The organism is Streptomyces sp. NPDC050549, assembly GCF_040655035.1.
Taxonomy (GTDB): domain Bacteria; phylum Actinomycetota; class Actinomycetes; order Streptomycetales; family Streptomycetaceae; genus Streptomyces.
The window spans coordinates 24,745-125,002 of the sequence record NZ_JBFAJD010000029.1; the positions used below are offsets into that span (position 1 = coordinate 24,745).

Genomic DNA, 100,258 nt, shown 5'->3' on the forward strand with positions numbered 1-100,258 from the left:
GCGCCGCTTCCTCGCCGCCAGCCCCTACGAGGAGTCCAACACCCGTATCGAGTGCCGCTTCCGCGAAGCGCACGGCCAACCCGCTCACGATCAAGATCGACGACAGCGTCAAGTACCAAAGAGTCCAGGGGTTCGGTGCGGCCATGACCGACTCCGCCGCCTGGCTCATCAACAAGCTGCCCAGCGCCGGTCGAACCAAGTTGATGCAAGAACTTTTCGACCCCTCCAGGGGCATCGGCCTCAGCATGGTCCGCTCCCCGATGGGCGCCACGGACTTCAACGCCTCCGGAAGCTATTCCTACGACGACATGCCGGCGGGGCAGACGGATCCGGCGCTGTCCCACTTCTCCGTCCAGCATGACGCGCCGTACATCATTCCCGCCCTGCGGCAGGCTCTCTCACTCAACCCGTCCATCAACATCCTGGCCACCCCGTGGAGCCCGCCAGGCTGGATGAAGACCTCCGATTCCATGGTGGGAGGCACCCTCAAGAGCGAGTACACGGCCGAACTGGCCGACTACTTCGTCAAGTTCATCCAGGCGTACCGCAAGGCTGGCGTACCGATCTCCTACGTCTCACCGCAGAATGAACCGATGGGCACGCCCACCTGGCCGGGAATGTTCCTGTCCGCCTACCAGGAATCCCAGGTGATCCAGCAGATCGGCAAGGCGTTCGAGGCCAACGGGATATCCACGAAGATTCTGGCGTGGGACCACAACTGGGATGTGCCCTCGTATCCCGAGACGATTTTCAACGATCCCGCGGCCTCGAAGTACGCCGCCGGAACCGGATGGCACATCTACAGCGGAAACCCGAGTTACCAGACCCTGGTCCACAACGACTATCCGGGCAAGGAAACCTATCTCACGGAAGCCACCGGAGGTCTTTGGCAGGGCGACAGCCAGACGGCGTTCAACGACGCACTGGGCACGTGGATCATCGACAGCATGCGCAACTGGGCGAACGGCGTGATGCTCTGGAACATCGCACTCGACCCCGACATGGGCCCGCTCAACAGCGACACCGACGGCATCCCCATGTGCCGGGGACTGGTCACGATTGATCCGGCCAGCGGCAAGGTGTCCTACAACGTGGACTACCACGCCCTCGCTCACGCCAGCAGGTTCGTCAAGCCCGGAGCACATCGGATCTACTCGAACACCTTCGGGCAAGGAAGCATAGAGAACGTCGCCTTCCGGAACCCGGACGGCTCCAAGGTTCTGATCGCCTACAACTCGGGGAGTTCCGCGAGAACCTTCAGCGTCGCAGACAGAACACAGTCGTTCGACTACACCCTGAACGCCGGCGACGCCGTCACCTTCACCTACTCAGGGCTCACGCAGAGCGGCAGGACCCCCGCCGCGGCCAAGGTCTCGGACCCGACGCACGACTTCACGTTCACTTCGCCGTCCGGTCCGGTCACCATCACCTACGACCCGGCACTACTGCCCTACCAGAACACCATCCGCGCCGGAAACAACCTGATCACGTACTCCCTGCCGATCGGAGCTTCCGTCCAGACGACGGGAGCGGCGCTGAGCCGTGGCGAGTGGACCGCCACGGCGTCGGCGAGCGCGGACTGGGGTGTGGCCGCGAGCGCGATCGACGGCGATATCAACACCAGGTGGAACCTCGGGCACGGGATGACGAGCGGCGACTGGTTCCAGATCGATCTGGGCAGCTCCACCAGCTTCAACAAAATCATCCTCGACACCGGCAAGGACAATTCGTTCGACTACATCACCAAATATCAGGTGTATGTCTCGGACGACGGTGTCGACTGGGGCGGCGCGATCGCGAGCGGCAGCGGCGGCATAGGAAAGGTGACCGTCACGCTACCGGCCCGGACGGCGCGGTACATCCGCGTAGTCAGTACCGCGGCATCCGGCTTCTGGTGGTCCATCGCCGAAATCGATGTGTGCGGTTCTCCGCGTGGAACCGGATCGATCGCGGCTCCGGCTGCGGTGTCGAAGGGCCTTCAGCTGAAGACCTGGACCAGCTCGGAAGGGGCGCACGTCACCGTGGTGTTCAACGGAACCGCCAGGAGCCAGAGTTTCCCGGTGTCCGACGACGGCTCCTATGTCTATGAGCTCCCGAGCGGGACGTCTGCGATGTTCACGACCAAGAAGTTGTCGAGCCTCCCGGCGCCCGTGTTCAGCGGTTTGACGCCGAGCGAAGGCATGCCGCGCTCCAGGTTCACGATCAGCGGTTCCTGTTTCGGTGACACGCAGGAGCTGGGCACCGTGTATTTCGGATCGGCCTTCGCCAGCATAGACAGCTGGTCGGACACCAGCATCAATGCTTACGTTCCGGACGGAGTTCCGTCAGGGAAGCACACGATCTCCGTGAATGGAGCCAGCGGAGCCGCTGCGGGTGGATCTTCCTTCGACGTCATGGATCTGGCCTCCGCGCTGCCCCGGACCGGTTGGGTCGCAACGGCATCGGACGCGAGTTCCGGCGACGCGCCCGGAAACATGCTGGACGGCGACTCCGGCACTCGGTACAGCTCCGGAACAGGGCAGTACAACGGCCTGTGGATCCAAGTCGACATGGGGCAGACGCAGACCTTCGACAAGATCGTGCTGGATGTCGGCAGCAGCACCGGCGACTACGCGCGAAGCGCAGACGTATACGTGTCCACCGACGGAACCGACTGGACCAAGGTTTCTTCCGTAACAGACGGCCAACGCGTCCAGCTGGTGTCTTTCCCGACGCAGTCGGCTCGCTACATCAAGGTCGCCAACACCGGCGACGTCGCGAGTAACTGGTGGTCGATCGCAGAATTCAACGTATACGGCTGACCTCAGGCGAAGCCCCGTCGTGGTTCGGAGCCAAGACCCTCACAAGAGGGCACTCAGGCGGCGCCTGATTGAGGAGCGCGGATTGTCGGACGTTCCACCCGACTTCCGACGTCACTTGTCCCGTCGCAAGTGATCTGGTCCGAGTATGCGGTCTAGACCAACGGCGACCGGATCAACTGATTCGAAAATCAACCGACCCGTTTTCTGTATCCGCTGGTCAGGCGGCTTCTGTTGATTGGAGGGTGACGTGGTAGCCGAGTTGGTTGAGCTGGTTCACCAGGCGGCGGGTCTGCCTGGCGCGTCCGGTGCGTTGGATGAAGTACTGGCCGCCGAGATCGGCGTATGCGGCGTCGCGGGTGAACATGTGCCAGACGGCGATGAGGATCGAGTGCTGGAGGGCGACCAGCGCGCGTTTCTTGCCGCGGCGGGCGACGATCCTGCGGTAGCGGGCGGCGAGGTAGGTGTCTTTGGTACGTGAGGCGCTGACCGCGGCCTGGCCGAGGGTGGCCTTGAGCCAGGGGTCTCCGTGACGGGTCCTGCCGGGGCCGTGTCTGCCGCCGGACTCGTTGTTGCCGGGACAGACTCCGGCCCATGAGGCCAGGTCGGCGGCGGAGGGGAAGTGGGCGATGTCGTCGCCGATCTCCGCGAGGATCACCTCGGCGGTGCGGGTGTTGATGCCGGGGATCGTCACGAGCAGGTCGATCCGGCGGCGAAAGGGCGCGACCTGCTCGTTGATCCGTTCGCTGAGCCGGGTCTCCATCGCGGTGCAGGCGTCGACGCGGTCGAGCATGGCCCGTGCCAGAAAGGCGTGGTGACCGGTGAAGTGGCCGGTCAGCGCCTCGATGAGGGTGTCGGTCTTGCGTCGCATGGAGCCCTTGGCCAGGTCCGCGAGGACGTGTGGGTCGTGTTCGCCGGCGATGAGGGCCTCCAGCATGGCCCGGCCGGAGACCCCCAGGATGTCGGAGACGGCGGTGGAGAGTTTGATTCCGGAGTCTTCCAGGAGCTTCTCCAGCCGTTGTGCCTCGCGGGTGCGTTCGCGGATGACCTCGGTGCGGTAGCGGGTCAGGTCCCGCAGCTGGCGGATCGGCTCCGGCGGCACGAACGAGGGGCGTACCAGGCCGTGTTCGACGAGCTTGGCGATCCACTCGGAGTCCTTCACATCGGTCTTGCGGCCGGGCACCGACTTCATGTGGCGGGCATTGAGCAGCCAGCACTCCATGTCGTGCTCCAGCAGGTAGAACACCGGTTTCCAGTACACGCCGGTGGCTTCCATGCCGGCCACGGTGATGTCCTCGGCGAGCAGCCAGTCCCGCATCGCCAGCAGGCCGGAGGTCACCGACGAGAAGGTACGGGTCTCGCTGCGGCGCCGTTTGGCCGAACTCGGCACCCGGATCGTCACCTTCACGTCCACCTTGCTGATGTCGATCCCCGCGCAGCGTTCGTGGATCACTTCCATCGCTTCGGCACCCCCTCCAGTTCACGGCCGTGGGCGTGTGACCGCCCGGCGGGGGTCCGGCAGGCAGAAGAAACTGATTCACGTGCTCGGAGCAACACATCCGGGTGCCTGGCGGTGGACCCCCAGCGTCCTACTGAGACACGGGCTCGGATCGCACCAAGTTGCCTCGACGTCCGCCGGACGGCCACACACCGATTTTCACGCACACCGGGTGGAGCCGTCAGGCCCCCGGATTACTGAGACGTCCGGTTGCCGGAGATCTCAGTTGATCCGGTCCCGTGAGCACGGATGCCGCTCGCTGTCTCACCCCATGGGGTCCGGTGGTGCCGGTGTTTTCGTCGGGTGATGCGGATTACGGGTGCGGTGTCGCCGTTGTGGGGTGGCGGGCCTACGAGGTGCGTTCCAGGAGGAGGGCCATGCCCTGGCCGCCCGCTGCGACGACGGTGATGAGGGCGGTGCTGAGGTCGTCGTGGCACAGAGTGGTCAGGGCCGTGGTGGTGAGGCGGGCTCCGGCCGCGCCGTAGGGCTCGCCGAGGGCGATCGAGCCGCCGTGGGGATTCATCCGCTCGGGATCCAGACCGAGTTCGGTGCAGTAGGCCAGGATCTGGGCGGCGAAGGGTTCGTTGCCGGCGATGGTGTCGAGGTCGGGCAGGGCCAGACCGGCCCTGGTCAAGACGGTGCGGGCCGCCGCCACGGGGACCGGGCCCTCCGTCTCGGGCGTGCCCGCGCTGACGGCGGTGGCCAGGATGCGGGCGAGCGGGGTGCGGCCGTGGGTACGGGCGTAGGTCTCGGACATGACGACGACCGCCGCGGCTCCGTCGGACAGCGGGGCGCTGTTGCCGGCGGTGACCCGTCCGCCGGCGCGGAAGCGCGGGGACAGGGTCGCGAGGGTCGCCTCGGTGACCCCGCTGCGCGGGCAGTCGTCCGCGGTGACGGTCGTACCGTCGGGCGTCTTGACCGGCATGATGTCGCCGAAGTGGAGGCCCTGGCCGACGGCTTGCTGGGTGAGCCGATGGGAGCGGGCGGCGTAGGCGTCCATGTCGGCGCGGGTGATGCCGTAGAGGTCGGCGGTGTTCTCGGCGGCCAGGCCCACCGGGATGTAGGGGTCGGGGTGCTCGCCGCGTCGGCGTGGGTCGCTCCAGGGCCCCGGGTCGGCCTGCGCGCGCCGGTCCGTGCGCTGCCCCGCGGCACGGAAGGCCGGGTTCTCGGTGCCGGGCCAGGTGTCCGAACTGCCGTGGGCCAGCCGGGACTGCGACTCGACCCCGGCCGCGATCACGACGTCCGCGTCCCCGCAGCGCACCGTCTGCGCGGCGATGCGGATGGCCTGGAGGGAGGAGGTGCAGAAGCGGTTGACGGTCACTCCGGGTACGTGGTCCCAGCCGAGGAGGACGGCGGCGATCCGGGCGATGTTGAACCCCTGCTCGCCCCCGGGCAGGGCGCAGCCCACGACCAGGTCGTCCACGTCGGCGGGTTCCAGTCCGGCGGTACGGGCGACGGCCTCGGCGACCGTGGTGGCGAGCAGGTCGTCGGGGCGTACGGCGGCCAGGGCGCCCTTGTGGGCGCGCCCGATCGGCGTGCGGACGGCGGAGGTGATCACGGCGTGCGGCATGGCGGTGTCCTGAGCGGTGTCGGTGAGTGGGGTGGTCACAGGTGCAGGGCCGGGCGGTGGGTGCGCAGCCAGTTGTCCAGGTCCAGGACGAGTTCGAGGCCCTCGCGCGGGAAACGGTCCGCGCCGGTGGGCTGTAGCAGCAGATCGCGTACGGCGGTGGTGTCGAGGAGGTCGGTGGCCGGGCCGCCGCCGGCCAGGAGCCCGGTGACCTGTGTGGTGAGGGCCGTACGATAGGCGGGGTCGCGGACCATGGGGTAGGGGCTCTTGCGGCGGGTCAGGACCGGTTCGGGGATCAGGTCGGTGACGGCGGCGCGCAGCAGGCTCTTCTCGCGGCCGTCAAAGGTCTTCAGGTCCCAGGGGGTGTTGAAGACGTATTCGGCCAGGCGGTGGTCCAGGAACGGCACCCTCACCTCCAGGCCGACGCCCATGCTGAGCCGGTCGGCGCGGTCCAGCAGGCAGGGCAGGAACCGGGTCAGGTTGAGGTAGCTGTCGCGGCGCAGCGCCGCCTCCGCGGGCGTGGTGCCGGGCAGGTGCTCGATCTCGGCGCAGGCGGCCCGGTGGAGTTCGGCGCGGTGTGCGGGCAGGTCCAGGGCGGCGGTCAGGGACGGGTCGAGCAGGCGGGTCAGGTCCGCGCGGTCCAGCACGGTGTCCCGGGGAAAGGATTCTGTCGCCGCGGCATCGGGGGTGAACCAGCGGTAGCCGCCGAAGAGTTCGTCGGCACCGTCCCCGGCCAGCGTGACCGGGAAGTCCTCGCGCACTGCGTGGTACAGCTGAAGCAGCGAGGTGTCGAAGTCCCCGAGCGTCAGCCCGTCGCGCAGATGACCGACCTAAGCGCGTCGGTCCGGGTCGGCGAGCGCGTCGGCGTCCAGTCGTACCCGGCGGTGCGAGCTGCCCAGGTGACGCACCATCAACTCGGCGTACGGGCCGTCCGGATCGCGCCCCATGGCGTCCCGGCCGGATGCCTGACTGCCGAGGTCCACCGACAGGGTGTGCAGTGTCGTGGCCGCGGGGCGGGCCAGCGCGGCGATCGCGCTGGAGTCCAGACCGCCGGACAACAGGAGCGGTTCGACGAGGGTCCACGTCCGCTCGACGGCAGAACTGGCCGCGCACGTGGACTCCGCGGCGGCGGCCATCGACAAGAAGCGCCGGGAAAAGGGCCAGGAAGCAGCATGCAGGAAGCCCGACCTGCGGCCCGTCGCACTGGCCGAGCACAGCCGGTCCATCGACCTGACGCCGTGGCAGGTCCTGCACGCCGTGGCACGCGGCTACGTCCTGGCCGGCCAGGGAATGGGACGCGGGCCCGCCGAACACTGAGCCTTTTCCAACCTCAGGCTGACGTGGCCGGGTGGAGGGGGGCGAAGACGTGGCGAGAGTAGCGGGAGCAGAGGTGACGTAGGACCGGTTGCAACCCAAGTGCGCCGATCCACAGGGGCGCCCGATCTTCATCCAGGGCACGTTGCTACCCCTCCGAGGGGCAACGAGGTCCACGGCGGGTCGTGCGGAGCAGCACGCCTCCCGCACCGGGCAAAGGCCCGAGGCTCTCGGGGAGGCGTGCGTACTCCTCGGGGTGGGGCTCAGCCCACCGCGTTCGCCCGCTCGGCCGCGCTCAGCGACGAGAGGGGTTCGGCGACAGACTTGGCGTGGACCGGGTTTGCCTGGGTGGCCGCAACGGGTTTCCCGTGGGTGGCTGCAACCGGGTCCGCGTGAGTCGCCGCAACCGGGTCCGCGTGGGTGGCCGCAACGGGGTCCGCGTGAGTGGCGGCAACCGGGTCCGCCTGAGTGGCCGGGACCGGGTTCGCCTGAGTGGCCGGGGTCGCGGCGCTGGCGACGCTGACCATCCCCGCTGCGGCCAGAACGGTTCCGGCGGCCACGCTGAACATAGCGCGGCGGTTATGCGAGAACTTGCGGTGCTTCGACAACGGTGTGCCTCTTCCTCGGATCGCCGGACTCCCACCTGTACGTGGAGCCCTTTCGGGAGAGAGGTACGGAGTCGGGCGGTGGTCGGGTTGCACGGTGCCGCGGGAAAATTCTCCTGCCCGAACCGTGCAACCCCAGAGGGCCACTCCCCGTATGTATGACAGATGGAGTGGTGTGCAAGGGAGAGGCCGGCAAAGAGTGAGGGACACGGCCCGGGAACGAGAGTTCCGGGAATTTGCCGAGGCACGGCAGGCGCAGCTCCGACGCAGCGCCTACCTGCTCTGCGGTGACTGGCACCAGGCACAGGACCTGACCCAGACGACTTTGATGAAGTTGTACGCGGCCTGGGGACGGGTCAGCCGGGACGGCAATGCGGATGCCTACGCTCGCACCATCCTCACCCGCACCTTCATCGACCAGTGGCGCAAGAGAGGCTGGCGTGAGGAGCCGGTGAGCGAGCCACCCGATCTTCCCTCGGGCGTGTCCGGCGCACCGGAGTTGCGATTGATGATGCAAGAAGCCCTGATGGAGCTGGCGCCCCGCTACCGGGCCGTGTTGGTCCTGCGATTCTGGGAGGACTGGTCCGTTGAGCAGACTGCGCACGCACTGCGGGTGAGTCGGGGAACGGTAAAGAGCCAGAGCGCCCGCGGGCTCGCCCGGCTGCGCGAGATCGTTGAAGGCCTTGACAGTGAAGGGACCAGGAGGTGAAACCGGCCATGAATGAGCACGAGAACGACGCTCTGCACGCCGCCTTCCAGGCAGTCCTCAGCGCCGAGCCGGAGCCTGCGCTACCCAGCGTTATCGACGCGGCCGTCGTCGGCGGCTTCCGGATCCGCCGCCGCCGAGTTGCGCTCGCCACAGCCGGCGCACTGATCGTCGTGGCCTCCATGGCCGCCGTGGCCGTCAACCTGTCCTGGCTGGGCGGCGAACGGGCTCCGGTGCCCCTGGCCCCCGCCAGCACCGCCCACCCGACGCCGCACACACCCGAACCCGCTCGCACGGCAGCAGAGCCCCTTCCCTCCGGAGACTGACAGTCGCCGGGGCCGCCCCGGCATCAGGCTGTGGAGTCCAGGTAGATCCACACGGCCTCCGAGTTCCACGTCCGCACGCGACTGGGACCTGTACCAGTTGACCGCCACAGCCTCAAGATCATCTCCGTTGCGGCTTCCGGCCTCACCTCGGCTGGACTCCGGACCGGTGGTCAACGAGGGCTTCCAGCCTGCTCCGGCAGTTCGCCAGTCGGCCTGACACAGGGGTGAAGCTCCTGGTAAATGGGTTTTCGACCAAGAATTCAGTCTCTACCAGAGGCTTCATATCTCGTTTACCCGTCCGGGCTGGACGTGTCCAGTTCTGCCCTCCGGTTCCTCTCCGCCCGCCTGCGGGAACACCACCGTGGTCTCGGCACCCGATGGCGGCGCCTGAGCGCAGGTCGGCAGGCCCTGCTCGCCCTCGCCCATCTCCGCAACGGTCATCCGTACTCGCGCGGGAAGTGATGGCCCTCGATCAACAGGTCGCCGAGCTCGACAAGGCGATCGAGGCCCGGTTTCGCGAACACCGGGACTTCGAAGTGATCACCAGCATGCCCGGCCTGGGCGTGATCCTCGGTGCCGAGTTCCTGGCCGCGACCGGCGGCGACATGACCGCCTTCGGCACCGCAGACCGCCTCGCCGGCGTCGGTGGCGTCGCACCTGTTCCCCGCGACTCCGGCAAGATCAGCGGCAATCTTCGCCGGCCGCGGCGCCACAACCGCCGACTCCAACGCGTCTTCTACATCTCCGCCTTGTTCAGCATCCGACACTGCGAGGACTCCCGCGGTTCTACGACCGCAAACGCTCCGAGGGCAAGCGTCACATCCAGGCCGTCCTGGCCCTGGCCCGCCGCCGCGTCAACGTCCTAATTCCCGTGTAAGGAGCTCACCGGCTCTCGCCGGTCGGTGAGTTGGTTCGAACGGGTTGTGACGCCTGTACTCCGCCGGGCCGCAGGTCTGCGACGAGCACTGCTGCGCAACCCAGCTGGCGGGTGGTGAAGGACATGTCTCATCTCGGTGGTCGCGCACGTGGGCCGGGGCTCGGCTCCGGCCGCCCTGGTCGGGCAGCGGACTATCGACCGGGGGCGTGCACACGTCACCGCCCTACTTCGCGGGAGCGAACACACGCTGTGCCGCGACCACCGCCCCGCCGCGCGCCCACTCCTCGAACGGCAGGGGCCGGACCACCAGATCGCAGTCCACCGCGGCACCGAACGCGTGGTCCACGAAGGCCTGCCGGATGTGGTCGGCGAACAGGTCGTAGGAGGCGACGCCCTCGCCGGAGATGATGATCCGCTCCGGCCCGATGAGGTTGGCGACGCAGGCCAGGGCGAGGCCCACGGCGTGTCCGGCGCGGGCGAAGACGGCCCGGACGGCGGGGTCGCCGGTGTGCGCGAGACGGATCGCGCCGTCCATGGTCAACTCCGCGTCGCCGGTGGCCTGTCGGGCCTGCTCGACGATCGCATGGGTGGAGGCGACCGCCTCCACGCACCCGGTGTTGCCACAGGTGCAGACCCGGTCGGTGCCGCTGACCGGCAGGTGCCCCACCTCGCCCGCCACGCCGTGCGCCCCGGAGACCACCCGGCCGGCGACACAGAGCCCGGCGCCGATGCCGGCGCCGACGGTGACCAGGGCGAAGATCGACAGGCCGACACCGGCGCCGAACCACTGCTCGGCCACGGTCAGGGCCCGTACGTCGTTCTCGACGACCGTGGGGGTGCCGGTGGCCGTCTCGACGAGCTGGGCGAGCGGCACCCGGCGCCAGTCGAGGAAGGGTGAGTACTGGACCGTGCCCAACTGACTGTCCACGTCACCGGAGATGGTGACCCCGACACCGTGGAGGTCGGCGGTGCCGGCCAGGTTCGCCGCCACGCGCAGTCCGTCGACCAGCCGGGCGATGGCCAGCACCACGGTGCCCACGTCGCGCGAGTCGAGGCGGACGCGCCGGGAGGCCAGCGGACGGGCCGTCAGATCGGCCAGTACGCCGATGAGTTCCTCGCCGGTGACCTTCACTCCGGCGAACAGGGCGCGTTCGGGCCGTACTTCGACCGGGGTCGCCGGGCGGCCGTTCGTCCGCTCGGTGGCGGGCCGGCCGCCCTCGGTGATCCAGCCGTCGGCCATCAGCGAGGTGGCCACCTTGGTGACGGCTCCCGCGGTCAGTCCGGTCCGCCGGCCGATCTCGGCGCGGCTCAGCGGACCGTGCTGGAGCAGGGTCTGCAGGACGAGTGCGGCCGCGGGTGGCTGGTCGGCGAGGCTCATGGGACGACGTTACCTTTCCTTTGGAAAGTAAGACAAGGGATATTCATCGGCCCTATGGGCCTGAAACTGCAGGTCATTCCGCAGCAGGTGGCCGAAACCCCCTACCAGACCGCCCAAAGGTCGGAGTTTTCTACGCGCCGACTATGTTGACGTTGGAAGGAAACTAAGCCTAGATTCGCCGCACTCCTCGTCGGGGCGGACGGGACGGTCTGCGCCGGTGAGGAGTGTGTGGCCCCCACCCACTCGCCCGTTGGTCCCAGCGAACCCCCTCGGTGATGTCCCGGGACGACCACCGCCGAGAGGCTCCCCGCACCTCGACACCTCAGGCGGGAACCCCGCCTGCAGCCGCGCTCTGACGGAGTACACACATGCCTCGTCCAGTTCGACCCACACGTCTGAGAACTCTCACCTGCCTCACCGCGCTGACGGTGGCGCTCGTCGTACCCGCCTCCGCACGGGCCGCGACCACCGCGGACGCCTCGGGGGCCCAGGCATCCGGTGCCACGGCCACGCCCGTCGTGGCCGCCAAGCCCTACATGGGCTACAGCACATGGAGCGTCGAATCCACCAACTTCCCCGGCTACGGCGGGGACTGGCTCACCGAGGCGCACGTCCTGCAGCAGGCGGACGTGCTGTCCTCGAAGTTGAAGTCGCACGGCTACGACTACGTGAACGTGGACGCCGGTTGGAACGACCCCAAGGGCGACGCCTATGGCCGGCCGACCCCGAACCTGACGAAGTTCCCGCACGGGATGAAGTACCTCGCGGACCAACTCCACCGCAAGGGCCTGAAGTTCGGCCTCTATCTGGCCGTCGGCCTCTACCAGCAGGCGTACAACGACGGCAAGACACCCATCTACAACGCCCCGGGCTGCACCACCAAGGACATCGTCTACCCGGACCTGCGCAAGACCAGCGGCTGGGACGACGTCTCCTACCAGCTGAACTTCTCCAGCCCCTGCACCACCAAGTACATCCAGTCCGAGGCCGACCAACTGGCCTCCTTCGGCGTCGACTTCCTCAAGATCGACGGCGTGGGCCCCGGGTCCAACCAGGGTGACGACGCGCACAACAACGTCCCCGACATCCAGGCGTGGCACACCGCCCTGAAGAACACCGGGCGGCCCATCGAGTTCACCCTGTCCTGGTCGCTCAGCCACAACCGGGCCGACGTCTGGAAGGCCAACTCCAACGGCTGGCGCATCGACACGGACGTCGAGTGCTACTGCGACACCCTGGTGACGTGGAACAACTCCGTGAAGGCGCGCTGGAACGACGTCGTGCCGTGGATCGACGACGCCGGGCCCGGCCACTGGAACAACCTCGACTCGCTCGACGTGGGCTCGGACGTCATGGACGGCGTCAACCAGACCGAGCGGCAGAGCTATATGACGCTGTGGGCCATCGAGGCCGCGCCGCTGTACATCGGTGACGACCTCACCAAGCTCGACAAGTACGGCCTGAAGCTGCTCACCAACGACGAGGTCATCGCGGTCGACCAGGCGGGCAACCCGGCCAGGCCGGTCAGCCAGAAGACCCCGCAGCAGGTCTGGTACTCCCGCAACACGGACGGTAGTTACACCGTGGCCCTGTTCAACCTGGGCAAGGGCTACTCGGACGTGACCGCCGACTTCAGCGACCTCGGCATCAGCGGCAAGGCCAAGGTCCGCGACCTGTGGAGCCACAAGAACCTCGGCTCGGTCAGCGGCAGGTTCACCGACAACCTGGCCCCGCACGGCTCGCGCCTGCTGCGCATCACACCTCCGAGCACCGGAACCCACCCGGGTGTGCCGCTGAACGTGCACGGCACCGCGTCGACGGCCGACAGCGTCTCGCTCGCCTGGAGCGCGGTGAACTCCGGTACGAAGACCACCGGTTACGACGTGTACGCGGGCGGCACCAAGAAGGCCACCGTCACCGGCGCCTCCGCCACCGTGAGCGGTCTGCAGGCCGGTACCGCCTACTCCCTCACCGTGGTCGCCCACGACGCCAAGGGACGGAAGTCCGCCCCCAGCAAGGCAGTTGACGTCACCACCCCGGCGGCCGGCGGACCGGTCTCCTACGAGGCCGAGTCCTCCGGGAACACGCTCAGCGGCAACGCCTCCGTGGGCGACTGCTCCGCGTGCTCGGGCGGCAAGAAGGTCGGCAACCTGGGCGGCACCGGAACCCTGGCGGTCAACCACGTCACCGCGCCCCGCGACGGCACCTACCTGATGAAGCTCGACTACACCGACGGCTCCACCGGCCGCACGATGATCATCGGCACGGGTGACACCTCCTTCCAGCAGTTCCTGCCGGGCAGCAACGACAACAACTGGGGCCGGCCGAGCTCGATCACGGTGCCCGTCCAGCTGAAGGCCGGCGACAACACGATCACCTTCGGCAACGCCTCGGACTACGCCTCCGACGTGGACCGCATCACCCTCTGACCGTCGTCCGTCCGACAACGACCCACGTTCCACCCGACCGACATCCGAGGAGAGTTCCGTGGTGGTCACATCACAGGGCGAGCCCAAGACGCCGACCCCACCGCCGTCCGCCGCGGTGACCACCACGGCCACCGCCCCCGGCCCGACCCCCCGCGTCCGCAAGACCCGTTCGGCCCGCAGGGCGAGCCGATACGTGCCGACCAGGTCCGCGGCGGCCCGCCGCCGCGACCTGCCGGTCGCACTCCTGCTGATCATCCCGTCCGTCCTCGGATTCGCCGTCTTCTACGCCTATCCGACCCTGCGCGGCATCTACCTCAGCTTCACCGACTTCCATGTCCTCACCCCGCCGAGCTGGGTGGGACTGGCCAACTTCCACCAGATGTCCGGTGACGACGTCTTCTGGCACTCGCTGCTCGTCACCGTCTACTTCGTGATCCTGGCCGTCGTCTTCGGCACTCTGGCCTCCCTGGTGACGGCCGTGGTGCTGCACCGGGTGACCAAGTCGTCGGCGCTGCGCGGCGTCATCCTGCTGCCGTTCCTGATCTCCAACGTCATCGCCGCCCTGGTCTGGCAGTGGATGCTCGATCCGTCCCTCGGTGTCGTCAGCCTCGTCCTGCAGCATCTGACGGGCCACTCCATCCTCTTCTTCGGCAGCAGCGGCTGGGCCATACCGTCTCTCGCCGCGATCAGCATCTGGAAGTGGATGGGCTACTACTCGCTGCTGATCTTCGCCGGACTGCAGACCATCCCGGCCACCATCTACGAGGCGGGCCGGGTCGACGGCGCGAGCGAGATCCAGATGTTCCGCCGGCTCACCGTGCCGCTGCTGCGGCCGATCCTGGTCATGGTGGTCGTCCTGACGGTGATCAACTCCTTCCAGGTGTTCGACATCGTGCAGGTCACCACCCAGGGCGGCCCGGCGAACGCCTCGAACGTGCTGCAGATGTACATCTACAGCAAGGCGTTCAGGCAGTTCGACTTCGGCTATGCCGCCACCCTCTCGCTGGCCCTGTTCGCCCTGCTCATCACGGTCACCTTCACCCAGCTGCGGCTCGCCCGCGCCAACGAATCCGACCTGAGCTGAAGGAGCCCGTCATGGCAGTCACCCTCGCCCCCGGCCGGGCGGCCACCGCGCAGCCCCGGCCCCGGAAGAACCGCAGAAGCCTCTCCCCCGGCAGGATCGTCGCCTGGATCTATCTGGGCATCGTCGTCCTGGTCACGCTCTTCCCGTTCTACTGGATCCTGCGCACCGCGCTGTCCAACAACTACAAGCTGTCGACGCACCCGTCCTCGCCGCTGCCGGTGGGCTTCACCTGGGGCGCCTTCGAACGCGTCCTCGGCATCGCCTCCACCGCCGAGGCACAGGCCCAGGGCGGCTCGGGCGCGGCCATCGACATCGCGCTCTACCTGCGCAATTCACTGATCTACGCGTCCGTGCAGACCGTGCTGATCGTGCTGTTCGCCTCGGCCGGCGCCTACGCGTTCTCCCGGCTGCACTGGCGGGGCCGCAACCTGGTGTTCAACATCCTCATCACCGCGCTGATGGTGCCCAGCGTCTTCACGCTGCTGCCCAACTTCGTCTTCGTCAAAGACCTCGGACTGACCAACACGTTCGCCGGACTGATCCTGCCCGGGGCGCTCTTCCAGGCGTTCACTCTGTTCTTCCTGCGGCAGTTCATGCTCGGCCTGAGCACCGAGGTCGAGGAGGCCGCCATCATCGACGGCGCGGGCCCCCTGCGGATCTTCTTCCGGATCATCCTGCCGATGTCGACCGCACCGATCGCCACCGTCTCGCTGCTGATGTTCGTCAACGCCTGGAACGACTACTTCTGGCCGCTGCTGATCACCAACAGCCAGGACGTGCAGCCGCTGACCCTCGCGCTCGGCGTCTTCAAGCAGTCCTCGCCCCAAGCAGCCCCCGACTGGGCCGGGTTGATGGCCGCCGCCCTGGTCGCGGCGCTGCCGATGCTGCTGCTGTTCGTCGCCTTCGGCAAGCGGATCGTCAACTCCATCGGCTTCTCCGGCCTCAAGTGACCGGCCGTACCCCGCGATTGGACGACACAGCCATGCACTCCAGCGACCTGGTGCTGAGCTGGCCCGCGCCCGCCGCCACTTGGACGGAGGCCGCCCCGGTCGGCAACGGCAGGATCGGTGCGATGGTCTTCGGCGGCACCGGCCGGGCCCGTATCCAGATCAACGACTCCACCGTCTGGTCCGGCACCCCCGCCGGACCGGCGACGGCCCTCGCCGCGCTCCGCGTGCAAGGAGCCGGTCCGGAGCGGCTCGAAGAGGTCCGCGCCGCGCTGCGCGCCGGCGACCAGGACCGCGCCGAGTCACTGCTCATGACCTTCGAGGGGCCCTACACCCAGGAGTATCTGCCGTACGCCGACCTGTACTTGACCGTGCCGGGCGGCGAGCGCGCCGAGTACCGCGGCAGGACGCTCGACCTCGACACCGCGGTGGCCGAGGACGGCTTCGACCTCGACGGGACGACGGTACGGCGCCGGGTCTGGGCCGATGCCGTGACCGGCGCCCTGTGCGTCACGCTGGAGGCGGACGGCGGCACCGCGGACCTGTCCGTCGAACTGTCCACACCGCTGCGGGAGATACTCCGCTCGGCCGCGCCCGACGGCATCACGCTGGGCATCGGGATACCCGTGGACGGTGCCCCCGCCCACGAACCCGAGGTCGCGGAACCGCTGCGCTACGCGGACGGTCCCGTCGACGGCTACGACCCCTTCGGCGCCCTCGCGCTCGCCGTGCACACCGACGGCACGACGACCGTGGACGGCGAGGGAGGCCTGCTCGTCACCGGCGCCTCCCACATCGTGCTCACCCTGGCCAGTTCCACCGCGGCGGACCGCGACTGGAGCGGGGCTGAGGCCCTGGACCACGCCACCCATCTGGCCGAGGCCGGCGAGCTCGCGGCACGGGCCCTCACGCGGGGCGCCGACCGTCTCCTCAAGGACCACCAGGCCGACGTACGGGCCCTGTTGGGCGGCACGTCCCTGCGCGTCGGGCCGTGCCGCTCCGGCACCTACGACGTCGCCCGCGACATCCTGGGCGGCGACGACGAACTGCTCACCGCCACCGTGCTGTTCCAGTTCGGGCGCCACCTCCTGGCCACCGCCTCCCGCCCGCACACCGGCCCCCCGGCCAACCTCCAGGGCATCTGGAACGCCGAGCTGCGCCCCGCCTGGTCGTCCAACTACACGATCAACATCAACACCCAGATGAACTACTGGGGCGCGGAGACGGTCGGGCTCAGCGCCTGTCACGCGCCCCTGTTCGACCTGCTCGACCGCGTGGCCGCCCAAGGCACGCGGGTGGCAAGGGAGTTGTACGGCGCGCGCGGCTGGGTGGCGCATCACAACACCGATCCGTGGGGGTGGGCGCTGCCGGTCGGCATGGGGCACGGCAACACCTCGTGGGCGCTGTGGATGATGGGCGGCGCCTGGCTGTCCCAACACCTTTGGGACCACTACGAGTTCACCCGCGACGCCGTCTTCCTGCGGGAGCGGGCCTGGCCGTTGCTCAGCGGCTGCGCCGAGTTCCTGCTCGACTGGCTCCTCGACGACGGCACGGGGTACCTGGACACCCTGCCGTCGACCTCCCCGGAGAACCTGTTCCTGGCCGACGGCGCCCCCAGGTCCCTGACCCGCACCGCCACCATGGACCTGGCGGTGATCCGGACCACGTTCCAACGGACCCTGGCAGCAGCCGGGTTGCTGGGGCTGGACACCCCGCTGACCGGCGAGATACGCGCGGCGCTGCCCCGGCTGCGCCCCCTGACGATCTCGCCGGAGGGACGGCTCCAGGAATGGGCCGAGGACCTGACGGAGGCCGACCCGCACCACCGTCACCTCTCGCACCTGATCGCCGTACACCCGCTGGGTCTGATCGATCCCGACTCGACGCCCGAACTGGCCGACGCGGCAAGGAGGTCGATGGACCGGCGCGGGCCCGGGGCGATGGGCTGGTCGTGGTCCTGGAAGATCGTGCTGCGGGCCTGGCTGCGCGATGCGGCGACCGCGCGCTCGCTGTTCCTCGAAGCCGTCCAGCCACTTGACGGCGATGCCGGGGTGGACGCCCCTGTGGACGGCTCGCGTTGGGGCGGGCTGCTGCCCAACCTGTTCTCCACGCACCCGCCGTTCCAGATCGACGGCAACTACGGGCTGATGGCCGGCGTCGCCGAGATGGTGGTGCAGAGCCACACCGGCGTCCTCCATCTGCTGCCCGCACTGCCCTCGCAGTGGGCCGAGGGTGAGGCCAGGGACCTGCGCTGCCGCGGCGGTCTGGCCGTCGACTTCACCTGGAACGACGCCGAGTTGAGCGGTGCGACCGTGCGTCGGCTCACCGGTGACTCCGGCGAGACCGTGCGGGTCCGGTACCGCGACCGCACGGCCGAGCTGCTGCTTCCGGCCGGTCACCAGGTCGAGTTGGACGCTCTGCTGCGGCCCCGAGGGGAGCCGGTGCCGTGCTGACGGAGCAGGACGTCCCCGAGCTGTTCGCCTACCGCAGCGCCTACCGGGAACCCGCCGACTTCGACACCTTCTGGAAGGGCACCCTCGCCGAGCCCCGCGCCGGGCAGAAAGCCGAGCTGCAACTCACGGAGGTCGCCGCCGGGTTGGAGACGGTCGACGTCTTCGACGCCGTGCTGCCCGGCTTCGGCGGCCACCCCGTCCGCGCCTGGCTCCGGACACCCCGGCAGCGCGGCGGCCCGCTGCCCGCCGTCGTCCAGTTCCACGGCTACGGCAGCGGACGCGGCGCCCCGATCGACGACCTGCTGTGGGCGTCCGCCGGGTACGCGCATCTGCTGGTGGACGCGCGCGGTCAGGGCGGCGCCTGGGCGGGCGGGGGCGCGACCCCCGACCCGGTCGGCAGCGGCCCGGCGCATCCCGGTTTCCTCACCCGGGGCATCGAGGACAGGGACACCTACGTCTACCGGCGGGTGTTCACCGACGCCGTCCGTGCCGTGGACGCGCTGCGCGCCCGCACCGATCTCGTCGACCCCGACCGGGTCGCCGTGGTCGGCCCCAGCCAGGGCGGCGGTATCGCCCTCGCGGTCGCCGGACTGGTGCCCGACCTGGCCGCGGCGCACTTCCAGTCGCCGTTCCTCTGCGACATCCGGCACGCCACCCGGCTCACCTCCGCCGAGCCCTACGCCGAGCTCATCGGCTATCTGGCGGCCCGCCGGGACCGGGTGGAGCAGACCTTCGACACCCTCGGCTACTTCGACGGACTCGCCTTCGCCCGCCGTGCGAACGCCCCGGCCTGGTTCTCCGCCGGGCTGCGCGACGAGGTGTGCCCGCCGGTCACCGCGATCGCCGCCTACCACGCCTACGCCGGCCAGAAGGAGCTGCGGCTGTGGGAGTTCAACGGCCACGACGCCGGCGGGCCCGAGGACCTGGCCGTCGCACTGGGCGCGTTCGGCGCCCTCCTCAAGACGTCGTCCCATCCGGCGGTGCAGCCGTCCCCCGCACCCACCGCGTCATCCCGAAAGAAGGAACAATGAGAAGAATCAAGGGTGTTCGAAAGACGGTCGCGCTGGGCGCCACGCTCACGCTGGCCGCGCTGCTCTCCGCGTGCTCCAACGGCTCCACCTCCGCCGGCGGTTCCAAGACCGTCAACTGGTGGACCTGGGACGACAAGCAGGCCGCCGCGTACAAGGTGTGCGCCACGGACTTCGAGAAGGCCAACCCCGGCACCAAGGTGAAGATCACGCAGTACAACGTGAACGACTACTTCACCAAGCTGACCGCCGGATTCGTGGCCGGCAGCGCGCCCGACGCCTTCCAGAACAGCGTCCAGTTCTTCCAGGCGTACGCCTCCCAGCACCAACTGCTGGCGATGGACGACTACATCAAGAAGGACAACTTCGACCTGTCCCGGTTCTCGGTGGGTGTGGACGCCTGGAAGTTCACCGACGGCAAGCAGTACGCCCTGCCGCTCGACTGGGCCGCGTCCGGCCTCTACTTCAACCAGGACGCGCTCAAGAAGGCCGGGTACACCGAGAAGGACGTCGACTCGCTGAACTGGAACCCGGACAACGGCGGCACGCTGGGCAAGATGATCGCCCACCTGACGATCGACACCAAGGGGCACCGAGGCGACGAGAAGGGCTTCGACAAGTCCCACGTCAAGACCTACGGCTACGGAGAGATCGCGGCCAAGGACTTCATCGGCCAGACCACCTGGAGCCCGCTGGTCAGCACCACCGGCTGGCGGCTGGGCGACAGGGCCAGCTGGCCGACGGTGTTCAACTACTCCGACCCGCGGTTCGTGAAGACCATGGACTGGATCCGCTCCCTGACCGACAAGGGGTACGCGCCGAAGATCGGGCAGTTCACCGACAGCGTCAGCGACGTCGACCTGCTCTCCTCCGGCAAGGTCGCGATGGAGACCGGCGGCTCGTGGGAGGCCTCGACCTTCGTGAAGATCCCCGGTCTCAAGGTCGGCATCGCCCCCACCCCCTACGGCCCCGACGGCAAGACCAGGTCCGTGCTGAGCAACTCCAACGGCAACAACATCTGGGCCGGCACCAAGAACCCCGACCTGGCCTGGAAGTGGGTCTCGTACATGGGCAGCGAGGCCTGCCAGTCCAAGGCCTCCCTGACCGGCATCTTCTTCCCGTCGATCCCGGCCTCCATGGAAGCCTCGGCCAAGGCACTGGCCAAGACGGGCGTGGACCTGTCCGTCTTCACGGACATGATCAAGGACAAGGTCCTCTATCCGTCCCCGGTCTACGGCAACGGAGCGGCCCTCCAGGACGCCCTCCAGCCGCTGTTCCAGGCCTACTTCGCGGGTCAGAAGAGCGACTCCGTCTTCACCGACATGCAGAAGCAGAGCAAGCAGCTGCTCGCCAAGAAGTGACCCCACCACTCCTCCGCACCCCCTGTCCGGCCACCGGACGGGCCCACTGGGCCGGGCCCGTCCGGTGGAACCGGGCGATCGGAAAGGACTCTGCATGTCGGACACCACGGCGCGGATCCACATCCTGCGCGCGGCGGGCACCGCCCTCGTCGTGGAGCTCACCGAGCCGGTGCCCAGGGTGCTGCACTGGGGGGCCGACCTGGGCGACCTCCCGCAGGACGCCCTGGCCGCGCTCGCCCTGACCGGCGAGCCCGCCGTGCTCAACAACTCCGTCGACGTCCCGCGCCGGTTCACCGTCTGGCCCACCGAGGCCGACGCCTGGTCGGGCACCCCGGCCCAAGAGGGCCATCTCGCCGGCGCGTTCGCCGCGCCCCGGCTGACGCTGACCGACAGCTCGTACCAACCACGGCCTGCAGGCGCGGAGTTGACCCTTCACCTCACCGACCCAGGCACCGGAGTCGACGTCACCCTCTCCTACCGTCTGGAGCCCTCCGGGGTACTGGGCGTACGGACCACGCTCACCCGCCGGCCGGACGCAGACCCGGCGTCGTACGACCTGTCGAGCGTCACGACGCTGCTGCCGCTGCCGCGCCGGGCGTCCGAGGTTCTCGACTTCACCGGCAAGTGGAGCCGGGAGCGCTCACCGCAGCGGCGGCCGCTGGGCTTCGGCACCCATGCCCGTGAGGTGCGGCGGGGCAAGCCGGGAGTGGACTCGCCGTACGTCATGGCGGTGGGCGTGCCCGGATTCGGCTTCCGCGACGGGGAGATCTGGGCCGTGCACGTGGCCTGGAGCGGTGACCAGCGGTATCTGGCCGAGCAGTTGCCGGAGGGTGCGGGCGCCCATGCGGGGGTGCTCGGCGGCGGCGAACTCCTGCGGGCCGGGGAGATCCGGCTCGCGCCCGGCGAGTCGTACACCGCTCCGGTCTGTCACTTCGCCTGGTCCGACCAGGGGCTGGACGGGCTCGCCGACCGCTTCCACACCCTGCTCCGGGGCCGCCCCACGCATCCGCGCGGCCCCCGCCCGGTGATCCTCAACAGCTGGGAGGCGGTGTACTTCGACCACGATCTGGACCGGCTGCTGCGGCTGGCCGACCGGGCCGCCGAGGTCGGTGTCGAGCGGTTCGTGCTGGACGACGGCTGGTTCCGGGGCCGTCGTTCGGACGACGCCGGGCTGGGCGACTGGACCGTCGACCCGGTGGTGTGGCCCGAGGGGCTGACCCCGCTGGTGGACCATGTGCGCTCGCTCGGCATGGAGTTCGGGCTGTGGGTGGAGCCGGAGATGATCAACCTGGATTCCGACCTGGCCCGCGAGCACCCCGACTGGGTGCTCGGCCCCGCCCGCGGGATCGGCCCGGCGGCCCGCCACCAGCATGTGCTGGACCTGGCCGACCCCGATGCCTGGCAGTACCTGTTGGACGCGCTGGACGCGCTGGTGGAGAAGTACGCCATCGCGTATCTCAAGTGGGACCACAACCGGGAACTCCACGAGACCGTGCACTCCACCGCCGACCGTCCCGTGGCGCACGCCCAGGTCATGGCCCTCTACCGGCTGATCGACGCGCTCCGGGAGCGCCATCCCGGCCTGGAGATCGAGAGCTGCGCCGCCGGTGGCGGACGGGTCGACCTGGGAATCCTGGAGCGGACCGACCGGGTCTGGGCCTCGGACTGCAACGACCCGGTGGAACGCCAGACCATCCAGCGCTGGACCGCGCAACTGCTCCCCCCCGAACTGGTCGGCACCCACGTGGGCCCGGGCACCAGCCACACCACCGACCGCGTCAGCTCCGACCGACTCCGCCTGACCACGGCCCTGTTCGGCCACGCTGGCATCGAGCAGGACCTCACCCGCTGCTCCCCGGAGGAACTCGCCCGCCTCACCGCCTGGACCGCTCTCCACCGCGAACTGCGCCCGCTGCTCCACGGCGGCCGCACGGTCCGCGCCGACCTCACCGACGAGTCGACACTGCTGCACGGAGTCGTGGCTCACGACGGCTCGGCCGCGCTGTACTGCTGGGCGCGGCTCGCCACCTCGCCCGAGGGCCAGTACGGCCGAGTGCAACTGCCCGGCCTGGACCCCGAGGCGACGTACCGGGTCCGGGTGCGTACCGAGTTGGGCCTGCCGTCCTTCCACGAGACAGCGGAACCGGCCTGGCTGTCCGCGGCCCTCGCCGACGGGCTGCCCCTGCCCGGTTCCGTACTCACCGTCGCCGGTCTGCCCCTGCCGAACCTCAACCCCGAGCAGGCGCTGCTCCTCGAACTCACGAGGACGGCCCGCTGACCGTACGCGGCGAGGCGTGCGGTCAGCGGGGCCGTCTGCCCGCGGTGAGGAGGTGGCCGCTGGTACCCAGCAGGGTGGGCTCGCACTCGATGTGACGGCTGGCCTTCAGGACGGCCTCGCGGCGGTCCGGGTCGTCCAGCCAGTCCTCGATGCCGCCCATCAGCCAGGCGACGCCTTCGACGCCGTACTGACCGTCGACGGTGAGTGCGGCCTCCGCGAACTCCTCGGGGGCCTCGTGGGGTCGGGCGAAGTAGGCGGTCGTGAAGTGGCCGCCGTCCTCGGAGTCGTGGCGTCCCTCCTCCATCTCGCGGTCGATCCGCTCGCGGTGCACGTCGATGAAGTACATCTCCTGCCTGAGCATGTCGTGCAGTCCCGCGAACCGGTTGATGGTCGCCGCGACCACCAGCCCACCCGGCCGCACCACCCGACGCGCCTCGCTCAACGCGCTTACGCGGTCGGCCCGTTCGGGCAGGTGGTAGAGCGGCCCCAGCAGCAACACCACGTCGTACGACGTGTCTTCGGCGGGCAGTGCCCTGGCGTCCCCGGCGCGGGCGGTGACCCCCGGAAGCCTGCCCGCCTGCTCCACGTGCAGCGGTACGGGGTCGACGAGTTCGACCGCGTACCCGTCCCGCGCGAGCCACTCGGCGTGGATGCCGCTGCCGCCGCCGACGTCCAGCACCTTCGCGGGGGCCGGGGGCAGCAGGCGCCGCAGTACGTCCTGGGTCCGCCAGAACTCCAGCCGGTCGGAGCCCTGTCTGAGGCGGCCGTCCTCGTTGCCCTCGGCGTAGTAGGCGAGGATCTCCTCGCGAACACGGACGGCGGGGTCCTGCGCTCGTGTCGTCTCGGTCACCGCTCCAGGGTGTGATCCGGTGTGCCCGGCTCGCAACGGGATTCCGGCGTGCGGGCTGTCACCAGCCCCGACTCGTAGGCGAACACGACGAGTTGGGCCCGGTCCCGGGCGCCGAGCTTGGTCATGGCCCGGCTGATGTGGGTCTTCGCCGTGAAGGGACTGATGACCATGTGGGCGGCGATCTCCTCGTTGGTGAGGCCGCGTGCGGCCAGGGCGGTGACCTCGCGTTCGCGGCGGGTGAGGTGTTCCAGGCCAGTGGCGGTGGAGCGGTCGGGAGGCCGGGACACGAACTCGCCGATGAGCGTGCGGGTGATCGACGGGGAGAGCAGTGCCTCGCCGCCGGCGACGATTCCGATCGCCTGGAGCAGGTCCGCCGGATCGGTGTCCTTCAGGAGGAAGCCGCTGGCGCCCGCCCGGAGCGCCTCGAAGACGTACTCGTCCAGGCCGTAGTTGGTGAGGATGACGACCCGGACCGCGGCGAGCGCGGGGTCGGCGGCGATGCGGCGGGTCGCCTCGATGCCCGTCATCACCGGCATCTGTACGTCTATCAGCGCGACGTCGGGCAGCTGTGCTCGGACGAGGGCGACGCCCTGTTCGCCGTCGGCCGCCTCGCCCACCACCTCGATGCCGTCCTCGGCGTCGAGCAGGGCGCGGAAGCCCGCGCGCATCAGCGCCTGGTCGTCCACGACCACGACCCGGATCATCCCGCCTTCCCCAGTGGCAGTTCGGCCCGTACCGCGAAGCCGCCCTCCGCGCGCGGTGCGGTGTGCAGGGTGCCGCCCAACGCCGTGACGCGTTCGCGCATGCCGGTGAGTCCGATGCCCGGTTCCGGCGGACAGGCGGGGTCGGCCGTCCCGTCGTCCTCCACCCGTATCGTCAAGTCCTCGTCGCCGTAGTCGAGTTGGACGCTGACCTTGGCCGGGCCCGCGTGCCGGGCCGCGTTGGTCAGGGCTTCCTGGACGATGCGGTACACCGCGCGGTCGACCGTCGCCGCGAGGGGGCGCTGCTCGCCCGTCACCGCGAGTTCGACGGCCAGACCGGCCGCGCAGGCCCGCTCGACGAGCAGCTCGGGGGTGCCGGTGGGCTCCTCGGTGGTGCGCAGGATCTCCAGGGTGGCCCGCAGTTCCCGCATCGCCTCGCCGCCCGCCTCCTGGATGGCGAGCAGCGCGGGCGGCACCTCCTCGCCGCGCTTGCGGGCGAGGTGGACGGCGACGCCCGCCTGGAGCTTGACGATCGAGATGCTGTGGGTGAGGGAGTCGTGCAACTCCCGTGCTATGCGCAGGCGTTCCTCGCCCGCGCGGCGCAACGCGACTTCTTCGCGGGTGCGTTCGGCTTCCAGGGCGCGCTGTTCCGTCTGGCGCAGATAAGCCCGCCAGTTGCGGTCGGCGAGGCCGGTGACCACCGCACAGAGGAACCAGCCGGCGATGAGCGCGGTCCGCTCGACCACCTGCTGGGTCGTGGGTCCCGTCGCGAGGTACGCGCCCAGGAACAGCCCGCCCGCCCCGGCCGACCAGCCGCGGTGCCCCACCCGGGCCGCCATGTGCATGGCGGCGAGCACGGGCAGACCGGCGACCGGCCCCGGGTGGGCGTGCAGGACGTAGGCCGCCTCCGCCACCGTGGCCACGGCGAGGACCGCGCGCGGAGCCGTCTGGTAGAACGCCAGGGCCGCCGAGGCGAGGGCGATCAGCACGTAGTCGACGGCGGTCGTGTCCACGTCGAAGGCGGCGACGGTCATGACGAGGGCGCCGATCACGACCGCGAGGGAGGCGTCGGCGAGGCGCCTGCGTGGGGTCGCATCGACCGGGTACCCGCTCATGACCGCACAGTAGACCGCCACGCCGACGCGGGCGTCAGCCCTGTGGACAACTCCTGGACTACTCCCCACGCAGTACTTTCCGGGCCCGCACCACCCGGCCGACGCAGCGTCAACTCCCTTCGGCCGTACGACGACCGGAGGCATCCGGGCGGCACACGCTGCTGCCATGTCCACACCTTTCCGTCACACCCGGCCCCCGTCGCCGAAGTCCGCCACTGGCCGCACCGCAGAGGTCTTCGAGCAGATCGCCGTCGACTTCGGGATCGAACGGCCCCCGACCTTCGTGGTCCTGTCCTCCGTGCCCGAACTCCTCTCCCCCGCCTGGGCGTTGATGCGCGAGTCGCTCATCGCGGGCACCGGCAGCCGCACCGGTAAGGAGCTGGCCGCCCTCGGTGTCTCGCTCGCCAACAAGTGCCCGTTCTGCGCGGACGCGCACACCGTCCTGCTGCACGCCACCGGCGACCACGCCCTCGCCGAGCACCTGGCGCGCGGCGGCACACCGGAGAACGCGGAGCACGCGCGCGTGCTCGACTGGGGCCGCCGCACCCGGGTCCCGGGCGCGGCCCTGGCCCCGTACCCGTTCCCGCCCGAGCAGGCACCCGCCTACCTCGGCACCGCCCTCGCCTTCCACTTCATCAACCGCATCGTGTCGGCCCTGCTGACCGAACAGCTCCTGCCGGGCAACGCCCAGCGCTTCCGGGCCGTACGCAGCCTCGCCGGCCGCAGCGTGGCCCGCACCGTACGCCGCAGTGCCGTACCGGGAGCGGCGCTCCCCCTGCTCGACACGCCGGGCCCCGGCCCGGACTGGGCGGCCGGAACCCCGGTGGGTCCGGCCTACGACGCCCTGCGCACGGCGGCGCTCGCAGGCGCGGACCTGCTCGACGCGGACGACCTGACCCTCGTACGAGAGACGCTGTGGGCCTGGGACGGGGGGCATCCGCCGGTCGTGCTGCGCGGCTTCCCGAACCGGCGGGAGCGGCCGGCGGCGCGCCTGGCGGTGCTGGCCGCGCTCGCGCCGTACCGGATCACGGAGGAGGACGTGGCCGCCTGGCGGGAGCCGTCGGACAGTGACGCGAGTCTCGTGCGGCTCGTGGCATACGGTGCGTTCGCGGCCGTCGAACGGATCGAGACGACGATGCGCGTGCCCGCCGCTCGCGCCTGACGGATGGACATAAGAGGACACACAACGCGCCCGCAGTCTGGCACTGTCACCGCACGGGCACGGAGCGAGTTCGTACTTCCGCCTCACAGGGAGTCATGTGACACTGGCGTCCCCGTCCGCAGTGCGGACCCGCTCCGCACCCTTCCCCCACGAGAAGTGCGACTTGCGTTCTCTTCCTCTGCCGCTCGCTCTCACCGCGCGTCTGTCGCCGGTCGTCGTGCTCGCCGCGATGGGCTGGGCCCTGACGTCCGGTCCGTTCGCCGCGACGACGACCGCCGATCACAAGTCGACGCCCGACTCCGGCACCCCGTCCGGGTCCTCGGCCCCGTCGACGGCGCCCGCGGCCAAGGCGTACTCCACGTCCCCCGCCCCGTGCGGGAGTGTGACGGCGGCGACGCTCAAGTCACTGGTTCCGGGCGCGAAGACGGCCGGCAAGGAGATCCCGTCCACGGACACGAAGGTGCGCCGCACCTGCTCGTGGAACGCGCTCAAGGGGTACGACTACCGCTGGCTCGACGTGTCGTACGAGATCACGGAATCGGATGAAGCGGCGAAAAAGTCGTACACCGAGACGATTACGGAGAAGAGCGGCGGCGGGGTGGTGCCGGGGCTCGGTGACGCGGCCTACTCCATCGTGAACCTCACCACAGAGGACAAGCAGCAGACGCGTGAGGGCACGGTCGTCGTCCGCGCGGGCAACGCGCTGGTGACCATCACCTACAACGGCAGCGACTTCGAGAACAAGAAGGCGCCGAGCACGGACGTCATCAACAAGGGTGCGATCAAGGCCGCGAAGGAAGCGGTGACCGCGCTGGAGGGCGCCAAGGCCAGATAGCCCCGGCGCCCTCCGACACGACGAGTGCTACGCCTCGAGGGGCGCCGGTTCCGTCGGTGCCGGCTCCTTCCGGGTCAGCAGCGTCAGGACCACGTACAGGACCATCGATGTGCCGAGGCCCACCGCCCAGCCGTAGTCGGCGAGCGAGGACAGGGCCGGGATGGGACGGCCGTCGATCAGCGGGTGGAAGTCCGCGCCGCCGACTGCAAGTACACCACCCACCAGGAAGGCGACGACGGCCCGCCAGTTCCAGCCGCCGTCGTACCAGTAACGGCCGCCCGCCCTGTACAGGTCGGTGAGGTCGAGCTTGCCGCGGCGCAGGATCCAGTAGTCGGCGATGAGGATGCCGGCGACCGTGCCGAGCAGACCGCCGACCAGGCCGAGCCAGGTGAAGATGTAGCCCTGCGGGTCGGAGTACAGCTTCCAGGGGAAGATCAGCACACCGAGGACACAGGTGACGAGGGCGCCGGAGCGGAAACTGATCTTCCGGGGCGCGATGTTGGAGAAGTCGAAGGCGGGCGAGACCAGGTTGGCCGCGATGTTCACGGACAGGGTCGCCACCAGGACGGTCACCAGCGCGTAGAGCAGACCGACCACGTTGTCCGTCTTGGCGGCCAGCTGCACCGGGTCCCAGATCGCCTTGCCGTAGACGGCCTGCGAACCGGAGGTGACCAGCACCGACAGGAACGCGAACAGTGTCATGGTCGTGGGCAGGCCGAGTGCCTGGCCCCACGTCTGGGCCTTCTGGCTCTTGCCGTAGCGGGTGAAGTCGGGGATGTTGAGCGACAGCGTGGACCAGAAGCCGATCATGCCCATCAGCGAGGGCCAGAACAGCTTCCAGAAGCTGCCGCCCCAGCCCAGCTTGGAGGGCTGGTCGAAGAGCGGGCCGAGGCCGCCGGCCTTGCTGCTCATCCACCACAGCATCACGAACGCGCCGACGAGCACGAAGGGCGCCGCCCAGTTCTCGAAGCGGCGGATCGTCTCCATGCCCCGGTAGATGATGGCCACTTGGAGCGCCCAGAACAGCGCGAACGACAGCCACATCGTCCAGGCGTACCCGCCGATCTGCGAGGCGTTGGCCCAGCTGTCCCCGATCAGCTTGCCGGCGAGGAAGAAGATCGCCTCACCGCCGATCCAGGTCTGGATGCCGAACCAGCCGCAGGCCACCAACGCCCGTACCACGGCGGGGAGGTTGGCGCCGCGCACACCGAAGGAGGCACGCGCGAAGACCGGGAAGGGGATGCCGTACTTCGGTCCCGCGTGCCCGGTGAGCAGCATGGGCACGAGCACGATCAGGTTGGCCAGGGCGATGGTGAACACCGCCTGCTTCCAGTCCATGCCCACGGCGATGAGCCCCGAAGCCAGGGTCCAGGAGGCCGTGTTGTGGGCCATGCCGACCCACAGCGCGGAGAAGTTGTACGTGGTCCAGGTGCGCTTCTCGACGGGAACCGGCAGCAGATCGTCGTTGGCGTACGGCCCGCTGGGCTGCGGGGATCCTGGGGCGATCTCCACCCGCCCGTCGGCGAGGGTGACTTGAGCGGTCGGCTCTATGGCCGTGGGAGCGGTGTCGGTCATGGGCAGGCCAATCAATGAGGTGGGTCCGGAAAGGCCGTGCGGGGGCTCCGGTCCTCCTCCCCAGGACGGTGGGGAGGAGGAGAACTGGAGTGGGGGGAGGGGGAGTTGAGCGGTGGTGCGTGAGCGCGTCAGGCGTTGACGGCCGGGATGACCGTCGCGCCGTAGGCGTCGATCGTGGCCTCCTGCGCGTCGTGCATGTCGTAGACGGCGAACTGGTCGACGCCCAGCTCGCGCAGGGCGTTGAGCTTCTCGATCTGCTTCTCGGCCGATCCGATGATGCAGAACCGGTCGACGATCTCGTCGGGGACAAAGGCGGTGTCGGGGTTGTCGGCACGGCCGTGGTGCGAATAGTCGTACCCCTCACGGGCCTTGATGTAGTCCGTGAGTTCGTCGGGTACGGCGGCGGAGTGTTCGCCGTACTTGGAGACGAGGTCGGCGACGTGGTTGCCGACCATGCCGCCGAACCAGCGGCACTGGTCGCGCGCGTGGGCGAGCGCCTCGGGCGAGTCGTCCTCGGTGACATAGGCCGGGGCGGCGACGCAGATCTTGACCTCGGACGGGTCGCGTCCGGCGGCGACGGCCGCGTCCTTGACCGCCTTCACCATGTATTCGGTGAGGTAGAGGTCCGCGAGCTGGAGGATGAAGCCGTCGGCCTCCTCGCCGGTCATCTTCAGCGCCTTGGGACCGTACGCGGCCATCCAGACCGGGAGTCGGGCGTCCTCCTTGGCCCAGGGGAACTTGATGACCGTGCCGCCGAGGTCCGCCTCCTGGCCGGAACCGAGCGCCCTGATGACCTTCATGGCCTCGCTGATCCGGGCCAGGGTGTTCGGGGTGCGGCCCGCGACACGCATCGCCGAGTCGCCGCGGCCGATGCCGCAGACCGTGCGGTTGCCGAACATGTCGTTCAGGGTGGCGAAGGTGGAGGCGGTGACCTCCCAGGTGCGGGTGCCCGGGTTGGTGACCATCGGGCCGACCGTCAACTTCGTGGTGTTGGCCAGGATCTGACTGTAGATCACGAATGGCTCCTGCCACAGCACGGCGGAGTCGAAGGTCCAGCCGTAGGTGAAGCCGTTGCGCTCGGCGCGCTTCATCAGGCTGATGACCCGCGAGGCGGGCGGGTCGGTCTGCAGGACGAGTCCGAAGTCCATGTGCGCCACTCCTAGTTGAGGTACTGACTGGTGGAGCGCGGGGTGTAGACGCCGTGGCCCGCGTGCCCGGTGTACTCCCGCTCGGTGATGACGAGTTCGCCGCGCGAGAGGACGGTCTCGACGCGGCCGGTGAGGCGCTTGCCCTCGTAGGCCGAGTAGTCGACGTTCATGTGGTGCGTCTCGGCGGAGACGGTCTGCTCGGCGTGCGGGTCGTAGATGACTACGTCGGCGTCCGCGCCCGGGGCGATGGTGCCCTTCTTCGGGTAGAGGCCGAACATCCGCGCCGGGGAGGCGCAGGCGATCTCGATCCAGCGGCGGCGGCTGATGTACCCGTCGACGACGCCCTGGTGGAGCAGGTCCATGCGGTTCTCGACGCCCGGCATGCCGTTGGGGATCTTCGAGAAGTCGCCCCTGCCGAGCTCCTTCTGGCCCACGAAACAGAAGGGGCAGTGGTCGGTGGAGACCACCTGGAGGTCGTTGGTGCGCAGGCCCTGCCACAGCTTGGCCTGGTGCTCCTTGGGGCGCAGCGGCGTGCTGCACACGTACTTCGCGCCCTCGAAGTCGGGCTCGGCGAGGTTGTCGGTGGAGAGGAACAGGTACTGCGGACAGGTCTCGCCGAAGACAGGGAGCCCCTCGTCGCGCGCCTTGGCCAGCTCGGCGACCGCCTCCATCGCGGACACGTGCACGACGTAGAGCGGGGCACCGGCGACCTGCGCGAGCTTGATCGCGCGGTGGGTGGCCTCGGCTTCGAGGAGGGCCTTGCGGACCTCGCCGTGGTAGCGGGGGTCGGTCTCACCGCGCGCGAGCGCCTGCTCGACCAGCACGTCGATCGCGATGCCGTTCTCGGCGTGCATCATGATCAACCCGCCGTTGTCGGCGGCGCGTTGCATGGCCCGCAGGATCTGGCCGTCGTCGCTGTAGAAGACGCCCGGGTAGGCCATGAACTGCTTGAAGGAGGTCACGCCCTCCTCGACCAGCAGGTCCATCTCCTTCAGGGTGTCCTCGTTGACGTCGGAGACGATCATGTGGAAGCCGTAGTCGATGGCGCAGTTGCCCTCGGCCTTGGCGTGCCACGCGTCGAGGCCCTCGCGCAGGGCGCCGCCGACGCTCTGGATCGCGAAGTCGACGATGGTCGTCGTACCGCCCCAGGCGGCGGCCCGGGTACCGGTCTCGAAGGTGTCGGCGGCCTTGGTACCGCCGAACGGCATCTCCATGTGCGTGTGGGCGTCGACCCCGCCCGGGATGACGTACTTCCCGGTGGCGTCGATGACCCGCTCGGCGGTCCATGCGTCGGCCGTCGGGGTGCCGGAGGTGGCGAGGGCCGCGATGCGGCCGTCTTCGATCAGGACGTCGGCGTGGAGTTCGTCGGACGCGGTGATGACTAGGCCGCCGCGGATGACGGTACGGGTGCTCATTGTTTTGACTCCGCTGGATTGTGGTCTGGTGCGGGTCGGTGGGGGCTGGCTGAGCAGTTCCCCGCGCCCCCTGAGGAGCTTCGCTCCCCGGGGGCCGGCGGGAATCCTGCGTGTCTTACGGTGCGGTCAACGGGCCGTACGCGTCCGGGCGGCGGTCGCGGTAGAACTGCCAGCGGTCGCGGACCTCTCGCAGTTTCGCCAAGTCCAGTTCGCGGACGACCAGTTCGGGCTCCTTGTCGCTGGCCACCTCGCCGACGAACTGGGCCTCCGGGTCGACGAAGTAGGTCGTGCCGTAGAAGTCGTTGTCGCCGAGCTCCTCGACACCGACCCGGTTGATGGCGCCGACGAAGTACTCGTTGGCGGCAGCGGCGGCCGGCTGCTCCAGCTGCCACAGGTAGGCCGACAGGCCGCGCGAGGTCGCCGACGGGTTGAAGACGATCTCGGCACCGGCGAGGCCGAGGGCGCGCCAACCCTCCGGGAAGTGCCGGTCGTAGCAGATGTAGACACCGATCCTGCCGACCTTGGTGTCGAAGATCGGCCAGCCGCTGTTGCCCGGCCGGAAGTAGAACTTCTCCCAGAATCCGGGGACTTGGGGGATGTGGTGCTTGCGGTACTTGCCGAGGTAGGAGCCGTCCGCGTCGATCACGGCGGCCGTGTTGTAGAGGACGCCGGGCTGCTCCTCCTCGTACATCGGCAGGACCAGGACGATGCCGTGTTCCTTGGCGAGCGCCTGGAAGCGCTTGACGATCGGGCCGTCCGGGATCGCCTCGGCGTACTCGTAGAACGCCTTGTCCTGGACCTGGCAGAAGTACGGTCCGTAGAACAGCTCCTGGAAGCACAGGACTTGAGCACCCTGCGCGGCCGCGTCGCGGACCGCCTGCTCGTGGACCTGGATCATGGACTCCTTGTCGCCCGTCCAGGCTGTCTGGAAGAGAGCGGCACGAATCACTGTGCTCATCGGGACCTCCGGTCGCTGGGTGTGCGAGGAGCCTAGGAAGTCCGGAAGTCGTCTTTGAGTTGCACGGTGTCACGTCTGCGGACGCTCGGCGTTCCACGGTGTCACCCTGTCGTGGCCGCATGTTTCACCGCCGTTTTCGCAGGTAGTCCCATGTTTCACCCCTGTTGCGCGTCGTGCGCGAGGAGCGCGATGTGTACCGACGCGGCCTGCTCGAAGTCGTCGAGGTCCACCCCGAGCCGGCCCTCTATCGCCTCCAGCCGGCGGTACAGCGCGGGCCGTGAGACGTGGTGGAGCTGAGCGGTGCGCGACTTGTTGCGGCCGGTGGCCAGATAGGTGCGCAGTACGGCGAGCAGGTCCTCGTCGGCGGCGCACAGCAGCCCGTCCAGCTCCCGCTCGGCGAACGACTGCACCTGCGGGTCGTCCCTGAGCAGCCGGACCAGGCCGCGCAGATGGACGTCCTTGAGGCGTACCACGGTGGGGAGTTCGAGGGCGTCGCTGGAGTCGGCCACGGCGTCGGCGACGTGCTGTGCCTCGCGCAGTCCGGCGGGCACGTCGTCCCAGACGGTGCGCTGCCCGGCGGCGGCCACCACCGCCTTCAACGCCCCCGACTCGGTGCGCAGCCGGCTGGCGAAGTGTGCGGCGAGGGCGTCCGCGTCCTGGTCCCGGGGCAGGCTGAGCAGGACCGCGGTGACACCGTCGGCCAGTTCGGCGACGAGTCCGGGCAGCCCCAACAGCCTTAGCACTCGGTCGAGTTGGGCCGAGTCGCCGTCCCGCACGACCATCGGCACGAAGGTGCGCCGGTTGACGGGGAGTCCGGCCGCACGGGCGCGCGGCAGGAGCTGCCGTGCCGGTACGACTCCGCTCGCCAGGTCGGTGAGCAGGCTCTGGGCGGACTGTTCCTCCCAGGTGTGGGCGGAGCCGCCGAGCATGCGGTGCAGGACGAGGGCCTCGGCGGCGCGGTCGGCGAGGAGGCGTCCGGTGGCGGTGTCGCCGCGGTGGCCGCACAGCATGATCTGGCCCCAGCGCTCGCCGCGTCCGCCCAGTTCGGCGCGGATCCAGCCGTCGCCCTCGCTGCCGCCGGCCTGCCGGGAGATGCGCTCCCAGTCGCGCAGCACGTCGTCGACGGCGGACCGCTCCCCCGCCGTGGCGAGGACTCGGTGGGCGAGGTTGGTGACGACCACGGGACAGGCGCTGTGCGCGGCGACCTCGTCGAGCAGGCTCTGCAGCGGGGCGCCGGCGGTGATGAGTCCGGTGAGCGCGGTCCGTACGGCCTCGGAGAGGCTGACGGCGGCGAACTTCCGCCGTACCAGCCGGGATTGGACCTCTTCCGTCAACTCCGCGAAGGGGAAGGGCCGGTGGAGCACCACCATGGGCAGCCCGCACCGCTCGGCCGCACGGCGCATCACGTCCGGCGGGGCGGGGAAGGCGCGGCCGAGACCGAGGACCACGGCTGATGCCTCCGCGCGGTGCAGGGACTGGATGTACTCGGCCTGGGCGCCCTCGTCACCGGCGAGGAGGACGCCGGTGGTGAGGATCATCTCGCCGCCGCTGAGCATCACGCCGACATCGGCGGCCTCGGCGACGTGCACCCACCGCACGGCGCGGTCGAGTTGGCTCGCGCCGGCCACCACCTCGGGTTCCCCGGCCAGAACCCGTTCCAGGGCGAGGACCTGACGGACCGACAGGGCGGGTTCCAGGGTGTCCAGGGTGGTGGCCATGACGATGTTCCCTTGCTCGTACTACTGCTACTGCGTGCTCGCCAGAGCCCGTTCGAGGATGGCGGCGCCCTCTTCGGCCTCCGCGACGGTGAGGGACAGCGGCGGGGCGATGCGCAGGGCGCTGGTGTCGTGTCCGCCGCCCTTGCCGATCAGCAGTCCGCCCTCGCGGGCCGCTTCGAGCACGGCGGAGGCGGCCTGCGGATCGGCCTCGTCGGTGCCCGGTTTCACCAGCTCGATACCGATCATCAGTCCGCGTCCGCGCACTTCCCGTACGCCGGGATGCTTCGCCGCTGCGGCCCTCAGCCGCTCGATGAGGAGGCCGCCGACGCGCCGGGCGTTGCCCTGGAGGTCGTGCTCCAGCAGGTAGGTGAGGTTGGCGAGGCCCGCCGCCATGGTGATCTGGGTGCCGCCGAAGGTCGAAATGCTGTTGGAGTCGAGGCAGTTCATGATGTCGGCGCGGGCGACGACACCTCCGATCGAGCTGCCGTTGCCGATGCCCTTGGCGAAGGTGAGGATGTCCGGCGGACCGTTCTGGGCGTGCGCCTGCCAGCCCCAGAAGTGGTCGCCGGTGCGGCCCCAGCCGGTCTGCACCTCGTCGGCGATCCACAACACGCCCCGCTCGGCCAGCACTTCGCGGAAGGCCGCGTACAGGCCGTCGGGCGGGGAGGTGAACCCGCCGACGCCCTGGACGGGTTCGGCGATGAGGGCGGCAGGCGGGCGGACGTGACCGAGCAGGTCCTTCAGGTCGGCCACGCAGGCCGCGATGAACTCGGCGTCGGACAGCTGGGCGTAGGGTCCGCGCGTGCGCACGCCGCCGTGGACGTACAGCGTCTGGAGCGGGGAGAGCGAGGTCGGGGACCAGCTGCGGTTGCCGGTGATGCCGACCGCGCTGAAGGAGCGGCCGTGGTAGCTGTTGCGCATGGCCAGGATCTGGTTGCTGCGCCGGTACGAGGTCGCGAGCAGCAGGGCGGTGTCGTTGGCCTCGGTGCCCGAGGTGGTGAAGAAGACGCGGGCGTCGGGGATGCCGGACAACTGGGCGACGCGCTCGGCGAGTTCGACCATCGGCCGGTTGAGGTAGAGCGTGGACGAGTGGAGGATCCGCCCGGCCTGCTCGCTGACCGCCTTGGTGACCTCGGGGAGCGCGTGCGCGGTCATGGTGGTGAGGATGCCGCCGAAGAAGTCGAGGTACTTGTTGCCCTCGGCGTCCCAGACGTGCCGGCCCTCGCCGTGCGTGATCTCGAGCGGGTTGTCGTAGTAGAGGGCGAGCCAGTCCGGGAGCACGGCCTTGTGCCGTCCCAGCAGATCCTTGGTCACGGTTGCACCAACCCTTCGTAGGCGTCGGGACGACGGTCGCGGTAGAACGCCCACTGCTGGCGGACTTCCTCGATCAACCCGAAGTCCAGGTCGCGGACGACGAGTTCCTCGTCCTTGTCACTGGCGACGTCGCCGACGAACTGGCCTCGCGGGTTGACGAAGTACGACGTCCCGTAGAAGTCGTTGTCCCCGTACTCCTCCTGTCCAACCCGGTTGATCGCGGCGATGAAGTACTCGTTGGCGACGGCCGCGGCGGGCTGCTCCAGCTGCCAGAGGTAGGCGGAGAGACCGCGCGAGGTGGCGGACGGGTTGTAGACCAACTGGGCGCCGTTGAGGCCGAGCTGGCGCCAGCCCTCGGGGAAGTGGCGGTCGTAGCAGATGTAGACGCCGACCTTGCCGACGGCGGTGTCGAAGACGGGCCAGCCCGCGTTGCCCGGCCTGAAGTAGTACTTCTCCCAGAAGCCCTTGACCTGCGGGATGTGGTGCTTGCGGTACTTGCCGAGGAAGGTGCCGTCGGCGTCGATCACGGCCGCGGTGTTGTAGTAGAAGCCGTCCTGCTCGATCTCGAAGACCGGGACGACGATCACCATGCCGGTCTCGCGCGCGAGCTGTTGCATACGACGCACGGTCGGCCCGTCGGGCACCGGCTCGGCCCAGTTGTAGTGCTCCGGTTCCTGGACCTGACAGAAGTAGGGGGCGTTGAACACTTCCTGGAACCCGATGATCCTGGCGCCCTGGCGGGCCGCCTCGCGGGCGTGTTCCTCGTGTTTCGCCACCATTGACCCGGTGTCGCCGGTCCAGGTGGCCTGGACCAGAGCGGCGCGTACGACGTTGGCCATGAGCTGCTCCTTCGACGGGACGTCAGCGCCTCTACGCCCGTAGACAAAGGCCGTAGAGGGATGAACGTAAGCCTCCGGAGGAGCCTTGCCAAGACCATCGTCGTTAACCCGCGGAGTCGATCGCGTTTCACACTCCGGTGGGCGAGCCTGGGGCCGGTCGCCGCACTCCCGCCGTCCGCCCGAAGGGCGGGCTCAGCGGTGTCCGGCCCCAGCCAGTCAGGCAGTGAAGCCCGCGACCCGCAGGGCGTGGACGAGGTCCCAGTGGCGTTCGTCCGAGACGCCCTGGGCGGCCTCCACCAGCAGCGGCACTAGCTGCTGGGGGTCGGCCGCGACGCTGCGGGCCGCCTCCTCGGGGGTGCGGACCCGGACGTAGGCGTCGAGCAGGGCGCCGATCTCGCGGCGGCGGCCCTCGGCGGCCAGCGCGAGCACGGCGTCGCCTATCTCCTCGGCCGGGCGGGCCACGCCCTGCCGCAGGATCTGCTCGCCGTCCGCCGTACGGCCCGCCGCGACCAGCGCGTCCGCCGCGCCGACCAGTCGGTCGGCGGGCAGCGAGGCGGCCTCCCACAGCAGCGTCGCCCAGTCCGCGCCGAGCCCGGCGCGCTGCAGCTCGGCCGCGAGCAGCGGGAAGCGCGCGGCGGGCCAGTACGCGGCCTCGGCGAGCAGTGCGTGCGCCTCGCCGCTACGGCCCTCCCGCCGCAGCCCCACGAGCCGCTGCACGGCCTCCACGGTGGCCTGCCGCGCCTCCGCGTCCAGCGCCTCCCGCTTCGGCTGCGCCCGCTCCGCCGGCCGCGCGGCCCCGGCGAACCGGGCCCCGCGCGGGGTGCGGCGGGCGGTGGACGCGGGGGCCGGCAGATCCGGTACGGCCGCCGCGGGGCCCGGGGCCGGGGCGGCGGTGTCGCCCTCGGCCATACCGGCGAAGCGGGCGCTGCCTCGGCGGCGCTTGCGCTGCTTGGGGGTCGGGGCGGAGGCGGGTGCCGGGTCGGGGTCGGGGGACTGCGCGGGCTCGGGGGCCGTGGGCTGTGCGGGGTCGAAGGCGGCGGACCGCGCGGCCTCGGGCGCGGGCCAGCCGGAGGGCTCGGGCGCGGGAGTGGCGGCGGGGCCCGGGAAGTCGTCCCGCAGGGGGGCCGGGCTGCCGTAGCCGGGGTTGGCGCGTTCGAAGTCCTCGTAGCCTCGTCGCGCGTCGGGGGTCCTGTCGTCGCGGGACGCGGGCCGGGTTCCGGTGTCCGCCAGGCCGTAGCCGCGGCGCGCCTCACGGACGCCCTCGTCATGGCGCAGGGGATCGGGGCCGCCGTAGGCCCGGCCGGTGCTGTCGGGGCCGCCGTGGCCGCTCTGCGCTCCGGCGCCGGGTGTCTGTTCGGTGTCGCGCTGGCGGGGCAGGCGGTGCGGGGCCGGGCCGTTGCCGTACGGGTCCTCCCCGCCGGACCGGCCCTCCTGGTCCTGGAAGGTGTCGTCGACCCGGAACACGTTGCCGTGCCGGTCGCGGTGGACCGCCCCGCCACCCCTGAGGTGGACCCGGTTGTCCAACTCCTGGATGCGGGCGCGGAGTTCGGCGCAGCGGGCGGTGGCGCGCTCGTGGTCGTCGTGGGCCCAGGCGAGGTCGAGGCGGAGCGCGTCGGCCTCCTCCTGCGTGGTGGCGGAGCCGAGCAACCGCCCCAGTTCCGCCTGCCGTTCGGCGGCGTACTTCTGCTCGCGGAGCATCACGTCGAGCCGGTCGCCGAGGGCGTCCCGGCTGCCGGGCCGGGCGTCGAACGCGGCGAGGGCCGCCGCGTGCAGGGCGCGGGCCCGTTCCTTCTCCTGGGCGGCGACACCGGGGCCGTACTCGGCAGCGAGGTCCTGGAGCAGCGCCTCCACCACGTCCCAGGGCGGTATCTCACGGCCGCCCAGGCAGGCCTGCATACCATCGGGATCGCGCTGCCAGAACACCCCGCACCAGCCGCCGCCCTGGTCGAGGCGCGCCAGCAGCCGGTCGAGGTAGTTCGCGAACTCCCGCACCTGTCCGGGGAGTTGATCCACAGCCATGCTCCAACTCCCGCCAGACCGGAATGCTCCGGTCCGTAGAAAACACCATTTGTGTTACGACGCGGCTACGGAAGCTTTTCGAGCCGGGCGCAGAGAGTTCGGAGCCTACGCCTCCCCCCTGTGCGCCCGCCGCGTTCCGCTGCATCCGCCGTGTCCGACACCCGATTCAGGCCGCCAACGGCGCACACCTGACCACGAGTTGGTCCATGGACAGCCCGAGCGCGTCGGCGAGGGCGGCGACCGTGAAGAAGGCGGGCGTGGGAGCCCGGCCGGTCTCGATCTTACGGAGGGTCTCCGCCGAGATGCCCGCGTTCGCCGCCACGTCCGTCATGCTCCGGCCACCACGGGCCTCGCGGAGCAGCCGGCCGAGCCGTTCGCCGCGTTCACGCTCTTCGGGGGTGAGAGGGGTGCGTACCATGCCGTCATTCTAATACCGGTATAGTAATTGGCATGGTGGAACTCAAGACGGACACGTCTATCGATGCGATGTACGAGGCGGGCCAGGTCGTGGCCCGCGCCCTCACGGCCGTGAAGGAGGCCGCCGACGTGGGCGTATCCCTGCTGGAACTGGACGAGTTGGCGCACGACGTGCTGCGCGCGGCGGGCGCGACCTCACCCTTCCTCGGCTACCGCCCCTCGTTCGCACCCACCCCGTTCCCGGCGGTCGTCTGCGCCTCGGTGAACGACGCGATCGTGCACGGCATCCCGGACGGCTACCGGCTGCGCGACGGCGACCTGGTCTCGATGGACTTCGGCGCCAAGCTGGGCGGCTGGGCCGGCGACTCGGCCATCACCTTCATCGTCGGCACGCCGCGCCCCGCCGACGTACGTCTGATCGACACCGCCGAGCGCGCCCTCGCGGCAGGCATCGCGGCGGCCGTCGTGGGCAACCGCATCGGCGACATCGCCCACGCGATCGGCACGGTCTGCCGTACGGCCGGCTACGGCATCCCCCAGGGCTTCGGCGGCCACGGCATCGGCCGCCAGATGCACGAGGACCCCGGCGTCCCGAACGAGGGCCGCCCGGGCCGCGGCCTCCCCCTCCGCCACGGCATGGCCCTCGCGATCGAGCCCATGCTGATCGCGAGCGGCAAGGACGGCTACCACGAGGCACCCGACGGCTGGACCCTCCGAACGAACGACGGGTCGAGGGCGGCACACGTGGAACACACGGTGGCCATCACGGAGGACGGCCCAAGGATCCTCACGGCACGCTGAGCGCTTTCAAGGGGCGCGGGGAACTGCGCGACCAGCCACAACGCAGCCGCAGACATAACGCACCCAAACCGCACATGCCCAGCGCAGTGGTCCGTGCCATGGTGGATTGATGACCAGCGGCTACATATCCCCCGAGAACGACCCCTTCGGAGACTTCCTCGCCAGGCTCTTCGGAGGAGCCGCCCGCCCAGGTCCACGCCACGTGGACATAGGCCGCCTGCTGAGCCAACCGGCGAGGGACCTCGTCCGCGGCGCCGCCCAGTACGCCGCAGAACACGGCAGCCACGACCTGGACACACAACACCTGCTCCGCGCCGCCCTGTCCGCGGAGCCGACCCGTGGCCTCCTCACCCGGGCCGGCGCGGACCCCGACTCCCTGGCGGCAGAGATCGACGAGCGCTCGGGCCCGGTCCAAGCCCCGGAGGGCACGTCCCTCAACCTCACCCCGGCCGTCAAACGCGCCCTCCTGGACGCGCACGACCTGGCGAGGGCGGGCGGCGCCGGCTACATCGGGCCCGAGCACGTCCTGGGCGCGCTCGCCGCGAACCCGGACTCCGCCGCCGGACACATCCTGAACGCGGCCCGCTTCGCCCCCACGGGCCTGCCGCCGGAGGCACCCGACGGCGCACTGCCGCGCACGGACCAGCCGCGCCCCACCGGCACCCCCACACTCGACAAGTACGGCCGCGATCTCACCGACCTGGCCGGGCAGGGCCGTATCGACCCGGTGATCGGCCGCGACGAGGAGATCGAGCAGACCATCGAGGTGCTGTCCCGGCGCGGCAAGAACAATCCGGTGCTGATCGGCGACGCCGGTGTCGGCAAGACCGCGATCGTGGAGGGGCTCGCCCAGCGCATCACGGACGGCGACGTGCCGGACGTGCTGACCGGGCGGCGGGTGGTCGCCCTCGACCTGACGGGCGTGGTCGCGGGCACCCGTTTCCGGGGCGACTTCGAGGAGCGGCTGACGAACATCGTCGGCGAGATCCGCGCCCACTCGGACGAACTGATCGTGTTCATCGACGAATTGCACACCGTGGTCGGCGCGGGCGGTGGCGGCGAGAGCGGTTCGATGGACGCCGGCAACATCCTCAAACCGGCCCTCGCGCGCGGCGAGTTGCACATCGTGGGTGCCACGACCCTGGAGGAGTACCGCAGGATCGAGAAGGACGCGGCGCTGGCCCGCAGGTTCCAGCCGATCCTGGTGCCCGAGCCGACCGTCGCGGATGCGATCGAGATCCTGCGCGGACTGCGCGACCGCTACGAGGCGCACCATCAAGTCCGGTACACCGACGAGGCGTTGGTGGCGGCCGTGGAACTGTCCGACCGCTATCTCACCGACCGCCGCCTGCCCGACAAGGCGATCGACCTGATCGACCAGTCGGGCGCGCGGGTACGGCTGCGGGCCCGTACGAAGGGTACGGACGTACGGTCCCTGGAGCGCGAGGTGGAGCAGCTGGCCCGGGACAAGGACCAGGCGGCGGCCGACGAGGACTACGAGAAGGCGACCCGACTCCGGGACCGTATCGCCGAGTTGAAGGTGCGGCTGACGGAGGCCGGCGGCGAGGACACAGGTGACGAGGGCCAGCACCTGGAGGTCACCGGTGACGCGATCGCCGAGGTGGTGTCACGGCAGACCGGTATCCCGGTGAGCAGTCTCACCGCGGAGGAGAAGGACCGGCTGCTCGGTCTGGAGGAGCATCTGCACCGGCGGGTCGTCGGCCAGGAAGAGGCGGTCCGGGTCGTGTCGGACGCGGTGCTGCGTTCCCGCGCCGGGCTGGCGAGCCCGGACCGGCCGATCGGCAGCTTCCTGTTCCTGGGCCCGACAGGCGTCGGCAAGACGGAACTTGCCCGCGCTCTCGCGGAGGCCCTGTTCGGCAGCGAGGACCGGATGGTGCGCCTCGACATGAGCGAGTACCAGGAACGGCACACGGTGAGCCGTCTCGTGGGCGCCCCGCCCGGCTACGTCGGCCACGAGGAGGCCGGCCAGCTGACCGAGGTCGTACGCCGCCACCCGTACTCACTGCTGCTCCTCGACGAGGTCGAGAAGGCGCACCCGGACGTCTTCAACATCCTGCTCCAGGTCCTGGACGACGGCCGGCTGACCGACGCCCAGGGCCGCACGGTCGACTTCACCAACACGGTGATCGTGATGACCAGCAACCTGGGCTCCGAGGCGATCACCCGGCGCGGGGCCGGCATCGGCTTCGGCCCGGGTGGCGCCGACGCGGACGAGGAGGCGCGGCGCGAGCAGATCCTGCGCCCGCTGCGCGAGCACTTCCGCCCGGAGTTCCTCAACCGCATCGACGAGATCGTCGTCTTCCGTCAGCTCACCGCCGAGCAACTCCGGCTGATCACCGAGCTGTTGCTGGAGCGCACCCGCCGTCTCCTGCACGCGCAGGGCATCACGGTCGCGTTCACGGACCCCGCCGTCGACTGGCTGTCCCGGCAGGGCTTCCAGCCCGAGTACGGCGCCCGGCCACTGCGCCGCACCATCCAGCGCGAGGTCGACAACCAGCTGTCCCGGCTGCTCCTCGACGGCCGGATCACCGAAGGCGGCCGGGTGAGCGTGGACGTCGAGGACGGGCGGCTCGCGTTCCGCGCGGAACCGCCGCCGCCCGCCTCCGACTCACCGTCTACGGCGCCGGACTGACCACCGCCGCCGAGCCGCCACCCCGACGAACCTTCTCGGCGGCGGCCAACCACTCGCCGTTCGGCAGCCGTTGCACGCCCGTCGCCGCGCCGATCTCCGGGTTCAGGGTGAAGGAGTGCCCGATGGCCTGCAGCTGGGTCTTCAAGTCGCTGTTGTACAGGGCCGGTTCGAGTTCCGTGTTGGCCGCGTTGCGCTGGCTGGCGCGGGGTGCGGCGATCGCGTCCACGAGCGGGAGCCCTCGGTCGAGGAACTCGGTGAGGGTCTGGAGCACGGTCGTGATGATGGTCGCGCCGCCGGGTGAACCGAGCGCCACGACCGGCTTGTTGTGCTTGTCGAGGACGATCGTCGGCGAGATCGACGAGCGCGGGCGCTTGCCCGGACCCGGGAGGTTCGGGTCGTGGACGGCCGGGTTGGCCGGGGTGAAGGAGAAGTCGGTCAGCTCGTTGTTGAGCAGGAAGCCGCGGCCGGGCACGGTCATCGCGCTGCCGCCGGTCTGCTCGATGGTGAGCGTGTAGGAGACGACGTTGCCCCACTTGTCGGCGACGGTGAGGTGGGTGGTGTTCTCGCCCTCGTAGGTCGTCGGGGCGGCCGTCCCGGTGGCGGTGCAGGCCGTCGGGTTGCGCGGGTCGGCGGGCGCCAGCGGGCTGGTGAGCACCGCGTCGTCCTTGATGAGGCAGGCGCGCGAGTCGGCGAACTTCTGCGAGAGGAGTTCCTTCGTCGGTACGTCCTCGAAGGCGGGGTCGCCGACCCAGCGTCCCCGGTCGGCGAACGCGATCCGGCTGGCCTCGATGTAGTGGTGCAGGTACTGGACCTCGCCGGCCTTCGAAAGGTCCGTCTTCTCAAGGATGTTGAGGGCCTCGCCGACGGTCGTGCCGCCGGAGGATGAGGGTGCGATGGAGTAGACGCCGAGTCCGCGGTACGTCGTCTTCGTGGGCGCCTGGAGCTTGGCGCGGTAGGCCGCGAGGTCCTGGGCCGACAGCTTGCCGCGGCGGGCGTTCCAGCCGGAACTCGCGTCCACCTTCGGCTGGTTCACCGTGGCGAGGATGTCCTTGCCGAGGGCGCCGCGATAGATGTCGCCGATCCCCTTCTTGCCCAACTCCTTGTACGTCGCGGCGAGTTCGGGGTTCTTGAAGGTGGAGCCGACGACCGGCAGCGCGCCGCCGGGCAGGAACAGCTTGGCGGTGTCGGGGAAGTAGCGGAAGCGGGTCTCGTTGGCCGCCGTCTGGGTGCGGAAGGTGTCGTCGACCGTGAAACCGTCGCTCGCGATCCGCTCGGCGGGCTTGAGCACCGTACCGAGCTTCTCGCTCCCCCACTGGTCGAGGGCCGTCTGCCAGGTGGCGGGCGTGCCCGGGGTACCGACGCTGAGGCCGCTGCTGACGGCGTCGGCGAAGGCGAGGGCCTTGCCGTTCTCCACGAAGAGGTTGGAGTCGGCGGTCAGCGGGGCGGTCTCGCGGCCGTCGATGGTGTGCACCTTACGGGACTTGGCGTCGTAGTAGACGAAGTAGCCGCCTCCGCCGATGCCGGAGGAGTAGGGCTCGGTGACACCGAGCGCGGCGGCGGTGGCGACGGCCGCGTCGACAGCGTTGCCGCCCTTCTTCAGGACCGCGATACCGGCCGCGGTCGCGTCCGCGTCGACGCTCGCCACGGCGCCGCCGTAGCCGACGGCGACCGGAACCTTCGTCGGTGTGCTGCTGCTCGTCGCGGCGGGTGGGGCCGCGGCCCCGACCGACACCACGGCGACCGAGACCGCCAGGACCGACAGTTTCCGTGCCACAGGGCGACGCATCCGTACCTCCAGTCCAGAACCGTCCGCGCAGCGTATCCACCTGGCACGGACCCCGACAGACCGCTTCCGGCCGCCGCCACACGAACGTCACACGTCGAACACCGGTACGTACCAGCCACATCGGGCCGCTAACATGCGCGCCCATGAATGACGACGTGCGCAACATCGTTCTGGGCGTGGTCGCCGGAGGCCTCAGCGCCGCGCTCGGCTGGCTCGCCCGCACCTACCTGTGGAAGCGCAGACTCCGGCGCAAGCAGGCGTTCTTCGGGCTGCCCGACAACTCCGAGTCGCTGCTCGTGGTCAACCGCGAGGCGGGCGGCCCCGAACTCACGGTGATGCGGCACGACGTGTTCGCGCTCCTCGAACTCGCCGCGCTGATCAAGGACTGCAACGCGCACGCCCAGGTCGTCGCGCACGACGCGGCCCAGCAGGGCTTCGGCGAACGCACCGAGTTCTGCGTCGGCGGCCCGGCCTCCAACCGCCGGATGGCCGCGCATCTGGCGTCCCTGCTGCCCGGCATCCGCGTCAACGTCGACGCCGAGCCGGGACCGGACCGGGGCGCGTTCCAAATAGGCAGCGAGCGCTACCGACTTGAGCCCGGCAAGGGCGAGTACGTCCTTCTCGCCCGGCTCACTGCCGGTCAACTCGGCGGCGCACGGCCGGTGTTCCTCTTCTGCGGCCAGCGCGCGATCACCAATCAGGCGGCGACCCGCTATCTCGCCCGCAACCACGAGAAGTTGGCCCGCAAACACGGCGGCAACACCTTCGTCCTGCTGCTGAAGGTGGTCAACTCGCAGGCGTACGGCCCCGATGTGGTGGAGCTGGTCGCCGATGTGACGCGGGCCGCGGAGACCCCTCTGCCCGCACCGGCACCACGAAGTTCGCACCGCGCCTCCTGAGGTCACGCACACTTCAACAATCGTTACTGGCACGTAACTTACTCACGGGTTACCTCAAGTAAAGGGCTGCGGTTACCGTCGGGTCACTTTGCATTGACACGTGTGAGGAGTGACCCGTGCGAAACCGTCGCCAGTCCCTGCGTACGACCGCCGCGGTCGCCGTCTCCGCGACTCTCGTCGCCGGAGGCGTCCTCGGGCTCGCCCCCGCCGCCCAGGCCGCCACGAACGGCGTCCGCTTCGTCGACATCGCGGGCGACGGCGGTACGAAGCTCGCGGCGAACGTCGTCACGCCCGCGGACGCCGACGGCTCGCACCGCTATCCCCTCCTCGTCCTGCCCACGAGCTGGGGCTTCCCCCAGGTCCAGTACCTGGCCCAGGCCGAGAAGCTCGCGAACTCCGGCTATGTCGTCGTGAGTTACAACGTCCGCGGCTTCTGGCAGTCCGGCGGCGGGATAGAGGTCGGTGGCCCGGCCGACGTGGCCGACGCGTCCAAGGTGATCGACTGGGCGCTCGCCAACACCCCGTCCGACGCCGGGCACATCGGCATGGCGGGCGTGTCGTACGGCGCCGGCATCAGCCTGCTCGCGGCGGCACACGACAAGCGGATCAAGGCAGTTGCCTCACTCAGCGGCTGGGCGGACCTGATCGACTCCATCTACTCGGGCCGCACCGAACACTCCCAGGCGACCGCCCTGCTGGACGGCGTCGGCCTCGTCACCGGCCGGCCGAGCGCGGAGACGAGCCAGGTCTTCAAGGACTTCTTCACCTCCGACCTGTCCAAGGAACAGGAGTTGATCGACTGGGGCAAGGAACGCTCCCCCGCGACCTACCTCGATCAGATCAACAAGAACGGCGCGGCGATCATGCTCGCCAACGCCTGGGGCGACACGATCTTCCCGCCCAACCAAATAGCCCACTTCTACGGTGAGTTGACCGGCCCCAAGCGGCTCGAACTCCGCCCCGGCGACCACGCCACCGCCGAGCTGACCGGACTGTTCGGGCTGCCCAACGACGTGTGGACGGACACCGAGCGCTGGTTCGACCACTACCTCAAGGGCGAGAACAACGGGATCGACCACGAGGACCCCGTGGAGCTCAAGTCCCGTTCCACGGGCGGCTACGAGGGCTACCCGGACTGGAAGTCGGTCGGTGCGACGCGGAAGAAGATCGAGCTCGCGGGCACGACCACCATCCACACCAACGTCGACTCGGGCGCGGACGGCGGGATCGTCTTCCTGTCCAGCATCCTCGACCAGGTCGCGCAGGTACCTCCGGTGGCCGCCGTTCCCCTCCTCCCCCGCCGCTGGGCCGCCGTATGGCAGTCGGGGAAGTACACGAGCGCCCAACAGGTGCGCGGCACCGTGAAGTTGCATACAACGGTCACGGACACCAAGGAGAGCGGCACCCTCGTCGCATACCTCTACGACGTGGGCCCGCTCGGCCTCGGCAAGCTGGTCAGCAACGCGCCGTACACCTGGCACGGGCAGACGCCCGGCCAGCCGTTCGGTGTGGACCTGGAGTTGTTCTCCACGGCCTACGACGTCCCGGCAGGGCATCGTCTCGCCCTGGTCGTCGACACGGTCGACCCGCTCTACATCGAGCACAACCCGACCGGCGCGCAGCTGACCTTCTCCTCGCCTGCGAACGACCCGTCGTACGTGTCGATCCCGCTGCGCGAGCAGTGATCTCCGGCTGCCGCCGGACGGGCAAGTGCCCTCCAACTACTGCACCCGCGGCAGCAGCGTCCCTGGTTCGGCCGGAGCCACGTCCACGGCCTCGGTCTTGGGACTGCGCTGCTCCCGGCGGGACACCCATCCGGCGAACCAGGAGAGCAGCATGCACATCCCGATGTAGATCGGCGAGATCACCATCACCACGGGGATGAACGGCAAATCGTAGTCGAGGTTCGACGCGATCAGCTTCCCGGCGTGAAGAAACTCCTCATAGGTGATCAGATAGCCCAGGGAGGTGTCCTTCAGCGCGACCACCAACTGGCTGATGATGGCGGGCAGCATGGCCCGTACTGCCTGCGGTACGAGGACGTACGACATGACCTGGGTCTTGCGCATGCCGAGTGCGAACGCGGCCTCCCGCTGGCCGCGTTCGACGCTGTTGACACCGGAGCGGAAGACCTCGGCGAGCACCGAGCCGTTGTAGAGGGTGAGTCCTGCGACCAGTGCGGGCAGCGGCTGCACCTTGAGCGCCACGAAGATGAAGAAGATCATCACCAGGACGGGCATGGCGCGGAAGAACTCCACGACGAGTGTGGACAACCAGCGCACCGGCCGGTGGTCCGAAAGCCGTCCGACGGCCAGCAGAGTCCCAAGTGCCAGTGACAGTACGGCCGCGAGCCCGAAGGCCTTGAGCGTGTTGCCGAGGCCCCGCAGCAGCAGCTCCTGAATTCCCTTGTACTCGAAGGGCATCCACTTCGTGTACGTGAACTGGTCGGTGTCGAACAGGAGATAGAGGATCCAGGCCAGGAGACCGAGGATGACGACGGTGGACACGATGCCGTAGAGGCGGTGCCGTTTGCGGGTCCTGGGGCCGGGGACGTCGTAGAGGGCGTTGGCGGTGGTCATCGGGCGACTCCCCACTTCCTCTCCATCGCGTTGAACAGGGCGCTGATGGCGAGGGTGATGATCAGGTAGCCGACGGCGATCCAGACGAAGGTCCAGACGATGTTGTAGCCGAGCTCGCTCAACGTCCGGTAGGTGCCGAGGAGTTCGGTGACGCTGAACGCGCCCGCGATCGCCGAGTTCTTGGCGAGCGCGATGAGGGTGGAGCCGACCGGCGGGATCACCGAGCGGAACGCCTGAGGCAGCACGACCAGGCCGAGGGTCTGTCCGAAGGTCATGCCGAGAGTGCGGGCCGCCTCCCCCTGCCCTCGGGGCACGGTGTTGATGCCGGAGCGCAGCGCCTCGCAGATGAACGCCGAGGTGTAGCAGCCGAGCGCGAGGACCGCGAACACCTTGAAGGGCAGCACGAGTCCGAAGCGCGGCAGGCCGAGCAGCACCGCGAAGAACAGCAGGGTGAGCGGGGTGTTGCGCAGCACGGTCACCCACACCGTGCCGAACACCCGCAGCGAACCGACCGGGGCGACCCGGAAGGAGGCCATCAGGAAGCCGAGGACGAGTGCCAACACCGAGGCGTAGACGGTGAGTTCGACGGTGCCGAGGAAGCCGTCGACGAAGGTCGAGAAGTTGTCTGTCAGTACGTTCACATCGGCCTCGCTCAGCTCGCCGGGTAGCGGTCGATCGCGGGCGGGGTGGGCGCGGGCACTCCGGACAGGCCGAGCGTCGCCTCGTACGCCTTCTTCCAGTCGCCGTTCTTCTCACGGGCCTCCAACGCGTCGTCGAGGGCGAACCGCAGGGCGTTGTCGCCGTGCGGGACTCCGATGCCGTACGGCTCCTTCGAGAAGGGCTTGCCGACGACCTTGAGCTGGTCGGGGACCTTCGCCGCGTAGCCGATGAGGATCGCGTCGTCGGTGGTGACGGCGGCGACCTGGTAGGTGAGGAGGTTGTCGACGCAGACCGAGTAGGTGTCGTAGGCGACGAGTTGGGCCTTGGGGTAGTCGTCCTTGATGCGCTGGTACGGCGTCGAACCGGCCGCCGAGCAGACGCGTTTGCCGGCGAGGTCCTGCGGGCCGTGGATGTCGTGCTCGTCGGTGCGGACGAGGAGCGACTGGCCGGCCATGTAGTAGGGGCCTGCGAAGCCGACGAGTTTCTTGCGCATGTCGTTGATGGTGTAGGTGCCGACGTAGTAGTCGATCTGGCCGTTCTGCAGGGCGGTTTCGCGGTTGGCGGAGGCGATCGTGCGGAAGTGGACGGTCCTCGGGGCGAAGCCGAGGGAGGCCGACATCATCTTGGCGATCTCGATGTCGAAGCCGGAGTAGGTGCCGGTCGCCGGGTCCTTCTCGCCGAGGTAGGGCTGGTCCTCCTTGGCGCCGACGACGAAGTAGCCGCGCTTCTTCGCCCGCTTCCAGGTCTTGGAGTCGGGGAGCTGAAAGCCTTGCGCCACTTGGTAGTTGGGGAGTTTCTCGGCGGCCGGGCCCTTCACGGGCGGGCTGCCCTCCTTGCCGCAGGCGGTCGCGAGCAGCGCGAGGATCAGCACGAGGAGCACACGGGTCGTACGGAACATGGATCGCACTCCCCCGCTCAGTGCTTGAGGATCTTGGACAGGAAGTCCTTGGCCCGGTCGCTGCGCGGGTTGGTGAAGAACTCCTCGGGGGCGCGGTCCTCGATGACACGGCCGTCGGCCATGAACACGACGCGGTTGGCGGCGGAGCGGGCGAAACCCATCTCGTGCGTGACGACGACCATGGTCATGCCGTCGTGGGCCAACTGTCGCATGACCTCAAGGACTTCGTTGATCATCTCCGGGTCGAGGGCCGAGGTCGGCTCGTCGAAGAGAAGCGCCTTGGGTTCCATGGCGAGGGCGCGGGCGATGGCCACCCGCTGCTGCTGGCCGCCGGAGAGCTGCGCGGGGAACTTGGGTGCCTGCGAGGCGAGTCCCACGCGGTCGAGGAGTTCCATCGACCGTTTGTCGGCGTCCTCCCGCTTGCGCTTGCGGACCTTGATCTGGGCCAACGAGACGTTCTGCAGCACCGTCTTGTGGGCGAACAGGTTGAAGGACTGGAAGACCATGCCGACTTCGGCGCGGAGTCTCGCGAGCGCCTTGCCCTCCTCGGGCAGCGGCCGGCCGTCGAGCTGGATCGTCCCGGACTCGATGGTCTCCAGCCGGTTGATCGCCCGGCACAGCGTCGACTTTCCCGACCCCGAAGGGCCGATGACCACGACCACCTCCCCCTTGCCGACGGTGAGGTTGATGTCCTGCAGGACATGCAGCTCCCCGTAGTACTTGTTGACGTCACGCAGTTCGATCAACGGATCGACGGCCATGCCCAGCCCTACTCACTCTCAGCTGTGTCGTGGTTGCCGCAAACTATCCACACAAGAACGGAGTTAACGCACGACACGCACTTTTCGGGCATTAGCCGTATTTACACCCCTCTTACTCCTCGGCGACCTCCGCATACAGCTGCGAGAGCTCGGGCACACCGCTCGCGGCCCACTCATGACCGGAGGCCACGACGTCGAACTCGCGCCCGGAGTCCAGCCGTACGACGGGCTGGCCGTCCGGCCGGATCTCCCAGGCGGCACCCTCCACCGTGCGCACAATCACGGTGCCCAGATACAGACCGGCGTCGTTGCCGAGCCAGGACACGGTCTCCTCGTCGTCCCGCCAGCGCGGCACCAGCTGGTCGAGTGCCTCCAACGAGCTTGCGGAGTCGTCGAGTTGGATGCCCTCCCGGGCGGCGTGCGAGCGGAGCAGCTCGCACTCGGCCAGCAGCTCGGCGATGCCCTCGGCGTCGTGGATACGGTGCTTCTCGGCCCGGTCGCCCAGGAAAGGGATGTTCATACATACAGCGTGTCATTCGCACCGCCGTACGCACCACAGGGCGTCGCCGGTGGCGTGTCAGCACTCCGAGCGGAGGGGGGAAAGCCCTTCGCCCGGGCGCGGGTTGGCCGGATGGTGGGCGCGATGTCCTGTTCGTACGGTCGCAGTATGAATCGGACAGGCAAGATGATCGTGACGTCGTCGGTTGCCGCAGCCCTGGTGGCGAGCGGTTCGGTGTCCGCGCAGGCCGTGGGGACGGGGGTGGTTCCGGCCGCGCCGGTGCAGGGTGTGCATGACGCGGTCCGGGGACGGGTGGTGTCGGTGGTGCATCTGCGGACACTGTCCGCGCGGCAGGTGACCGCCGAGCTGAGGAGCGACGAGGACGGCCCGGCCTGGGACACGGGGAGCGTCCGCTACGGCGTGGACACGTACCGGGTGGTCTACCGCACGGTGGACGCCAAGGGCCGGCCGACCACCGCGAGCGGGCTGCTGGCGTTCCCGCGCGGTGGTGAGCGGCGGCTGCGGACGGTGTCGTTCACGCACGGCACCGAACTCTTCAAGGGCGATGTCGCCTCGGTGTCGACGGAGGTGTGGGGCCAGGCGCCCGCGCTCACCTACGCGTCGGCGGGCTTCGCCGTCGTACTCCCGGACTACCTGGGGCTCGGCCTCGGCTCCGGACCTCAGGCGTGGATGGACGTGCCGTCCGAGACGACGGCCGCACTGGACCTGTTGCGGACCGCGGCCTCCTTCGCGCCCACGCGGGGACGGCAGTTGGGGCACGAGGTACTGGCCACCGGCTTCTCGCAGGGGGCGTCGGCGGCGCTCGGGCTGACCCGGGCCCTGCAAGAAGGGGCTGATCCGCGCTTCCGGGTCGCCGCAGTGGCACCGGTGAGCGGCGCTTACGCCTTCCGGGACGTGGCGTTCCCGTCCCTGCTGGACGGACGGGTCGACCCGAAGGACGGCGTGATCTACACCGCGCTGGCCCTGGTCTCCTTCAACCGGCTCCATCACGTCTACGACAGCCCCGGCGAGGTCTTCCGGGCGCCGTACTCCCGCACCGTCGAGGGCCTGCTGGACGGCACGCACACCGGGCAGGAGGTCGTGGCCAGGACCCCGGACACGATCGACGGACTCCTCACCCGGCACGGGCGGGCGCTGGTCGCACACCCGACGGGCGGACTGGCCGCCGCGCTGCGGATCACCGACGGGGTGTGCACGGGCTGGACGCCGAAGATGCCCCTGCGGCTGTACTACGCCGAGGGCGACGAACAGGCCGTGAACGGGAACAGCGAGCGCTGCCAGGCGTCGTTCCGGGCCCGGGGCATCGACGTACCGCTCGTCGACCTCGGCACTCCGGACTACGGCGGCTCCCGCCATCTGGGCTCCCAGCAGGCGGCGACGGGGGCCGTCGTACGGTGGTTCGCCTCGCTGGGCTGAGCGGGCAGGGCAGGGCCGTCCCGGTCAGACGTCCAGGTCGACGACGACCGGCGCGTGGTCCGAGGCGCCCTTGCCCTTGCGCTCCTCGCGGTCGACGTAGGAGTCGGTCACGGCCTTCGCGAACGGCTCGTTGCCGTAGACCAGGTCGATGCGCATGCCCCGGTTCTTCGGGAAGGCGAGCTGGCGGTAGTCCCAGTACGTGTACGGGTGGTCGTACTTGAGGGGGCGCGGGACCACGTCCGAGAGGCCCGCCTCGCGCAGGGCGGTGAGGGCGGCGCGCTCGGGCGGGGTGACATGGGTGAGGCCCTCGAAGGCGGCCACGTCGAAGACGTCGTCGTCGGTCGGTGCCACGTTGTAGTCACCGAGCACCGCGAACGGGCGGCTGCCGCGCGCGTCCTCCGCGACGGCCGCCCTGAGGGCCTCGAACCACTGGAGCTTGTACGCGTAGTGGGGGTGGTCCACCTCGCGGCCGTTGGGCACGTACACCGACCAGACGCGGACCGGGCCGCAGGTCGCCGAGACGGCGCGGGGCTCCTGGACGCCGTCGTAACCGGGGTCCCCGGGGAGGCCCTTGACCACGTCGTCGAGTCCTACTCGGGAGAGCACCGCCACGCCGTTCCACCGGCCGGTCGCGTTCACCGCCGCCTCGTAGCCCGCCGCGCGCAGTTCGTCGAACGGGAACTGCGCCTCGGCCAGTTTGGCCTCCTGGAGGCACAGCACGTCGGTGCCGCTGCTCTCCAGCCAGGCCAGGAGCCTCGGCAGACGGGCGGTGATCGAGTTCACGTTCCAGGTCGCGATGCGCATGACTCACAACCTACCGGGCGGCACTGACACTCAGACCGACGCGCTCTCCCCCGGCGCCAGCCGCAGGTGCTCCGCACCGCCGAGCGCGCCGATCTGGTTGTCGTAGATCGGGCGGGCGAGGTCGGTGAGCAGGGCGTCGTGGATGTCGTAGGCGCGCTGCGGCTTGACCTCGCGGACGTAGTCGATGACCTCGGAGATCTTGCTCCAGGGGGCCATGACCGGGAGCATCAGCGTCTCCACGGCGTGGTCGGGGACGGTGAGGGCGTCGCCGGGGTGGAAGACGCGGCCGGCGTCGATGAGGTAGCCGACGTTGGTGATGCGCGGGATGTCGGGGTGGATCACGGCGTGCAGTTCGCCGTGCACCTGGACGTCGAAGCCCGCCGCCGTGAAGGTGTCGCCGTGGCCGACGGTGTGGACGCGGCCCGGAAAGGCTGCGGAGAGCTGGTCCGCGACCGACTTCAGGGTCCAGATCTCGGCGCCCGGGTTGGCCTCCAGGCCCGCCCGCAGCCGGTCCTCGTTGAAGTGGTCGAGGTGCTCGTGCGTGACGAGGATCGCGTCCGCGCCGACCGCGGCGTCCTCCTCGGTGAAGGTGCCCGGGTCGATGACGAGCGTCCGCCCGTCCTTCTCCAGACGGATGCAGGCGTGCGACTTCTTGGTGAGCGTGGTGAGCGTCATGGGTCCATCCTGCCGCTCACCACGCGCCGGGCGGGCAGCCGAGACTGGTGCTTTCGGTACCGGGCTGAAGATCACTCCGTGGGGGTCGTCTCCTCACGGATGACCTGCTGGGCGACCTTGAAGGCGCTGTTCGCCGCGGGCACTCCGCAGTACACGGCCGCCTGCAGCAGCACCTCCTTGATCTCGACCGGGGTGAGACCGTTGCGCAGCGCCGCCCGGGTGTGGAAGGCCAGTTCGTCCAGGTGACCGCCCGCGACCAGCGCGGTGAGGGTGACACAGCTGCGCGAACGCCGGTCGAGGCCGGGCCGGTCCCAGATCTCGCCCCACGCATAGCGCGTGATGAACTCCTGGAAGTCCCCGGAGAACTCGTCCGCCTGCGCCAGCGCCCGGTCCACATGCGCGTCGCCGAGCACCTCCCGGCGGACCTTGATCCCGGCGTCGTAGGGATCCGGACGGCCCATGACCTGCGGCGGTACCGGGGGCGGCGGCGCGATCTCGGCGATGGGCGCGGCCTGCTGCGGCGCGGCGAGGACCGGCCTGACCGGGGATGCCACGATGGCGACCTGCCCGGTGGACTGGTCGTAGGCCGGCTGCCAGGCGGTGGAGAAGTGCCGGACCAGGAGGTCGGTGACGGCGGCGGGCTGCTCGACCGGGACCAGGTGCGAGGCGCCGGGGACGACCGCGAGGCGGGCGTCCGGGATGCCGGCGACCAGGGTACGGGCCTCGGCCGGGCCGGTGACCTGGTCGTCCGAGCCGACCAGGACGAGGGTCGGCACGCCGATACGGGCGAGTTCGGACCGTACGTCGAACGCGGCCAGCGCCTCGCACGCGGCGATGTAGCAGCCGGGGTCGGTGGTGCGCACCATCTGTACGGCCCACTCGGTGATCGCGGGCTGTGTGGCGGCGAAACCGCCGGTGAACCAGCGCTCGGGCGAGGTACGGGCGATGGGGTCGAGCCCGTTGGTGCGCACGATCACCCCGCGCTGGCGGAACTCGTCCGCCGTGCCGAAGCGGGGCGAGGCGGCGATCAGCGCCAGCGAGGCCACCCGTTCCGGATGGCGCAGGACCAGTTCGAGACCGACCGCGCCGCCGAGGGCACAACCCGCGTAGCCGAAGCGCTGCACGCCGAGCGTGTCGAGGGTGGCGAGGAGCCGGTCGGCCAGGTCGGAGACCGAGCCGGCCGGATGCGCGGGCGAGCCGCCGTGGCCCGGCAGATCGAACCGGAAGACCCGCCACTGCTTCGCCAGCTCGGGCACCTGGCGATCGAACATGTGCCACGTGGTCCCGAGCGACGGGCCCAGGATGAGAACCGGGGCGTCTTCGGGGCCGTCGAAGCGGTACTGGAGGGCGGGGCTGCGGTTCATGTCGCTCACCGCTCCAACGTAACCGCCGTTTCTCACGGCCTGGCTGTGGGGCCCCCGGTCTCCCCACCCGGCTCCCACACTTCGGCGGGGAACCCTCACATCGCCTTCACCGGACGTCGGGCAGGACGTGGGTGGCGGATGAGTTGTGGCTCAGAGCTCGCCGGGGGCGCCCAGGCCAGTGAGTGCGCCGACCGGGTCCAGGTCCGGAGTGCCTCTGGGCCACCAGTCCTCATGGCCCGGTTCCGATTCGTAGGCGTACCACAACCCGTCGCGGCCCAGGCGCAGTTGGACATGACCGTGAGGGTGGGTGAGGTGGTTGTGCCAGGGACGGAAGGCCGGGAGGTCGGCGGCGAGGAGCAGCGGGCGGGCCCGGTCGAAGCGGCCGGCCGGCGGGTCCCAGGGCTCTTCGAGCACCGCGAGCCCCTCGATGCCGCCCTGCCGCCAGGCGGCGACCGCGCGCCCCAGCTCGCCCGGGGGGCGTCCGGTGGCCTTGGCGAGGGAGGCGTAGAGGGAACGGGTGGTGGCGGTCAGCCCCGAGCCCGGGCGGGCGGCGGCGAGCCGTACCGCGTCCTGCCACAGGCTCAGCTCCCCGACCGGATCCCGGCCGGTGCTGAGCAGCGCGTGGGCGCGGGCGGCGGCGTCGGTCGCCAACTGGTCGAGGGCGAAGGGGTCCGGGCCGCCGGGCGACGCCGGATACGCGGGGGGCTGCTCAGGGTGCGGGGGTGTGGGCAACGGGGGTGGGAGCGGCGGGAGTCGGCGTTCCGTCGCGAGAGCGTCCGTGGCCCGCACTCCGGGGAGCGGGGTCGGTTCCTGCTCCTGGGCGGCGCGGGCGGCCCGGGCCGCGTTGCGGCGCGACAGCGCGTCGAGCAGCGGGCGTTCGCCCCGGCCGCGGAGCAGGAGCAGGACGAAAGGGTCGGCGTCGAGGAGGCGCGCGGTCTGATAGCAGAGGGCGGCGGCGTGCTTGCAGGGGTGCCCGACGTCGGGGCAACTGCAACGGGGGTCGAGGTCACCGGGCCCCGGCAGCAGCGGAACTCCGCACTCGGCAAGGGACTTGGGCATCTCTTTGTCGAGCAGTGCGGCGATGTTCCCGGGCCGGTCGGCCGCGGCGTCCAGGAACCGGTCCCAGTCGACGTCGTCGAGCGTCCGCAACCGCACCTGTACGCGGTACGGGCGCGGGCGGCTGCCCTGCACATACGCGAGTACGAGCCCCGGCGTCACGGTGATCGCGTCGACGTGGCCCTTCTCGGCATAACCACGTCCGCGCACAAGCCGCTTGGCGTCCAACGCGCCCTCCTCCAACGCGGTGACCCAGGCATTGCCCCACCAGGTCTCGGCGAAGCTCGTGCCCTTCGACGGCCTGGGCGGGAACGCGGGGAAGGTACGGCGGAGGTCGCCGTCGCGGGTGGGGGAGGCCATGGAGGTGGGGGGTCGGGGGGTTGTGAGGGCATCCTGGGCGGCCAGGTCCGGGGTCGGCTTCGGCTTCAGGTTCAGGTTCGGTGGCTGTACGTCCCGACTCGCTTGCAGCGCATGGTCGTTGTCGCCGGCCGGCTCCGAGCCGAAGTCCTCATCCTGGGGCATCCGGAAGGCGTCGGCGACCAGATCACGCACCGCGCGGGCGCGAAGGGCTTCGACGACGCCACCGGGTTCCTGGGCACGCGGCCGTGAGGCCCTGGACGCGCTGGGAGTGCGGGTGGCAGCGGGGGCGGCAGCAGGCGTGGCGGTACGGCGGGGTCGTCGGGTCGTGGGGTCGGCTTCCTGGTGCTCTCCTTCCGCCCGGGCCTGCCGGCTCTCACGCCGAGCCGCCCGCAATGCCTCTCGCGCGACATCGGCGGGGCGTGCGGGCACGCCCCCACTCCCGGCGGAACCTTGAGGCACCGCTTCCGATGGACCCGCCTCCGTAACCGCCTCACGTGCGAGCGGCAGGGCTCGGCGCAACGCCTCGCGGGCGGCATCACCGGGCCGGGGAAGGGATGGTGACGGGTCGGTCGGCGAGGGACCGGTCGGCGGGGGTGCTTGGGCCGGCGTCTCCTCGGAATCGGCCGGCCTCGGCGTGTGAGCCCCCGCCTGCGACTCCTCCGTGTCGTCCGAGTGTCCGCCGTGCTTCTCCTGCGCCCGCTCCCGTCGCTCACGCGCGGCGCGCAGCGCTTGGCGGGCCAGGTCGGCCGGGCGCGCCGGCCGCTCCTCGGCCTGTCCGTCCGTCGCCCCCGACTCCCCGGCCTCCGGTGTCTCCTGCGAGTCCCCCGCAGTCGGCTCCGTTCCCGACCCGCCGGCCTCCGCCGCCGCACCGGGTCCGACAGCCCCGGGCCCGTCATCATCCGCACCGGGTCCGGCAGCCCCCGGCGATTCCCCATCCGCACCCGTCCCGAACCCGATGCCCCACTCCGCCCCCGTCACGCCGGCCTCCGCAGTGACACCAGGTTCGACAGTTCACGGTCCGTCAGCTCGGTCAGGGACGACTCTCCGGAGCCGAGGATCGCGTCAGCCAACGCCCGCTTGGATTCCAGCATTTCGGCGATACGGTCCTCGACCGTCCCCTCGGTGATCAGGCGGTGGACCTGGACCGGCTGGGTCTGGCCGATGCGGTACGCGCGGTCGGTGGCCTGTTCCTCGACCGCCGGGTTCCACCAGCGGTCGAAGTGGACGACGTGGCCCGCGCGGGTGAGGTTGAGGCCGGTGCCCGCCGCCTTCAGGGAGAGGACCAGGACCGGGGTCGCGCCCGCCTGGAAGCGGTCCACCATGCGCTCCCGCTCCGGTACCGGTGTGCCGCCGTGGAGCAGTTCGACCGGGACCGCGCGGGCCGAGAGATGGGAGGTGATCAGGCGGGCCATGCCGACGTACTGCGTGAAGACGATCGCGGAACCGTCCTCCGACAGCAGTGTGTCCAACAGCTCGTCCAGCAGGGCGAGTTTGCCGGAGCGGGCGGCGAGGCGGTCGCCGCCCGCCTGTGCCGCCGTGTGCTCCTCCTTCAGGTACAGCGCCGGGTGGTCGCAGATCTGTTTGAGGGAGGTCAGGAGCTTGAGGACCAGGCCCCGGCGCGCGATGCCCTCCGTCGTCTCGATCGCCAGCATCGACTCCCGCACCACAGCCTCGTAGAGCGAGGCCTGTTCGCGGGTGAGCGGGACCGGGTGATCGGTCTCCGTCTTGGGCGGCAGTTCGGGGACGATGCCGGGGTCGGACTTCTTGCGGCGCAGCAGGAACGGGCGGACCAGGCGGGCGAGTCGGGTCACCGCCTCCTCGTCCTCGCCGTTCTCCACCGCGCGCGCGTGCCGGGCGCGGAACGACTTCAGGGGGCCGAGGAGACCGGGGGTCGTCCAGTCCAGCAGGGCCCAGAGTTCGGAGAGGTTGTTCTCGACCGGGGTGCCGGTCAGGGCCACGCGCGCGGGGGACGGGATCGTGCGCAGGGCCTTCGCGGTCGCCGAGTACGGGTTCTTGACGTGCTGAGCCTCGTCGGCGACGACCATGCCCCACGGCTGCTGGGCGAGCGTCGCTGCCGCCGAGCGCATGGTGCCGTACGTGGTGAGGACGAAGCCGCCGGTCAGGTCCTCCAGGGTGCGGTCGGCGCCGTGGAAGCGGCGGACGGGGACTCCGGGGGCGAAGCGGGTGATCTCCCGCTGCCAGTTGCCGAGGAGCGAGGCGGGGCAGATCACCAGGGTGGGCTGGCGGTGTGCCCGGCGCAGATGGAGCGCGATGAGGGTGATCGTCTTGCCGAGACCCATGTCGTCGGCGAGACAGCCGCCGAGGCCGAGGGAGGTCATCAGGTCGAGCCAGGCCAGGCCCCGGAGTTGGTAGTCCCGGAGGGTGGCCTGGAGGCCGGAAGGTGGTTCGGCGGGCTGGATGCCTGTCGTGAGGCGGTCTCGCAGGGTGGCCAGCGCGCCCACCGGAACGGCTTCCACCTGTTCGCCGTCGACCTCGGCCGTGCCCGTGAGCGCGACGGACAGCGCGTCGACCGGGTCGAGCAGACCGAGTTCGCGTTTGCGGGCCTTGCGGACGAGGGCCGGGTCGACCAGGACCCACTGGTCCCGCAGTCGTACGACCGGGCGGTGGGCCTCGGCCAGAGCGTCCATCTCGGCCTCGGTGAGCGGGTCGCCGCCGAGCGCCAACTGCCAGCGGAACTGGAGGAGTTCCTCGCTCTCGAAGAAGCCGGTTCCGTCGGTCGCCGAGCCCGGCGCGGACCGGACCACGGCGGACACCGTCAGGTCCTGTGCCAGGTCCCGGGGCCAGTGGACGGCGACTCCGGCCGCCGCGAGCCGGGTAGCAGCCATGCCGAGCAGATCGCCCAACTCCTCCTCGGAGAGGGCGAGAACGTCTGGCACGTCCTGCTCGGTGAGACGGTCCAGCGGGGGCCAGACGCGGGCGGCCCGGCGGACGGCCAGCGCGGCGTCCACGCGCGCGCGGGGGCCGAAGGCGCTGTCCGCCGCGCCCGCCCACAGGGCCGCCGCGTCTACCACGAGGGTGGGGTCGGCGAGGCTGTGCACCTGGACGATCGCCGCGCCCGCGCTGCGCACCCGACCGCCGTCGTCGAACAGGTCGTAGGCCGAGAGGTCCAGGCGGAGCGAGATCCGCACGCCCGCGTCCATGCCGGCGGCGACCTCCGCGGCCCAGTCCTGGGCGTCGCGCAGGCGCTGCGGCGGTCGGGCCGCGAAGGGCATCCCGGAGGTGTACGGCGCGGCCGGGGTGCGGGGCAGGGTGTCCGCGACGGCGTCCAGGAAGGACCGCATCAGCGCCTCCGGCTCGGGCAGCCGGAGCGGGCCGGGGCCGGGCAGCGGGACGGCGTGTCCCTCGTACGGGAGGGCCGCCGCGACCGCGCGGACGTGCGCGATGTCCTCGGGCTCCAGGGGGCCCGCCCGCCAGGCGTCGTGACCGGTCGCAGTGAGGCCGGGGAGCAGTCGGCCGCGGGCCGCGAGGCGCAGTGCGTGCAGGGCGGCGGCGCCCCAGCAGGCCGTGGCGGGATGGGCGGCGGGGTTCCGGCGGGCGCGCACGAGCAGGGGCAGCGCCGCTTCGATCGGCAGGGTCAGCGCGGGGGTGGGCCTGCGGCGGACTCCGGCGCCGTGCCGTCGTACGACCGTCAACTCGGTCTGTTCCACGCCCTCTCCGGCTTCGGGGAGGGCACGCTCGCCGTCGGGGTCCCAGAATGCGACGCGGCCCTCGCGCGGGACGACGGGGGACGGCAGGAAGACCGCGGCCAGTCGCACGGAGATCTGCTCCATGAGTGCCGTGTCCGTCATACGTCCTGTCACCTCCCGCCCGTCAGTCGTGTCAGCTGTCTTCGACTCTACGGGCGGGGTCTGACAATCGGCCCCGGCGACCGGCCGGGCCCGGCCGGCTAGGGAACCGTGCGGGCGACGACGTAGACCATCGGGAGGGCCGGATCGGACAGGTTCACCACGATGTCCTGGGTGGGTGCCGGGTCCTTCTGTTTGTTGACGACGCCCCACCAGGGGCCGGGGCGGGTGAACTTCCAGCCGGTGATCTTCTGGTCGCGGTCGCTGATGGTGATGTCGTTCTTCTTCAGCGTGTCCCGGTCGACGCCTACGCCGGCGAGGAAGGTGTCCAGGCCGGCCTCGGAGGTCTGGAACTGGACGTAGAGGCGGCTGGTCTTCCAGTTGTTGGTCTCGTAGAAGGCGACTTCCTCCGCCGGGTGCGGGACCGGTACCTGGTAGAGGCGGCGCTGGACCTTCGAGGGCCAGCCCACGGTGAGCCCGGTCGCCGAGTACTTGGCCTCCTTGTCCTTGCCGCTGTTGCGGCTCTGGTTCGCGGAGATCGCCAGATAGACGGCAGGTACGCCGATGAGCAGCACGATGATGAGCAGGGTGAGCGCTCGGCGGCGGGCCTTGTGGCGGGGGTCCTCGGGTGGCCGGGGCGGCTCGTCCCGAGAGGTGGTCGGGCGAGGCAGCGATGCGATCATGCCGTGTCCTGGGTGCCGCGCCGGGACTCCGCGAACCGTTCGTAGCGCTCGTACCGCTCGACACGGCGGCGCTTGGCGCGGCGGAAGCGGCGGGCGACCAGGCGGGCGAGGTCGGCGGCACCGACCATGCCGGCCTCGGGGCCGAGCTGGGCACGCACTATGCGGGCCTCGGGGCGGTAGCCGCGGCCGGTGAGCTGGCGCTTGAACGCGTCCCGCGCGGGGCCGATCAGCAGGTCGTCGGCGGCCGAGACACCGCCGCCGATGACGAAGCAGGAGGGGTCGAGGGCTGCGGCGAGGTTGGCGATGCCGACGCCGAGCCACTGGCCGATGTCCTGGAGCAGCTCGATGCACATCGCGTCGCCCTCGCGGGCCAGCTCGGTGATCATCGGCCCGGTGATCTCGCCGATGTTGCCCTTGACGTGCTCGATGATCCCGTACGCCACCGGGGAGTCCGCCGCGGCCAGCTCCCGCGCCTCCCTGACCAGCGCGTTGCCGGAGCTGTACTGCTCCCAGCAGCCGCGGTTGCCGCACGGGCAGCGGTGGCCTCCGGGCACGACCTGCATATGACCGAACTCGCCGGCGACGCCGTACTTGCCGCGCTTGACCTGGCCGTCCTCCAGGATCGCGCCGCCGATGCCGGTGCCGAGCGTGATCATCACGAGGTGGTCCTCGCCGCGGCCGGCGCCGAAGCGCCATTCGGCCCAGGCGGCGGTGTTGGCGTCGTTGTCCACCAGGACGGGGACGGAGAGCCTGCTCGTGATGCGGTCCCTGAGGGGCTCGTTCCGCCAGGACAGGTGGGGCGCGAACAGGACGCGGTTGCGCTCGGCGTCGACCCAGCCAGCCGCACCGATGCCGACCGCGTGCACGTCGTGCCGGTCGGAGAGGTCCAGGACCAGTTCGACGATGGTGTCCTCGACGACCTTGGGGCTCTTGGACTTGTCCGGGGTCTCCGTGCGGAGCTTCTCCAGGATGTTGCCGTCGGCGTCCACGACGCCCGCCATGACCTTGGTGCCGCCGATGTCGATGCCGACCGTGGGCACGCGGGGGGCCGTCAGGTGCGACCTCCGCTCGCGGGTGCCGACAGTGCGGAGCGCCGGCGCGCGGCGGGAGCCTATGGGGGCGCTGAAATTGCCGTAGGTGCTCATCAAGGCCCGATTCTGCCTCACCGTGACCGTGGGTGCTGTGCGGGGGCGTGGAGGGGCGCCTAAAAGGGGCGCGGCATTTGACGTCCACCAACTCCAATTGTCCGGACATTACGACGAACATCGCGGGCGAAGCGGTGCACTCAGGGACGTACCAAGAGCTGGAACTCGAAGGAATAGCGGGTCGGCCGATAAGTATGGCTGCCGAATTCGACCGCGCGGCCGGTGTCGTCGAATGTGGTGCGTTGCATGGTGAGGAGCGGGGCTCCCTCCGTCTCGGCCAGCCGCTCGGCCTCCTCGGCCGTCGCGCCGCGGGCGCCGATGGACTGGCGGGCGCTGTGCAGGGTGATCCCGGCGGTGCGCATCATCCGGTAGAGGCCGGTGGCCTCCAGTTGCGCGGTGTCGAGGTCGAGCAGGCCGAGCGGCAGGTGGTTGGAGAGGTAGGCCATCGGCTCGCCGTGCGCGAGGCGCAACCGGTCGATACGGTTCACGTCGCTGCCCTCGGCCACGCCGAGTGCCGCCGCCACCTCGGCGGACGCCGGGACGACGGTGTTGACGAGGACCTTCGTGGCGGGGCGCTGTCCGGCCGCCTCCAGGTCGTCGAAGAGGCTGCTGAGTTCCAGCGGCCGCTTGACCTGGCTGTGCACGACCTGGGTGCCGACGCCCCGGCGGCGCACCAGGAGTCCCTTGTCGACCAAGGACTGGATGGCCTGGCGGACCGTGGGCCGGGACAGGCCGAGCCGGGCGGCCAGCTCGATCTCGTTGCCCAGCAGGCTGCCCGGGGTCAGCGAGCCGTGCTCGATCGCGGCCTCCAGCTGTTGGGACAGCTGGAAGTACAGCGGCACCGGGCTGCTCCGGTCCACGCTGAGTTCGAGCGGCACTCTCGGGTCCACATCTGGTTTCGGCACGGGCCGAGCGTAGCTCTGTGAATGGTTGACGGGAAGTGATGTAGTTCGATTGTCCGGACATACGCATTGACAGCGTGCCTGGTCGGCCCTCAGTTTGTTCCCATGCGCATCGGAGTCATCGGTACGGGCCGCATCGGGACCATCCATGCCAGGACCCTCAGCCGTCATCGTGAGGTGGGTTCGCTGATCCTCACGGACGTGGACCCGGCACGGGCCCAGGAGCTGGCCAACCGGCTGGGGGAAACGGCGGCACCGAGTACGGAGGAGATCTTCAAGTGGGGCGTGGACGCCGTGGTGATCACTACGGCGACCTCGGCGCACGCCGAATTAATCGGCAGGGCCGCGCGCTCCGGTCTCCCGGTGTTCTGCGAGAAGCCCATCGCGCTCGACCTGCCGGGTTCCTTGCAGGCGATCGCCGAGGTCGAGACGGCGGGAACGATCCTTCAGATGGGGTTCCAGCGCCGGTTCGACACGGGCTACACGGGTGCCCGCGAGGCGGTGCGGTCCGGGCGGCTGGGACGGCTGCACACGGTCCGGGCGATGACCTCCGACCAGACCCCGCCCCCGGCCTCCTATCTGCCGATCTCCGGCGGGCTGTACCGGGACACCCTGATCCACGACTTCGACATGCTGCGCTGGGTGACCGGACGCGAGGTGGTCGACGTGTTCGCGGCCGGGTCGGACGCCGGGCCCGCGATGTTCCGCGAGGCAGGTGACATCGACACGGCCGCCGCCGTCCTCACGCTGGACGACGGCACCCTGGCCACGGTGACGGCGACCCGGCTGAACGGGGCGGGCTACGACGTCCGGATGGAGCTGGCCGGGGAGCTGGACCAGATCGTGGTCGGCCTGGACGACCGCACCCCGATCGCGTCCACCGAACCGTCCGGGCCACCGGCCGCGACCAAGCCGTGGACCGGCTTCCTGGAGCGCTTCGGACCCGCCTACGAGGCCGAGCTGATCGCCTTCGTCGAGGTCGTGGTCGGTCAGCGGACCAATCCGTGCGACGGGCGCGAGGCCCTCCAGGCGCTGCGGATCGCCGAAGCGTGCGAGGTGTCCCGGCGCGAGCGAAGACCAGTCCGGCTCGGTGAGATCGCGGGCGGGTACGTCCTCAGTTGAGCAGCCGTATCGCAGGGGTCGCCGCGTCCGTGGCGGCCCCGGAGTCGCAGTGGGGGCAACGCAGTTCGCGCGGCCGTCCCTGGTTGGTCTGGATGCTGTACGTGGCCGCCTCCTTCGCCTCGGGGCAGTAGGAGCGCAGGTGCAGCCGCACCCAGGGGTGGCTGGTCGGGGCCACGGCAGGCCTGCTGTTCCTGGCGTCCTCGAAGGGCGCCCACCAGAAGTCGACCAGGGCCCGCAGGTACAGCCGCCCGGGACCCGAAGTCGTGTCGTACGCGGCGATCCGGCCGGCCGTGCGGTGGCGCTGGAGACCTGTGCGGCTGCCGGAGCACAGGGCCCGCTCGGCACCGCACTCGAACACCTGCGTGCGGCCGGTCCGCCCGCAGACGAAGCAGTCGACGGTGAACTCCAGCTGTGAACTCCAGTGCAGATGGTGCCCGTTGTCCCCGGCGAAGGGCCCGGTCAGTTCGGCGGTGATCTCCGCGGTGCGCAGCATGTACGGCTCCCCTCAGGACGTACGGACCGGCAGCACCGTGCCCTGGGCGACCGCGCACAGGGACTCCGTGCCGTCGTCTGCGACCGCGCGGACGTCGCAGCGGACCACGGCCTGGCGGCGGCCGGCCTGGACGACCTCGGCCCGGGCGCGCAGGGTGCGGCCGGTGGCCGGGCGAACGTACTGGATGGTGAGGCCGCCGGTGAGGACCGCGGGGCCGAGGACGGTGCCGCCGGCGAAGGTGAGCGCGTTGTCGGCCGCGTAGGAGAGGACTCCGCCGTGCACGAAGCCGTTCTGCTGGTGGAGGTCCTCCCTGATGTCGATCTCCAGCGTGGCGCCGCCGTCCCCGAAGGCACTCAGCCGGGCACCGATCAGCCTGCTGAAGGGCTGGCTCTCCAACGCCTTCCGGGCCATGGCCAGGTCGAACTCCACGAGTGCGGTCACGAGAGCGGGCCTCCTACGGCTTCCACTACGGCTTTCATCACACCTTCGACGGCTGTTACGGCCGTCCGGTGCGGCCGTTCTACCAGTGCAGCGGCAGGCTGCGCATCCCGCGCATCAGCATGCCCGGGAGCCAGTCGCCGGGCGGGCCGTCCAGGGCGAGGCCTGGAGCGCGCTCCAGCAGTGTCCGTATCGCCGTGCGTGCTTCGAGGCGGGCCAGGGGGGCGCCCAGGCAGTAGTGGATGCCGTGGCCGAAGGCGAGATGTCCTCGGGTTTCGCGGCGGATGTCGAAGCGGTTCGGGGCGGGGAAGCGGTCCGCGTCGCGGTCGGCCTCGGTCAGGCCGACCATGACGGCATCGCCCCTCACGATGCGGGTGCCCGCGATGTCCAGTGGTTCCGAGGCGAAGCGGAACGTGGCGTTCTCCACCGGGCCCTCGTAGCGCAGCATCTCCTCGATCGCGCCGTCGAGGAGGGTCGTGTCGGCCTGCAGGGCGGCGAGTTGGTCCGGGTGTGTGAGCAGGGCGTGGACGCCGCTGGTGAGGAGGTTGACGGTGGTCTCGTGGCCGGCGATGAGCAGGATGAAGGCCATGCCCCGCAGTTCCTGCGGGGAGAGCCGGTCGCCGTCCTCGGCGGTGGTGCGGATCAGGTCGCTGAGCAGATCATCGCTCGGGCCCGCGCAGCGCTTGTCCTCGATCAGGTCGGCGAGGTACTCGGCGAGCCGCACGAACGCGTCGTACTCGCTGCCCGAACTGGTGGGCGCGACCGCCTCCGTGGACAGTTTCCGGAACTCCTCGCGGTCCATGTCGGGCACGCCGAGCAGCTCGCAGATCACGGTGATGGGCAGCGGGTAGGAGAGCGATTCGACGAGGTCCGCGCGGCCGAGCGGCAGCATCGTGTCGAGGAGCTCGTCGGTGATCTGCTGGACGCGCGGGCGCAGTTCCTCGACGCGGCGCATGGTGAAGGAGCGGGTGATGAGTCCGCGCAGGCGGGTGTGCTGCGGCGGGTCGGCGCTCAGCAGGTACTTGCCGATCAGCTCCTCGTCGAGGAACGTCACCCCGATCTTGCTGCCGTCCTTGGCCAGCCGTGGGTCGGCGAGCGCCGCGCGTGCCTCCTCGTACCCCACGATCAGCCAGGTCACGTAGTGCTCGTCCGGCTCCGGCAGGCGCACGAGGTGCACCGGGCCGCGCTCGCGCAGCCGGGCGTACACCGGATGCGGGTCCCGTCGGAACTCCTCGCCGAACTCTCCCAAATCGATTACCCGGGTCATGCCCTGCCCCCCCTCCGGACGATCCCCCGAGATCTCCCAGTGCAGTGGGAACGCGCGGCGGCAGCGGCTAGTGCCCGCCGTCGCCGTCCTCTTCGAGGAGGCCCGCGTCGTACGCCAACAGGGCGATCTGCACACGGTTGTTGAGGTCGAGCTTGGCCAGGATGCGGGACACGTGGGTCTTGACGGTGGCGACGCTCATGAAGAGGCCGGTGGCGATCTCGGCGTTGGCGAGACCCTGTCCGACGGCAACGGCGACCTCGCGTTCGCGTTCGCCCAGGACGGCGAGGCGGGCACGCGCGCGTGCGTGACGGGTGTCGGCACCGGTGCCCGTGCCGGCCGCGTGCTCCATCAGCTGTCGGGTGACCGCGGGCGACAGAACGGGATCGCCGGCCGCGACCCGGCGCACCGCGTCGAGGATCTCGGCGGGCGGGGTGTCCTTGAGGACGAAGCCGGCGGCGCCCGCGCGCAGGGCCCGCAGCACCTGTTCGTCGGCGTGGAAGGTGGTGAGAACGACGACCTGGGGCGCGTCGCCGCGGGCACGCAGCCGCTCGGTGGCGGTCAGTCCGTCCACCGAGGGCATACGGATGTCCATCAGGACGACGTCCGGGTGGACACGGTCGACAAGTTCCTCGACCTCGCTGCCGTCGGCGGCCTCACCGACGATCTCGATGTCGGCGGCGCCGCCCATCATGAAGGACAGTCCGGTCCGCACCAGCGGGTCGTCGTCGACGAGGAGCAGTCGGATCGCAGTCATGGGGCTACGTAACCACGGCCCCGTGGGGGAAAGCCGGGTCACCCCCAGGGCAGCCACGCCCGAACCCGGAATCCGCCGCCGTTCTCCGGGCCGTGTTCGAGCCGGCCCCCCGCCAGTGTCGCCCGCTCGGTCAGGCCGATCAGGCCCTGGCCCGAACCGGGGACGTGCGGGACCGCGGCCTCCGGGGGCGGGTTGTGCACGGTGACGACCAGGCCGTCGCCCGGGGTGCCGCTGACGGTCACGGTGACCTCGGTGCCGGGGGCGTGTTTGCGGGCGTTGGTGAGGCACTCCTGGGCGATGCGGTAGGCGGTGCGGCCCACGGAGGCGGGCACCGCCGCGGGGTCGGTGACCCGGTTGACGAGGGTGACCTTCATGCCGGCCTCGCGGGACTCGGTGACCAGTGCGTCCAGGGCGCCGAGCGTGGGCTGCGGGCGGCCCGTGTCGTCGGGCTCGCCCGCGCGCAGGACGCCGATGATCTCGCGCAGGTCCTGCAGCGCCTCGTGGGCGCTCTCCCGGATGACGCCGGCCGCCCGCGCGATCTCCTCGCGGGGCGCGTCCGGCCGGAACTCCAGCGCGCCGGCGTGCACGCTGAGCAGGGTCAGCCGGTGCGCGAGCACGTCGTGCATCTCGCGGGCGATGGCCTCCCGGGCGAGCCGCTGGGCCTGCTCGGCGCGGAGCTCCGCCTCGGTCTCGGCGCGCCGGGCGCGGTCGCGCAGGCTGAGCATGAGCTGCCGCTTGGAGCGGACGAACATGCCCCAGCCGATGACGGTGAGGGTGAACAGTTCGGTGAAGGCGACCGCTCCGGCGTACGGCAGGTCGGGGTCGGGGCGCAGCCAGAAGAAGATCGGGGTCAGGGCGAGCTGGACGCCGCCGATCCAGGCCACGTACCGGAAGGGGCGGTGCACGGCGAGGGTGAAGAGGGCAACCAGGCCAGCGCCGCCCGCCGTGGTCGAGACGAGGCCGACGGGGATCATGGCGATCGCCAGCCCGACCGGCCAGCGGCGGCGCAGCCACACCGCGAAGCAGGCGGGGACTCCGATCAGCTGGTCCACGACGGCCAGGGAGTGCGAGGTCGCGGTGTCGTCCCTGAGGCTCTGCGCGGCGATCAGCCCGATGATCACGGCCAGCAGGAAGCAGGAGGTGTCGACGACCCAGTCGCGTGCAGTACGGCGGGGCCGTCCAGGCCGTTCGACGTCGGGATCGAGTTCGTCTGCCACGGCGGACGGCAGCAGCCAGCGGCGCCCCGCGAACGCCGACGGTACCTGCGCGGTCCTGTCATCGGTCACGGTCGACAAATCTACGCAGGACCGGACCCGGTCACCCCGTCCCGACGGGGATCGTCGACCAAAGTCGCGCCATCACAGACTTTCGGCGGACATGCCTCGCCCCGCGGCCCATGGACGTGGGGGGAGCCGCGGGGCGAGGGGTGAGCCGTGGTGCGGCCTGGCGTCGGCTCAGCAGCCGAAGTTGATCAGGTCGAACGTGACGTAGTGGTCGGCGGTGTAGTAGTCCTCTTGGGTCTTCTTGCCGGTGATGATGCGACGCGCTCCGCGCGTGGACGAGCCCGGCGTCTTGACCGTGTACTCGTGGTAGTAGCCGGACGTCTGGCTGGGCAGGACGCCTTCCTGGTTACGGAAGACGGTGCCGTCCTGCGAGTAGGGGAAGGGGCCGTTCGTCGCGATCAGGTCGAGCGTGTCGTACGCCTGGTCGGGCAGGTCGCTGTAGCAGATGCTGCCGACCGCGGCGGCGGCCGGACTGGCCGTGGCTACGGTGCCGCCCACGAGAAGGGCGGACATGAGGGCGGCTGCGGCGCCGATGCGTGTTGCGCGTGGGGGGAATCTCATGCCTCCATGATGACGCGCGTAGATAGTGGCATGTCAATGACAACTCTGAAGATTTCTCCCGTCAAGTCCGATGAGTTTTCCGGGAGTTAACGCGCGGCTCGGCGTCCCCACGCGGTCCCCACAAGTACGAGCACGCCGCCCGCCAGCCCGAACGCGCCGAGCCGTTCGCCGCCCAGCGCGACACCGGCCGCGGCGGCCCACAGGGGTTCGGTGCCGAGCAGCAGGCCGACCCGGGAGGGGGAGGTCCGGCGTACGGCCCACATCTGGACGAAGAAGGCGAACAGGGTGCAGAACACGGACAGGAACAGCAGCCCGGCCCACTCCCCCGCCCCGAAGTCCGCCGCCGTCGCCCACGGGGTGGGGCCGGCACCGGCCGACAGCACCGCGAACACCGCGACGGCGGCGCCGAGTTGGACGGTGGTCAGGGGCAGCGCGTCGGCGCCCCGGACCGCCTTGCTGCGGGACATGGCCAGCACGTGCAGGGTGCGGGCCAGGGCCGCGAACAGCATGAGGAGGTCGCCCAGGGAGGGGCGGCTGAAGCCGGCGCCCTGGGTCAGCAGCAGCACGCCGAGCACGGAGAGGGCGGCTGCGCCGAGGAAGGCCCTGGAGGGCCGGGTGCGGGTCACCGCGGCCTCGGCGAGCGGGGTGAAGATCATGGTGAGGCTGATGATGAGGCCCGCGTTCGTGGCCGAGGTGTGGACGACGCCGTAGGTCTCCAGGAGGAAGATCCCGGCGAGGATCAGCCCGAGCAGGGCCGCGCCGCGCCACTGGACGGCCGTCAGGGCGCGCAGCGAGCGGTGGCCGACGACCGCCAGGACGGGCAGGACGAGGGCGAAGCGCAGGACCAGGACGGCGAGGACCGTACGGGTGGTGGTGATGTCCTTGGCGGCGAGATAGCTCGCGCCCCAGACCACGGCGACCAGCAGGACGGGCAGGTCGGTCTGCCAGGTGCGGCGGGGCGCGACGGCGCGCGGTACGGCGATCGAGGACATGGGGGCGGCTCTCCCGGTCTCCGGCGAAGGGGTGGAGACATCGGTGGCTGCCACACGGAACGATCACCGTACCCGCGCGGTCCCGGGCTGGCTAGGCGTTTTCCGGGTCCGCGTACGAGCCGTACGTCGGGCGCCCCGCCAGGTCGTACGACTGGATGGAGACGCCGGTGCCGGTGATGGTCCCGCCCGTGCGCTTGAAGGCCTTGGGGGCGGTGCCCTCGGGGAACAGGCGCAGGCCGGTGCCGAGCACGACCGGGAAGATCACCAGGTGGACGGTGTCGAGGAGGTCGAGTTCGAGGAGGGACCGGACGAGGGCGCCGCTGCCGTGCACCTGGAGTTCGCCCTCGGTGCGCTCCTTGAGGTCGGCGACCTCCTTGGCGAGGTCGCCGCCGAGAACGGTGGTGCCGGCCCAGGAGGGGTCGGTGAGGGTGGCCGAGGCGACGTACTTCGGCAGGGCGTTCAGCTTGGACGCGATCGGGTCGGCGGGGTCGGTCATGTTCGGCCAGTACGAGGCGAAGATCTCGTACGTACGGCGGCCGAGCAGATAGGCGCCGGAGCGGCCGAAGACCTCGACCACGAACCGGCCGAAGTCGTCGTCGCCGTACACGAAGCTCCAGCCGCCGTGCTCGAAGCCGCCGCGGGTGTCCTCTTCGGGGCCGCCGGGGGCCTGGTAGACGCCGTCGAGGGTGACGAAGATGGTGGAGACGAGCTTGCCCATGTCGGGTGCCTGCTTCCTGGTGCGAGGGCCGGTGGTGTCATCAGCTCAGACCCCGCGGGCCCCCACAACTCATCGGTCGCTACGGCTGCTCACCCGGCGTGCGTCGAGAACATGCCGCCGGTCGGACCCTGCTTGTCGCCGCCCTGGGCCTTCTTCAGGGCGTTGGCCAGGCTCTCGATGGTGAGGGACTGGAGGATGACGCGGCCGTTGCCCTCCAGGGTGGCCAGGGAGAGGCCCTCACCGCCGAACACCGCGTTCATCAGGCCCTGGCGGTTGAGGCCGCCGATGCGCTGGACGCCGTACTGGATGCCCTCCTCGAAGGCGACGAGGCAGCCGGTGTCGACCTCGATGCGGCCGCCGAAGTCGGCCGGGTTCAGGTCGATGAAGTTGCCCGCGCCGGCGATGATCACCGTGCCGCGCCCGGTGAACTTCTCCAGGACGAAACCCTCGCCGCCGCTCATGCCGGTCCGGCCGCCCTGGAAGGCGATGCCGAACTGGACGCTGGACTCGGCGGCCACGAAGGCGTCCTTCTCCGCGAACCACGCGCGCGCGCCGTCCAGTTCCAGGGCGCGCATCTCTCCGGGGAGCACGCCCGCGAAGCCGACGGTGCCCTCGCCGCCCTGGGAGGTGAAGTACTGGAACGCCGGCGACTCGCCCGCGAGCGCGCGTTGGCCGACCTGCATGGCCGTCCCCACGGCCTGCCGGAGCATGCCGCCCATACCGCCACCGGGGCCGGCGCCGCCCTGCTGCTGTCCGGCGCCGGGCGGGCCGCTCAGACGGGTCTCCATGGTCACGTTCGTCGTCTTGAAGAGGAACTTCCCGGCCTCGCAGTACACGGTCTGGCCGGGGCTCAGGTTGACGACCGCCATCTGCATGGCGTTGCCGACGATTTCTTGCTGAAGGGTCACGACGGGAGAACGCCGGAGGCGGCGGAATCAGTTCCGGACGCGCGAGGTCGGCGTCCGTTCACCGCCAGCACGCGGGTGCGCCGGCCGCTGGGATGAGCTCATGACAACGACTTACGGAACCCTGAACGGCAAGGCCGCCCTGGTCACCGGCGGCAGCCGCGGCATCGGCGCGGCGACGGCGCTGCGGCTGGCACAGGACGGCGCTGATGTGGCCGTCACCTACGTGGAAGGCAAGGAGGCGGCCGAGGACGTCGTAGGGCGGGTGGTGACGTTGGGGCGGCGGGCGGTCGCGCTGCGCGCGGACTCCGCGGATGCCGCCGAGGCGACGGACGCGGTGGAGGGTGCGGCGGAGGCGCTGGGTGGGCTCGATGTGCTGGTGAACAACGCGGGGGTGGGGGTGCTCGGTCCGCTGGACGGGCTGTCCCTCGCCGACGTGGACCGGGTCCTGGCGGTGAACGTCCGCGGGGTGTTCCTGACCTCGCAGGCGGCTGCCGCGCGGATGCGGTCCGGGGGCCGGATCATCACGATCGGTACGTGCATGACGCAGCGGGTGCCCGGACCCGGCGGAACCCTGTACGCGACGAGCAAGTCGGCGCTGATCGGGCTGACCAAGGCGCTCGCCCGTGAGCTGGGCGGACGCGGGATCACGGCGAACATCGTGCACCCGGGGCCCACGGACACCGACATGAACCCGGCGGACGGGCCGTACTCGGCCGGTCAGGCGGCCATGACGGCGCTGGGGCGCTTCGGGACGGCGGAGGAGGTGGCGTCGATGGTCGCGTATCTGGCGGGGGCGGACTACGTCACGGGGGCGGAGTTCGTGGTGGACGGCGGGCACTCGGCCTGAGGACAAGTGGGGCGCGCCGGTGTCGGTGCGCCCCACGCGGGCGTGGGGCGTCAGCCGCCCAGCTCCTGGTGCCGGGCCGCCAGTGCCGTCGCCCCCTGCTCCGTCAGCGAACCGAACAACCGCAGCCGCGAGATCCCGCCGTCCGGATAGATGTCCACGCGCGCGTGCGTCCCGATCGCCGGAGCGGGGAGTACGAAGCGGTGGTTCGTGTCGGGCTGGAGGCGGGTGCGCGGGAGGATCTCGTGCCAGTCGCCGGTGTCGCCGTCCCGTACCGACACCGATGCCCAGCCCGCGCTGTTGCCCTTCAGGTACGCCGTGTCGATCTCGACGGCGCGGATCCGGGCCTGGGCGGCCAGGGCGTAGCGGATCCAGTCGTTGCCCCGGTCACGGCGGCGGCGGGTCTCCCAGCCGTCGTCCATCTTGCGGGAGCGGCCGGGCTGGATGGTGTTGGTGGCGGGCGAGTAGAAGAGGTTGGACGCGTCCTCGGCCCGGCCGCCGTTCTCCAGGGCGACCACGTCGAAGGTGCCGAGCGCCGCCAGCCAGTCGGGGTCGGGGACGACCTCGCCGTAGGCCCTCAGGCGCGCGATGCCGCCGTCGGGGTGCTGGTTGACGCGGAGGTGGGTGAAGCGCTGTTCGACCGAGATGCAGAAACCATTCGCCGCATGGCCGCCGACCGGTGTGCGCGGGACCAGCGTCGTCCACTTCACGTCGTCGGAGAGCAACTCCTCGGGGGACGGGGAGCCGGGCACCGAGGTGGCCTCGACCGACACCGCCTGCGGGTAGTTGCCGCGGAAGTGGGCCGTGTCGACGACGATCCCCCGGATCACTCCGGGTGCGCCGAGCCGGACCAGTGCCCAGTCGTGGTCCTCCGCCGTCGGCCAGGGGTGGTCGGCGGAGGAGCCGCGGCGGCGGCGGGTCTCCCAGCCGTCCATGATCTTGCCCTTGTGGCCGAAGTGCTCGGGGTCGAACTCGGCGGGCCCGGGCACCAGGAGGTTCTCGCGCATGGCGAAGAACTCGTCGTTGGCGGCGATGACTCCCGCGCCGAGCTGCCGGTCGGCGAGGTCGGCGTACCGGGTGAAGGGGAAGTCGGCCGTGCGGTAGTCCGCGTACGGGTCACCGCCTCCATAGGGGTTCGCGTCGCCGGTGAAGCGAGCCAAAGGAAATGGATGCTGCGCCGTCACTGAATCTGCCTTTCGGGAGTCGGCCGCTGCGGATGCAGGGAGGGTGGATCAGGGGGTACGGGTGAGGAGTTGCCCCTTCGGGTCGGTGAACTCGCCGTCCAGCACGATGCGTTGGCCGCGCAGCCAGGTCGACTTCACGACACCGCTGAGGGTCTTTCCCGCGTACGCCGTGACGCGGTTGCGGTGCTGGAGGGCGGCCGGGTCCACCGTGAACGTCTCGTCGGGCGCGAGGACCGCGAAGTCGGCGTCGCGGCCCGCCACGATGGCGCCCTTCTGGTCAAGTCCCGCCAGTCCGGCCGTCCTTGAGGACATCCAGCGGACCACGTCCTCAAGGCCGTGCCCCCGCTTGCGCGCCTCCGTCCACACCGCCGCGAGGCTCAGCTGGAGGCCGGAGATGCCTCCCCACGCGATGGCGAAGTCGGCGGTCTTGAGGTCGGCCGTGGAGGGCGAGTGGTCGGTGACCACGCAGTCGATCGTGCCGTCGGCCAGCGCCTGCCACAGCAGGTCCTGGTTGGCGGACTCCCGGATGGGCGGGCAGCACTTGAACTCGCTTGCGCCGTCCGGGACTTCCTCGGCCGTGAGGGTCAGGTAGTGGGGACACGTCTCCACCGTGATGCGGACGCCCTCGGCCTTGGCGGCGGCGATCAGCGGCAGCGCGTCGGAGGAGGAGAGGTGCAGGACGTGCACGCGCGCGTCGAGGCGCCTCGCGGCGGCGACCAGCCCGGCGATGGCCGTGTCCTCGGCGTCGCGCGGCCGGCTGGCGAGAAAGTCGGCGTACTTGGGGCCGCCGTGCTGCGGGGCCGCTTCGAGGTGGTGCGGGTCCTCGGCGTGCACGATGAGCAGGCCGCCGAAACCGGCGATCTCCGCCAGGGAACGGGACAGTTGGTCCTGGTCGAGGTGCGGGAACTCGTCCACGCCGGACGGGGACAGGAAGGCCTTGAAGCCGAAGACGCCGGCGTCGTGCAGCGGGCGAAGGTCCTTGACGTTGTCGGGCAGGGCGCCACCCCAGAAGCCGACGTCGATGTGGGCCTTCTCCGCGGCGACTTCCTGCTTCGTACGGAGGTTGTCGACCGTCGTCGTCGGCGGGAGGGAGTTGAGCGGCATGTCGATCAGGGTGGTGATGCCGCCGGCCGCCGCCGCGCGCGTGGCGGTCCAGAAGCCCTCCCAGTGGGTGCGGCCGGGGTCGTTCACATGCACATGGGTGTCGACCAGGCCGGGCAGCAGGACGTCGTCGCCGAAGTCCTCGAACCGTGCTGCGGACGGGACTTGGGCGTCGTAGGGCAGGACGGCCGTGATCTTCCCGCCGGCGACCGCGACCGCCGCGGCGCGCGTTCCCTCGGGAGTGATGACACGCGTGGAGCGCACCACCAGTTCAGCGTCGGACACCCGGACCCCTCTCTCTGCCGCCGTTGTTACTTCCGGGAAACGGGATTTACGTCCACGTAACGGAATTCAACGTTCTGTTGAAGGAGTCTTCACTCCCGCTCCCGTACCGTCAAGGGCACACTTCTCCACCATGCGCCCACCGCGCACACTCTGGATGTTTCCACAAAGCGGAATTAAACTTCCGGCAAGCAGAACGTAGCTACGCACAGGCGGGGAGTCAACCGACCCCCGGGTAGGCTTCAGCCCTTCCCGCCCGTGCCGAAAGGAACGCGCCGTGCCGCCGTCCAGCGCCAGCAGCACCGACTCCACCAAGTCCGCCACGGGTGGTGTCCAGTCCCTCGAGCGCGCCTTCGACCTGCTGGAGCGGATGGCCGACGCGGGCGGCGAGGTCGGCCTGAGCGAGCTCTCCGCGAGCAGCGGGCTGCCGCTGCCCACCATCCACCGGCTGATGCGCACGCTGGTGGTCTGCGGTTACGTCCGCCAGCAGGCCAACCGGCGGTACGCCCTCGGCCCGCGGCTGATCCGGCTCGGCGAGTCGGCGTCCCGACTGCTCGGCACCTGGGCCCGCCCCTACCTCGCCCGGCTGGTCGAGGAGACCGGTGAGACGGCGAACATGGCGCTGCTCGACGGCGACGAGATCGTGTACGTGGCGCAGGTGCCGTCCAAGCACTCGATGCGGATGTTCACCGAGGTCGGCCGGCGCGTCCTGCCGCACTCCACGGGCGTCGGCAAGGCGCTGCTCGCCAACACCCCGGACCACGAGGTGCGCGCGCTGCTCGCCCGCACCGGCATGCCTGCCGCGACCGAGAAGACGATCACCACGCCCGAGGGTTTCCTGGCGGCCCTGGAGGACGTGCGCCGCCTCGGCTACGCGATCGACGACAACGAGCAGGAGATCGGCGTCCGCTGTCTCGCCGTCTCCGTGCCCAACTCCCCCACCGCCGCCGCGATTTCGATCTCGGGCCCGGCGGGCCGGGTCACCGAGTCGGCGACCGAGAAGATCGTGCCGATCCTCCAGCAGGTGGCCGGCGAACTGTCGGAGGCGCTCGCCAGCCAGAACCCGGCGTGAGTGCCCTGCAGCGCTGGCCCGGGCGGTACACCGACCGGCACGGCGGCGAGGACGTCGTCTTCGAGTCGGACGGCCGGGAGTCGATCCGTACGACGATCCGGGGTGTCCGCTTCGAGGGCGACAGCATGGACGGCCTCGGCACGCTGGACGGTGAGCCGCCGGAGTTCCCGTTCGCCTTCTTCGACGGGGCGCTGTGCTCCTGTCTCCTGGAATGGGAGGTGCCGGTGCCCGTCACCGTCGGGGAGCAGGGCGTGCGTACGGCCGTGCTGCACTGCGCGTTGCGGCTCGGGGCCCCCGCCGGACCGGGCCGGGGGCTGGATGCGGAGACGCTGATCACCACCCTGCGCCTGGACGGGCACGAGTACCGCAACGCGGAAGGCCATGACGACTTCGAGGACGCGCTGAACGAGCTCCAGCGCCGGCTCCCGCCAGGGGTACGGCTCCGGAGCTGTGTCGCATGCGCCTGGTCCGACTACCACCCGGTCGGGCACGGGCTGATGAACGATCTGGCCTGCTTCCGCGATGCCAGGGACGTCTACCGGCTGGTCGAGGGAAAGTACGGACCGGACAACATCTTCGACGCCTGGGGCGCGCGCACCGAGTTCGTCCAGGAGACCTGGCTGTGCGGGGAGTTCGAGCACCGGGCCGGGAACACGGGCTACCGGGGAGCGTTCCCGGCGCCGAACTAGCCCTGCCCGCCCCGCGGTTGACCGAACAGGTCCACGGCGTTGCGTACGTCCGTCAGCCCCCTCGCGAGGGCGCTCACGGAGCCGATCGCGCCGGCGATGAGGAGCAACGAGCGGCGCAGGCGCGGGATTTCGGGGATGCCGTCGATGGTCATCGCGGCCAGCGCCGCGAGTTCGTCCTCGGCGATCACGCGGTCGGGGAACTCGGCCGGATGCGCGGCCAGTTCGCGGCGCAACCGGGACACCGCGGTCCGCAGTTCCGCCACCCTCGGATCCTCGTCGCTGCCGGTCACTGGCCTCTGCCCCAAGCTCCGCAACACAGCTCTCCCCCCTCGCACGCCTTCGTGCGCAAGAACTTTGTGATCCCGCCGCGTACCCCGCGACACTGGTCGGGCACCGAGGGACGCGGGCCAGTAAACGCCACCCGGTACGGGCTGCGCCACTCCGCGGACCGAAATTAAGTCGGAGGATTCCGTGCCGTCGGCGCCCGGTCAGGTATGCAGGACCCATGACGCGAAACGAAGACCAGGTGGCCGGGCTGCTGCTCGCCGCCGGGGGCGGGCGACGGCTCGGCGGGCGGCCCAAGGCACTGCTGGAACACCGGGGCCGGCCCCTCGTGGAGCACGCGGTCGGGGTGCTGCGCGCGGCCGGGCTCAGCCGCGTCCACGTGGTCCTGGGGGCGCGCGCCGACGCCGTACGGGAGCGGGCGGAGCTGACCGGGTGCGTGGTCGTGGAGAACCCGGAGTGGGAGACGGGCATGGGGTCCTCGCTGCGGGCCGGGCTGGACTCGCTCGCGGAGACGGGGGCGCGGGCGGCGCTCGTGTCGCTCGTCGACCAGCCCGGGATCGGTGCGGAGGCGGTGGCGCGCGTGCTGGCGGCCTGTCGCTCCGAGGACTCGCTCGTCTCGGCCGCCTACGACGGGGTACGCGGGCATCCGGTGCTGTTCGGGGCCGCGCACTGGGCCGGGATCGCCGAGAGCGCGACCGGGGACCGGGGGGCGCGGGCCTACCTCGAGGCGCACGCGGATTCGGTCGTGCTCGTCGAGTGCGGGGATGCGGCGAAGCCGTACGACATCGACACTGAGGCGGATCTCGTCCACCTTGAGTGAACGGGATGACACTGAGCGCCACTTTGGCTCGATACAGAGAATCTCGACATCAACAAACCATTGAACTTCCACGATGAGGAAACTAGTATCCACTGTTCAGAAGCGCCCGGCGGCCCCTCGGGTGCTCCCCGTCCTACCCGGGTCATCTGGCACCCGGTGCCTCGCTCGCTGAAGGAAGTGACAGTTCATGTCCGCACCAGCGCCGTCCTCGCCGGTCGTCGTCGACGCCGAACCCCTGCCCCGGCAGGAGGAGGTCCTCACCGACGAGGCCCTCGCCTTCGTGGCCGAGCTGCACCGCCGGTTCACGCCCCGTCGGGCCGGACTCCTCGCCCGCCGGGCCGAGCGCCGCGCGGAGATCGCCCGTACCTCCACCCTCGACTTCCTCCCGGAGACCGCCGCGATCCGCGCGGACGACTCCTGGAAGGTGGCCCCCTCCCCCGCCGCCCTGAACGACCGGCGGGTCGAGATCACCGGCCCCACCGACCGCAAGATGACGATCAACGCCCTCAACTCGGGTGCGAAGATCTGGCTCGCGGACTTCGAGGACGCCTCGGCGCCGACGTGGGAGAACGTCGTCACGGGCCAGCTCAACCTGATCGACGCCTACACCCGCGCGATCGACTTCACCGACCCCAGCTCCGGCAAGTCGTACGCCCTGAAGCCGGACGAGGAGCTGGCGACGGTCGTCATGCGGCCTCGCGGCTGGCATCTGAACGAGCGTCACCTGCTCGTGGACGGTGAGCAGGTCCCGGGCGCCTTCGTGGACTTCGGGCTGTACTTCTTCCACAACGCGCAGCGGCTGCTGGACCTGGGCAAGGGTCCGTACTTCTACCTCCCGAAGACCGAGTCGCACCTCGAAGCCCGGCTGTGGAACGACGTGTTCGTCTTCGCGCAGGACTACGTCGGCGTCCCGCAGGGCACGATCCGCGCGACCGTGCTGATCGAGACGATCACGGCGGCGTACGAGATGGAGGAGATCCTCTACGAACTCCGCGACCACGCCTCGGGGTTGAACGCGGGCCGCTGGGACTACCTGTTCTCCATCGTCAAGAACTTCCGTGACGGCGGGCCGAAGTTCGTCCTCCCGGACCGCAACGCCGTGACGATGACGGCCCCGTTCATGCGGGCGTACACCGAACTCCTCGTCCGCACCTGCCACAAGCGCGGGGCGCACGCGATCGGCGGCATGGCGGCGTTCATCCCGTCCCGCCGGGACGAGGAGGTCAACAAGGTCGCCTTCGAGAAGGTCAAGGCGGACAAGGACCGTGAGGCGGGCGACGGTTTCGACGGGTCCTGGGTGGCCCACCCGGACCTGGTGCCGATCGCCCTGGCCTCCTTCGACGCGGTGCTCGGCGAGAAGCCGAACCAGAAGGACCGGATGCGCGAGGACGTCGACGTCAAGGCCGCCGACCTGATCGCCGTGGACTCGCTGCACGCGAGGCCGACCTATCCGGGACTCGTCAACGCCGTGCAGGTGGGCATCCGTTACATCGAGGCGTGGCTGCGCGGACTCGGCGCGGTCGCCATCTTCAACCTGATGGAGGACGCGGCCACCGCCGAGATCTCGCGCTCGCAGATCTGGCAGTGGATCAACGCGGACGTCGAGTTCGAGAACGGCGAGCGGGCGACTCCCGAGCTGGCGCGCAAGATCGCCGCCGAGGAGCTGGAGAACATCCGTGCCGAGATCGGCGCGGACGCCTTCGCCGCAGGCCACTGGCAGCAGGCCCACGACCTGCTCCTGGAGGTCGCGCTCGACGCCGACTACGCGGACTTCCTGACGCTGCCGGCGTACGAGCAGCTCAAGGGCTGAATCTCAGGAGCGCTCAGTTGTCCGAGTGGCCCAGGGACTTTCCCGGGGCCACTCGGTCGCGTACGAGCTGCTTGACGGCCGTGGGTTCCGGGAAGCCCTGTTCGCGGCGGTCCCACACGACCTCGTCGTCGACACGGACGACGAAGACACCGCCGGTGCCGGGCTTCAGGGAGAGTTCCGTCAACTCGGTCTCGAAGGTGGTCAACAGCTCCTGAGCCAGCCAGGCGGCGCGCGGCAGCCAACGGCACTGGGTGCAGTACTCGATCTCAACTCGTTGGGTCATGCCCGTCGTCTTCCCGTCATCCCAGGTGTACCGACCAATCCTGTTCCGCCGCCGGCTTGCCGTGCAGGTCGGGGACCCGCTTGAGCCAACTCGGGCGGCCCTGCTGTGTCTTCGCCGCGCGCCGGGCCTCCTCGGCGGCGAGTTCCTCCCCGCTGGGGAAGTCGGTGGGCAGCCAGGCCGCGGAGGCCCGCACGCGCGCGTGGAGGTGGTCGACGTACGCCTCCCGGACGGCGTCGGGGGTCGCGAGGCCCGGTTCGCCGGCCAGCCAGACGTCCGGCACCTCGGCCACGATCCGGCGCAGCAGCTCCTCGGTCACCCGGGGCGCGAGTTCCGCGTCGGCGGCCCGGGTGTCGGGCGTGAAGCGGCCGAGGGCGTGGTGGCGGAAGTCGTAGGCCTTCGTGGGGTCGGCGCCGTCCCAGCGGTGGTGGAAGACGAGGGCGGCACCGTGGTCGATGAGCCACAGGCGCGGGGGTGCGATGCCGAGAGTGGGCCAGATCATCAGGTTGGAGCTGTGGACCGTGCGGTCGACGTTGACGGTCAGCGCGTCGAGCCAGATGATCTTCCCGGCCTCCAGCGGGTCGACCGTGCAGCGCGCGGCGACCTCCGGGGTGAAGTCCTGGGCGCCCGGCAGATAGTCCATGCCGAGGTTCAGACCCGCGCTCGCGCTGTGCAGGTCCCGGACCTCCTGGTGCGGTTCCCCCTCGGCGATCTCCGGGTCGAAGTGCACCAGCACGAGTTCGGGGAATCGCAGTCCCAGAGCGCGGGCGAGTTCCCCGACGACGACCTCGGCGACCAGTGCCTTGCGGCCCTGCGCGGAGCCGGTGAACTTCACGACGTAGGTGCCGAGGTCGTCGGCCTCGACGAGTCCGGGGACGGAACCGCCGGAGCGCAGGGGCTCGATGTAGCGGGTCGCGGTGACCTCAGGCAGCATCCCCGCAGGTTACCCGGCCGTTCCCGCGGAGGAGCGGTCACCCTCAGGGGGCCACGGCCTGGGGGAAGCGGAACAGGCCGTCGGGGTCGTACTTCTTCTTCACCCGGACCAGCCGGTTCGCGTTCTCCGCGTAGTAGGCGGCCATGTAGTCGGAGAGGGCCGGGTCGATGCAGTTCTGGTACGACTCGCCGTTCGAGTAGGGGTCCATGGCCCTGAACCCGCGGTCGGCCCAGTCGCGGGCGGCCGTCAGGCTGTCGTCGTCGGTGGGGCCGACGGCGATCGACGCGTTGTAGGTGAGCAGGTAGAGGCTGTCGCGGTGCACATGGGCGGTGTCCGTCCGTCTCATCGCGTTCGCCGCGCCGCCGAGGGCGGTCGCGCGCAACTGGCGCAGCCGGCCGCTCCTGCGGTCGGTGTCGTACGCGGTGAGCAGCTCGGACCAGTTGCTCCGCGGAAGGGGCCCGGTGAACAGCCGGCTGCGGGCATCGGTCCAGGCGGTCCGCGGGAGCTGAGCGTCGGTGCCGGTGCGGTGGCACTGGGCGACGGCGTAGGACGAGCAGCCGTAGGCGATCATCAGGGCGGACTCGTACGGCATGCCGGCGGCGAACTGGGAGGCGGATGCGCTGCCGACCGCGTCCGCGAGGCGGGTCGCCTCCTGGTTGAGCCGGTCGAGCCCGCCCAGTCCCAGCAGGATCACCTGGACCTGCGGAGTGGCGGACGGGTCGGTCAGGTTGACCTCGGCGAGACCGCCGACCGCCGAGGGCGCGCCGGCCAGCCACTGGGCCCAGCCGTTCATGACGTCGACGGCCTGGTCGTAGGGCCAGTTGATGAAGGCCACGGCGATCTCGGCGACCGGGGCGGTGGTGAGGGTGTACGAGGTCACGACGCCGAAGTTGCCGCCGCCCCCGCCGCGCAGCGCCCAGTACAGGTCGGGGTGGTCGGTGGCGGAGGCGGTGACGCAGCGGCCGTCGGCGAGCACGACCCGGGCCGAGGTGACCGTGTCGCAGGCCATGCCGATGGTGCGGGTCCGGGGGCCCAGTCCGCCGCCCTGCAGGAAGCCGCCGGCGCGGACGGTCGGACAGTAGCCGCCGGCGACGGCCAGGCCCGTCGAGCCGAGGGTGTGGGTGATGTCGACCATCTGGGCGCCCGGGCCGAGGGTGCCGGAGCCGGAGCCGACGGCGATCGAGTCGAGCCGGGACACGTCCACGACGAGTCCCCGACAGGTGGAGTAGCCGGCCGCGCTGAGGCCGCCGCTGCGCACGGCCGTCGCCAGGTCGTTGTCGGCGGCGAAGCGCAGGCAGAGCGCCACGTCGGCGGGGCTCTCGCAGTAGGCGACCGCGCTCGGGAGCACGGTGTCGAACTGGATCTGGTCGAGCTGCCTGGCCTGGTCGTAGGTGGCGTCGCGGACGGCGTCAACTCCCGCGTCCGTGCCCAGTTGCTCGGCGACACCCCGCCCGACTTCACCGGCTGCACGGCCTGGCGGGCGGCCGTACAGGTGGAGCCGGACTTCGTGGCGGACGACTTCTTCCGGTGCATGTTCGGCAACGGCACCCGGTTCGTCTTCCACGCCATCGCTCCGGGCCGCCTGCACTGGATGAGCGTGGCGAACACCCGGCCGGGCGGCCGGGACGGCGCCGACGTCAAGAGCACGCTGCTGGCCCGGCACCGGGGCTGGATGGACCCGGTCGAGGAGATCATCGGGCGGACGCCTTCGGAGGTGATCCTCCGCAACGACGTGGTGGACCGCCGGCCGGACAGGGGCTGGGGCGAGGGCAGGGTCACCCTGCTCGGGGACGCCGCCCACCCGACGAACTTCAACGTCGGCCAGGGAGCCTGCCAGTCCCTGGAGGACGCCCTGGTGCTGGCTCGTGTCCTCGATACGCGACCGACCCCTCGGCCGCGCTGCGCGCCTACGAGGAGGAGCGCCGGCCGCGGGTCCACTCCTTCCAGAAGGCGGCCCGGATGGTCGGCCGCGTCGGCAGCCGGGGCAACCCGCTCACCGTCCGCGCCCGCACCATGCTCTACCGGGCGGTGTGGTCGGGCCCGATCTGGAAGCAGGTCGACAAGGACATGGGCACCGGCGCCCGCTGGGAGGTCCCGCAGGTCCGGATCTAGTGGCTCAACTGGGCGGCGAAGAGCGGCTCCACGGCGTTCAGCATGAGGGCCCTGGCCCGCTCGGACCCGCCCTTGACCCTGCCCGCCATCGCCAGTGAGACACAGCCGTGCAGGAAGGCCCAGACGGTGTCGACCGCCCCGCCGGGGTCGCTCAGCTCGGCACCGCGGGCCTCGGCGGCGCTCTGCAGGGCGATACGGAACGTACGGAAGGCGGTCTTCGCCTCCGGCGGGGTATCGGCGGTGCCGAACGGCACACCGTCCATGCCGTTCATCGCCTGGTAGAGCTCGGGCGCGGCGAACGCGAAGGCCCAGTACGCCTCGGCCAGCGCGGCCAGCCGCTGCTCCGCCGGGGCCTCGGCGGCGGTGGCGAGCCGGTCGGTGAGCTCGCTGAAGCCGACCAGCATCAGCTCGACGAACAGTGACTCCTTGCTGGAGAAGTACTGGTACAGGATCGGCGGGGTGTATTCGAGTTTGTTGGCGATGCGGCGGATCGTGACCGCGTTCCAGCCCTCCTCGGCCGCGATGTCCCTCGCCGCTTCCAGCAGGCGCGCGCGCATCTGCTGACGCTCCCGCTCGCGTCGCTGCCTGCTGGCGCTCGGCTGCGACTTCGGCTGCGCGAGCTCGGGTTTCGTCGTCACGTTCGTCCTTCCGTTGACACGGGAATACTATCGCCGATCTAATGTCTAACAATGTTAGATTTACTGACAGCGTAAAGGAGCCAGGCATGATCGTCATTTTCGGCGGCACCGGCAAGGTCGGCCGCCAGATCGTGGACCAGCTGCGCAGCGACGGGCAGGCGGTGCGCGTCGTCACCCGGACCCCTTCCTCGGTGAAGTTCGCCCGGGACGTCGAGGTCGTCGCCGGTGATCTGCACGACCGGCACTCGCTGGTGCGGGCCGTCACCGGCGCCAGGGCGATCGTCTGCACCGTTCAGGGCGGCAACGGCAAAGGGGCGAGCGGCCCCAAGGGCATCGAGGGCAAGGGCGTCCCCACCCTGATCGACGTCGCCCGGGAGGCCGCGGTCGAGAACTTCGTGTACCTCTCGACCGCGAGCGCCCGCGCCGACAGTCCGGTGGAGTTCTTCCGCCTCAAGTTCGAGGCGGAGCGCACACTGCGCGGCAGCAAGGTGCCGTTCTCGATCCTGCGGCCCACCCACCTCATGGACACCTGGGTGGAGATGCTCGCCGAACCGATCGCCAAGAAGGGCAAGGCCATGGTGCTGGGCTCGGGCACCAATCCGGTGTCCTGGGTGTCCGGCACGGACGTGGCCCGGGTGGCCGCCGCGCTGGCCGGGCGCGCGGGCGAGGGCTTCTCCGCCGACCTCGGCGGTCCCGAGGCGCTGACCCTCGCCCAGGTCAACGAACTCGTCGCGGCCTCCATGGGAGAGCAGGTCAAGGGCGAGAACAAGATGTCGCTCGGCATGCTCCGGCCGATGAGCGCGCTGATGAAGCCGTTCAACCCGGTCCTCGCGCGGCAGATGCAGATGGGCGTGGCCCTCGACACCGAGCCGCAGGTCGTCGACTCCGGCGCGGTCTGGGCCCGGTACGGGCAGCCGCTGTCGCTGTCGGCCTGGCTGCAGCGTCACCGGCCCGGTGTCACGGAGGGCGTCTGATGTACGCCGCGATCGGCGCGTTCCTCGTCCGCCGGGCGCGGCTGGTGCTGGCCGTCTCCGGCGTCGCCCCGGTGGGAGCGGTCCTGCTCTCGGGCGGCGCGTTCACCAAGCTGCAGGGCGGCGGCTTCACCCCGGCGGGGCCGAGTCGGTCGCCGCCCGGAAGCTGGTCGACCGGAAGTTCGGCGGCGACCCCAATCTGGTCCTGGTCGTCGAGGCCAGGTCCGGCACGGTCGACGCACCGGAGGCCGGCAAAGCGGGAGCGAACCTCGCCGCCGCGCTGAAGGCCCGTCACGAACTGACCAACGTGACCTCGTACTGGGCGGCCGAGGCCCCCTCCCTCAGGTCGGCCGACGGAAAGTACGCGCTGGTCCTGGCGCATGTCACGGACACGGAGAACGACCAGGACAAGACCGTGGGCGCCATCGTCGACCACGACCTGGAGAAGGCCGGCGACGCGGTCCTGGTACGGCCCGCCGGCCCGCTCGGCGTGAGCCACGAGATCGGGGTGAAGGTCAAGAAGGGGATCGCCCTCGCCGAGGGCATCGCCGTACCGCTGACGCTCTCTGGCCCTGGACGCGGGCTGGACCGCGGGTCGGATCACGCCCCGCGACACGGTGCTGCTGCTCGCCGTCGAGGCGAGCCGCTATCTCTACGCGGGCCTCACCCTGACCTGGGAGGCGCCGGCACCCGCGGGGTCCCCGGTCCGGGGCTGACGCCGGGCGCCCACGCTCACTCCGCCAGCGGGTTGGGCACCGGCAGATAGCGCGCGTCGGCGCCGTCCGCGCCGGTCCAGCGCAGCAGCAGATTGGTCTTGCCGGGCAGGGTGGGTGAGGCGAGGAGTGCGGGGATCTCGGGAAGGTCGTCGCGGCGGGCCAGTTCGGCGCGGACGGCGGGCCAGGGGTCCAGTTTCGGGTGGCGCTCGGCGAGGACTTCGGCCACTTCCACGAGGTGGTTGACGACCAGGCAGTACACGAGACGCTCCCACCCGGCGGCCCGGTCCACGTCCGGCAGCAGCTTCACGCCCTCCGCGTCCCGGTACAGCGCCCGCACGGGCGTTCCGTCGGCGTCGACGGCGACCACCGTGTTCTGCAGATGCGCTTCGAGTACGACGCCGTGGTCCGCGAAGGCCCCCAGCGCGGGGGGTACGACCTGCCGCAGATACGCCTCCCACCAGCCGGTCGGGTCCGCCGTACCGTCGAGCGGGTCGCCGTCGAAGCCTTCCACCAGCCCTGCCGCGAGCAGCGGGGTGGTGCCGGGCGCGAGGTGGTCGCGCAGGCCGTCGCGGACCAGGACGGCGAGTTCCTCGAAGGCGAAGGCGGCGGTGCGGTATCCGCGGTCGCTCAACCAGCCGGCCGTGCCGCCCATCGCGGCGAAGGCGTCCCGGACGGCCTTGTCGGTGCGCCGGAGTTTCAGCAGGTCGTGGCGCCAGAGCCGGCGCACGTCGTTGGTGATCCGCACGTCCAGGCTGAACTTGAGGAACAGGTCGTCGGTGGGGTTGTACACCGTACGGATCGCGGCCGTCGGCCAGACCGGCGTCGCCGTCGTGCCGAGCCGGATCAACCGGCCGTCGGCGAAGGCCTCCGCGAGTCCGTCGCCCACGAGGTCGAGCTGCCACGGGTGGGCGGGCAGCAGCCGATAGCCCGGCGGGGCCTCGCCCAGCGCGTCCAGGGCCGCTACGTCCCCCTCTTCCACGACGGCGTCCTCGCGCAGCCCGAGCAGCACCAGCGGGAAGCGGGTGTACGCCTCCGGGGCGTAGGGCAGCCAGCCCGCGACGGGGCCGCCGCCGCGGGCCTTGGGCGCGGGATGGTAGGGATGGCCGGTGATCAAGGACTGTTCGGAGCGGAGATACGGGTCGTCGGGCGCCGTCGCGGACTCCCGCGCGGTGAGCAGCGCGGCGATCGCGTCACGGCTGTCGGTCATCTCGGCGGGCAGTTCGTGGTTGGACACCCCGATGTACCGCGCCAGTTCCTCGGCGACGAGTTTCACGAGTTCGGGGTGGCCGACGCGGTGCCAGTCGCCGTCCGCGTACACCTCCGGCTCGGCGGGCCGCCGCTCGCCGCGCACCCGCAGCAGTCGGCCGCTCCCCGGCAGCCGGTACACGCGTCGCTCCCCGGGGTCCGGGAGTGGCCGGGCCACCTCCCGGAGCAGACAGTTGAGCAGGGGCGCCGCCGCGTACGCGTCGGCGCGCTCGGCCGTGCCGGCGCCCGGAGATGTGAAGTCGACGCGATCCATTCGTTCCCTAAGTCCGTGTCCTGCGATCGCGATCAGTATGTCTCTCGTCGTCACCGACCCTGACGCCCCGTCCGCACCCGAGGAGTCGACCGTGGACCGTCCCCCGCATCCCGAGGCAGAGGTGGCCGAGGAACTCGCCGCCGCACGGCCCGACCTCCTGCAACGGTACGCGGCCGAGCTGCCCGGCGCCCGTGCGGCGGTCCTCACCCGGCTGTGGCGGGCGCTCGCCCATGAGCCGCTGCCGTGGATCACCGGCCGGTCCCCGGGCCTGGTCCTACGGCTCTCCGGCGGCCGGACGCTGCACGGCCCGCCCGCCGATCCGTACGCGACCGACGCGTACGTCACCGTCGTCCACCTCGACGGCGTGGCCCACGACGATCCGGCGCGCCTGATGACCGATCTCGCGGTGCCGCACGGGACGGGCTTCGCGGCCGAACTCGGGCACAGCGTGGCCTCGTTGGCGCTGTCCCGGGCCAACCAGCCCGCGCACACGGAGGAGTGGCCGGAGCACGACTGGGAGTGGGAGCAGCGGATCGTCGACGGGCATCCCTTCCACCCCAGCTGCCGTTCCCGGCCCGGGTTCTCGGTGGCCGAGCAGCTCGCGTACGGGCCCGAGCACCGGCCGGTGGTGGCGCTGGGGTCGGTGCCGGTGCGGGCGGGAGAATGTCTGCTGACCGGCGCGTGGCCGGACGAACTGCGGAACGCGGGGCGGCTGTTGATCCCGGTGCACCCGTGGCAGGCGGCCCATGTGCTGAAGCGCGCGGGGGACGCTCCGGTGGACGCGCATCCGCTGATGTCGCTGCGCACGCTGGCACTGGCGGGCGGCACGCACGTCAAGACCGCGCTGAGCGCGCGGCTGACGTCCTCGGTACGGGACATCTCGGTCTACTCGATCGGTCTGTCAGCGGCCCTGTCTGCATTCGGGGAGACCCTGGCGGCACGCTCGGACGGCCTGTTGCACGTCACCCGCACACTGGGCGCCGTCACGGCCGACTCCCCCGACCTGGCGGCCGTGCTGCGGGAGTCGCCGCAGACGTACGCGGCCACGGAAGCGGGCGAGCGGGTCCTGCCGGTGGCCGCCCTCGCGACCACCGGCCTGCCCCACTCGCCCGTCTGGCTGGCCGAGTTCACCCGTCTCGCTCTCGTCGTAGGTCTGCGTCTGCTGGAGTCCGGTGTGGCCCTTGAGGCACACGGTCAGAACCTGCTGGTGGTGCTGAACCGGACGGGTGCCCCGATCCGCCTGGTGTACCGCGATCTCGCCGACATCCGGGTGAGCCCCAAGCGCCTCGCCCGGCACGGCATTCCGGTCCCGGAGCTGAGCGGACGGATCGTCACCGACGACGAGACGACCCTGCGCCGCAAGCTGTTCGGCTCGCTGGTGGCGGGCGCGCTCGCGGGTACGGCCGGTTCCGGTACGGCGCTCAGGGCGGCGCTGGCGGCCGTCGTACCGGAGCTGGAGCGGACGCCCGACCTCCTCGCGCTCCTCCGACAGCCGCTGCCGACAAAGGCGTTGACGCTGATGCGGCTGTCGCCGGAGCTGCCCGGGGACCAGTGGACGGGGCTGCCCAACCCGCTCGTTTTGGAGCCCGGTCCATCTGATCAATAGGATCCGGCGATGATCACAAGACAACGGCTGGCGGCGGGGATCTGTGCCCTGCTCGCCACCCTCACGGCCGGGGTCGCCTTCCCGGCCGGAGCGGTCGCCGACGAGACGGACTCCACGGCCTCCCCCAAGGTCGAACTCGTGCTGGACGTCAGCGGTTCCATGAGCGCCAAGGACATCGACGGCGGCTCCCGGATGGCCGCGGCGAAGCAGGCGTTCAACGAGGTGCTCGACGCGACACCCGAGGAAGTGCAGCTCGGCATCCGCACCTTGGGCGCCAACTACCACGGCAACGACCGGAAGACGGGCTGCAAGGACACCGCGCAGCTGTACCCGGTGGGCACCCTGAACCGCACCGAGGCCAAGACCGCGGTGGCGACGCTCCAGCCCACCGGCTGGACACCGATCGGGCCCGCGCTGCTCAAGGCGGCGGACGACCTGGACGGCGGTGACGGCACCCGCCGTATCGTCCTGATCAGCGACGGCGAGGACACCTGCCAGCCGCTGGACCCGTGCGAGGTGGCCCGCGAGATCGCGGCCAAGGGCATCGGCCTGACCATCGACACCCTGGGTCTGGTGCCGGACGCCAAGACCCGCGACCAGCTCAGCTGCATCGCGGACGCGACCGGCGGCACGTACACGTCCGTGCAGCACAAGGAGGAACTCTCCGACCGCATGGGCCAGTTGGTGGACCGCGCGGCCGACCCCGTGGTGACTCCGGTCGCCACCGAGGGGACAGCCCAGTGTTCCAGCGCCCCGACCCTCAAGTCCGGTCTGTACACGGACCGCGAGGAGTTCGGCAAGCAGCGCTTCTACCGCGTGGACGTCGGCCCCGGCCAGGAGCTGCGCGCTTCGGTCAGCGTGGGCGCCGACCGCGAAGTGAACCCGGACTACGGGGTGTTGCTGCGGGCGGTCACCGTGCACGGACGCGAGATCGTGCGCGGCGAGGGCACGGGCAACGGCCGTACGGACGTCATCTCCACCGGGCTGCGCTACCCGAAGGCGGAGAGCGACGACGACAACGCACCGGCCGAGACCGTGTGTCTCCAGGTCACCAACTCCTTCTCGGCGGTCTCCGGGGTGAAGACCACGCCCGGTCTGCCGCTGGAACTGACCGTCGACGTCGTGGACGCGCCCAGCAAGGCGAGCGACGTGGCCGCCTTCGGCCTCGGCCGCGGCTGGTGGCTGCTCGGCGCCCTCGTGCTGACCGGCTTCGTGGCGGGTCTGCTCTGGGGCTGGCTGTCCCGCTGGCGTCTCGCGGTCTGGAGGACCAACTGATGCGGATCACACGTGTGTTGAGCGCGGCCCTGCTGATGGCGGGTCTGGCCGCGGGACCCGCGGTGGCGGACTCCTCGCCCTCCGCGAGCCCCTCCTCCACCTCCTCCGACGGCAGCTCGGCCCCCACTCAGGCCGGCACCTCCTTCCGTACGGCCACGGAACTCGACCAGGGACAGACGGGCACCGCGAGCGGCTCCACGGGTGACTACCTGTACTGGTCGTTCGCCGCGGACGCCGGTCAACGCCCCACCGTCAAGGCGACGGTGAAGCTCCCGGACACGCACGCGGGCGAGACCTGGCAGCTCGATGTCTACGACGGGCTCCGGCGCCGCCAGGCCTGCCAGTACGGGGCCGCGACGCGCACCGCCGCACAGGGCACCGCCTCCCTGGACCTGGCGTGCACGCTGCGTACGGTCCGTGCCTGGTCGGAGCAGTGGGCCAACGACCCGTTGCCCGGGACGTACTACGTCCGGCTGACGGTCGTGGACCTCCAGTCCTCGGACCTGGGCCAGCCGGTGAGCACCGAACTGCGGGTGGACGCCAAGGACATCGGCGGTTCGGCGGCGGTGGACGGCTCGCTGGCGGAGCCTCTGACGCCGGGGATCGCGGTCAAGTCGACGTCGGACGAAGACAGTTCGTCCTCCACGTCGGCGGCGCTGTCGAGCATCGAGCCCGACGGCGGCTGGTCGTCGGGCTGGTGGTCCGACCGCTGGGTGTGGACCGGCGTGGGCGGCGTGCTGGCCGCGCTCGCGGGCATCGGCGGGTATGCGTTGACGCGGGGGTCGGGACGGCCCCGGCGCGTACCGCCGCCCGGCATGTGACGTCTCGTCAGAAGGCCCGCCCCTGGCGGGCCTTCTGTCATACACAGCCCCGTTTCAGGCCTCCCGCAGCGCCTTCGCGAGCGTGCCCTCGCCGCTCACCTCCACTCGTCCGGCGCGCACTGCGTCGGAAAGACTCAACTCCCCCTGGGCGACGGCCGTACAGGTGTCGACACCGAGCACGAGCCGGGCGTCGGGCTCCCGGGGCGCGGGCCCTTCGCCGTAGACCTCGCCATCCCCCTCCAGCCCCACGAACACATGGAACTCCCCTTCCTCCAGCCGGACTTCGACGAGCCCCTCCCCCTCCAGCGCCCGCAGCAGCGGCAGCGCGAACCAGTGGGCGCGTACCGCGTCCGTGGGCCGCCGCTCCCCCAGCTCGGGTGCGCCCCAGGCACCGAGGGCCTGCAGCACGGGCAGCAACTCCCGTCCGCGCCGGGTGAGTTCGTAGACGTAGGCGGCACCGGGCGGCGGCAGCCGCCGCCGCGTCGTCAGCCCGTCCCTCTCCATGTCCTTCAGCCGTGAGGCGAGTACGTCCGTGCTGACGCCCGGCAGATCGGCGTGCAGGTCCGTGTAGCGGCGCGGACCGGCGAGGAGTTCGCGGACGATCAGCAGGGTCCAGCGGTCGCCGACGAGGTCGAGGGCCCGGGCCGCGGAACAGTACTGGTCGTAGCTTCGGCGAGGTGACATGCGACGCAGTCTAGACATGTTGTTGGACTTTCCAAGCTCACACTTGGTAAAACCAAGCAACACACGAAGCCGATGGGGCGAGGGCGCAATGGAGTTCCGGCAGTCGAGCAAGCTCAGCGAGGTCTGTTACGAGATCCGCGGTCCGGTGATCGAGCACGCCAACGCACTGGAGGAGGCGGGCCACAGCGTCCTGCGCCTGAACACCGGCAACCCCGCGCTCTTCGGCTTCGAGGCGCCCGAGGAGATCATCCAGGACATGATCCGGATGCTCCCCCAGGCCCACGGTTACACGGACTCGCGCGGCATCCTCTCCGCCCGCCGCGCGGTCGCCCAGCGCTACCAGACCCTGGGCCTGGAGGTGGACGTCGACGACGTGTTCCTGGGCAACGGCGTCTCCGAGCTGGTCTCCATGGCCGTACAGGCGCTGCTGGAGGACGGCGACGAAATCCTCATCCCCGCCCCGGACTTCCCGCTGTGGACGGCGGTGACGACCCTCTCCGGCGGCAAGGCGGTCCACTACCTCTGCGACGAACAGGCCGACTGGTACCCGGACCTGGACGACATGGCGGCGAAGATCACCGACCGCACCAAGGCCGTCGTCATCATCAACCCGAACAACCCGACCGGCGCCGTCTACCCCAAGGAGATCATCGAGGGCATCCTCGACCTCGCCCGCCGGCACGGCCTGATGGTCTTCGCGGACGAGATCTACGACCAGATCCTCTACGACGACGCCGTGCACCACTCGGCCGCCGCGCTCGCTCCGGACCTGGTCGTCCTCACCTTCTGCGGCCTGTCGAAGACGTACCGGGTGGCCGGCTTCCGCTCGGGCTGGCTGGTGGTGACGGGCCCGAAGCAGCACGCCAAGAACTACCTGGAGGGCCTGACGATGCTGGCCTCCATGCGACTGTGCCCCAACGCGCCCGCGCAGTACGCCATCCAGGCCGCACTGGGCGGCCGTCAGTCCATCCGCGACCTGACCGTTCCGGGCGGGCGACTGCACGAACAGCGCAACGTGGTGTGGGAGAAGCTCAACGAGATCCCCGGGGTGTCGTGCGTGAAGCCGAAGGGCGCGCTGTACGCGTTCCCCCGCCTCGACCCCAAGGTCCACAAGATCCACGACGACGAGAAGTTCGTCCTGGACCTGCTGCTCCGGGAGAAAATCCAGGTGGTCCAGGGCACCGGCTTCAACTGGCCCGCCCCCGACCACTTCCGCATCCTCACGCTGCCGCACGCGGACGACCTGGAGGCGGCGATCGGGCGGATCGGACGGTTCCTCGGCGGGTATCGCCAGTAACCCCGCCCCGCCCTGGGTAGCTCCTCCGCATGACGGACCTCCCCCTACTCCTCCTGGACGTCGACGGCCCCCTCAACCCGTACGGCGCCCGGTTCCTGCGCCACCGCGGCTATGTCACCCGTCGGATGTGGCCGGCGAACTGGTCGGCCCGGCAGGAGCCGGGCTCCCGGCGGCTGCGGCGCGGGCTCCGGGTGCGCCTGCACCCCGGGCACGGCGAACGAATACTGGCGCTGCCGTACGAGCCGGTCTGGGCCACCACCTGGATGCACCACGCCAACGAGATGATCGCGCCGGTGGTAGGGCTCCCCGGCGACCTCCCGGTGATCGAGTTCACCGGCGTGTTCGCGAAGGACCCGGACCGCCTCTACTGGAAGACCCGGCAGGTGGTGGCCTGGGCGGCGGGACGTCCCTTCGTCTGGGTGGACGACCTGGTCACCGACCTGGACGTACGGCACGTCGAGGAGCACCACGACGGTTCGGCGCTCCTCCTCAAGGTGGACCCGCGCAGAGGTCTGCGCGAGACCGATTTCGCGACGTTGGAGCGGTGGGCCCATAGCCTGTGAGGTATGGGCGATCTTTTCCTGGTACGGCATGGAGAGACCGAATGGTCCCGGTCGGGGCGGCACACCGGCTGGACCGATGTCCCGCTGACCGCGAAGGGGCGGGCGGAGGCGCGCGGACTGGTGCCGCTGATCCGTTCGCACCGGGTCGGCGCCGCGTTCGTCAGCCCTTTGCAGCGGGCCCGGGAGACCGCCGAGCTGATCGGTCTGACGGACGTACGCGTCGACCCGGATCTGCGGGAGTGGGACTACGGCGGCTACGAGGGAATCACGACCGTCGAGATCCAGCGCACCCGGCCGGACTGGTTCCTGTTCACCGACGGGGTCGCGCCCGGGCCGCCGGACCATCCCGGGGAGAGCCCGGAGCAGGTGGGGCAGCGCGCCGACCGCGTGCTGGCCGAGGTCGACGCGGCGCTCGCGAACACCGAGGGTGTGGTGGTGCTGGTGGCGCACGGTCATTTCCTGCGGGTCCTCACCGCGCGGCGGCTCGGGCTGCCGCCGTCGTACGGGGCGCTGTTCCAGCTGGCGACCGGGACGCTGGGCCGGCTGGGCACGGAGCACGGGCGGCCGGTGGTCGCCGCCTGGAATGTCAGACCCCCGTCGTAGCCTTCGAATGAGCCGCGAACACCCCTCGACGCGGCGGGGAGGAGCACGCCGTGACACGACCGCCGACCGCCGCGCAGCGGCGTGTCATCGACGCCGCCGATCCCGTCACCGGGCGGCTGCGGGGTACGGAGGCGCAGCTCGCCGCGCTGGTGAAGCGGGGGCTCGCGTTCCGGCATCCGCGCCCGCCGCACGACCACTTTCTGACCCCGGCGGGGCATCGCGTACGGGAGGCACCGCCCGAGGTCGCCGAGCCGGTCGCGGAGACCCTCGCGACCGCCGGGGTCTTCGCCGCCCGGATCGGCGGCGAGGACCTGCCGGACACCGGTCCGGCCCGCACCCGTGAGGTGCACAGCGCCTGGCAGGGCTTGCTGGAGCTGCGCCGGATGACGAATCCGGACGGCTCCGTGGACCGGCCGTGCGGCTGGGAGCGCACACATCTGGTGCAGGCCGCCGCGCTGGCCCTGGAGGCCGCCGGGCACCGGCCGGCCGGTCGGGACGGCACGGGGGGCTACCGGGTGCGGGCGACCCCGCAGCCCGAGGCCGTCGCCGTGCGCGACCCGGACGGGGCGGCGCTGCACGCCTGTGCCGAGACGCTGGAGCGGGCGGGCTGGCAGGTGAGCGAGCACAACGAGCCGCGTACGAGAGCGAGTTGTCTGCTGGCCTCACCGCGAAGAAGCTGAGGGACGTGCCAGGATCGGTGCGGCAGATCGTCCGTCAGTGCGAGAAGGGAACGCAGTGATCGAGCCGTTTTCCGTCCCGGTGACCGTCCGCGGATACGAGACCGACAGCCTGGGGCACCTCAATCAGAGCGTGTATCTGCAGTACGCGGAACATGCCCGCTGGGCGCTGTTGCAGGCCGCGGGGGTGGGCCAGGCCGAGTTGCTCGCCGAGGGGATCGCACCGGTCGTACTGGAGACGACCATCCGCTATCTGCGGGAGCTGCGCGCGGGCGACGAAGTCCAGGTGAGCTGTGTCTTCGAGTGGGGCGAGGGCAAGACGTTCCGGGTCACACAGGCGATCACGAAGCGCGACGGCACGGTCTCCGCGGAGGTCGCGTCGGTCGGCGGGCTGCTGGATCTCAAGGAACGCCGACTGACCGCCCGACCACGGGAGTACTTCAAGCGGTTGACGACCGATCCCGGCCTGTTCGGACTCTGAGGCGGGGTACCGCCACCCTCACTCCGGATCGTGCCGGGTGTCGTAGGCCGCGCGTGACTCGGCGATGTGGACGCGGTTGCGCTCGGCCCAGTCCGTCAGCCGTTGCAGTGTTTCGTGCAACTCCTGGGCCACCGGGGTGAGTCGGTACTCGACCTTGGGCGGCACGGTCGGGAAGACCGTGCGGGTGACGAGTCCGTCGCGCTCCAGGTTGCGCAGCGTCAGGGTCAGCATGCGGCGGCTGATGCCCTCGATGCTGCGCTCCAACTCGGTGAAGCGGATGGGGCCCTGGGCCGCCGCGACCAGGATCTGCACGCTCCATTTGCCGGCGACCCTGTCAAGAACCTCGCGCACCGGGCAGGCGTGCGCGTTCACGACCTGGGTGGTAACACCGGTGTTCCCCTGGGACATCGAAGTGCCTCCTTTTGCCGGCCTTCATGGTTCCCCACGATGTTCCCCGTTACAAGTCGTGCACCTATGGGTGCAGCGGAGAACCATGGAGGCCACGAGCCATGTCGACCCTGTCCGAGGCACCGCCGCGAGGGCTGGAACGAACGTACTCCCGCTGGGCGTCCCTCGTCGTCCTGTGCGCGGGGACACTGATGACGATCCTGGACGGCAACATCGTCACGGTCGCCATGCCGGCGATCCAGCGCGACCTCGGGTTCTCGGCACCAGGGCTCGCCTGGGTCGTCAACGCCTATCTGATCCCGTTCGGCGGACTGCTCCTCCTCGTCGGCCGGCTGGGCGATCTGGTGGGCCGCAAGCGGATGTTCACGGCGGGGCTCGCCGTGTTCACCGCGGCCTCCGTGCTGTGCGGGCTCGCAACGAGCCAGGGCGTGCTGATCGCGGCCCGGGCCGTGCAGGGCGTCGGCGGGGCGATGGCGTCGGCGGTCGTCCTCGGGATGCTCTTCGCACTCTTCCCCGAGCCGCGTGAACTCGCCCGCGCGATCGCCGTGTTCAGCGCCGTCGGCGCGGGCGGCGGAGCCCTCGGCACCTTCCTCGGCGGGGCACTCACCCAGGCCCTGAACTGGCACTGGATCTTCCTGATCAACCTGCCGATCGGGATCGCGGCCTGGTTCGCCGCCGTCCGCGTCCTCGCCCCGGAGCAGGGTGGCGGACTCGCCCGGGGCGCCGACTACCCGGGCGCCGCGCTGGTCACCGGAGCGCTGATGCTCACGGTGTACGTCATCGTCGGCACCGGCGAACGCTCCCTCACCGCCACCGTGCCACTGGCCGCCCTCGCCCTGGCGCTCTTCGTGGCGTTCACCGTCCGCCAGGCCCGGGCCGCCCGCCCGCTGCTGCGCCTGCGACTGTTCCGCTCCCGGCTGCTGACCGGGGCGAACGCCGTGCAGATCCTGATGATCGGCACCATGTTCGGCTTCCAGTTCATCGGCGCGCTGTACGTCCAACGCGTCCTGGGATTCAGCGAGTTGCTCACCGGCACGGCGTTCCTGCCGGCACCGGTCGTGATCGGCGTACTGATGCTGGGCCTGTCGGCACGGACCATCGGCCGCTTCGGCGCCTACCGGGTGCTGCTGGCCGGGCTGGTCCTGATCGTCGCGGGCATGGCCCTGCTGAGCCGCGCCCCCGCCGACGGCTCGTACCTCACAGACGTCCTGCCGCCGCTGCTCCTGCTGGCCTTCGGTTTCGCCGCGGCGATGCCCGCGCTGACCGGGCTCGCCATGGCGGGCGCGCGCGAGGAGGACGCGGGACTGGCCTCCGGGCTCTTCAACACCACGCAGGTGGTGGGTGGTTCACTGGGGCTCGCGGTGCTGTCGACGCTGGCGGCGGGCCGGACCGACGGACTGGTCGCCCGGGGCGCCGAGTTGCTACCGGCGACCGCGGCGGGATACCAACTGGCGTTCCGGGGCGCGGCGTTGATCGCGGCGGCGGCGCTGGTCCTGGCGGCAGGGGTGCTGCGGGGGCGTGACTGACACCGCCCCGCAGCCGACCGGGTCACCCCTCCCCGATCTCCTCCCCGAACGCCGCCCTGTGGTCCTGGGCCCACTCCCGATAGGTGCGCGGAGGGCGGCCCAGGACCTCCCGCACCTCCCCGGTGACGACCTCGTTGCCGCCGTTTCTTACGAACTCCCTGCTGATCTCGGAGGCGTCGATGAACGTGTCGCTGTAGCCGAGACCGAGCAGATACTCACGCGCCTCGGCCGAGGACAGGTCACGCACCTCCACGGGGCGCCCGAGGACCTCGGCCAGTACGGCGGCCTGGTCCGGCACGCTCAGCACCTCGGGTCCGGTCAGTGTGTACGTCCGCCCCGAGTGGCATGCGTCGAGCAGTGCGGCCACCGCCACCTCGGCCACGTCACGCGGGTCGACCACCCCCTGACCGCCGGCGCCGCTCGTGTTCGGCAGCGGCGTGCCCGACCGCACGGATGCCGCCCAGCCGAGCGTGTTCGAGGCGAAGGCGGAGGGGCGCAGGACGGTCCACTCCAACCCACTGTCCCGCACGGCCTGTTCACCGGCCACGTGCCAGCTGCCGACCGGTCCGACGGCGGGGTCGCCGGTGCCGATGCCGGAGAGCTTCACGATCCGGCGCACGCCCGCCGCCCGTGCCGCCTCCACCAGGCCCCGGTCGTGCTCCGCGTCGTCCGGTCCGAACACGCCCACCAGGAAGGCGACTTCGGCGCCGGTCAGCGCGGCGTCCACGGAGGCCCGGTCGGCGGGACGGCCCCGTACCGTCTCCACCCCCGAGGGAATCCGGGCCTTCTCGGGGTCCCGGGTCAGGGCGCGCACCTTCTCGCCGCGCGCCACGAGCCGTCGTACGACCTCGCTGCCGATGGTGCCCGTGGCACCCGTCACTAGGATCATGACCACCACGGTGGGCGGGCAGGGGCCTTCGGTTCTAGGAGATTCCGGCACGTTCGGGGGCCCGGTGCGGGCCGCCGGCGCGCTTACCGTGGAGGGGTGACCAACGCCGAGGTTTCCGAACGGGAGTTGCCCCTGCCGGACGAGCTGCGCCCCTGGATCGCGCGCATCGCCGATCTGACCGTGAACCGCCTCCCGGTTGAGCCGTTCGTCCATCTCCCGGACACGGCGACGAAGTTGGTGGTCCGCGTCGAGGGGAACGGCCGCCGCAGCGTCCTCGTCGTCGGGCCGCGTGTCCGGGCCACGTACCACGCGGCCAAACACCTCGTGGCCTGCGCGGAGCTGCGGCTGACGCCGGGCACCACACGGCCGTTGCTGGGCGTTCCGGCGGTCGATCTCGTCGGCCGGGCCATGCCCCTGGGCGAGCTGCCCGGCCGGGTCGCCCGCCAACTGGACGTCGAGCTGCGCGAGTTGGAGCCAGCGACGGCCGTCGCCCGACTGACGGAGGTCGTCCCCGCCCGTCTCACCGCCGCCGCGGACTCCGCACGCGCCGAACTCGTCCGGGCCGGTGTCGACGCGATGTCGATCCGCATCGGTCACCTGCCCGGTCCGGTTCCCGCCGTTGCCCGTGAACTCGCCGTCAGCGAGCGGCAGTTGCGCAATCTGTTCGCCGAGGGGGTCGGTCTCTCCCCCAAGCACTACGCCCGTATCAACCGGGTGCGGGCCGTGGTGGCCCACGCCACCGAACTCTCCTGGGCCGAACTCGCCGCCGTCACCGGCTACTACGACCAGTCCCACATGACGTCCGACTTCCGCGCCCTGATGGGTGTCCCGCCCCGGTCGTACTTCACGGGCCGGCTCCCCGAGGCCATGCCCTGCCGGGCGGTCGGGCACGGCTGAATTGGGGTGCGGGCCGCCCCGTCCGCCTGCGATGCTCCGGCCCATGGCCGCACGACGCGTCAAGCCCAGCCTGTACATCTCCGTCGACATCGAAGCCGACGGCCCGGTCCCGGGGCCGTACTCCATGCTGAGCCTCGGCGCCGCCGTCGCCGGGACGCAGGACGCCGACGGGTTCACCGCGGCGGATCCGGAGAAGCAGACCTTCTACCGTGAACTGCGGCCGATCGGCGAGGAGTTCGTGCCGGAGGCGCTGGCGGTGAGCGGGCTCGACCGTGACCGGCTGCGGACCGAGGGGGCCGAACCCGCCGCTGCTCTCGCCGAGTTCGGCACCTGGGTGCGTGAAGTCGCCGGGGGCGCCCAGCCGGTGATGTGCGGCTACCCGGCGTCGTACGACTGGATGTTCCTGTACTGGTATCTGATCCGCTTCACCGGCGCGAGCCCCTTCGGGCACTCCGGCTGCCTCGACATGAAGACGCTCTACGCGACGAAGGCCCGGCTGCCGCTGCGTTCCGTGGCCAAGGGCACGATGCCGCGCGTGCTGCTGTCCCGGCGGCGGCACACGCACCATGCCCTCGACGACGCGATCGAGCAGGCCGAGCTGTTCGCCAACCTCATGGCGTGGCCGGGGAGTTCACGGTGACTCACCGACGCCGTAGGAGAACTGCCGACCGGTGCGTGGCGTGGCCTGGGTTTTCCGCCGCCGGCCGAGGTGGTTGAAGACCAGGTTCAGGGCCACCGCCGCCACGCAGCCGGTGGAGATGCCCGAGTCGAGGACGATCCTGACGGTCCCCGGGAACGCGTGGTAGAAGTCCGGTGCGGTGATCGGGATGATGCCGACGGCCAGCGGCACGGCCACGACCAGGACGTTGTCGCCCTTCTCCAGGCCCGCCCCGACCAGGGTCTGGATCCCGCTCGCGGCGACCGAGCCGAACAGGACGATGCCCGCGCCGCCCAGCACCGGGCGCGGTACGACGGCGATGAGCGACGCGGCCATCGGGCACAGGCCCATCAGCACCAGGAAGCCACCGCCGGTGGCGACGACGTAGCGGCTGCGGATGCGGGTCATGGCGACCAGGCCGATGTTCTGGGCGAAGGCGCTGCACATGAAGCCGTTGAAGAGGGGGCTGATCGCGGAGCCGAGAGTGTCGGCGCGCAGGCCCGCCGCGATGGTCGCCTCGTCCGCGGGGCGTTCGACGATCTCGCCCAACGCCAGCATGTCCGCGGTGGATTCGGTCATCGAGACCACCATCACGACGCACATCGAGACGATCGCGGCGAGCTGGAACTGCGGTGCGCCGAAGTGGAAGGGGCTCGGGAAACCGATCACGTCGGCGTCCGCGACCGGGCCGAAGTCCGCGGCTCCGAAGGGGATCGCGAGGAGTGTGCCGAGCAACAGGCCGAGCAGGACGGCCACTTGCCTGGCGAAGCCGCGAGTGAAGCGGCGGAGGAGCAGCACGACGACGAGGGTCGCCGCCGCGAGTCCCAGGTTGGTCGTCGAACCGTAGTCGTACGCCGAGGGGTTGGGCCCCTGCGCCCAGCCGAAGGCGACCGGCAGCAGGGACACACCTATGAGGGTGATCACGGTGCCGGTGACGACCGGCGGGAAGAAGCGGACCGCCCTGCTGAAGAAGGGGGCGGCGAGGAAGCCGAGCAGGCCGGCGACGATCACCGCGCCGAAGACGACGGGCAGCGCGTCGGCCTTGTCTCCGGTGGAGGCCGCGATCGCGGTCATCGGGGCGACCCCGGCGAAGGTGACGCCGTTGACGAAGGGCAGCCGGGCGCCGATCTTCCAGATCCCGAGGGTCTGGAGGAAGGTGGCGAGGCCCGCGGTGAAGAGGCAGGCGCCGGTGAGGAAGGTCAGTTCGTTGCCGGAGAGGCCGACGGCCGTCCCGACGATCAGCGGCGGGGCGACGACACCCGCGTACATGGCGGCCACGTGTTGCAGGCCCGTGGTGGCCATCTTGAGTGCGGGGAGTTTCTCATCAACAGGATGGGTGATCACGTGCGGCTCCTCCGGGCGGGTAACACGTCGGCTCCGACGTGGGTTTCAGGAGGTGGGGCGCGGTCGTGCGGGACCGGGGAACGGAACCCGAAAAAGGGGGGGTGCCCCTATCTGTTTCGTCAACCCTGGTGGGGTCGGCTTGTAGGGGTTGATCCTGGTTTTTGGGAACGTCCCGCGAAGCGGGATGTTCCCGGTGGATCGGGTGGCTGATGGGCAGCCCGGTGGCCGGAGTGGCCGTGCCGGTGCGCGGGCG

90 protein-coding genes and 3 pseudogenes are annotated in these 100,258 nt (G+C 70.6%); 41 read left to right on the plus strand and 52 right to left on the minus strand.

All coding sequences use genetic code 11. From position 1 onward, the window contains the following. Window positions 1-95: 95 nt before the first annotated feature. Window positions 96-2,801: a discoidin domain-containing protein gene (locus tag AB0I51_RS33220; protein WP_362981766.1), complete on the plus strand. Its 2,706-nt coding sequence runs from the start codon at window positions 96-98 to the stop codon at window positions 2,799-2,801. Between the two features lie 217 nt (window positions 2,802-3,018). On the opposite strand, the gene AB0I51_RS33225 is transcribed toward AB0I51_RS33220, so the two are convergent. The 3 genes and pseudogenes from AB0I51_RS33225 to AB0I51_RS33235 all read right to left on the minus strand — a co-directional run bounded on the left by AB0I51_RS33225 (window position 3,019) and on the right by AB0I51_RS33235 (window position 6,999). After that, window positions 3,019-4,257, minus strand: coding sequence for an IS110 family transposase (locus AB0I51_RS33225; RefSeq protein WP_362981608.1), 1,239 nt, complete (start codon window positions 4,255-4,257; stop codon window positions 3,019-3,021). A 388-nt stretch (window positions 4,258-4,645) separates the two neighbouring features. Further along, a complete protein-coding gene (locus AB0I51_RS33230) occupies window positions 4,646-5,866 on the minus strand; it encodes an acetyl-CoA C-acyltransferase (protein ID WP_362981768.1) in 1,221 nt (406 codons plus the stop codon). Window positions 5,867-5,901: 35 nt separating this feature from the next. Continuing rightward, window positions 5,902-6,999 (minus strand): annotated as a pseudogene (locus AB0I51_RS33235) (asparagine synthase C-terminal domain-containing protein). Between AB0I51_RS33235 and AB0I51_RS33240 the strand changes: the two are divergent. Continuing rightward, window positions 6,977-7,180, plus strand: a complete 204-nt coding sequence (locus AB0I51_RS33240) for a hypothetical protein (protein ID WP_362981610.1) — start codon at window positions 6,977-6,979, stop codon at window positions 7,178-7,180. The pseudogene AB0I51_RS33235 and the gene AB0I51_RS33240 sit on opposite strands and share 23 nt — an antisense overlap. Window positions 7,181-7,440: 260 nt before the next feature. Here the strand turns inward: AB0I51_RS33240 and AB0I51_RS33245 are convergent, their stop codons facing one another. Then, window positions 7,441-7,785, minus strand: a complete 345-nt coding sequence (locus AB0I51_RS33245; protein WP_362981612.1) for a hypothetical protein — start codon at window positions 7,783-7,785, stop codon at window positions 7,441-7,443. A 196-nt stretch (window positions 7,786-7,981) separates the two neighbouring features. Here AB0I51_RS33245 and AB0I51_RS33250 point away from each other — a divergent pair, with 196 nt between their 5' ends. The 4 genes and pseudogenes from AB0I51_RS33250 to AB0I51_RS33265 all read left to right on the plus strand — a co-directional run. Beyond that, a complete protein-coding gene (locus AB0I51_RS33250; protein WP_362981614.1) occupies window positions 7,982-8,491 on the plus strand; it encodes a SigE family RNA polymerase sigma factor in 510 nt (169 codons plus the stop codon). Between the two features lie 8 nt (window positions 8,492-8,499). Next, on the plus strand, window positions 8,500-8,814 hold the full coding sequence (locus tag AB0I51_RS33255; RefSeq protein WP_362981616.1) for a hypothetical protein: 315 nt from the start codon (window positions 8,500-8,502) through the stop codon (window positions 8,812-8,814). A gap of 240 nt (window positions 8,815-9,054) precedes the next feature. Further along, window positions 9,055-9,267: pseudogene (locus tag AB0I51_RS33260) on the plus strand (hypothetical protein); the annotation flags it as partial. Beyond that, a pseudogene (locus tag AB0I51_RS33265) lies at window positions 9,261-9,691 on the plus strand (transposase); the annotation flags it as partial. The pseudogenes AB0I51_RS33260 and AB0I51_RS33265, both read left to right, overlap by 7 nt. Window positions 9,692-9,914: 223 nt before the next feature. Here the strand turns inward: AB0I51_RS33265 and AB0I51_RS33270 are convergent. Then, window positions 9,915-11,069, minus strand: coding sequence for an ROK family transcriptional regulator (locus AB0I51_RS33270; protein WP_362981618.1), 1,155 nt, complete (start codon window positions 11,067-11,069; stop codon window positions 9,915-9,917). 368 nt (window positions 11,070-11,437) lie between these two features. Here AB0I51_RS33270 and AB0I51_RS33275 point away from each other — a divergent pair, with 368 nt between their 5' ends. The 7 genes from AB0I51_RS33275 to AB0I51_RS33305 all read left to right on the plus strand — a co-directional run bounded on the left by AB0I51_RS33275 (window position 11,438) and on the right by AB0I51_RS33305 (window position 22,649). Next, the gene (locus tag AB0I51_RS33275) at window positions 11,438-13,498 is read left to right on the plus strand and encodes a fibronectin type III domain-containing protein (protein ID WP_362981620.1); all 2,061 of its coding nucleotides are present in this window, start codon (window positions 11,438-11,440) and stop codon (window positions 13,496-13,498) included. A 58-nt stretch (window positions 13,499-13,556) separates the two neighbouring features. Continuing rightward, entirely contained in the window at window positions 13,557-14,582 is a 1,026-nt protein-coding gene (locus AB0I51_RS33280) for a sugar ABC transporter permease (protein WP_362981622.1), read from the plus strand. An 11-nt stretch (window positions 14,583-14,593) separates the two neighbouring features. Then, entirely contained in the window at window positions 14,594-15,532 is a 939-nt protein-coding gene (locus AB0I51_RS33285) for a carbohydrate ABC transporter permease (RefSeq protein ID WP_362981624.1), read from the plus strand. Window positions 15,533-15,564: 32 nt separating this feature from the next. Then, window positions 15,565-17,982: a glycoside hydrolase family 95 protein gene (locus tag AB0I51_RS33290; protein WP_362981626.1), complete on the plus strand. Its 2,418-nt coding sequence runs from the start codon at window positions 15,565-15,567 to the stop codon at window positions 17,980-17,982. Next, window positions 17,976-19,013 (plus strand): acetylxylan esterase, encoded by a 1,038-nt coding sequence (locus AB0I51_RS33295; protein ID WP_362981628.1) that lies wholly within the window; start codon window positions 17,976-17,978, stop codon window positions 19,011-19,013. Before AB0I51_RS33290 ends, AB0I51_RS33295 begins: the two co-directional genes overlap by 7 nt. Beyond that, window positions 19,010-20,371, plus strand: coding sequence for a sugar ABC transporter substrate-binding protein (locus AB0I51_RS33300; protein ID WP_362981630.1), 1,362 nt, complete (start codon window positions 19,010-19,012; stop codon window positions 20,369-20,371). Before AB0I51_RS33295 ends, AB0I51_RS33300 begins: the two co-directional genes overlap by 4 nt. Window positions 20,372-20,465: 94 nt before the next feature. After that, window positions 20,466-22,649: an alpha-galactosidase gene (locus AB0I51_RS33305; protein WP_362981632.1), complete on the plus strand. Its 2,184-nt coding sequence runs from the start codon at window positions 20,466-20,468 to the stop codon at window positions 22,647-22,649. A 22-nt stretch (window positions 22,650-22,671) separates the two neighbouring features. Here the strand turns inward: AB0I51_RS33305 and AB0I51_RS33310 are convergent, their stop codons facing one another. From AB0I51_RS33310 to AB0I51_RS33320, 3 genes are read right to left on the minus strand one after another with little or no spacing between them, the layout of a single operon-like run. Then, entirely contained in the window at window positions 22,672-23,499 is an 828-nt protein-coding gene (locus tag AB0I51_RS33310; protein WP_362981634.1) for a class I SAM-dependent methyltransferase, read from the minus strand. Further along, on the minus strand, window positions 23,496-24,203 hold the full coding sequence (locus AB0I51_RS33315) for a response regulator transcription factor (protein WP_362981636.1): 708 nt from the start codon (window positions 24,201-24,203) through the stop codon (window positions 23,496-23,498). Before AB0I51_RS33315 ends, AB0I51_RS33310 begins: the two co-directional genes overlap by 4 nt. Beyond that, the gene (locus AB0I51_RS33320) at window positions 24,200-25,315 is read right to left on the minus strand and encodes a sensor histidine kinase (protein WP_362981638.1); all 1,116 of its coding nucleotides are present in this window, start codon (window positions 25,313-25,315) and stop codon (window positions 24,200-24,202) included. The genes AB0I51_RS33315 and AB0I51_RS33320 overlap by 4 nt, the downstream gene beginning before the upstream one ends. 166 nt (window positions 25,316-25,481) lie before the next feature. On the opposite strand from AB0I51_RS33320, the gene AB0I51_RS33325 reads away from it, so the two are divergent. After that, entirely contained in the window at window positions 25,482-26,477 is a 996-nt protein-coding gene (locus AB0I51_RS33325; protein WP_362981640.1) for a carboxymuconolactone decarboxylase family protein, read from the plus strand. 163 nt (window positions 26,478-26,640) lie between these two features. Next, window positions 26,641-27,312 (plus strand): hypothetical protein, encoded by a 672-nt coding sequence (locus AB0I51_RS33330; protein ID WP_362981642.1) that lies wholly within the window; start codon window positions 26,641-26,643, stop codon window positions 27,310-27,312. A gap of 27 nt (window positions 27,313-27,339) precedes the next feature. On the opposite strand, the gene AB0I51_RS33335 is transcribed toward AB0I51_RS33330, so the two are convergent. The 9 genes from AB0I51_RS33335 to AB0I51_RS33375 all read right to left on the minus strand — a co-directional run bounded on the left by AB0I51_RS33335 (window position 27,340) and on the right by AB0I51_RS33375 (window position 38,716). Continuing rightward, a complete protein-coding gene (locus AB0I51_RS33335; protein WP_362981644.1) occupies window positions 27,340-28,887 on the minus strand; it encodes an NCS1 family nucleobase:cation symporter-1 in 1,548 nt (515 codons plus the stop codon). A gap of 128 nt (window positions 28,888-29,015) precedes the next feature. Then, window positions 29,016-30,035 (minus strand): TIGR03842 family LLM class F420-dependent oxidoreductase, encoded by a 1,020-nt coding sequence (locus AB0I51_RS33340; protein WP_362981646.1) that lies wholly within the window; start codon window positions 30,033-30,035, stop codon window positions 29,016-29,018. 11 nt (window positions 30,036-30,046) lie between these two features. After that, window positions 30,047-31,450, minus strand: a complete 1,404-nt coding sequence (hydA, locus tag AB0I51_RS33345) for a dihydropyrimidinase (protein WP_362981648.1) — start codon at window positions 31,448-31,450, stop codon at window positions 30,047-30,049. 115 nt (window positions 31,451-31,565) lie between these two features. Next, complete coding sequence (locus tag AB0I51_RS33350) at window positions 31,566-32,408, minus strand: nitrilase-related carbon-nitrogen hydrolase (RefSeq protein WP_362981650.1); 843 nt, start codon at window positions 32,406-32,408, stop codon at window positions 31,566-31,568. Between the two features lie 155 nt (window positions 32,409-32,563). Beyond that, a complete protein-coding gene (locus AB0I51_RS33355) occupies window positions 32,564-34,126 on the minus strand; it encodes a PucR family transcriptional regulator ligand-binding domain-containing protein (protein ID WP_362981652.1) in 1,563 nt (520 codons plus the stop codon). A 27-nt stretch (window positions 34,127-34,153) separates the two neighbouring features. After that, a complete protein-coding gene (locus AB0I51_RS33360) occupies window positions 34,154-35,440 on the minus strand; it encodes an aspartate aminotransferase family protein (protein WP_362981654.1) in 1,287 nt (428 codons plus the stop codon). After that, window positions 35,437-36,279, minus strand: a complete 843-nt coding sequence (locus AB0I51_RS33365; protein WP_362981656.1) for a nitrilase-related carbon-nitrogen hydrolase — start codon at window positions 36,277-36,279, stop codon at window positions 35,437-35,439. The genes AB0I51_RS33360 and AB0I51_RS33365 overlap by 4 nt, the downstream gene beginning before the upstream one ends. A gap of 216 nt (window positions 36,280-36,495) precedes the next feature. Continuing rightward, window positions 36,496-38,298 (minus strand): hypothetical protein, encoded by a 1,803-nt coding sequence (locus AB0I51_RS33370; protein ID WP_362981658.1) that lies wholly within the window; start codon window positions 38,296-38,298, stop codon window positions 36,496-36,498. A 166-nt stretch (window positions 38,299-38,464) separates the two neighbouring features. Then, a complete protein-coding gene (locus AB0I51_RS33375; protein ID WP_362981660.1) occupies window positions 38,465-38,716 on the minus strand; it encodes a helix-turn-helix transcriptional regulator in 252 nt (83 codons plus the stop codon). A gap of 32 nt (window positions 38,717-38,748) precedes the next feature. On the opposite strand from AB0I51_RS33375, the gene map reads away from it, so the two are divergent. Then, window positions 38,749-39,516: a type I methionyl aminopeptidase gene (gene map, locus AB0I51_RS33380; protein ID WP_362981662.1), complete on the plus strand. Its 768-nt coding sequence runs from the start codon at window positions 38,749-38,751 to the stop codon at window positions 39,514-39,516. A gap of 109 nt (window positions 39,517-39,625) precedes the next feature. After that, window positions 39,626-42,169: an ATP-dependent Clp protease ATP-binding subunit gene (locus AB0I51_RS33385; RefSeq protein WP_362981664.1), complete on the plus strand. Its 2,544-nt coding sequence runs from the start codon at window positions 39,626-39,628 to the stop codon at window positions 42,167-42,169. On the opposite strand, the gene ggt is transcribed toward AB0I51_RS33385, so the two are convergent. Further along, window positions 42,153-43,955: a gamma-glutamyltransferase gene (ggt, locus tag AB0I51_RS33390; RefSeq protein WP_362981666.1), complete on the minus strand. Its 1,803-nt coding sequence runs from the start codon at window positions 43,953-43,955 to the stop codon at window positions 42,153-42,155. The two genes, AB0I51_RS33385 and ggt, sit on opposite strands and share 17 nt — an antisense overlap. A 143-nt stretch (window positions 43,956-44,098) precedes the next feature. Between ggt and AB0I51_RS33395 the strand changes: the two genes are divergently transcribed. Together AB0I51_RS33395 and AB0I51_RS33400 are read left to right on the plus strand one after the other, a co-directional pair. Further along, complete coding sequence (locus AB0I51_RS33395) at window positions 44,099-44,854, plus strand: hypothetical protein (protein ID WP_362981668.1); 756 nt, start codon at window positions 44,099-44,101, stop codon at window positions 44,852-44,854. A gap of 116 nt (window positions 44,855-44,970) precedes the next feature. Further along, complete coding sequence (locus tag AB0I51_RS33400; protein WP_362981670.1) at window positions 44,971-46,539, plus strand: alpha/beta fold hydrolase; 1,569 nt, start codon at window positions 44,971-44,973, stop codon at window positions 46,537-46,539. 36 nt (window positions 46,540-46,575) lie between these two features. Here AB0I51_RS33400 and AB0I51_RS33405 read toward each other — a convergent pair whose 3' ends face one another. From AB0I51_RS33405 to AB0I51_RS33425, 5 genes are all read right to left on the minus strand, one after another. Next, window positions 46,576-47,433 carry an amino acid ABC transporter permease gene (locus AB0I51_RS33405; RefSeq protein ID WP_362981672.1) on the minus strand — a complete coding sequence of 286 codons (858 nt, stop codon included), beginning with the start codon at window positions 47,431-47,433 and terminating at the stop codon, window positions 46,576-46,578. Further along, window positions 47,430-48,074 (minus strand): amino acid ABC transporter permease, encoded by a 645-nt coding sequence (locus AB0I51_RS33410; protein ID WP_362981674.1) that lies wholly within the window; start codon window positions 48,072-48,074, stop codon window positions 47,430-47,432. Before AB0I51_RS33410 ends, AB0I51_RS33405 begins: the two co-directional genes overlap by 4 nt. An 11-nt stretch (window positions 48,075-48,085) precedes the next feature. Beyond that, window positions 48,086-48,991 carry a glutamate ABC transporter substrate-binding protein gene (locus AB0I51_RS33415; protein WP_362981676.1) on the minus strand — a complete coding sequence of 302 codons (906 nt, stop codon included), beginning with the start codon at window positions 48,989-48,991 and terminating at the stop codon, window positions 48,086-48,088. A gap of 17 nt (window positions 48,992-49,008) precedes the next feature. Beyond that, the gene (locus tag AB0I51_RS33420) at window positions 49,009-49,752 is read right to left on the minus strand and encodes an amino acid ABC transporter ATP-binding protein (protein WP_362981678.1); all 744 of its coding nucleotides are present in this window, start codon (window positions 49,750-49,752) and stop codon (window positions 49,009-49,011) included. Window positions 49,753-49,864: 112 nt separating this feature from the next. After that, window positions 49,865-50,272 (minus strand): DUF6278 family protein, encoded by a 408-nt coding sequence (locus AB0I51_RS33425; RefSeq protein ID WP_019071233.1) that lies wholly within the window; start codon window positions 50,270-50,272, stop codon window positions 49,865-49,867. Window positions 50,273-50,419: 147 nt separating this feature from the next. Between AB0I51_RS33425 and AB0I51_RS33430 the strand changes: the two genes are divergently transcribed. After that, a complete protein-coding gene (locus tag AB0I51_RS33430) occupies window positions 50,420-51,688 on the plus strand; it encodes a lipase (protein WP_362981680.1) in 1,269 nt (422 codons plus the stop codon). Window positions 51,689-51,712: 24 nt separating this feature from the next. Here AB0I51_RS33430 and AB0I51_RS33435 read toward each other — a convergent pair whose 3' ends face one another. The 8 genes from AB0I51_RS33435 to AB0I51_RS33470 all read right to left on the minus strand — a co-directional run bounded on the left by AB0I51_RS33435 (window position 51,713) and on the right by AB0I51_RS33470 (window position 62,459). Continuing rightward, on the minus strand, window positions 51,713-52,492 hold the full coding sequence (locus AB0I51_RS33435) for an exodeoxyribonuclease III (protein WP_362981682.1): 780 nt from the start codon (window positions 52,490-52,492) through the stop codon (window positions 51,713-51,715). A 30-nt stretch (window positions 52,493-52,522) separates the two neighbouring features. Further along, window positions 52,523-53,167, minus strand: coding sequence for an MBL fold metallo-hydrolase (locus AB0I51_RS33440; protein WP_362981684.1), 645 nt, complete (start codon window positions 53,165-53,167; stop codon window positions 52,523-52,525). 71 nt (window positions 53,168-53,238) lie between these two features. Then, window positions 53,239-54,531: a 4-carboxymuconolactone decarboxylase gene (gene pcaC / locus AB0I51_RS33445; protein WP_362981770.1), complete on the minus strand. Its 1,293-nt coding sequence runs from the start codon at window positions 54,529-54,531 to the stop codon at window positions 53,239-53,241. 150 nt (window positions 54,532-54,681) lie between these two features. Continuing rightward, window positions 54,682-56,673, minus strand: a complete 1,992-nt coding sequence (locus tag AB0I51_RS33450; protein ID WP_362981772.1) for an SWIM zinc finger family protein — start codon at window positions 56,671-56,673, stop codon at window positions 54,682-54,684. A 248-nt stretch (window positions 56,674-56,921) separates the two neighbouring features. Then, a complete protein-coding gene (locus AB0I51_RS33455; RefSeq protein ID WP_362981686.1) occupies window positions 56,922-59,756 on the minus strand; it encodes a DEAD/DEAH box helicase in 2,835 nt (944 codons plus the stop codon). 98 nt (window positions 59,757-59,854) lie between these two features. Continuing rightward, window positions 59,855-60,436 carry a sugar kinase gene (locus tag AB0I51_RS33460; RefSeq protein ID WP_362981688.1) on the minus strand — a complete coding sequence of 194 codons (582 nt, stop codon included), beginning with the start codon at window positions 60,434-60,436 and terminating at the stop codon, window positions 59,855-59,857. Further along, window positions 60,433-61,581 (minus strand): ROK family glucokinase, encoded by a 1,149-nt coding sequence (locus tag AB0I51_RS33465; RefSeq protein WP_093630033.1) that lies wholly within the window; start codon window positions 61,579-61,581, stop codon window positions 60,433-60,435. Before AB0I51_RS33465 ends, AB0I51_RS33460 begins: the two co-directional genes overlap by 4 nt. Before the next feature lie 140 nt (window positions 61,582-61,721). Further along, window positions 61,722-62,459, minus strand: a complete 738-nt coding sequence (locus AB0I51_RS33470; RefSeq protein ID WP_362981774.1) for a GntR family transcriptional regulator — start codon at window positions 62,457-62,459, stop codon at window positions 61,722-61,724. Between the two features lie 129 nt (window positions 62,460-62,588). Between AB0I51_RS33470 and AB0I51_RS33475 the strand changes: the two genes are divergently transcribed. Further along, window positions 62,589-63,605 carry a Gfo/Idh/MocA family oxidoreductase gene (locus AB0I51_RS33475; protein ID WP_362981690.1) on the plus strand — a complete coding sequence of 339 codons (1,017 nt, stop codon included), beginning with the start codon at window positions 62,589-62,591 and terminating at the stop codon, window positions 63,603-63,605. On the opposite strand, the gene AB0I51_RS33480 is transcribed toward AB0I51_RS33475, so the two are convergent. The 9 genes from AB0I51_RS33480 to AB0I51_RS33520 all read right to left on the minus strand — a co-directional run bounded on the left by AB0I51_RS33480 (window position 63,598) and on the right by AB0I51_RS33520 (window position 71,019). After that, window positions 63,598-64,098, minus strand: a complete 501-nt coding sequence (locus AB0I51_RS33480) for a hypothetical protein (RefSeq protein WP_362981692.1) — start codon at window positions 64,096-64,098, stop codon at window positions 63,598-63,600. The genes AB0I51_RS33475 and AB0I51_RS33480 overlap by 8 nt on opposite strands. Before the next feature lie 12 nt (window positions 64,099-64,110). After that, the gene (locus AB0I51_RS33485; protein ID WP_362981776.1) at window positions 64,111-64,509 is read right to left on the minus strand and encodes a PaaI family thioesterase; all 399 of its coding nucleotides are present in this window, start codon (window positions 64,507-64,509) and stop codon (window positions 64,111-64,113) included. Window positions 64,510-64,618: 109 nt separating this feature from the next. Then, a complete protein-coding gene (locus tag AB0I51_RS33490; RefSeq protein WP_362981694.1) occupies window positions 64,619-65,803 on the minus strand; it encodes a cytochrome P450 in 1,185 nt (394 codons plus the stop codon). A 67-nt stretch (window positions 65,804-65,870) separates the two neighbouring features. Next, window positions 65,871-66,557 carry a response regulator transcription factor gene (locus AB0I51_RS33495; RefSeq protein WP_362981696.1) on the minus strand — a complete coding sequence of 229 codons (687 nt, stop codon included), beginning with the start codon at window positions 66,555-66,557 and terminating at the stop codon, window positions 65,871-65,873. Window positions 66,558-66,595: 38 nt separating this feature from the next. After that, window positions 66,596-67,852, minus strand: a complete 1,257-nt coding sequence (locus AB0I51_RS33500; protein ID WP_362981698.1) for a histidine kinase — start codon at window positions 67,850-67,852, stop codon at window positions 66,596-66,598. 159 nt (window positions 67,853-68,011) lie between these two features. Then, a complete protein-coding gene (locus tag AB0I51_RS33505; RefSeq protein WP_362981700.1) occupies window positions 68,012-68,401 on the minus strand; it encodes a ribonuclease domain-containing protein in 390 nt (129 codons plus the stop codon). Window positions 68,402-68,487: 86 nt separating this feature from the next. Beyond that, a complete protein-coding gene (locus tag AB0I51_RS33510; RefSeq protein ID WP_362981778.1) occupies window positions 68,488-69,393 on the minus strand; it encodes a DMT family transporter in 906 nt (301 codons plus the stop codon). 91 nt (window positions 69,394-69,484) lie between these two features. Continuing rightward, window positions 69,485-70,111: a dihydrofolate reductase family protein gene (locus AB0I51_RS33515; protein WP_362981702.1), complete on the minus strand. Its 627-nt coding sequence runs from the start codon at window positions 70,109-70,111 to the stop codon at window positions 69,485-69,487. An 89-nt stretch (window positions 70,112-70,200) separates the two neighbouring features. Next, a complete protein-coding gene (locus tag AB0I51_RS33520; protein WP_362981704.1) occupies window positions 70,201-71,019 on the minus strand; it encodes an AIM24 family protein in 819 nt (272 codons plus the stop codon). A gap of 100 nt (window positions 71,020-71,119) precedes the next feature. On the opposite strand from AB0I51_RS33520, the gene AB0I51_RS33525 reads away from it, so the two are divergent. Continuing rightward, on the plus strand, window positions 71,120-71,866 hold the full coding sequence (locus AB0I51_RS33525; RefSeq protein WP_362981706.1) for an SDR family oxidoreductase: 747 nt from the start codon (window positions 71,120-71,122) through the stop codon (window positions 71,864-71,866). Between the two features lie 50 nt (window positions 71,867-71,916). On the opposite strand, the gene alc is transcribed toward AB0I51_RS33525, so the two are convergent. Next, entirely contained in the window at window positions 71,917-73,047 is a 1,131-nt protein-coding gene (alc, locus tag AB0I51_RS33530) for an allantoicase (protein ID WP_362981708.1), read from the minus strand. Between the two features lie 48 nt (window positions 73,048-73,095). Continuing rightward, complete coding sequence (gene allB / locus AB0I51_RS33535; RefSeq protein ID WP_362981710.1) at window positions 73,096-74,433, minus strand: allantoinase AllB; 1,338 nt, start codon at window positions 74,431-74,433, stop codon at window positions 73,096-73,098. Between the two features lie 274 nt (window positions 74,434-74,707). Here allB and AB0I51_RS33540 point away from each other — a divergent pair, with 274 nt between their 5' ends. Beyond that, window positions 74,708-75,502, plus strand: coding sequence for an IclR family transcriptional regulator (locus tag AB0I51_RS33540; RefSeq protein WP_359613303.1), 795 nt, complete (start codon window positions 74,708-74,710; stop codon window positions 75,500-75,502). Further along, window positions 75,499-76,191 (plus strand): DUF6304 family protein, encoded by a 693-nt coding sequence (locus AB0I51_RS33545; protein ID WP_362981712.1) that lies wholly within the window; start codon window positions 75,499-75,501, stop codon window positions 76,189-76,191. Before AB0I51_RS33540 ends, AB0I51_RS33545 begins: the two co-directional genes overlap by 4 nt. Here the strand turns inward: AB0I51_RS33545 and AB0I51_RS33550 are convergent. Continuing rightward, window positions 76,188-76,508, minus strand: a complete 321-nt coding sequence (locus AB0I51_RS33550) for a DUF5955 family protein (protein WP_078532552.1) — start codon at window positions 76,506-76,508, stop codon at window positions 76,188-76,190. The genes AB0I51_RS33545 and AB0I51_RS33550 overlap by 4 nt on opposite strands. 188 nt (window positions 76,509-76,696) lie before the next feature. On the opposite strand from AB0I51_RS33550, the gene AB0I51_RS33555 reads away from it, so the two are divergent. Then, complete coding sequence (locus AB0I51_RS33555) at window positions 76,697-77,296, plus strand: nucleotidyltransferase family protein (RefSeq protein WP_362981714.1); 600 nt, start codon at window positions 76,697-76,699, stop codon at window positions 77,294-77,296. Window positions 77,297-77,483: 187 nt separating this feature from the next. Continuing rightward, a complete protein-coding gene (gene aceB / locus AB0I51_RS33560; protein WP_362981716.1) occupies window positions 77,484-79,106 on the plus strand; it encodes a malate synthase A in 1,623 nt (540 codons plus the stop codon). A 13-nt stretch (window positions 79,107-79,119) separates the two neighbouring features. Here aceB and AB0I51_RS33565 read toward each other — a convergent pair whose 3' ends face one another. Genes AB0I51_RS33565 through AB0I51_RS33575 form a run of 3 tightly spaced genes read right to left on the minus strand, consistent with a single transcriptional unit; the run spans window position 79,120 to window position 81,884 of the window. Further along, window positions 79,120-79,389: a SelT/SelW/SelH family protein gene (locus tag AB0I51_RS33565; RefSeq protein WP_362981718.1), complete on the minus strand. Its 270-nt coding sequence runs from the start codon at window positions 79,387-79,389 to the stop codon at window positions 79,120-79,122. 16 nt (window positions 79,390-79,405) lie between these two features. After that, window positions 79,406-80,320 carry a HipA family kinase gene (locus AB0I51_RS33570; RefSeq protein ID WP_362981720.1) on the minus strand — a complete coding sequence of 305 codons (915 nt, stop codon included), beginning with the start codon at window positions 80,318-80,320 and terminating at the stop codon, window positions 79,406-79,408. A 43-nt stretch (window positions 80,321-80,363) separates the two neighbouring features. After that, entirely contained in the window at window positions 80,364-81,884 is a 1,521-nt protein-coding gene (locus AB0I51_RS33575; protein WP_362981722.1) for an FAD-binding protein, read from the minus strand. Window positions 81,885-82,279: 395 nt separating this feature from the next. On the opposite strand from AB0I51_RS33575, the gene AB0I51_RS33580 reads away from it, so the two are divergent. Beyond that, on the plus strand, window positions 82,280-82,432 hold the full coding sequence (locus AB0I51_RS33580) for a hypothetical protein (RefSeq protein WP_362981724.1): 153 nt from the start codon (window positions 82,280-82,282) through the stop codon (window positions 82,430-82,432). On the opposite strand, the gene AB0I51_RS33585 is transcribed toward AB0I51_RS33580, so the two are convergent. Next, window positions 82,429-83,070, minus strand: coding sequence for a TetR/AcrR family transcriptional regulator (locus AB0I51_RS33585; protein WP_362981726.1), 642 nt, complete (start codon window positions 83,068-83,070; stop codon window positions 82,429-82,431). The genes AB0I51_RS33580 and AB0I51_RS33585 overlap by 4 nt on opposite strands. An 86-nt stretch (window positions 83,071-83,156) precedes the next feature. On the opposite strand from AB0I51_RS33585, the gene AB0I51_RS33590 reads away from it, so the two are divergent. The 3 genes from AB0I51_RS33590 to AB0I51_RS33600 are packed head-to-tail and all read left to right on the plus strand — an operon-like array spanning window position 83,157 to window position 84,807. Beyond that, on the plus strand, window positions 83,157-84,044 hold the full coding sequence (locus tag AB0I51_RS33590) for an NAD(P)H-binding protein (protein ID WP_362981728.1): 888 nt from the start codon (window positions 83,157-83,159) through the stop codon (window positions 84,042-84,044). Beyond that, the gene (locus AB0I51_RS33595; RefSeq protein WP_362981730.1) at window positions 84,044-84,325 is read left to right on the plus strand and encodes a hypothetical protein; all 282 of its coding nucleotides are present in this window, start codon (window positions 84,044-84,046) and stop codon (window positions 84,323-84,325) included. The genes AB0I51_RS33590 and AB0I51_RS33595 overlap by 1 nt, the downstream gene beginning before the upstream one ends. A 23-nt stretch (window positions 84,326-84,348) precedes the next feature. Beyond that, on the plus strand, window positions 84,349-84,807 hold the full coding sequence (locus AB0I51_RS33600; protein ID WP_362981732.1) for a hypothetical protein: 459 nt from the start codon (window positions 84,349-84,351) through the stop codon (window positions 84,805-84,807). Here the strand turns inward: AB0I51_RS33600 and AB0I51_RS33605 are convergent. Beyond that, window positions 84,774-86,276, minus strand: coding sequence for an IucA/IucC family protein (locus AB0I51_RS33605; RefSeq protein ID WP_362981734.1), 1,503 nt, complete (start codon window positions 86,274-86,276; stop codon window positions 84,774-84,776). The two genes, AB0I51_RS33600 and AB0I51_RS33605, sit on opposite strands and share 34 nt — an antisense overlap. A gap of 37 nt (window positions 86,277-86,313) precedes the next feature. On the opposite strand from AB0I51_RS33605, the gene AB0I51_RS33610 reads away from it, so the two are divergent. From AB0I51_RS33610 to AB0I51_RS33620, 3 genes are read left to right on the plus strand one after another with little or no spacing between them, the layout of a single operon-like run. Then, the gene (locus AB0I51_RS33610) at window positions 86,314-87,882 is read left to right on the plus strand and encodes an IucA/IucC family siderophore biosynthesis protein (RefSeq protein ID WP_362981736.1); all 1,569 of its coding nucleotides are present in this window, start codon (window positions 86,314-86,316) and stop codon (window positions 87,880-87,882) included. A 9-nt stretch (window positions 87,883-87,891) separates the two neighbouring features. Next, window positions 87,892-89,157, plus strand: coding sequence for a VWA domain-containing protein (locus tag AB0I51_RS33615; protein WP_362981738.1), 1,266 nt, complete (start codon window positions 87,892-87,894; stop codon window positions 89,155-89,157). Further along, complete coding sequence (locus tag AB0I51_RS33620; RefSeq protein ID WP_362981740.1) at window positions 89,157-89,978, plus strand: hypothetical protein; 822 nt, start codon at window positions 89,157-89,159, stop codon at window positions 89,976-89,978. Before AB0I51_RS33615 ends, AB0I51_RS33620 begins: the two co-directional genes overlap by 1 nt. A 54-nt stretch (window positions 89,979-90,032) precedes the next feature. On the opposite strand, the gene AB0I51_RS33625 is transcribed toward AB0I51_RS33620, so the two are convergent. Then, window positions 90,033-90,662, minus strand: coding sequence for a winged helix-turn-helix transcriptional regulator (locus tag AB0I51_RS33625; RefSeq protein WP_362981742.1), 630 nt, complete (start codon window positions 90,660-90,662; stop codon window positions 90,033-90,035). A gap of 88 nt (window positions 90,663-90,750) precedes the next feature. On the opposite strand from AB0I51_RS33625, the gene AB0I51_RS33630 reads away from it, so the two are divergent. From AB0I51_RS33630 to AB0I51_RS33650, 5 genes are read left to right on the plus strand one after another with little or no spacing between them, the layout of a single operon-like run. Then, the gene (locus tag AB0I51_RS33630) at window positions 90,751-91,959 is read left to right on the plus strand and encodes a pyridoxal phosphate-dependent aminotransferase (protein ID WP_362981744.1); all 1,209 of its coding nucleotides are present in this window, start codon (window positions 90,751-90,753) and stop codon (window positions 91,957-91,959) included. 29 nt (window positions 91,960-91,988) lie between these two features. Next, entirely contained in the window at window positions 91,989-92,522 is a 534-nt protein-coding gene (locus AB0I51_RS33635) for an HAD domain-containing protein (protein ID WP_362981746.1), read from the plus strand. A 3-nt stretch (window positions 92,523-92,525) separates the two neighbouring features. Beyond that, on the plus strand, window positions 92,526-93,125 hold the full coding sequence (locus AB0I51_RS33640) for a histidine phosphatase family protein (protein ID WP_362981748.1): 600 nt from the start codon (window positions 92,526-92,528) through the stop codon (window positions 93,123-93,125). Window positions 93,126-93,175: 50 nt separating this feature from the next. Then, the gene (locus tag AB0I51_RS33645) at window positions 93,176-93,805 is read left to right on the plus strand and encodes a hypothetical protein (protein WP_362981750.1); all 630 of its coding nucleotides are present in this window, start codon (window positions 93,176-93,178) and stop codon (window positions 93,803-93,805) included. Between the two features lie 55 nt (window positions 93,806-93,860). Beyond that, window positions 93,861-94,283, plus strand: a complete 423-nt coding sequence (locus AB0I51_RS33650; protein WP_362981752.1) for a thioesterase family protein — start codon at window positions 93,861-93,863, stop codon at window positions 94,281-94,283. Between the two features lie 18 nt (window positions 94,284-94,301). Here AB0I51_RS33650 and AB0I51_RS33655 read toward each other — a convergent pair whose 3' ends face one another. Then, entirely contained in the window at window positions 94,302-94,691 is a 390-nt protein-coding gene (locus AB0I51_RS33655) for a helix-turn-helix domain-containing protein (RefSeq protein ID WP_362981754.1), read from the minus strand. Window positions 94,692-94,792: 101 nt separating this feature from the next. Between AB0I51_RS33655 and AB0I51_RS33660 the strand changes: the two genes are divergently transcribed. Beyond that, on the plus strand, window positions 94,793-96,217 hold the full coding sequence (locus AB0I51_RS33660; RefSeq protein WP_362981756.1) for an MFS transporter: 1,425 nt from the start codon (window positions 94,793-94,795) through the stop codon (window positions 96,215-96,217). 22 nt (window positions 96,218-96,239) lie between these two features. Here the strand turns inward: AB0I51_RS33660 and AB0I51_RS33665 are convergent, their stop codons facing one another. Then, window positions 96,240-97,115, minus strand: coding sequence for an SDR family oxidoreductase (locus AB0I51_RS33665; protein WP_362981758.1), 876 nt, complete (start codon window positions 97,113-97,115; stop codon window positions 96,240-96,242). A gap of 87 nt (window positions 97,116-97,202) precedes the next feature. On the opposite strand from AB0I51_RS33665, the gene AB0I51_RS33670 reads away from it, so the two are divergent. Then, window positions 97,203-98,003 (plus strand): helix-turn-helix domain-containing protein, encoded by an 801-nt coding sequence (locus tag AB0I51_RS33670; protein WP_362981760.1) that lies wholly within the window; start codon window positions 97,203-97,205, stop codon window positions 98,001-98,003. Between the two features lie 43 nt (window positions 98,004-98,046). Further along, on the plus strand, window positions 98,047-98,643 hold the full coding sequence (locus tag AB0I51_RS33675; protein ID WP_362981762.1) for an exonuclease: 597 nt from the start codon (window positions 98,047-98,049) through the stop codon (window positions 98,641-98,643). Here the strand turns inward: AB0I51_RS33675 and AB0I51_RS33680 are convergent. Next, window positions 98,635-100,005 carry a nucleobase:cation symporter-2 family protein gene (locus AB0I51_RS33680; protein WP_362981764.1) on the minus strand — a complete coding sequence of 457 codons (1,371 nt, stop codon included), beginning with the start codon at window positions 100,003-100,005 and terminating at the stop codon, window positions 98,635-98,637. The two genes, AB0I51_RS33675 and AB0I51_RS33680, sit on opposite strands and share 9 nt — an antisense overlap. Window positions 100,006-100,258: the final 253 nt, after the last annotated feature.

What these genes read in the sequence shown, in the direction of transcription:
- AB0I51_RS33225 (WP_362981608.1), bottom strand. Translation starts at nt 4,257, where the DNA reads ATGGAAGTGATCCACGAACGCTGCGCGGGGATCGACATCAGCAAGGTG.
- AB0I51_RS33230 (WP_362981768.1), bottom strand. Translation starts at nt 5,866, where the DNA reads ATGCCGCACGCCGTGATCACCTCCGCCGTCCGCACGCCGATCGGGCGC.
- AB0I51_RS33255 (WP_362981616.1), top strand. Translation starts at nt 8,500, where the DNA reads ATGAATGAGCACGAGAACGACGCTCTGCACGCCGCCTTCCAGGCAGTC.
- AB0I51_RS33270 (WP_362981618.1), bottom strand. Translation starts at nt 11,069, where the DNA reads ATGAGCCTCGCCGACCAGCCACCCGCGGCCGCACTCGTCCTGCAGACC.
- AB0I51_RS33275 (WP_362981620.1), top strand. Translation starts at nt 11,438, where the DNA reads ATGCCTCGTCCAGTTCGACCCACACGTCTGAGAACTCTCACCTGCCTC.
- AB0I51_RS33285 (WP_362981624.1), top strand. Translation starts at nt 14,594, where the DNA reads ATGGCAGTCACCCTCGCCCCCGGCCGGGCGGCCACCGCGCAGCCCCGG.
- AB0I51_RS33290 (WP_362981626.1), top strand. Translation starts at nt 15,565, where the DNA reads ATGCACTCCAGCGACCTGGTGCTGAGCTGGCCCGCGCCCGCCGCCACT.
- AB0I51_RS33300 (WP_362981630.1), top strand. Translation starts at nt 19,010, where the DNA reads ATGAGAAGAATCAAGGGTGTTCGAAAGACGGTCGCGCTGGGCGCCACG.
- AB0I51_RS33305 (WP_362981632.1), top strand. Translation starts at nt 20,466, where the DNA reads ATGTCGGACACCACGGCGCGGATCCACATCCTGCGCGCGGCGGGCACC.
- AB0I51_RS33315 (WP_362981636.1), bottom strand. Translation starts at nt 24,203, where the DNA reads ATGATCCGGGTCGTGGTCGTGGACGACCAGGCGCTGATGCGCGCGGGC.
- AB0I51_RS33320 (WP_362981638.1), bottom strand. Translation starts at nt 25,315, where the DNA reads ATGAGCGGGTACCCGGTCGATGCGACCCCACGCAGGCGCCTCGCCGAC.
- AB0I51_RS33325 (WP_362981640.1), top strand. Translation starts at nt 25,482, where the DNA reads ATGTCCACACCTTTCCGTCACACCCGGCCCCCGTCGCCGAAGTCCGCC.
- AB0I51_RS33335 (WP_362981644.1), bottom strand. Translation starts at nt 28,887, where the DNA reads ATGACCGACACCGCTCCCACGGCCATAGAGCCGACCGCTCAAGTCACC.
- AB0I51_RS33340 (WP_362981646.1), bottom strand. Translation starts at nt 30,035, where the DNA reads ATGGACTTCGGACTCGTCCTGCAGACCGACCCGCCCGCCTCGCGGGTC.
- hydA (WP_362981648.1), bottom strand. Translation starts at nt 31,450, where the DNA reads ATGAGCACCCGTACCGTCATCCGCGGCGGCCTAGTCATCACCGCGTCC.
- AB0I51_RS33350 (WP_362981650.1), bottom strand. Translation starts at nt 32,408, where the DNA reads ATGAGCACAGTGATTCGTGCCGCTCTCTTCCAGACAGCCTGGACGGGC.
- AB0I51_RS33355 (WP_362981652.1), bottom strand. Translation starts at nt 34,126, where the DNA reads ATGGCCACCACCCTGGACACCCTGGAACCCGCCCTGTCGGTCCGTCAG.
- AB0I51_RS33365 (WP_362981656.1), bottom strand. Translation starts at nt 36,279, where the DNA reads ATGGCCAACGTCGTACGCGCCGCTCTGGTCCAGGCCACCTGGACCGGC.
- AB0I51_RS33370 (WP_362981658.1), bottom strand. Translation starts at nt 38,298, where the DNA reads ATGGCTGTGGATCAACTCCCCGGACAGGTGCGGGAGTTCGCGAACTAC.
- AB0I51_RS33375 (WP_362981660.1), bottom strand. Translation starts at nt 38,716, where the DNA reads ATGGTACGCACCCCTCTCACCCCCGAAGAGCGTGAACGCGGCGAACGG.
- map (WP_362981662.1), top strand. Translation starts at nt 38,749, where the DNA reads ATGGTGGAACTCAAGACGGACACGTCTATCGATGCGATGTACGAGGCG.
- AB0I51_RS33385 (WP_362981664.1), top strand. Translation starts at nt 39,626, where the DNA reads ATGACCAGCGGCTACATATCCCCCGAGAACGACCCCTTCGGAGACTTC.
- ggt (WP_362981666.1), bottom strand. Translation starts at nt 43,955, where the DNA reads ATGCGTCGCCCTGTGGCACGGAAACTGTCGGTCCTGGCGGTCTCGGTC.
- AB0I51_RS33395 (WP_362981668.1), top strand. Translation starts at nt 44,099, where the DNA reads ATGAATGACGACGTGCGCAACATCGTTCTGGGCGTGGTCGCCGGAGGC.
- AB0I51_RS33405 (WP_362981672.1), bottom strand. Translation starts at nt 47,433, where the DNA reads ATGACCACCGCCAACGCCCTCTACGACGTCCCCGGCCCCAGGACCCGC.
- AB0I51_RS33415 (WP_362981676.1), bottom strand. Translation starts at nt 48,991, where the DNA reads ATGTTCCGTACGACCCGTGTGCTCCTCGTGCTGATCCTCGCGCTGCTC.
- AB0I51_RS33420 (WP_362981678.1), bottom strand. Translation starts at nt 49,752, where the DNA reads ATGGCCGTCGATCCGTTGATCGAACTGCGTGACGTCAACAAGTACTAC.
- AB0I51_RS33425 (WP_019071233.1), bottom strand. Translation starts at nt 50,272, where the DNA reads ATGAACATCCCTTTCCTGGGCGACCGGGCCGAGAAGCACCGTATCCAC.
- AB0I51_RS33430 (WP_362981680.1), top strand. Translation starts at nt 50,420, where the DNA reads ATGAATCGGACAGGCAAGATGATCGTGACGTCGTCGGTTGCCGCAGCC.
- AB0I51_RS33435 (WP_362981682.1), bottom strand. Translation starts at nt 52,492, where the DNA reads ATGCGCATCGCGACCTGGAACGTGAACTCGATCACCGCCCGTCTGCCG.
- AB0I51_RS33440 (WP_362981684.1), bottom strand. Translation starts at nt 53,167, where the DNA reads ATGACGCTCACCACGCTCACCAAGAAGTCGCACGCCTGCATCCGTCTG.
- pcaC (WP_362981770.1), bottom strand. Translation starts at nt 54,531, where the DNA reads ATGAACCGCAGCCCCGCCCTCCAGTACCGCTTCGACGGCCCCGAAGAC.
- AB0I51_RS33455 (WP_362981686.1), bottom strand. Translation starts at nt 59,756, where the DNA reads ATGACGGACACGGCACTCATGGAGCAGATCTCCGTGCGACTGGCCGCG.
- AB0I51_RS33460 (WP_362981688.1), bottom strand. Translation starts at nt 60,436, where the DNA reads ATGATCGCATCGCTGCCTCGCCCGACCACCTCTCGGGACGAGCCGCCC.
- AB0I51_RS33465 (WP_093630033.1), bottom strand. Translation starts at nt 61,581, where the DNA reads ATGAGCACCTACGGCAATTTCAGCGCCCCCATAGGCTCCCGCCGCGCG.
- AB0I51_RS33475 (WP_362981690.1), top strand. Translation starts at nt 62,589, where the DNA reads ATGCGCATCGGAGTCATCGGTACGGGCCGCATCGGGACCATCCATGCC.
- AB0I51_RS33480 (WP_362981692.1), bottom strand. Translation starts at nt 64,098, where the DNA reads ATGCTGCGCACCGCGGAGATCACCGCCGAACTGACCGGGCCCTTCGCC.
- AB0I51_RS33485 (WP_362981776.1), bottom strand. Translation starts at nt 64,509, where the DNA reads ATGGCCCGGAAGGCGTTGGAGAGCCAGCCCTTCAGCAGGCTGATCGGT.
- AB0I51_RS33490 (WP_362981694.1), bottom strand. Translation starts at nt 65,803, where the DNA reads ATGACCCGGGTAATCGATTTGGGAGAGTTCGGCGAGGAGTTCCGACGG.
- AB0I51_RS33495 (WP_362981696.1), bottom strand. Translation starts at nt 66,557, where the DNA reads ATGACTGCGATCCGACTGCTCCTCGTCGACGACGACCCGCTGGTGCGG.
- AB0I51_RS33505 (WP_362981700.1), bottom strand. Translation starts at nt 68,401, where the DNA reads ATGAGATTCCCCCCACGCGCAACACGCATCGGCGCCGCAGCCGCCCTC.
- AB0I51_RS33510 (WP_362981778.1), bottom strand. Translation starts at nt 69,393, where the DNA reads ATGTCCTCGATCGCCGTACCGCGCGCCGTCGCGCCCCGCCGCACCTGG.
- AB0I51_RS33515 (WP_362981702.1), bottom strand. Translation starts at nt 70,111, where the DNA reads ATGGGCAAGCTCGTCTCCACCATCTTCGTCACCCTCGACGGCGTCTAC.
- AB0I51_RS33525 (WP_362981706.1), top strand. Translation starts at nt 71,120, where the DNA reads ATGACAACGACTTACGGAACCCTGAACGGCAAGGCCGCCCTGGTCACC.
- AB0I51_RS33555 (WP_362981714.1), top strand. Translation starts at nt 76,697, where the DNA reads ATGACGCGAAACGAAGACCAGGTGGCCGGGCTGCTGCTCGCCGCCGGG.
- aceB (WP_362981716.1), top strand. Translation starts at nt 77,484, where the DNA reads ATGTCCGCACCAGCGCCGTCCTCGCCGGTCGTCGTCGACGCCGAACCC.
- AB0I51_RS33565 (WP_362981718.1), bottom strand. Translation starts at nt 79,389, where the DNA reads ATGACCCAACGAGTTGAGATCGAGTACTGCACCCAGTGCCGTTGGCTG.
- AB0I51_RS33570 (WP_362981720.1), bottom strand. Translation starts at nt 80,320, where the DNA reads ATGCTGCCTGAGGTCACCGCGACCCGCTACATCGAGCCCCTGCGCTCC.
- AB0I51_RS33580 (WP_362981724.1), top strand. Translation starts at nt 82,280, where the DNA reads ATGGTCGGCCGCGTCGGCAGCCGGGGCAACCCGCTCACCGTCCGCGCC.
- AB0I51_RS33590 (WP_362981728.1), top strand. Translation starts at nt 83,157, where the DNA reads ATGATCGTCATTTTCGGCGGCACCGGCAAGGTCGGCCGCCAGATCGTG.
- AB0I51_RS33595 (WP_362981730.1), top strand. Translation starts at nt 84,044, where the DNA reads ATGTACGCCGCGATCGGCGCGTTCCTCGTCCGCCGGGCGCGGCTGGTG.
- AB0I51_RS33605 (WP_362981734.1), bottom strand. Translation starts at nt 86,276, where the DNA reads ATGGATCGCGTCGACTTCACATCTCCGGGCGCCGGCACGGCCGAGCGC.
- AB0I51_RS33610 (WP_362981736.1), top strand. Translation starts at nt 86,314, where the DNA reads ATGTCTCTCGTCGTCACCGACCCTGACGCCCCGTCCGCACCCGAGGAG.
- AB0I51_RS33615 (WP_362981738.1), top strand. Translation starts at nt 87,892, where the DNA reads ATGATCACAAGACAACGGCTGGCGGCGGGGATCTGTGCCCTGCTCGCC.
- AB0I51_RS33620 (WP_362981740.1), top strand. Translation starts at nt 89,157, where the DNA reads ATGCGGATCACACGTGTGTTGAGCGCGGCCCTGCTGATGGCGGGTCTG.
- AB0I51_RS33625 (WP_362981742.1), bottom strand. Translation starts at nt 90,662, where the DNA reads ATGTCACCTCGCCGAAGCTACGACCAGTACTGTTCCGCGGCCCGGGCC.
- AB0I51_RS33630 (WP_362981744.1), top strand. Translation starts at nt 90,751, where the DNA reads ATGGAGTTCCGGCAGTCGAGCAAGCTCAGCGAGGTCTGTTACGAGATC.
- AB0I51_RS33635 (WP_362981746.1), top strand. Translation starts at nt 91,989, where the DNA reads ATGACGGACCTCCCCCTACTCCTCCTGGACGTCGACGGCCCCCTCAAC.
- AB0I51_RS33640 (WP_362981748.1), top strand. Translation starts at nt 92,526, where the DNA reads ATGGGCGATCTTTTCCTGGTACGGCATGGAGAGACCGAATGGTCCCGG.
- AB0I51_RS33655 (WP_362981754.1), bottom strand. Translation starts at nt 94,691, where the DNA reads ATGTCCCAGGGGAACACCGGTGTTACCACCCAGGTCGTGAACGCGCAC.
- AB0I51_RS33660 (WP_362981756.1), top strand. Translation starts at nt 94,793, where the DNA reads ATGTCGACCCTGTCCGAGGCACCGCCGCGAGGGCTGGAACGAACGTAC.
- AB0I51_RS33675 (WP_362981762.1), top strand. Translation starts at nt 98,047, where the DNA reads ATGGCCGCACGACGCGTCAAGCCCAGCCTGTACATCTCCGTCGACATC.